Raw genomic sequence first — 87,068 nt, forward strand, 5'->3', positions numbered from 1 at the left:
ATGCACTCGTAGCTCAGCTGGATAGAGTACTCGGCTACGAACCGAGCGGTCACAGGTTCGAATCCTGTCGAGTGCACCATATACCGAAAAGCCCGCGTTTAACGCGGGCTTTTTGCTGTCCTGGATTTGGCTTTTCCTGTCACGCATCCTTTCTCATCAAAATCGATTTGAGCACTGCGCCCTCGCTTGAGGTCGTAACGATAACTCGTTGCCGAATTGCGGATGCTCACCTTGTCGGGTTTGCCCAAAGCGCTTTCAACATCCTGTTGGCTCATGCCGGCGATGATTCGTTGATTGATGATCGCCTCGCGCTTCTGTCGTGCATCGATCAGATCTCCGCATTTGTCCTGGGTGCGCCCAACGACGGCCATTTCTCGTTTTCTGATATTCATACCGGATATTTCTTCGTGCCGGGCTTCGGGTATCAGGTTGACTGTCGAGCCTGGCGAGTAGGGGCGAACTTCCTGCAACGAAAGGTGCTCGTCGTTCGGACAGCTCAGCGTTGTGAACGTGACGCTACCATCAGAGGCTTCGCAACGATGAAGTGTCGTTGCGTTCCCGATGGCGGGCAGGCAGAGCAGGGTGGTCAGCATGAATCGGGATGTTTTCGATGGCATTCGGCGTCCTCCATGACGATCCTTCTCAAGCTTAGCCGGCAGTTTTTTCACCGCCGGTGTGTTTTCTTTTCAGGATGAGTCGTCGCAGTGTGAAGGATCAGGACAGTGCTCAGCTTTGTCTCGCAAGCGCTTGTTTCAGCCACTATTTTTTAACGTTTAAAACCGTCAGGCGGTGTATCATTGCGCCCGTCAGCCCCGCCGGGGCTTATGGAAAACCTCCATGGACTTACCCAGTAGTTATTCAGTAACCCGTTTCACCAATCATGAATTGACTGATTGATCCTTCCGGCGTGCCCCGCTGCTGGGAGTGGAGTTCGCCTATGTCCGAAATCGAAGTAAAGAAAACACAGGAAAGCCTGCAGGATCGCCTGGCTCAGGTCGTCGAGCTGCTGCAGCGCCAACGGGTCGTCGAAGACCTGACTCATCGCCAGGAAGGCCCGCATCATGACCGGGTCGAGAACCTGGTCCACCGGCAAAACCTCGTCGAGTTGCAACGCAAGCTCGATGATCTGCACTCCGCCGACGTCGCCTACATTCTTGAAGCTCTGCCGCTGGACGATCGTCTGACGCTCTGGCAACTGGTCAAGGCCGATCGCGACGGCGACATTCTTCTCGAAGTATCCGATTCCGTCCGTGAAACGCTGATCGCCGACATGGACGATCACGAGCTCCTGGCTGCGGCCAAGGACATGGATGCCGACGAACTTGCTGACCTGGCATCCGAGCTGCCGCGAGACGTCGTCCATGAGCTGATGGAGACTCTGGACCAGCAGCAACGCGAGCGTGTGCGTTCTGCTCTCTCCTACGACGAGGAGCAGGTCGGTGCGCTGATGGACTTCGAGATGGTGACCATCCGTGAGGATGTGAGTCTCGAAGTGGTTCTGCGTTACCTGCGCCGCCTCAAAGAGCTGCCGGGCCATACCGACAAACTGTTCGTGGTCGACTACGACGGCGTGCTCAAGGGCGTGCTGCCAATCAAGCGTTTGCTGGTCAATGACCCGGAGAAGCAGGTTTCCGAAGTCATGGCCAGTGACCCGGTGAGTTTTCACCCGGATGAAGACGCCTACGACGCCGCTCAGGCGTTCGAGCGTTACGACTTGATCTCGGCCCCGGTGGTCGACAAGAACGGCAAGCTGATCGGCCGTCTGACCATCGACGAAATGGTCGACTTGATTCGTGAGGAGAGCGAAAGCGAAGTCCTCAACATGGCGGGTCTGCGTGAAGAGGAAGACATCTTCGCCTCCGTCTGGAAATCCCTGCGCAACCGTTGGGCGTGGCTGGCGATCAACCTGATCACGGCATTCGTCGCATCGCGGGTGATCGGTCTGTTCGAAGGTTCGATCGAGAAGCTGGTGGCCTTGGCGGCGCTGATGCCGATCGTGGCGGGCATCGGCGGTAACTCCGGCAACCAGACGATCACCATGATCGTTCGCGCCATGGCGCTCGACCAGGTCAGCACCGGCAACACCTCGCGCCTGATGCGCAAAGAGCTAGCCGTGGCGTTGATCAATGGCCTGGTCTGGGGCGGTGTGATCGGTGTGGTCGCTTACTTGCTCTACGGCAGTTGGTCGTTGGGTGTGGTGATGACGGCCGCCATGACGTTGAACCTGCTGCTGGCAGCGTTGATGGGGGTGTTGATCCCGATGACCCTGGCCAAGATGGGCCGGGATCCGGCAATGGGTGCCAGCGTGATGATCACGGCCATGACCGACAGTGGTGGCTTCTTCATCTTCCTGGGGTTGGCGACGATCTTCCTGCTCTGACCGACTGCATTGAAACAGCCCGCCGATTGGCGGGCTTTTTTTCGCCCCTGAAAAACCCGAATTGCGGGCCAAAAAAAGCCAGCATTCATGCTGGCTTGAGGTGTTCGGTGTGGCTCAGGATGCGTCTGCGGCCATTTCGGCGTCGTGGGCGATCAGAGAAACCAGCGCGTTCTGCTGGCGGTGGGAGAGCTGGCGGAAGCGTTGCAGCAGCTCGCGTTCGTGCAGCGACAGCTCCGGGCTGTCCAGGCGCATGCTCAGCTCTTCGCCCAGTGCACCTTCCTGAATAAGACTCTGCTCAAGGCGCGCAATGATCTCGGAGTTCATGCTGCGATGATGATTGCGAGCCACCTCGGCAATGCGTTCACGCATTCCGTCTGGCAGACGTACGACGAACTTGTCAGCCGTACGGCTGGAATAAATTGCCTGTTTCAATGGGCGCATATATTTAACCGGTTAGTTCAGGGGAGCGGTTCTCGGGATTGGCCGCAGGATGTGTGGTAGGACAAGCATCCGCGCCAAATGGTTCAACCTGAATTGTTAAGAGGCGCGCATCATGCCTCAAAATTGCCAGATCATTGGCGTCAATTCTGTGACAAATATTGATCCGGGTAAAGGCGTAATGCCAGCACCAATTATCAGAAATGCGGACTGGTTTGAAAAGAAAGCGTCGGCCCGTATCGCTGACCGCGTCCTGAAGCACGTCGACTGATGCCCAAAGGCTTCAGAACGTGCATGCTATGCGGCTTGAATCGTTGTTCCTTACCTTGTACAGGATAGTGGCAAATGGCCGATTTACTAGGGGCAAATGCCCGCCGGAGGGCGTTTTCAGGATGGATGGCAGGCTGATTTACCTCATGGGACCTTCCGGCTCCGGCAAGGACAGTCTGATTGAGGCTGCGCGCGAACCTTTGCGGGCGTTGAATTGTGAAGTCATGCGCCGGGTCATCACCCGTTCGGCCGAATCCGTGGGTGAGGATGCGATCGGCGTAACGCCGCAGGAGTTCGAACGACTTCAGCGCGCTGGCGATTTTTCGCTGGCGTGGGAGGCCAATGGTCTCGCCTACGGGATACCGGTGGAAATGGACCAATGGTTGAAAGCCGGTAAACACGTCCTGGTGAACGGTTCTCGGGCGAACCTCAGGCAAGCGCTGGAACGCTATCCGACGCTGGTGCCGGTGTTGCTGACGGTGCGAGACGACGTCTTGCGTGAGCGCCTGCTTCGGCGTGGGCGGGAGACGCTGGAACAGATCGATGCGAGGCTGGCCCGCAACACGCTGTTCAAGGACAGGCGTTCAACCGACAGCCCTGTGCACCTGATCGACAACTCGGGCGACCTGGCCATTGCCGTCAATCATCTGCTGGAGCTGGTCAGGTTCAGCGCAATACCGGATCAAACTTGATCTTGCGTCCGGCCACCAGTGCCAATACGAACAGCGCCGAAAAGACGCCGCAACCGATCAGGGGTAGGGATATTTCGGTTTCCTCGAACAGCGAAAAATGCCCGAGGCCACTCAATAAGGCGAGGATCAGAAATCCTGCAGCTGACTTGGACATGCTGTACTCCTGAAGATATTTCAAAAAACCAGACGTTCAGTCGAATGCGTCGGCAACGCCTGTTCAGACTCGCTGACTGCTTGCGGGGCAAAGCTCTTATCGCTCAACACCGCCCATTGCGGCGCCTTCTGCACTTGCAGGTAGTGCGGCATGCGTCCGGCCACTTTTTCGTTATCCGCGGGGGCGAAGTGAAAGCCGACCAGAACGGCCAATGCGATTGCATTTGCGAACACGAGGGCGCTGTTCATGAGACGAGTCTCCGATTGTACTTGTATAAGAACCGGTAAAGCAGCCGTCGTGCCAATAGTCTAACCGCTGTTAAGTCCTTTAAAAACAAGCATTTATCAGGGTTTTTCGGAGGTGGATCATTGCATTTTGCAATGGTAGCTTTTTGCGGCGATGCAAATTGCACGGTAAAACGTCGGGCACCCTTGCAAGGCGCCTGCCTACACTTAAAAAGCCCTGCGGACGACATGACAAAACAGGGCCCGGCCGTTAACATGCACGCCGTCTGTCGCACCGACAGATTTGTGTCCCAGTAGCTCAATTGGATAGAGCATCCCCCTCCTAAGGGGAAGGTTGGCAGTTCGAACCTGCCCTGGGACACCATCTATTGAAAAAGCCCCGCACAGAGTGATCTGGCGGGGCTTTTTGTTTTCAGGAACTTATAAGCGGAAGCGACTGACCAGGGTGTTGAACGACGCCGCCAGGTTGGACAGTTCCTGGGTCGAGGCGCTGGTCTGATGCGCGCCTGCCGCCGTCTGGGTGGAGAGATCCTGGATGTTGACCAGATTTCGGTCCACTTCGCGAGCTACGTGTGCCTGTTCTTCCGAGGCTGTGGCGATGACGAGGTTGCGATCATTGATCTGCGAGATGCCGTCGGCAATCAGCTCCAATGCCTGGCCGGTCGCTTGCGCCAGTGACTGGGTTTCGCTGACCAGCGCCTGGCTTTTCCCCATGGCGCCGACGGCTTCGTCTGCACTGTTGCGAACGTCGTTGATCATGCCTTCGATTTCCCCCGTCGAAGCTTGGGTTCTTGCCGCCAGGGCTCGTACCTCGTCGGCGACCACGGCAAAACCTCGACCTTGCTCACCCGCGCGCGCAGCCTCGATGGCAGCGTTAAGCGCCAGCAGATTGGTTTGCTCGGCAATCCCCCGGATCACATCCAGAACCTTGCCGATGTCTCGAACTTTCTCCGCCAGATCCTTGACCATGGTGGTGGAGGTGGCGATTTCCGTGGTTGCATGGTTGATCGCGGCAACGGCGTTTCGCGCTTGATCGCGTCCATTGCTGGCTTCCCGGCTGGTGGTCTGGGAGGCCTCGGAGGTGGATACCGCATTGCGTGCAACTTCTTCCACGGCGGAGGTCATTTCCGTGACAGCCGTCGCTGCTTGCTGGATCTCGTCGTTCTGACGAATCAGTCCGCGGCTTCCATTGTCTGTGACGGCGGTGAGTTCTTCGGCGGCGGAAGCCAGTTGATCCGCCGCGCTGGCGATCTGCTGAATAGTGCTTTTCAGACTGCCCTGCATCTCGGCCAGGGCTGTGAGCAGCTGGCCGGCCTCGTCGCGGCCGGTGCTGACGATGTTTTGAGTCAAGTCGCCGCCAGCGATGCTTCGGGCGCTTTCAACGGCTTTGGAGATGGGGCGGCTGATCAGTCGGCTGATGAACAGGCCAAGCAAAATCGCCGCGACGAAGGCCAGCACGATGCCGATGTACAGCGATGTCTTGGCAGAGGACTCCGTCAGAACCGATCGCTTTGCGGCTTCGCTGACCTGCATGTCGTTGGAGTTGGTCATGATGGTCAATTCGTCCATGACGACGCGATAGTTTTTCTGCAGGTCGCCGAGCAGCAGTTCGCGGCCATTTTCCAGGTCGCCGGCCTTCATCAGGCCCAGATACCTTTGCACGATCGCCTGGTAAACGGGCCAGGCCTTCTCCATCCGGTCACCGGCTGCACGTTCGTCGTCGGCAAGCTCGGTTTTCCGGTATTCGGCAAAGGCTTTTTCACTCGCCAACTGGTTGGCGCTCATCGAGGCGAGAAATTCGTCTTTGGTGCTCTGGGGCAGGTTGGCGGCAGTGGCGACGTAAAGCCGATACATGTCACGGGTCTGTCCGACAGCCTTGATTTTGGTCTGCGCGATGTTGGCGACGGCGACGAGGTTGTTGCCGAACACCGATCTGAGGCTTGTCGAGAGTTCGGTCACTCCCCGGCTTCCCAGCAGGCCCACCCCCAGGGTGATGAAGGCGCACGCCGCGAAGGCCGTGATCAATTTCGTGGAAAGTCTTGCGTCATTCAACCAGCTCATAAGGGGCATCCTGCTGACATGTGGGGGCGGAGCAATATCGAGCGCAGCTCGTACGAAAATGGTTCGTCGTCGTACATCTTTCGGCTGCGGAGTCCACAACTGTAGGGTTACCAGTTGTTTCTTATCTAAATATATTCCGCATTAAACCCCCTTGTAACCAGCGTTTTAGAGCATTCAGCACATACATACAAAAGATGGCACTTGGCCTTTTCTATTTGTTGCCAAGTGTTACATTGTGTGGAATATTCCAATAAATACGTACGACATCGTACCTCTTCGTCCTTGTCGCTCAAGATGACGAGGACGCTGTGTTCGTGATTTCCAGAACCGTGAAAAAAAAGAACGAAGCAGCCTAGGGTAGGACTCATGTCGCGTCGCATTGATAAAGGGAAACGCAGGGGGTACGCCTCTGCCGGATTGGTTACGCTGCTGATCGCCATAGCTGGCACCGCGTACGGCGAGGCGCTCGACAGCACCGCGTCGGTGGGCAAGCGTCTGGCGGTAGCCGCTGACTGTGTGGCTTGTCATACGGCGCCAGGCGGCAAGGCTTTTGCGGGTGGCTATCCGCTCGGCTCACCGATGGGCACGATCTACTCGACCAACATCACGCCTTCGAAAACGGCGGGTATCGGCAATTACACGTCTGAGCAATTCGCCCGTGCGGTCCGTGACGGGGTGGCGGCCGATGGCACTCGGCTGTACCCGGCGATGCCCTATACCTCTTATTCGAAGATGACCGACAGCGACATTGCTGCGCTCTACGACTACTTCATGCATGAAGTGGCGCCGGTCGATACGCTGAACCAGAAAACCGCTCTGGATTTCCCGTTCAATATCCGCGCATCGATGATTGGCTGGAACGCGCTGTTCCACAGCAAAACACGCTTCACGCCGGATCCGGCCAAGTCTGCCGAGGTCAACCGTGGCGACTATCTGGTCAACGGCCTGGCTCACTGCGATACCTGCCACACACCGCGCAATGTCCTGATGGCGGCCGACAGCGCAAAACCGTTGGCCGGCGGATCACTGGGCAGTTGGTATGCCCCCAATATCACTTCCGACAAAGTCAGCGGCATCGGTGCCTGGTCGAGCGACGAGATCGTGGCCTATCTGCGTACCGGTCACGTCGAGGGCAAGGCCCAGGCGGCAGGCCCAATGGCCGAGGCGGTGGAGAACAGTCTGCAGCATCTGAGCGATGTGGATCTCAAAGCCATCGCGGCCTATCTGTTGCAGACCACGCCGATCAAGACCGGGGAGAGCAAGGCCCGGCACGAGTACGGTCAGGCTTCGGTCGATGAGTTGACGCTGCGCGGAGGCAAACCGGGGGACAATCCGGGATGGCACATATTCAGTGGCACTTGCGCCAACTGCCATCAGCCGAACGGTCAAGGCACGCGGGAATACCCATCGCTGTTTCACAACACCGCCACCAGTCGCAGCGACAACCTGATCGCGGCCATCGTGTACGGCGTGCATCGTGAAGTCGACGGTGTGGCCATCGACATGCCGGGTTTCGGCCCGGACGCGTTGTTCACCGATCGCCTGAACGACCAGCAGATTGCCGACGTCAGCAACTACGTGCTGTCGCGCTACGGCAATGCCGACACGGTTGTCACCGCCGCCGATGTGGCACAGGTACGCAACGGTGGGCCCCAGGCGCCACTGGCAGTGATGGCGAAGTTTACGACCCCGGTCATCATTCTCGTGTGCGTGTTGATCGGCCTGGGCGCATGGGCCTTGATTGCACGTCGGCGCAAGGGGGCCTGAGCAATGGACACTTCAATGATGCACAAACACGAAAAAACGCAAATCGAAAGCTCGACTGGGCTCACTCGCCGCAATCTGTTGCGCGGTTCCGTGACGCTGGGGCTGGCCGCGATGATCGGCAGTGCGCTGCCCTGGCAGTCGGTACTGGCAGCCCAGGTATCGAGCGACGATTTCATTGCGCTGTCGCAGTTTCTGGTCAGCCGTGCGGTCAATCCGGTTCTGGCCGGTCGTTATTACGCTGCGCTGGACAAGCGCGCGCCGAATTTCTCGACCAACGTGATTGCCTTGAAGCAATTGATCGGCGCACAGGGTTACAAGCATGTCGATGAATACCTGGCGCAGCCGAATCCGGATCCGTCGCTGCGGGCCACGGCCACCAGCATCATTTCCGCCTGGTATCTGGGCATCGTCGGTGAGCCGGCGGATGCGGAGCTGATCAGCTATTCCCTCGCCATGATGTATCAGCCCACTCACGGCATTCTCATCATTCCAACCTACGGTGGCGGCCCGGATTCATGGGGTCCCAAACCAGCAGTCATTCAGGACTCGACAGTATGAGCAGCGATCAATTCGATGCCGATGTGGTGATCATCGGTTCCGGTGTCATGGGCGGTCTGATCGCCACGGGCCTGGCCAAAGCGAACAAGTCGGTGATCGTGCTCGAGGCCGGTCCCCGAGTGAATCGCCGTGATGTGGTGGAAACATTCCGCAATGCCCCGGTGAAACTCTCGCTGGCCAACGCCAAGTTGCAGGGCGCCGGGTCGCCTTATCCGAGCCTGCCCCACGCGCCCTCTACCTATGGCGACTATCTGCAGCAGGTAGGGCCGGTGAAATACAACACCTCTTATCTGCGTGTGGTGGGTGGCACCACCTGGCATTTCGGTTCCTCGCTGTGGCGCATGCTGCCCAATGATTTTCGTCTCAAGTCGCTGTATGGCCGTGGGCGTGACTGGCCGATCAGTTATGACGAACTGGAACCGTATTACGCTCGAGCTGAAATCGAACTGGGCGTTTCCGGTGTCGACGGCCAGGACGAAAGCGGGCAGGGCGGGGACGCCTATCCGCCGCGCTCGATTCCCTATCCGATGGAGGGCCTGAAGCCGAGCTACATGTTCAAACGCCTTTCCGAATTGCTCAGCAAGGGCGGGTATAACCCGATCCTCGAGCCGAATGGCCGGGCGACCCGTCCCTATGGCAAACGGCCTCCCTGTGCCGGCAACAACAACTGCAACCCGGTGTGCCCGATTGCCGCCAAGTACGATGGTTCGATGCACATCGATGAAGCCGAGCGCCATGGCGCCAAGGTGCTGGACAACTCTGTCGTCTACAAGATCGAGGCGGGCGACGACGGCAAGATCACCGCGATCTGGTACATGCGCCCCGACAAGTCCAAACACAAACTGACCGCCCGGGCCTTTGTGCTGGCGGCATACGGTATCGAGTCGCCGAAGCTGCTGTTGATGTCGACCTCGGAAAAGTACCCGAACGGGATTGCCAACTCCTCGGATCAGGTCGGGCGCAACCTGATGGACCACACCGGCATCAGCATGAACGTCATGACCAAGGAAGACATGTGGCCGGGCGAAGGGCCGACGCAATTGCTGGTCTATCTGAACAGTCGCGATGGCGCGTTTCGCAACGATTACCCGAGCTACAAGATCAAGGTGCGCAACACCGTGCCGACGTCGCAAATCACTTCGAACCTGATTGCCAAAGGCGTGCTGGGCTCGAAGCTCGATGAGCAGATCCGCCTGCAATCGGCGCGCTCCCTGAACTGGGCCGTCGATTTCGAAACCCTGCCACTGCCGGAAAACCGGGTCACCCCGAGCAAGACCAAGTTCGACGCTATCGGCCTGCCGGTTCCCGAGATCTACTACAGCGTTCCCGACTACTGGCACGCCGGTAAAGAGAAGGCGCTGGAAGACTTCAAGCAGTTTGCAAAACTGCTCGACGCCGACATCCTCAGCACCGACACGGGCTTCCAGAACCGTCAGCACATCATGGGCACCACCATCATGGGCGATGACCCGAAAGACTCGGTGGTAGACCGCGATTGCCGCAGTCACGACCATTCCAACCTGTTCATCGCAGGCACGAGCGTCATGCCATCGTCCTCCTGCGTGAACCCGACGCTGACAGGTGCGGCATTGAGTATTCGGATTGCCGATGTGTTGGTGGCGGAGGTCTGAGAAGCGCCCTGAAGTACAAAGCCCCACGCAGAGGTGTCTGGTGGGGCTTTTTTGTGTCTTTCAATCTTGCAGGAGGAAGGGCTAGAAAATTTCAGCTCCACCCTCTGCTTTTCCAATCGAGGTTGTGACGTTCGTGAAATGTCGGCGGCCGTTGACTGAGAAGCCCCGTTCGGGATCTTGAGACCCGGGCTTGCGCAAAGTCAGCAAGGCGGGCAATCCGTCTTTCTCGCTGTAACTACCAAACCAATTGTTCAGCCTTGCGATGAAGCACTCGTCGTCGATGAAGACTGGCAAGTCCATGACGGTTTCTACTGCGTAGTAACCTGCGCCGTAACTGTAATAGTCGTCGTCTCCCGAGCCCGATGCAGGAATGGGGCAGAGGGGGCCTTTGTGTTGGCTGGGTTGTTGAGGTTTACCTGCACCCGATTGGGTCAGGGCTTTCATTAGAGTCTTTCGCAAGACTGGGTCCAGTACGTAGCTGGTACTGCTTTGCTCGGAGTATTGATTACTCGGCACGATCAACTTGTAGTCATACCGAACCATTACTGTTGGTATTTGGCTGTTGATCTTCAGGGGATTGAGCAGGTAGACCTGATCGACACCGTATGACCCGTTGCGATAGGCGAGATACATCCTTCCATGAGATTTGATCCAGGCTGCCGATTGGTTGGCGCCTCGATCACTGGTGGAGAACAACGAGCTCCCGGCGCTGGCGTCCGGATCATAGGGAGCCAGCCTTCTGGTGAACCGTTCTCCATCGCGATGGAAGGTTTCATAGAAGCTGAAGAGGCCTGTACCACCGGTGTAGGTTGAAACGATCAGATCCCGTTGACCGTCGCCGTCCAGGTCTATCAATGAGTAATTCGCCTGGCCCTGCTCGGCATCAGCGTCAAGGCCGGAAGCATTAAGCGCCTTCCATTCATTATGGGTTACACCCTTGGGAATGCTTTTGGGAAACAAGGTCTGATCGTAAGTGTTGTCGTCACTGGGATCGCCGGAGAATGAAGTTTCGCCGTTGTCGCTCGAGAGAGAATCCAGCGCCCGCTCCAGCGCAAACTCCGGGTTCTCCTTGCTCATCTCTCGAACCCGCTGCTGCAAATCCTCCATGACCTTTTTATCAACGTCGTCCGGTTTGTAAGCGACAGCCTCGATCCACTGCGCGTGCAAGACCGGCAAACGATCCTGATAACGCTGGTTCAGACAACCGAACTCCTCGCCACATCGATCACGCTCTTTCAGCCACTGACGCTGAGCCTTTTTCACTTCGGCCTGCTCCGGGGCAGCTTTCATCAACTTTCGGTAAGCCGCCCCCATCTGCACATCCAACTCATATAGCGGCTTGTCCGTGCAAATCGCCTTCTCCACAACACTCGCAGCCTTTGTGCAGTCCATTCCGCTCGCCAGTACCTGCTGAAAAAACAGCAGCGCACAGGCCGATACGATGTAGCGTCCCTTGATGTGCACGATGAATCCTTTGCCATTGGAAGGTGAGAACCGCCGCGCAGGGTAATCCTTGCGCAACGAATCTTGAACCCCCGCTTCAAGAGAACCGCTGATCCGGCCGATAACCCATTCGGTGACTTCAGAGTCGCGCGAAATCGCTTGATAGCATTTGGCCGGCAGCTATCATCTGCGCGCCTGGAAATGGTCCATCTTCTTCAATTGCCTGGAAATCCTCGATGCTGTCGTATCACCAAAAGAGTTTTCTGATCGTCGATGATTTCTCGGATTTCCGCAGTTCCGTGCGTTCGATGTTGCGCGAGTTGGGCGTCAAGGATGTGGACACCGCCGACACGGGTGAGCAGGCGCTGAAAATGTGCGCGCAGAAGTCCTACGATTTCATCCTTCAGGACTTCCACCTCGGTGACGGCAAAAAGAACGGCCAGCAGGTGCTGGAAGACCTGATGATGGAGAAGCTGATCAGCCACGAAGCGGTGTTCGTGATGGTCACGGCCGAGACCAGTCAGGCGATGGTGCTCAGTGCCCTGGAGCACGAACCGGACGCGTACCTGACCAAGCCGTTCAACCGCTCTGGCCTGGCTCAGCGGCTGGAGCGTCTGGAGCAGCGCAAGACCCTGCTCAAGCCGATTCTGCAAGCCCTCGACCGTGGCAAACCGATGGAAGTGCTCAACGCTTGCATCGCCCTGTGCAAACAGGACATCCGCTATTCGCCGCTGTGCCTGCGCTATCGCGCCGATGCGTTGCGCGACATGAATCAGAACGAAGCGCTCGAGCGCCTTTACGACAGCATCATCGCTGACCGGCCGTTGCCGTGGGCGTTTGCCGGGTTAGGCAAGTTGCTGTTCAAGCGTGGGCAGGTCAGTCAGGCCAAGGGCGTTTACGAAAAAGCCCTGAAGGTCTTCCCGATGATGCCGGCGCTGTATGACGGCATGGCTGACGTGCTGGTCGCCGAAGGCGATACCAAAGGCGCGCAGCAAGTGCTGGAGGAAGCGATTCGCCTGTCGCCGCTGGCGGTGCGCCGTCAGGCATTGCTGGGCAAGCTGGCGATGGCCAACGAAGATTTCGACACCGCCTCCCGGGCTTATCGCCAGGCGGTGAATCAGGGCGCGCAATCGCGGTTCAAGGATCCGGAAAGCAATCTCGGCCTGGCCCATGCCTTGATCAGCAAGGGCAGCGAACGCGGGCTCGACACCCGTACGCGTCTGGAGATCAACACCACCCTCAGCGCCGTGGCCAAGGAAAACCCGACCGATCCGGGCCTGCAGATTCGTGCGCGTCTGATGAAGGCTACGAGCCTGTTGCTCAACGATGCCGAGACCGCCGAAAAACTCACCGAACAAGCGCTGATGCGCCTGGACGGCATGGAGCAGTTCATGAGCCCCGAGGCCGCGTTGCTGGTGGCCAAGCAATTGCAGATGCTCGGCCAGACCGAGGCGGGCACCTCGATGCTCAAGAGTTGTGCGGAAATCTACGGCGATGACCCGACGGTGATGAAAGACATCGCCAAGCTCACTGACGATCCGACTATTCTCAGCTCCAGCAACGCGGCCGCCGACCTCAACCGGCAGGGCGTGCGCGTGTACAAGACCGGCAACCTGGTGGAGGCCCGCGAGGTGTTCCGCAAGGCGCTGAAGATGCAACCGAAGAACATCAGTATTGCGCTGAACATGGCCCAGTCGCTGCTGCACGGCACCGACACCAATGTGCCGTCGGCGGAGCTGGAAGAATGTCGGGCCTGCCTGAAACTGGTGGGCATGATGCCCGATACCGACGCGCGTTATCCGCGTTATCAGAAGCTGAAAAGCAAGGCGTTTGGCGAATGAACCAAGACGAGCAGGCACTGGATTTTTCCACGGTGATCGCCTCCACCGTGCACGACATGAAAAACTCTCTGGCGATGCTGATGCAGGCCCACAGCCAATGGCTGGCGCGCTTGCCCGAAGCACATCGCCAGGGGCCGGAGCAGGGCGTGATCGACTTCGAGTTCGCCCACCTCAACGGCATGCTGGTGCAGTTGCTCGGGCTGTACAAGCTCGGGGTCAATCAGATGCCGTTGCAGCCGGCTTATCACGAGCTGGACGACTTCATCGAGGCGCAACTGGCGGCGCATCAGGAAGTGTTCGCCAGCCGTGGAATCCTCGCCACTTACGAAGTCGATCCGCTCAGTCCCCTGGGCTTCTTCGATCGTGAGCTGATCGCCTCGGTGCTGGGCAACTGCATCAACAATGCGATCCGTTACGCCCGCGAATCGCTGCTGATCACCGTCAGCGACGAAGCCGGGCAACTGGTGCTGAGCATCAACGATGACGGCGACGGTTACCCGGCCGAAATGCTTGAGCGTCAGTCCGATTACGTGCAGGGCCTCAACCACAGCAGTGGCAGTACCGGCCTTGGTCTGTACTTCGCCGGACGCATCGCCGCGCTGCATCAGCGCAACGGTGTTGGCGGCCGGACCGAGATCCGCAATGGCGGCCCGTTGGGCGGCGGCGTGTTCAGTATTTACCTGCCCTGAATCACCGATTCATCGACCGGAATTCTTTTTGTTGGCTGCTGCTTGATATTCCGAACAGCCGAAGCCTATTTTGTCCGGGTCGCCGTTCGCGGCTCGCACAATAACAAGGATTGCGTCATGACAACCGATGGCCAGCGTTCACTCGCGCAGCGATTGACGGGCATTGATGAGATTGAATGTGTCACGCCGGATTTGAACGGCGTGCCACGGGGCAAGGTAATGACCGCCGAGGGCTTCCTCGAAGGGCGGCGTCTGCAGTTGGCCCGGGGGGTGCTGCTGCAATGCATCATGGGCGGTTATCCTGCCGCGAAATTCTATGGCAGCGATGACGGCGATCTGGCGCTGGTGGCCGATCCTGCGCAGATCCATCCGTTGCCATGGAGCGAAGAGCCACGGGCCTTGGCAATCTGTGATGCCGACGAACTGACCGGCGAAAGCTCCAACCTGTCGACCCGTGGCCAGCTCAAAAAAGTCATTGCCCGCTACGCGGCGCTCGGTCTGGCGCCGGTGGTGGCAACCGAACTCGAATTTTTTGTGTTCGCTCCGAACACCGACCCGACCCAACCGTTCGAGCCGCCAGTCGGTCTCGACGGTCGTCGCGAGGACGGTCATTCGGCGTTCAGCGTCAGTTCCAACAACGGTCTGCGACCGTTCTTCAGTGAAGTCTATAAATGCATGGCGGCTCTGGGCCTGCCACGCGATACCTTCATGCACGAAATGGGCGTCAGCCAGTTCGAGATCAACCTGCTGCACGGCGATCCGCTGTTGCTGGCCGACCAGACCTTTCTGTTCAAGCATCTGCTCAAGGAAGTCGCGCTCAAGCACGGCCTGACCGTGGTGTGCATGGCCAAGCCGCTGGCGCACACGCCGGGCAGTTCGATGCACATTCATCAGAGCATCGTCGAGATCGGCAGCGGCAAAAATGTGTTCAGCGATGCGGACGGTCAGCCGACTGCAATGTTCCGCCACTTCATCGGCGGGCAGCAGGCGGGCATGGCTGATTTCACCGCGCTGTTTGCGCCGAACGTCAATTCCTACCAGCGCCTGTGCCATCCGTTTGCATCGCCGAACAACGCCTGCTGGTCCCACGACAACCGTGCCGCCGGCCTGCGCATCCCGGCCAGTTCGCCGGTTGCCCGTCGGGTCGAGAACCGCTTGCCGGGCGCCGATGCCAACCCGTATCTGGCGATTGCCGCAAGCCTGGCCGCCGGCTTGTACGGCATCGAGCATGAACTCGAACCAAGCGAAGCGATTCAGGGCGAGTTCGAAGTGCCGGACAATCTTTCGCTGCCGTGTACCTTGCACGCGGCGCTCGAACGTCTGAAACGCAGCCAGCTTGCAAAGGAACTGTTCGGCACGGAGTTCATCGAAGGCTACATCGCTTCGAAGACCATGGAGTTGACCAGTTTCTTTGATGAAATCACTCCCTGGGAACGCCGTGTTCTAGCAGCCCAGGCCTGACGAAATGTCGCCGTCGGGCTATCGTTTGATAGCCCGATACTTACTGCAAGGAGCCGCTCGGAACGCCGATGCGCCAAATCTGGAAATCCTTTCGAGCGCTGTATTTCGCCTCGCTGATGATGTTGATCGGCTCGGGCCTTCTATCTACTTATCTGGCTTTGCGTCTGGCTGCCGACCATGTCGACGGGTTGTGGGTCGGTGCGTTGATGGCGGCCAACTATTTCGGTCTGGTGCTGGGCGGCAAGATCGGTCACCGCCTGATTGCCCGGGTCGGGCATATCCGCGCCTACTCGGCGTGTGCCGGGATTGTCGGCGCGGCGGTGCTCGGTCATGGGCTGGTGGACTGGCTGCCGGCCTGGCTGGTGCTGCGGACCATCGTCGGCCTCGGCATGATGTGCCAGTACATGGTCATCGAGAGCTGGCTGAACGAGCAGGCCGACGCCAATCAGCGGGGACTGGTGTTCAGCGGCTACATGATCGCGTCGTATCTGGGGCTGGTACTCGGTCAGCTGATTCTGGTCATGCACCCGGGCCTTGGTCTGGAACTGTTGATGCTGGTCGCGCTGTGCTTCGCCCTGTGTCTGGTGCCGGTGGCGCTGACTCGACGGATTCACCCGGCGCCGTTGCACCCGGCGCCGATGGAGCCGCGCTTCTTTATCAAGCGCGTGCCGCAGTCGCTGAGCACGGTGCTCGGGGCCGGGCTGATCATCGGTTCGTTCTACGGTCTGGCGCCGCTGTATGCCTCGCAGCAGGGGCTGTCCACCGAACAGGTCGGTCTGTTCATGGGTAGCTGCATTTTTGCCGGGCTGGTGGTGCAGTGGCCGCTGGGCTGGTTGTCCGACCGCTATGACCGGGCGCTGTTGATCCGCTGTTTCGCGCTGTTCCTCGCGGTTGCTTCGTTGCCACTGGCGATCCTGCCGCAGGTGCCGCTGGAGGTGCTGTTCGTGGTCGGCTTCCTCTGTTCGCTGGTGCAGTTCTGCCTGTACCCGTTGGCGGTGGCGTTCTCCAACGACCACGTCGAAGGCGAACGTCGGGTGTCGCTGACGGCGATGCTGCTGGTGACCTACGGCGTGGGCGCCAGTATCGGGCCGTTGGCAGCCGGGGTGCTGATGAAGCTTTTCGGGCCGCAGAGCCTGTACGCGTTCTTCACCTTTTTCGCGTTGGTGCTGGTGTGGCGGATCCGGCCAAAAGCCGTGACCAATCTGCACCAGGTCGACGATGCACCGCTGCATCACGTGGCGATGCCGGACAGCATGTCCAGTTCGCCGTTGGTGGCAGCGCTGGACCCGCGGGTTGACGAGCAGGTGGTGCAGGAGCAGATGCAGAATACGGTCGCTCCGGAGCCTGAACCTGAACCCGAGCCAGAACCTGTCGCGCCAACCGATTCGACAATCGAAGGTGAGGGGCCGGACATCAGCCCCGCCAGACCGTGATTCAGGCATAAAAAACGGGCAGTCACCGCAGTGACTGCCCGTTTTTTCATGCCAGTCGATCAGAGGTCGTCTTTATCGAACCGACGCGCTTCGCGTTGCAGTTGATAAACGAAACGCTCGACGTTGCGCGCCGCCGGGCCGCTGATGTTGTGAAAGCGCAGGCCGGCGAAGGTGATGTTGAGTTTTTCTTCGAAGTGCAGGTAACGCAGCTCGACCGAAGTCGGCTGGTTGCCGAACAGCGGCGCGGCGATCAGGCGATCATAAACCTGGCCCAGTTGCAGGCGGTCGGTGATGTCGCCTTCGAAGCGCAGTTTGCAGCCGGTGGCGGAGATATCCAGCAGTTTGCCGCCGATAGGCGACTTGAGCTTTTCGCCGCCCAGTTCGACGCTGACCAGGTCGGTCAGCTTCAAAGCGGCGCGGAACGCATTGCGGCGCTGGTGATAAACCACTTCGGTGGGCAGGTCGCCGGTGTAGAAGCGATCGCCACTGGATTCTTCGATGTTCAGCGTGCCGTTGCATTCCCAGGCAATGCGCACGCCGTCATGAAAACCTTCGACCTTGAACGGCTCACCGGCGAGCAGGAAGCGTTCGCCATCGCGCGGGATCATTTCGTCCAGGGCAATCGTGGCGGTTTCCCGGTCAACCTTGATCAGGTAGCTCTGGAAGCGCTGGCTGCGCTCGTGGAAGGTGATGATCAGAGGATCATGGCTTTCTTGCAGCTGGCGCAGGTTGCTGGAGATTTCCAGAGGTGTAGTGAGCACCTTTGGGGGCTGCGGAGCATCATCCGCGCTGAGGACGTTGGACACGTTAAATCAATCTCCAGACAAAATTTGACTACGGCTGGCCAGTATTTTGCCAGCATGTTTCGCACGTTGATAGGGCGCAAGCATAGAAGAAAGCATCACGCCTGGCTGAGCGCGCGCGGTTTCTGCAGTTTGGAGAAGGTGCCACTGGCATCGTAGAGCGCGGGTGGCTCGCCGCCGGTGAGGATTTTCAGCTGATTGGCCGTGGCGGCCTGTTGCATGATGATCGACTGGCCATTCCTGGCATTGGCTGCCTGGCACTGGGCGATCAGATCGGTCAGGACATCGCTCTGGCTGAGCAACTGGTCGCCGATGCTCGACTGGCTGGCCAGTTGTTCCAGGCCGGCGCGGTCGAGCGACAGATTGAGACTGGCGAGGATTTCGCTGCGCTTGCGGCCATGCTGTTCGAGCAGAATGATCAATGCCTGCTTGTTCGCCAGAATTTCTTCCAGCAGAGGCATGTCGCGACCGTGCAAGGCGAGGGACTCGGTTTGCAGTAACTCCAGCAATTGTTGAGCTGGAGCAAAGTCGTCGATGATCAGTTGCAATAAATTAGTGTCGTGCATGGCTGGCCTTGGGTTTTAAGCGTCCAAAAGCCTGGCGCTGACCGAGGCCTAGCGCTGGGCTTCGAAATTGAGCAGTTTGCTGGCTACACGGTTGCTGTCGACCTTGTAGCTGCCATCGGCAATCGCTGCTTTCAACTCGGCCACGCGGGCCTTGTCGACGGCAGGCTGATCACGCAGCTTGTCAGTGACCTTCTGCAACTGTTGAGCCTCATTGCTGAGGTGTACCGATTCCCCGCTTTTTGCGGTACTGGCCTGTTCGGCCGGGGTATTCAGCGGCGCGGAGGTGCCGGTTTCGGCGGTTTCCTTGGCGTTGCTGGTACGTGTACTGCCCGTAAGTGACGAGGAGCTGTTCAAACGGCTGAAATCGATGACCATGTTAAAAACCTCTGGGAATTTGGACGCTTGCCATGTTCTCGGCCATCCCCTGGAAAACTTTAGGCCCATTTAGCAATGAGCTTGCATGCGCCGTTGCAGATCCTGCTGCGGCACAGTTTAGGGAACAGCTCTGGTCAGCGCCAGTTTTCTGCCAAACGCTCAGGGGCTTTTCAAATATCCGTTCATCTTGCCGCTCACTCGCCGCTTACATCGCTACTTCCACCTGGCCGGGCGCCACAACCTGCGCCTTGATGACCCGCTGGGAGTTGAGGTTCTTCACTCGAATCTGTTCTTTCAGGCCGCCGTTGGCCAGCGCTTCGCCCGGCATCCGTACGGCGAGGGTGCCGCTGCGGGCAGTGATCACCACTTGATCGCCCTTGCGAACGACTTCCGCCTGTTCCAGATGCACCAGGGTAATGACTTGATCGGCTACCGTTGGTCGGGTCAATTTCTGGCCGATGGCTTCATCCACCGACGTCAGGAAACCCTGATTGATCGTGCTGACGTCGCGCTCGCGCAAGGTCACGTCCTGCGGCTCGATGATGCCGGCGCGCTTGAGTGGCCGCGTGGTGGTGACAATCTCGCGAAACAGGCGGACTTGAGCGGGCACGAACACCGTCCAGGGGGAGGCGCCTTCGCAGCGGACCTTGACCGTGACACGGCCCAGTGGACGTGCCGGACTCTCCAGTGTCGCTGTCAATTCCTTGTCGCACATAGGCATGCGCATGCGTGGATCGAGCTGGTTGACCTCGATTTCATATCGGCCTTCCGTTTGACTGGTGGCCAGATAGTCTTCTACGGTGAATTCAAGAAAGCCCTGAGTGACGCCGATAAGCATGTCAGGCATGGTAACCGCATCAGCAACGGCAGGGCTGCCAGCGAAAGACAGGCAAACGGCGGACATCGCGCAAAGCCCTCTGCGGAGGGGAGATGTCAGGCGTCGGAAAAATGTCGTTTGAGCGTTCATACGAGTTAAAAAGCAAGCGCCGTGCCGTTTAGCAATGAATGTGCGTCGCAACAACACTTGGCGTTGGTGTAGGAGTCTGGGCATGGCTGGTGTAATGGATTCGGTGAACCAGCGCACGCAACTGGTGGGGCAGAATCGCCTGGAGCTGTTGTTGTTCCGTCTCGACGGTCAGCAGCTCTACGGGATCAACGTGTTCAAGGTTCGGGAAGTGCTGCAGTGCCCGCAACTGACGCTGATGCCCAAGTCCAGTCCTGTCGTGTGCGGGGTGGCGAATATCCGGGGGGCGACCATTCCGATCCTTGATCTGGCGATGGCGACCGGCTCCGGTGCTTTGAAAGACAAGAACAGTCCGTTTGTGATCATCACGGAATACAACACCAAGACCCAGGGTTTCCTAGTGCGCTCGGTGGAACGTATCGTGAACATGAACTGGGAAGAGATTCATCCGCCGCCCAAGGGCACCGGACGCGATCACTACCTGACCGCTGTGACTCGGGTCGACAATCAGTTAGTCGAAATCATCGACGTCGAGAAGGTGCTGGCGGAAGTTGCGCCGACCCCGGAAGCGATTTCGGTCGGCGTGGTGGATGTCGAGACCCAGAGCAAGGCGTTGTCGCTGCGGGTGCTGACGGTCGATGACTCGTCGGTGGCGCGCAAGCAGGTGACGCGTTGCCTGCAGACGGTCGGTGTCGAAGTGGTGGCATTGAACGACGGCAGGCAGGCGCTGGATTACCTGCGCAAGCTGGTCGACGAGGGCAAGAAGCCGGAAGAAGAGTTCCTGATGATGATCTCCGACATCGAAATGCCGGAGATGGACGGGTACACCCTGACGGCCGAGATTCGCAGCGACCCTCGCATGCAAAAGCTTCATATCATCCTGCATACTTCGTTGTCGGGTGTGTTCAATCAGGCGATGGTCAAGAAAGTCGGTGCCGATGACTTCCTGGCCAAGTTCCGTCCTGATGACCTGGCATCCCGGGTAGTCGACCGGATCAAAGCAGCAGACATCAGCTAAGGGCCTTCTGCCCCTGGCGTTCAACACGATTTAAGAGGCGGCATCATTTGTCTACGGGTAATTTGGATTTCGAACAGTTCCGGGTCTTCCTGGAAAAAGCCTGTGGCATTTTGCTCGGTGAAAACAAGCAGTATCTGGTCTCGAGCCGTCTCAACAAACTGATGGAGCAGCAAGGCATCAAGTCCCTGGGTGAGCTGGTACAGCGCATCCAGACCCAGCCGCGCAGCGGTTTGCGCGAGCAGGTGGTCGATGCCATGACGACCAACGAAACCCTGTGGTTTCGCGACACCTATCCGTTTGAAGTCTTGAAGAACAAGGTGCTGCCCGAGGCGATCAAGGCCGCTCCCAACCAGCGTCTGCGGATCTGGTCGGCGGCCTGCTCGTCGGGTCAGGAACCCTATTCGCTGTCGATGTCGATCGACGAGTTCGAGCGGACGAACATCGGTCAGTTGAAGATGGGCGTGCAGATCGTCGCCACGGATCTGTCCGGCAGCATGCTGACCAACTGCAAGACCGGCGAGTACGACAGCCTGGCGATTGGCCGCGGCCTGTCCGCCGATCGTCTGCAGCGCTACTTCGACCCGAAAGGGCCGGGGCGCTGGGTGATCAAGGCGCCGATCAAGAACCGGGTGGAATTCCGCTCGTTCAACCTGCTCGACAGCTACGCAAGCCTGGGCAAGTTCGACATCGTGTTCTGCCGCAACGTGCTGATCTACTTCTCCGCCGAGGTGAAGAAGGACATCCTGTTGCGCATCCACAGCACGCTGAAGCCGGGCGGTTATCTGTTCCTTGGCGCTTCCGAAGCGCTGAACGGTCTGCCGGATCATTACCAGATGGTTCAGTGCAGCCCGGGGATCATCTACCAGGCGAAGTGAAACACTGGCGACAAAAAAAACGGGAGTCCTCAGGGGCTCCCGTTTTTTTATGCCTGAAGGTTTTTGCCGGTGGCAGGCGGCAGAAAAGCGGCATCCGGCGGAAACCGGTTGCCGCTTTTCTGGCATTGCCGTGTTGCCGATTGCATGCAAAGCCCCGTAATCCGGGGCTTTCTCAAGCTGGCACGCCGCTTGCTATAACCCAGTTACGAAAAATCCGGTCACCTGAAGGTTCCCGACATGAGCATCAGCTTCGATAAAGCGCTCGGCATTCACGAAAAGGCTCTGGGCTTCCGCGCCCAGCGTGCCGAAGTGCTGGCCAACAACATCGCCAACGCCGACACCCCGAATTACAAGGCGCGGGATCTGGAGTTCTCCAAAGTGCTCGAAGCACAGAGCCAGAAGAACGCCAACGGCACCATCGCCCTGAACATGACCAACAGCCGTCACATCGAAGCTGAAGGTCTGGGCAATGGCGACGAGTCGCTGATGTATCGCACGCCGATGCAGCCGTCGATCGACCAGAACACCGTGGACGCCCAACTGGAACAGTCGAACTACGCGGAAAACGCCGTCGGCTTCCAGGCCAGCTTCACCCTGCTCAACAGCAAATTCAAAGGGCTGGTCTCAGCCCTGCGCGGAGAGTAATCCATGTCCCTGTCCAGCGTTTTCAACATTGCCGGCAGCGGCATGAGCGCCCAGACCACCCGTCTCAATACCGTGGCTTCGAACATCGCCAACGCCGAGACCGTCTCGTCGAGCATCGACCAGACTTATCGCGCCCGTCACCCGGTGTTCGCCACCATGTTCCAGGGCGGCCAGAGCGGCGGCAGCAATTCGCTGTTCCAGAACCAGGATGCTGCGGGCCAGGGCGTGCAGGTCATGGGCGTGGTCGAAGACCAGAGCAACCTCGAAGCGCGCTACGAGCCGAACCATCCGGCGGCCGACGCCAAAGGCTACGTCTACTACCCGAACGTCAACGTGGTGGAAGAAATGGCTGACATGATTTCCGCGAGCCGGTCGTTCCAGACCAACGCCGAAATGATGAACACCGCCAAAACCATGATGCAGAAGGTACTGACCCTCGGTCAGTAATAAGGGGCGACTGCCATGAGTGTTACCGATACCACCAGCAGCCTGACGATGAACGACATACTGGCCAACTCTTCGAAGAAGACCAGTAGCACGACCACCGGCGGCATCGCTTCGGCCACCAACAGCTCGACCGGCGGCCAGGCCCTGGGCAAGGACGCGTTCCTGCAACTGCTGGTGACTCAGCTGAAGAACCAGAACCCGCTCGACCCGCAGGACAACAGCGCATTCGTTGCCCAGCTCGCGCAGTTCAGCAGCCTCGAGGGGATCACCACCCTCAACAGCACCGTCAGTTCGCTGGCCGGCAACTACAACTCGTCGCAAGCCCTGCAGGCGTCGTCGCTGGTGGGTCGCAATGTGATTGTGCAGACCAACACGGTTCAGTTGGACGATCCGAGCAAAGGCATGACCGGTTCGGTCACCGTTCCGTCGTCGATTGCCGGCGGTACCGTCACCATCACCGACAGCAGCGGCGCCACCGTTCGCACCATTGATCTGGGCAGTCGCGCCGCAGGCGATGCAAGCTTCACCTGGGACGGCAAGGACAAGGACGGCAACCTGGTGAAAACCGGTACCTACACCGTCAAGGCCAACGCCTCGATCAACGGCACCGCGACCGACCTGGCGACCTATCTGCCAGCCACGGTCACCAGCGTGACGATCAGCCAGACCGGCGGCGAGCTGATGCTCAACCTGTCCGGCAAAGGCACCGTCGCCCTGTCCAAAGTACAAACCATTGGTATATAGAGCCGACTAACCGGCACAAAGGAGTGGAATATGTCTTTCAATATCGGCCTTAGCGGTCTCTATGCAGCCAACAAGCAACTGGACGTGACCGGCAACAACATCGCCAACGTCGCGACCGCCGGTTTCAAATCGTCCCGCGCAGAATTCGAAGACGTCTACTCGGCGACTCGCCTGGGCAGCGGCAGCAAGGTCATTGGTAACGGCGTGCGTCTGGCCAACGTTTCCCAGCAGTTCACCCAAGGCGACATCAACAACACCGGCAACGTGCTGGATATGGGGATCAACGGTTCGGGCTTCTTCACCCTGAGCAACAACGGTTCGATCTCCTACACCCGTGCCGGTACGTTCAAGGTCGACAAGGACGGCTTCATCACCAACACCGACTACACCTCGCGTCTGCAAGGTTACGGTGTGGACTCCAACGGCAAGATCATCAACGGCGTGTTGACCGATCTGAAGATCGACACCTCGAACCTGGCGCCGAAGTCCACCTCGCTGGTGACCTCGACCATCAACCTGAACTCGACCGCTCCGGTGATCGACGACACAGTAGCGGCCGGCAAGTTCGACCCGACCAACCTCGCGACCTACACCAAGTCGTTCAGCACTCCGATCTATGACAGCCAGGGCAACTCCCATGTCATGGATCAGTACATGGTGAAGACCGGCGCCAACACCTGGAAGGTCTACACCCTGGTGGACGGTCGCAACCCGGATGCTACCGGCAGCGACCCGAAAGTCACTGCGCCTGTCGCATCGACCATGACCTTTGACTCCACTGGCAAGCTGACTCAGGTCAGTACTCCGCCTGCCGTGATCAGCAGCGACCTGAAACTCACTGGCTGGGTACCGGGCACTGTCACCAACGGTGTGTGGACGGCCAACGGTGCTTCGGCTAACCCGGCCGGCATTACTATTTCGATGGCCAAGACCACTCAATACAACGCTGACACCGCGCGTTCGATCCCGACTCAGGATGGTTACGCCACTGGCCAGATCACCAACCTGACCATCGACGGTACCGGTACGCTGTTCGCCAACTTCAGCAACAACCAGAGCAAGGCCATCGGCCAGGTTGCGCTGGCGAGCTTCACCAACGAGCAGGGCCTGCAGCCGATCGGTGGTACCAGCTGGAAAGAGACTTTCGCTTCGGGTATTCCGGGCTACGATGCGCCGGAGACCGGTACGCTGGGGTCGGTGGTTTCGAACTCGCTGGAGGAGTCGAACGTTAACCTGACCAATGAGCTGGTTGATCTGATCAAGGGGCAGAGTAACTATCAGGCGAATGCCAAGACCATTTCGACTCAGAGCACTATCATGCAGACCATTATTCAGATGACCTGATTTCTGGGTTTTGGCTGGTTAAGGAGCCCCTCTTTTTGAGGGGCTTTTTTTTGTCTGCTGTGGCGTCCAGGTGGACGACCATGCTTTGGTTGATTGGGTGAATATCCGTTGCTTCGGGTGCTGCCGCTGGCGGTTTCGCTTTTACAGCGAGTCACTTTTGCAAACGCCCAAAAGTAACCAAAACGCTGGGCCCCGGCGTTCGGCACCTCGCTTTGGCTCGATGTTCCTTCGTTACGGGATTCATCCGGGGGCATCGCCTACGGTTTGCTTCGCTGCACCTCCTCTCGATGCATGCCGCTGCGCCGCACGGTCGCTGCGCTCCCACCCCCGGATAAATCCCTCCACTCAGCCTGCCGATGGGGCCGGCACGTCAAAAGCGGTACTCGAGCTAACGCTCATCGTGTTGAGTGGTGGAGAGCGGAAGCAGAAGCAGCAGCGGAAGTGGAAGCAGGAGCAGGAGCAGGAGCAGAGAAAGCAGGAGCAGAGAAAGCAGGAACAGAGAAAGCAGGAACAGAGAAAGCAGGGGTTGAGTTGTATGCGTTTCAAAACCCAAGTTCACCTCGGTATTTCACGTCGGCGTATCTCTATAAAACACCTCGGTCAGTCCCCTCTCCCTCCGGGAGAGGGTTAGGGTGAGGGCGGCTTTTGCTTTTGCTTTTTGCGCGGGCAAAAGAAAACCCCCGACAAACCAGAAGTCTGTCGGGGGTTTATCGGGTCAGGCGTTTTACAACGCCCGATTCAGCTCAGCTTATTGGCAAGCTTCGCAATCCGGCTCGTCGATGGCGCAAGCCTTCGGTACTGGAGCCGGGCCGGCAGGGGCTGCCAGGACCGAGTCGTCGCCGTGGTTGCCGCCGCTGGATACGGCGTTCAGCTTGCCGGTGTTGATGGTCGACTTCTCGGTGCTGGTCGCGGCCAGGGCACGGAGGTAGTAGGTGGTTTTCAGACCACGGTACCAGGCCATGCGGTAGGTCACGTCCAGCTTCTTGCCCGATGCGCCGGCGATGTACAGGTTCAGCGACTGGGCCTGGTCGATCCACTTCTGACGACGGCTGGCGGCGTCAACGATCCACTTGGTGTCCACTTCGAACGCGGTCGCGTAGAGCTCTTTGAGTTCTTGCGGGATGCGCTCGATCTGCTGAACCGAACCGTCGTAGTACTTCAGGTCGTTGATCATGACCGAGTCCCACAGGCCGCGAGCCTTCAGGTCGCGAACCAGGTACGGGTTGATCACGGTGAATTCGCCCGAGAGGTTCGATTTCACGTACAGGTTCTGGTAGGTCGGTTCGATCGACTGCGAGACGCCGGTGATGTTGGCGATGGTTGCGGTCGGTGCGATGGCCATGATGTTCGAGTTACGGATGCCTTTCTGCACACGGGCGCGAACCGGTGCCCAGTCCAGGGACTCGGTCAGGTCGACGTCGATGTACTTCTGGCCACGTGCTTCGATCAGGATCTGTTGCGAATCCAGCGGCAGTACGCCTTTGGACCACAGCGAACCCTGGAACGTCTCGTACGAGCCGCGCTCGTCGGCCAGATCGCAGGAAGCCTGGATCGCGTAGTAGCTGACCGCTTCCATCGACTTGTCGGCGAACTCGACGGCAGCGTCGGAACCGTAAGGGATGTGCTGCAGGTACAGCGCGTCCTGGAAGCCCATGATGCCCAGGCCGACCGGACGGTGACGGAAGTTGGAGTTCTTCGCCTGCGGTACCGAGTAGTAGTTGATGTCGATCACGTTGTCGAGCATGCGCACGGCGACGTCGATGGTGCGCTTGAGCTTGGCGGTGTCCAGCTTGCCGTCGACGATGTGGTTCGGCAGGTTGATCGAGCCCAGGTTGCAGACCGCGATCTCGTCCTTGTTGGTGTTCAAGGTGATCTCGGTGCACAGGTTCGAGCTGTGAACCACGCCGACGTGCTGCTGCGGGCTGCGCAGGTTGCACGGATCCTTGAAAGTCAGCCATGGGTGGCCGGTTTCGAACAGCATCGACAGCATCTTGCGCCACAGGTCTTTGGCCTGGATGGTCTTGAACAGCTTGATCTTGCCCGGGTATTCGGTCAGGGCTTCGTAGTACTCGTAGCGCTCTTCGAAGGCCTTGCCGGTCAGGTCGTGCAGGTCCGGTACTTCGGACGGCGAGAACAGGGTCCACTTGCCGTCATCGAAGACGCGCTTCATGAACAGGTCAGGGATCCAGTTGGCGGTGTTCATGTCGTGGGTACGACGACGGTCATCACCGGTGTTCTTGCGCAGCTCGATGAACTCTTCGATGTCCATGTGCCAGGTTTCCAGGTAGGCGCAGACAGCGCCTTTGCGCTTGCCACCCTGGTTAACGGCGACGGCGGTGTCGTTCACCACTTTCAGGAACGGAACCACGCCCTGCGACTTGCCGTTGGTGCCCTTGATGTACGAGCCCAGCGCACGAACCGGGGTCCAGTCGTTGCCCAGGCCGCCGGCGAATTTCGACAGCATGGCGTTGTCGTGGATCGCGTGGTAGATGCCCGACAGGTCATCCGGCACGGTGGTCAGGTAGCAGCTCGACAGCTGTGGACGCAGGGTACCGGCGTTGAACAGGGTCGGGGTCGAAGCCATGTAGTCGAACGAGGACAGCAGGTTGTAGAACTCGATCGCACGGTCTTCTTTCTGCTTCTCTTCGATCGCCAGGCCCATGGCCACGCGCATGAAGAAGATCTGCGGCAGTTCGAAACGCACGCCATCCTTGTGGATGAAGTAACGGTCGTACAGGGTCTGCAGGCCCAGGTAGGTGAATTGCTGGTCGCGCTCGTGGTTGATCGCCTTGCCCAGTTTTTCCAGGTCGAAGGAGGCCAGCACAGGGTTCAGCAGTTCGAACTCGATACCTTTGGCAACGTAGGCCGGCAGTGCCTTGGCGTACAGGTCGGCCATTTCGTGGTGAGTGGCGCTCTCGGCCACGCCCAGGAAGCCCAGACCTTCGGCACGCAGGGTGTCCATCAGCAGGCGGGCGGTCACGAACGAATAGTTCGGCTCGCGCTCGACCAGGGTACGGGCGGTCATCACCAGCGCGGTGTTGACGTCGTTCAGGGCCACGCCGTCGTACAGGTTCTTCAGGGTTTCGCGCTGGATCAGGTCGCCGTCGACTTCGGCCAGACCTTCGCAGGCTTCGGTGACGATGGTGTTCAGGCGGCCCATGTCCAGTGGCGCGAGGCTGCCGTCGGCGCGGGTGATGCGGATCGACGGGTGCGCCTGTACCGGTGCTTCGGCGGTGGTGCGGGTGGCGCGTTCCTTGGAACGGGCGTCACGGTAGATCACGTAGTCGCGAGCCACTTTCTGCTCGCCGGCACGCATCAGGGCCAGTTCGACCTGGTCCTGGATTTCTTCGATGTGGATGGTGCCGCCCGACGGCATGCGACGCTTGAAGGTCGCGGTGACCTGTTCGGTCAGGCGGGCAACGGTGTCGTGGATTCGCGACGAAGCGGCAGCGGTGCCGCCCTCAACTGCGAGGAACGCTTTGGTGATAGCGACGGTGATCTTGTCATCGGTGTAAGGAACGACAGTGCCATTACGCTTGATCACACGCAGTTGGCCAGGCGCGGTGGCAGCCAGATCCGAATTCGAATCGGCGGCCTGCGGCAAGGTGCCCTGCGGGTTCTCGCGAGTTGTGTCGGTTTGCATGGGGGGTGATCTCCACATTCTCTATGTTTGTTTGGGCACCATCATGGTGCTCACCGTTCTGGTCCGAAGCACTACAACCGACGGGCGTCGGGCATAACAACTTCGGACCAGTAGGAAAAAGGCTAATGACGCCGCATCCTTGCCGAAGTTTTCGGCCACGAGCCAAGGCTCGAGCCGGATTACTTCCAGGGTGACAGTAATGACTGCAACACCCGTACCGTTCCGGTCGTTGCCAACCTGAAAAACGGTGCCATCCGCAAGTGCGGTTTGGGCTTTGAAAAACTTGCTTGGTTCAACCGGAAACTGGCAATAAAGCACTTGAGTTTCAGGTCCGAAATGTGGTTGGGCTCTGGAATGGAAAACCCTATATGTAGGGTCTGTCCTCGCGCCGTGCTACAAGATAATGCGTTTCGAGGGGGCTTGCAACGTACGAGCTGTGGATAAACCTGTGCGTAAATTGTGTAAGAAACCAGGAATTCCCGTGTAGGCCGCGAACCTGCTGAGCTAGACCGTCTGTCACTGTTTTTCACCGCAAAAAAATGCCGCGGCGGAATTTTGAGGGCGCGAACCCTATCACAAAAATCCGCCTTGTCCGAACGCATTTACCGACTTGTGTTCTGGTTGTTCGCCGTTTATACAATCGGCCCATGCGCACGCATTCTTATCCTCCTTAAAGATGACAAAAAGACGGGAGGATCCTTCCTTTATAAGCAGCATCGGCAAGCAGAGGTCACCCGTGGAGCAAGAAGCCTGGCAGGTATTGATAGTCGAGGACGACCAGCGTCTGGCCGAACTGACCCGTGAATACCTGCAAGCCAACGGATTGCGCGTGGAGATCGAAGGCAACGGCGCACTGGCGGCGGCGCGGATCATCAAGGAGCAACCGGATCTGGTAATCCTCGACCTGATGCTCCCCGGCGAAGACGGCCTGAGCATCTGCCGCAAGGTCCGTGACCGCTACGACGGGCCGATACTGATGCTCACCGCGCGCACTGACGACGCCGACCAGATCCTCGGTCTCGACCTCGGTGCCGACGATTACGTGTGCAAACCGGTGCGCCCGCGGCTGTTGCTGGCACGCATCCAGGCATTGTTGCGACGCAGTGACACACCGGAGCCATCGGCAGGCAATCCGCGTCGGTTGCAATTCGGCCCGCTGGTGGTGGACAACGCGTTGCGCGAAGCCTGGCTCAGCGACAGTGGCATCGAACTGACCAGCGCCGAATTCGATCTGCTCTGGCTGCTGGTGTCCAACGCCGGACGGATCCTGTCCCGGGAAGAAATATTCACCGCGTTGCGCGGTATCGGCTACGACGGCCAGGACCGTTCGATCGATGTGCGCATTTCGCGCATCCGCCCGAAGATCGGCGACGACCCCGACCATCCGCGCCTGATCAAGACCATCCGCAGCAAAGGCTATCTGTTCGTGCCGGAAGCCTGCGCAGACCTGCCGCTGTGAATTCGATTTTCCTGCGCATCTATGGCGGCATGTGCGCGGCACTGATTCTGGTGGCGGTGCTTGGCGTGCTGGCGCTGCACCTGCTCAATCAGGTGCGCAGCGAGCAGTATCGCGAGCGTCTGGCCCACGGTACGTTTTCGCTGATGGCCGACAACCTGCAACCGATGAACGAGACCGAGCGCCATCGCGCCTTGCTGGTGTGGGAGCGGCTGCTCGGGATTCCGCTGGCGCTGAAGACTTTCGCCCAGACCGATCTCGACCTGACCCAGCGCACCCGGGTGCAGCGCGGCCAGGCGCTGGTCGAACAGACCGGCCCGCACGCGGCCAAGGTCTATCGGCTGGTCAGCGACAAGGATCAACTGGTGCTGGTGGGCGAGGTGCAGCAGATCAGCGAGCAACTGGCCCGGGCGACCATTTACCTGTTGGCCGATGAACTGGTGCGGGTACCGGTGGGCGAGCAGCCCAAACGACTGGCGCAGTTGAAAGAAGACAAAGGCTTCGGCTTCGATTTGCGGCTGGTCACGGTCAGCGACGCGGACATGGACGAAGACCAGAGCCGTCGGGTGTCCGAAGGCGATACGGTGATGGCGCTGGGCAAGGGTGGCGATTCGATCCGGGTGTTCGCCGGTATGGTCGGCACGCCGTGGGTGCTGGAAATCGGGCCGTTGTATCAGATGAACCCGTACCCGCCGGAATGGCTGGTTTTGATCGCCGCCCTTGGCCTGACTCTGATCGGCCTGATCGTCTATTTATTGGTGCGTCAGCTTGAACGGCGTTTGCGCGGACTCGAAGCTGCCGCTACGCGCATCGCCAAAGGCAGCCTGGAAACCCGGGTGCCGGCCCGGGGTGCCGACTCGGTGGGCAAACTGGCGGCGGCGTTCAACGGCATGGCCGAGCACTTGCAGCAGTTGCTCGCCATTCAGCGTGAACTGGTGCGCGCGGTGTCCCACGAATTGCGCACGCCGGTGGCGCGCCTGCGTTTCGGTCTGGAGATGATCGGCTCGGCCACCACCCCGCAGGCGCTGGAAAAATACCGCGAGGGCATGGACCACGACATCGAAGATCTCGACAAACTGGTCGACGAAATGCTCACGTACGCCCGGCTGGAGCAGGGCTCGCCGGCGCTGACCTTCCAGCGCATTGACCTGGATGCGCTAGTCAATCAGGTGATCGAAGAGCTGGCGCCTCTGCGCGCCGAGGTCACGGTGCAGCGCGGTCTGTGCCTGTCAGCAGCGGATTGCGATGACGCCTGGGTCGAGGCCGAGCCGCGTTACCTGCACCGCGCCTTACAGAACCTGGTGAGCAACGCCATGCGCCATGCACGCTCGAAGGTCACGGTCAGTTATCAGGTCGGGCAAATGCGCTGCCGGGTGGATGTCGAGGACGACGGCCCCGGTGTGCCGGAAACCGCCTGGGAGAAAATCTTCACGCCGTTCCTGCGCCTGGACGACAGCCGCACCCGGGCGTCGGGCGGACACGGGCTGGGCCTGTCGATCGTGCGGCGGATCATCCACTGGCACGACGGCCGGGCGTTGATTGGCAAGAGCAAAAGTCTGGGCGGGGCATGTTTCAGCCTGAGCTGGCCGAGGAATCAGGAACGGCGCTGAAGCCGCCTACGCCTGGATGCTGACCAGACTCAGCAACTGGCCGTCCTGCACGCCGAATTGCGCATCAAGCTCCGTACCGTTGCGCCATTCACAGGACAGATCCGTGAGCAACCGCAGCCGCACCTGACCCTGTTCATTCCACTCCAGCACTTCGGCGTGTTCGAAATAGAAGCGCTGCTGCACGATCGGGTACAGCGCCTTGAACAGGCTTTCTTTCACCGAGAAGGTCAGGGTCACCCACAACGCAATCTGATCTCGGGAGCCGGCGGCCATGCGCTGCATTTCCGGCGGGGTCAGGATCTCTCCGGCCAGTCGTTCGGCGCGTTCGGCGTTGAGCAGGTTTTCCAGGTCCATTCCCAGTCCGCGCCAGTGCTGTTTGTTGGCGACAATCGCTGCCGCCCGGCCGGTGCTGTGGGTGATCGAGCCGCAGATGTGCGCCGGCCACACCGGTGCACGGTCCTCGCCGATCGCCGGAACAGTGCTTGAGCCTTCCAATTGCTGCAACGCGGCCCGGGCGCAAATCCGCCCGGCGAGGAATTCCGCCTGCCGCTTGGCCACCGAACGCTGAATGCTCGGCGGCGGCTCGATGGCGCTACGACGAAAGTCATCGCCGAGCAGTTGCGACGGGTCGAAATGGGTGCTCAGAAATACGGTTTCGGGCAACACCGTCGGCAGTGGCCAATGGGCATCGAGCGGCGTGCAGCAGGCGGGGAGGAAAGGGCTGGCATTCATGGCGGGCATTTTGCCGGTAAGCGTCAGGGCTGGGTAGTGGCAAGGTTTAAATCGGCGGCGCGATCATCGCCAGCAGGCTGGCTCCCACAAACGCTCGCCATGCATATGTGGGAGCCAGCCTGCTGGCGATGGCCGCGCCGCGATGTCTCTGCCTAGCCAAATATTTTCTTGAAAAACGCCTGCATGTCCGCCCAGGATTTTTCATCTGCAGCCTTGTTGTAGCCGATATCCGGGCCACCGTGATCGCCGTGGCTCAGGCGATCCGCGTCGGGATTGCTGAAACCGTGCTTGGCGCCGTCGAGGCTGACGAATTGATAGTCGGCGCCGGCCTTGTCCATTTCCGACTTGAACGCCGTGACGTTGTCCGGGGTGACCATACTGTCCAACGCGCCATGTTCGACGAGGATTTTCGCCTTCACAGTGCCAGGCGCAGCCGGGGTCTTGGTGGCCAGCGCGCCGTGGAAACTCACCACGCCGGCCAGCGGCACACCCTGACGCGCCGCATTCAACACCACGCCACCGCCGAAGCAGTAACCGATGGCGGCGATTTTATCCTTGTCGGTCTGCGGCTGTTTCTTCAACAGATCCAGCCCGGCCTGAAAGCGCTTGCTGGCCGCATCGGCGTTTTGCGTGGCCGCTTGCATGAACGCCATCGCGTCTTTCGGGTGCTCGGTGTTCTTGCCCTCACCGTACATGTCGATGGCCAGCGCGCTGTAGCCGAGCCCGGCAAGATCCCGGGCGCGGCGCTTGGCGTAGTCGTTCAGTCCCCACCATTCATGCACCACCACCACGCCGGGGCGCGGGCCCTTGATCGCGTCGTCGTAGGCGTAATAACCGATCAGCTTGGTGCCGTCGGCGCTCTGATAGGGGATTTCCTCGGTCTTGATCGCAGCCTGGCTGAGGCTGCTGAAGGCGAGAAGGGCGAGGGTCAATAGCAGGCGCATGATCGGGTCTCCGGACAATAAGGGGTCAAAACAGCCTAGTTCATTTCATTCAGGCGAGGTTCAGAGAGCGTTCAGGGGCGGTACAGGGGAGGCTCAGTAACCTTGCGCCATACCCAAACAGCACTGTGAAAGAGGAAACTCCATGACTCGTTTAAATAAACTGCTGCTGGCTTTTACCGTAATGAGCGCCAGTATCGCGGCCCACGCCGACACCACCAGCAACTTCGCCGGCCTGACCTTTGGCCAGACCAGCGACAAGATCAAGAAATCCAACGCCCTGAACGACAACCTCGGCCACCCGGACGCCACCGCGGCCATCGACGGCAACAACACCTACGGCCTGCGTCTGGGTCAGCAAAACAGCCAGGGTCGCTACTACGCCACCTACGACAACGTGTCGGGCTCGCACAATGGCATTAAACTGCGCCAGGAAAACCTGCTGGGCAGCTACGATCTGTTCTACCCGGTGGGCGGCAGCACCAAGCTGTTCGGCGGTGCCACGGCGGGTCTGACCAAGCTGACCCAGGATTCGCCAGGCTACAGCCGTGACAGCGACATCGGTTACGCCGTCGGCGGTCAGTTCGGTGTGCTGCAGCAAGTCTCGCAGAACACCTCGGTCGAACTCGGTTACCGTTACCTGCGCAGCAACGCCAGCACCGAGATGAAAGAGAGCGGCGGCAGCAAGCAAGGCTCGCTGGACTTGACCAGCAGCGCCCAGACTTACCTGTCGGCCAACTACGCTTTCTAAGCGACTGGCGTCAGGCCCGCGCCGGGTCGTCCTTCGAGGGGCGATCCGGCGCAGCCATGTGAGGCGAAAGCCTTTGGAGTTGTCGATTTACCCGGGAGAGCGTCATGAAACTGTTGGTCGTCGAAGATGAAGCGCTGTTGCGCCATCACCTGCAAACCCGCCTGACGGAGAGCGGTCACGTGGTCGAGTCCGTGGCCAACGCCGAAGAGGCGTTGTACCAGACCGGGCAATTCAACTTTGACCTGGCAGTGATCGACCTCGGCCTGCCGGGCATGGGTGGGCTCGACCTGATCCGCCAGTTGCGCTCGGGCGGCAAGACCTTTCCGATCCTGATCCTCACCGCGCGCGGCAACTGGCAGGACAAGGTCGAAGGCCTGGCCGCCGGCGCTGACGATTACGTGGTCAAGCCGTTCCAGTTCGAAGAGCTTGAAGCGCGGCTCAATGCGTTGCTGCGCCGCTCCAGCGGTTTCACCCAGTCGACCATCGTCGCCGGCCCGCTGTTGCTGGACCTCAATCGCAAACAGGCGACCCTCGACGAGCAACCGCTGGCGCTGACCGCCTACGAATACCGGATCCTCGAATACCTCATGCGCCATCATCAGCAAGTGGTGCCCAAGGATCGGCTGATGGAGCAGTTGTACCCGGATGACGACGAGCGCGATCCGAACGTGATTGAAGTGCTGGTCGGCCGTCTGCGCCGCAAGCTCGAAGGCCCGGCCGGGTTCAAGCCAATCGACACCGTGCGTGGCCTCGGCTACCTGTTCAATGAGCGCTGCACTTGATCCGTTCCCTTCGCGTCCGGCTGATGCTCGCCGCCACCACCCTGGCGGTGCTGTTCATGCTCGCGTTGCTCCCGGCGATGCAGGGCGCGTTCAGCCTGGCGCTGCAGGACTCGATCGAGCAGCGACTGGCGTCCGACGTCACCACGCTGATCTCCGCCGCGCGGGTTGAAAACAACCACCTGATGATGCCGGCACAGTTGCCCGACGAGCGCTTCAACCTCACGGACAATCGCCTGCTCGGCTACATCTATGACCGCGAAGGGCATCTGGTCTGGCGCTCGAAGGGCACCCAGGAAGAGAAGATCAACTACACGCCGCGCTACGATGGCCTCGGCAACGAGTTCGCACGGATCCGCGAGGCCAACGGTCAGGAATTCTTCGTCTACGACGTCGAAGTCAAACTGCTCGGCGGCAAAAGCGCGGCCTTCAGTATCGTGGCCCTGCAACCGGTGCGCGAATACGAAACCACCCTCGAAGGCCTGCGGGAAAATCTCTACCTCGGTTTTGGCGCGGCATTACTGGTGCTGCTGGCGCTGCTGTGGATCGGCCTGACCTGGGGTCTGAAAGCCTTGCGCCGGCTCAGTCAGGAACTTGACGAAATCGAAGGCGGAACCCTCGAAAGCCTCAGTGAACAACACCCGCGCGAACTGCTGCGCCTGACCGGCTCCCTCAACCGCCTGTTGCACAGCGAACGCCAGCAGCGCAGCCGTTACCGCGACTCACTCGACGACCTGGCCCACAGCCTGAAAACCCCGCTGGCGGTATTGCAGGGCGTCAGCGAAGACATGGCCCAGCGCCCCGAAGACCGCGACCAGGCCTGGGTGCTGCAAACCCAGATCGAACGCATGAGCCAGCAGATCGGCTACCAGTTGCAACGCGCCAGCCTGCGCAAAAGCGGTCTGGTACGCCATCAGGTGCGCCTGCGCCCGGTGCTGCAAAGCCTGTGCGACACGCTGGACAAGGTCTACCGCGACAAACACGTGCGCGTCGCCTTCGATCTGCCGGAGCACTGTTACGTGCCGATCGAGCAGGGCGCCTTGCTGGAGATGATGGGCAACCTGCTGGAAAACGCCTATCGCCTGTGTTTGAGCGAAGTGCGCATCAGCGTGCGCGAAAGCCATTCCGGAATCGAACTGTGCATCGAAGACGACGGCCCCGGCGTACCACCGGATCAGCGCGCACGGATACTCGAACGCGGCGAACGCCTCGACCGCCAGCACCCGGGGCAGGGGATCGGGCTGGCGGTGGTCAAGGACATCATCGAGAGCTATAGCGCCAAGCTGACCCTGGGGGATTCGCCGATGGGCGGGGCGGCGTTCAGGATTCATTTTCCGGCGGTGTGACGGCCTACTGCTCCTGCGCTCGATAAGCCCCCGGCGTCAGTCCCGTCCATTTCTTGAACGCCCGGTGAAACGCCGACGGCTCGGAAAACCCGAGCTGTTCGGCGATCTGTTGCAACGACAGATCGGCCCGCCCCAGGTGATAAATCGCGATGTCCCGGCGCAGATGATCCTTCAATTCCTGAAAACTGGTGCCTTCCTCGCGCAGATGCCGGCGCAGGGTTTGCGGGCTGATGTGCAGGTGCGCGGCCACGGCTTCCAGATCCGGCCAGCGTGCGCTGTCGTGGCTGAGCAAGCGACGCAGTCGGCTGCTCAGGCTGTTGCCGTCGTCCGGGCGGGACAGCAGGTCGGCGGGGGAGCGTTCGAGGAAATGCTTGAGGGTGCGTTCGTCCTGCAACAGCGGCATGTGCAGATAGCGGCTGTGAAATACCAGGCTGCTTTGCGTTGCCGAAAATTCCAGCGGGCAGGAAAACAGCAAATCGTATTCCGCCCCGTGCGCCGGTTTCGGGTAGCTGAAGCTCGCCTGTTCAAGACGAATCCGCTGGCCGATCAGCCAGCTGCCGAGGCGATGCCAGATCACCAGCAGGCTCTCGCTGAGAAAGTGATCCGGGTCCCACAATTGCGCATCGTCGAGGCTCAGGCGCACCCATTCGTCTTCATGGGTCAGGGTCAGGCGCGGGGCTTCGGGGAATAGGCTATAAAACAATAAGCCGCGTTGCAGAGCCTTCTCCAGGCTGCGGCAATGAATGATCGCGTGGCACATCATGGCAAAGCTGCCGGGTTTGCTCGGTGCGTTGCCGAAGCCCAGGTATTCGTCGTCCAGGGCCAGCCACAGGTTCTGGATCAACTGGGTGAATTGTTCCGGGGCGATCCGCGCGCGCGGCTCGTCGAGCAGTTCGGGGCTGATGCCCAGTTGCTGCAGCAGGTCCGAATAGTCGTAACCCGAGCGCCGCGCGCCACCGAGGGCGGCGCGGGCAAAGTGACTGGCGATGGTGCGTTCGCGCATAAGCGGCAGATCCTTCCTCTGGCGACCGATGGTAGCGGCTGCCTTTGATCGGTAACAAGGCGGATTTCCGCCAAATTGTAGGACGAGGTCGGGCGAGTTGGCGGAAATCCGCCACACTTGAGTCACCGAATGGTGACACAGAAAAACTCGAATCCCCTGATATCAAAAGGCTTGCAGCGATTTGCACCAAAGTGGCACGACGTTTGCGATAAGAGCGACAGAAGCGTGCGCCGAGCCGGTCCGGAAAAGCGCCGTTCGACACAACAAATCCCTCCAGTGCAGGAGGGTTCGCAATTCAGGTGTCGCGTTCAACAGATGGATGTTGCCACGCGGGACTCTTGAGGAACTTTGCAATGACGACTCGTCAGCCACTGTACAAATCCCTGTATTTCCAGGTGATCGTTGCCATCGCCATCGGCATCCTGCTCGGTCACTTCTACCCACAGACCGGTGTGGCGCTCAAGCCACTGGGTGACGGGTTCATCAAACTGATCAAAATGGTCATTGCGCCGATCATCTTCTGTACCGTTGTCAGCGGCATCGCCGGCATGCAGAACATGAAATCCGTGGGCAAGACCGGCGGCTACGCGCTGCTGTACTTCGAAATCGTTTCCACCATTGCCCTGCTGATCGGTCTGGTCGTGGTCAACGTTGTGCAGCCGGGCGCCGGCATGCACATCGACGTCACCACCCTGGACGCCTCGAAAATCGCTACTTATGTGACGGCCAGTAAAGACCAGAGCATCGTTGGCTTCCTCCTCAACGTGATCCCGAACACCATCGTCGGCGCATTCGCCACCGGTGACATCCTGCAAGTGTTGATGTTCTCGGTGATCTTTGGCTATGCGCTGCATCGCCTGGGTTCATACGGTCGTCCGCTGCTGGACATGATCGATCGCTTCGCCCACGTGATGTTCAACATCATCAACATGATCATGAAGCTGGCGCCACTCGGTGCGCTGGGTGCCATGGCGTTCACCATCGGTGCCTACGGTGTCGGCTCGCTGGTGCAGCTGGGTCAGCTGATGATCTGCTTCTACATCACCTGCGTACTGTTCGTCGTGCTGGTGCTGGGTGCGATCTGCCGGGCTCACGGTTTCAGCGTGTTCAAACTGGTGCGCTACATCCGTGAAGAGCTGTTGATCGTACTGGGTACGTCCTCGTCGGAATCGGCACTGCCACGCATGCTGATCAAGATGGAACGTCTGGGCGCGAAGAAATCGGTGGTAGGTCTGGTCATCCCGACCGGCTACTCGTTCAACCTCGACGGTACCTCGATCTACCTGACCATGGCGGCCGTGTTCATCGCTCAGGCGACCGACACCCACATGGACATCACCCATCAGATCACCCTGCTGCTGGTGCTGCTGCTGTCCTCCAAAGGCGCAGCCGGTGTGACCGGTTCGGGCTTCATCGTACTGGCGGCCACCCTGTCGGCCGTAGGTCACCTGCCGGTGGCCGGTCTGGCGCTGATCCTCGGTATCGACCGCTTCATGTCCGAAGCCCGCGCCCTGACCAACCTGGTCGGCAACGCCGTAGCGACTATCGTCGTGGCCAAGTGGGTCAAGGAGCTGGACACCGACGTGCTGCAATCCGAGCTGGCCTCGGGCGGTCGCGGTATCTCTGACGAGCGTCAAGAAGACGACCTGGGCGTGGCCGAAGGCCCGACCCCGAGCAATGTGAAGTAAGCATCGCTCGAATGGAAAAACCCGCTTCGGCGGGTTTTTTCTTGTCTGCTGTTTGAGCGCAACGGTCAGCGCAACTGATGCATCCGGTAATTGCCCCATCGCCGATGGCTGCCTAGGCTGCATGCATCGTTGATGGAGAATGCCCATGTCTGCACCGCTGGCCTCACTGAAGATTCTGGATTTCTCGACCCTGCTGCCGGGGCCGTTCGCCTCGCTGCTGCTGGCGGACATGGGCGCCGAGGTACTGCGCATCGAATCGCCGACCCGCCTCGACCTGGTGCGGGTGTTGCCGCCTCACGATCACGGCGTCTCGGCCAGTCACGCGTATCTCAACCGCAACAAGCGCAGCCTGGCGCTGGACCTCAAGCAGCCCGAAGCGCTGGAGCTGGTCAAGCAGTTGCTGACGGATTACGACATCGTGCTGGAGCAATTTCGCCCCGGTGTGATGGAGCGGCTGGGGCTGGGTTACGAGGCGCTGAAGGCGATCAATCCGAAGCTGATTTATGTGTCGATCTCCGGTTACGGCCAGACCGGGCCGTACAAGGATCGCGCCGGCCACGACATCAACTATCTGGCACTGGCCGGGCTCTCCAGTTACACCGGGCGCGCCGACAGCGGGCCGTTGCCGCTGGGCATGCAGGTCGCGGATGTCGCGGGCGGCTCGCTGCACGGGGTGATCGGTCTGTTGGCGGCGGTGATTTCCCGTCAGCAAACCGGGCAGGGCACCCATCTTGACGTGAGCATGACCGACTGCGCGTTCAGCCTGAATGCCATGGCCGGAGCCGGGTATCTGGCCTGCGGCGAAGAGCCGGGCTGGGAAGAGCAGATGCTCAATGGCGGCAGTTTCTACGATTACTACCGCTCTCGCGACGGGCGCTGGATGTCGGTGGGCAGTCTGGAACCGGCCTTCATGCAGCAACTGTGTGCGGCGCTGGGCCGGCCGGAACTGGCGGCGCAGGGCCTGTCACTCAAACCCGAACAGCAACGGGCGCTCAAGGACGCCTTGAAGGTCGAGTTCGAGAAGCATGACTTTGCCGAACTGTGCGAGCTGTTCGCCGGAATCGATGCCTGTGTCGAACCGGTGCTGAATCTGGGCGAGGCGCTGCGGCATCCTCAATTGCAGGCGCGGGAACTGGTGACGCAGGTGCCCCGTGGCGATGGCTCGGCGCAGGCGCAGATCGCTTGCCCGCTGAAGTTTTCCGAGGCGTTGCCGGCGCCACGGCATGTTGGCGCGGCGCTGGGACAGCATACGGATCAGGTGTTGGCGGAGTTGGGGTTGAGCCCGGAGCGGATTGCCGAGCTGCGGCGGGCAAAGGTAGTTCTCTAGTGCCTGTTGCGGCCTCTTCGTCGGATCGCCGCCCGGACCAAGCCCGCTCCCACAGGTTACGTGTCGTACACAGAGGCTGTGAACACACCGGACACTGTGGGAGCGGGCTTGCCCGCGAAGAGGCCCGACCAGACAACACAAAATCCAGGTTATTCGACCCGCATCTCACCACTGAACACCAGCGTGTTGCGACAGCGCCGGCACAAATAGCGCCGACCTTGCCGGACCAGGCTGTGACGCTGCGCCGAAAACGGAAAATCGCTGTCCGCACACGGGCATTTATAGATGTAGCGGGTCACGCTGCGGCGTTTGACTTCATAGGTGTGACAGCGATCCGGTGGCAATTCGTAAACGCCGCGCATGATCAGTTGCCACTCCTCGCCGTGGGGCTGGATGCGATCGCCGAACAGTTGATGGGCGATCAGGTGCGCGACTTCGTGGGCCACGGTCTGCTTGAGGAAATGTTCGGTGTTTTCCCGGTACAGCTGCGGATTGAAACGCAGCAGGTTCTCGTGCAGATGCGCGACCCCGGCTTTTTGCCCGCGCAGCTTGAGGCTCACCACGGGGCGTTTGAAAGGACGTTTGAAAAAGGATTCAGCGAGTTGGAAACAGTCTTCGACGCGGGTATTGAGTTGCTCGGGCATGCTTGATGGATCTCCAGAGGCGTCGAGTATGCCGCAACCCCGGGGCGTTGCGAATCGTCGAACTGCCGAATGGTCGTCGCTCTTTTTCAACCGGCACGAGAAGGCCGCCTTGTGGCGGCCTGTGTTGGCGGATCTTGTTTTTCTCGGGATGAACCGATTGCTAATTGGTGTAGACGGGCCCCACGCCCAGTCCCCAGACGATCACGGTGAACGCCATGATGGCCACCAGCACCACCAGACCCACCGCCAGTACCGAGCTGGAAAACAGGAAACCCTCGTCGGACGGAATATTCATGAAGGTCGGCAGCCCCACATACAACAGGTACACCGTGTAGCAGATGGCCGCCGTGCCGACGATCATCCCCAGCCACATGTGCGGGTAGAGCGCCGCCAGTCCGCCGACGAACAGCGGTGTCGCGGTGTAGGTGGCAAATGCCACGCAACGGGCCAGGCTCGGGTTGGCGTCATAGGTGCGGGCCATCCAGTGCACGAAGGCACCCATGACCGCGACCCCGCCGAGCATTGCCAGATAAGACATGATCGTCATCCACAACGCGCTTTCGACGGTGAGCATCACCGGTGCGCGGTTGCCGATCACCCAGCCGACCTGGGTGGTGCCGATAAATGCCGAAACTGCGGGGATCGCCGCCAGGATCAGCGTGTGCGTCAGGTACATGTGGCTGATGCTTTCTTCCTGGTCGCCACGGATTTCCTTCCATTCCTGATCGGGGTGGGTAAAAAGTCCCACTACGTGATGGATCATGCCAGTCACTCCTCTCGTTATTGCCATCGCCCCCCAGCGGAGCGCCTACGGGCCAATGCGGCCGAGCAAATACAGGTCTTCAGATTGTGTGCGACCTTATGTCGCAGTATAGAAAGGTCTTAACCGCACAGGTGATAGGGGCTTAGAGCAAATCGCGCTGTAAAACCTCGGGGTAATCGCGTCGAGGTCTGTGTAGAAGGGCGCTGCGAGCGGCGACAACCTGTGGCCACAAGCCCAGTGTTTTTGCGTAAAATGCCCGCCTTTCGTCACACCTCACGGATTTCGCGTCATGGGCACTCTTACGGTCAACCAGAACAAACTGCAAAAGCGCCTGCGCCGCCTGGCGGGCGAAGCCGTCACCGACTTCAACATGATCGAAGACGGCGACAAGGTCATGGTCTGCCTGTCCGGGGGCAAGGACAGCTACACCATGCTCGACGTGCTGATGCACCTGCAGAAGGTTGCACCGATCAAGTTCGAGATTGTCGCCGTGAACATGGACCAGAAGCAGCCGGGTTTCCCCGAACACGTGCTGCCGGCCTACCTGAAAGAGCTGGGCATCGAGTACCACATCGTCGAGAAGGACACCTACTCGGTGGTCAAGGAACTGATCCCGGAAGGCAAGACCACTTGCTCGCTGTGCTCGCGCCTGCGTCGCGGCACGCTGTACACCTTTGCCGATGAAATCGGCGCGACCAAAATGGCCCTTGGTCATCACCGCGACGACATCGTCGAGACGTTCTTCCTCAACATGTTCTTCAACGGCAGCCTCAAGGCCATGCCGCCGAAGCTGCGCGCCGACGATGGTCGCAATGTGGTGATCCGTCCGCTGGCCTACTGCAACGAGAAAGACATCCAGGCCTACTCGGACTTCAAGCAATTCCCGATCATCCCGTGCAACCTTTGCGGCTCCCAGGAAAACCTGCAGCGTCAGGTGGTCAAGGAAATGCTGGTGGACTGGGAACGCAAGACCCCGGGCCGTACCGAGAGCATTTTCCGCAGCCTGCAGAACGTGATCCCGTCGCAACTGGCCGACCGTAACCTGTTTGACTTCACCAGCCTGAAGATCGACGAGACGGCGGTTTCGCGTTTCGTCAATGTGGTGAACCTGTAAGTGATCTGATCGCTCGAAAGAAACGGCGCTCGCGGGCGCCGTTTTCAATTCATTTTTTAGGAGAGGGCATGCGCGACTACAAGTGGCTGCACGAATACTGTCTGAACCGCTTCGGTTCGGCGGCTGAACTGGAAGCCCATCTGCCCGTTCCCAAGACCCCGGCGCAACTGCGCAAGATCAGCGACGACCGTTATCTCTCGACCATGGCCCTGCGGGTGTTTCGTGCCGGGCTCAAGCACAGCCTGGTGGACGCCAAGTGGCCGGCCTTCGAAGAAGTGTTCTTCAAGTTCGACCCGGAAAAGGTCGTGCTGATGAGTGCCGAACACCTTGAACGGCTGATGCAGGATGCGCGGATCATCCGTCACCTGGGCAAGCTGAAAAGCGTGCCGCGCAATGCGCAGTTCATTCTGGACGTCGAGAAAGAGAAGGGCAGTTTCGGTGCGTTGCTGGCCGACTGGCCGGTGACCGACATCGTCGGCCTGTGGACCTACCTGAAAAAGCACGGCCATCAATTGGGCGGGCTGTCGGCGCCTCGGTTTTTGCGGATGGTTGGCAAGGACACCTTTGTGCCGAGCTACGACGTGGTCGCGGCGTTGAATGCACAGAAGATCGTCGACAAGGCACCCACCAGCCTGCGGGATCTGGCGACGGTGCAGAACGCGTTCAACCAGTGGCATGAAGAGAGTGGCGGACGGCCGATGAGCCAAATCTCGATGATGCTGGCTTACACCGTCAACCATTGAGCTCAGAGTGATCGTTCCCACGCTCTGCGTGGGAATGATCCCGAAACCTGTGGGAGCTGGCTTGCCAGCGATAGCGGTCTGTCAGGCGACGGAGACTTCGCCTTCGCCCGCCAGTTTGCGGTTCAGTTGATACCGCCAGCGCACATACAACAGCGCCGAGCAGAACACCGCCAGACTGGCGATCATCTCCAGCACGCCAAACAACTGCCGGCTCGGGTCGTATGCGGCCAGCGCGCCCTTGATGAAATACAGGTTCACCACAAAGCACATCCACGAATGCCCGCGTGCGCTGCCCATGATCATGCCCGGTGCGAGCACGATCCACGGGATCAGCTCGATCAGCAGAATCACCCACGGCCGCGCGCCGTGCAGGTCGGCGAACACCAGGTAATACGCGGCGAGCAGTCCGGCCAGGCCGAAAAAGCACAGCAGACTGATCACCCGCATCGCCCGCACCCGTGGCTCCAGCCACTCGACGGCGGGCAGGACTTTCGGCTTTCTGGCCATCTCAGTTCCCCAGTTTCTGGGCGGTCTTGGCCAGACGTGCACCGAGGGCGCGGCACAGCGCCACTTCGTGCTGATCGAGACCACTTTTACCGTCGGCCCCAGCGTGATGGCTGGCGCCGTAAGGCGTGCCGCCGCCCTGGGTTTCCAGCAGCGCCGATTCGCTGTAAGGCAGGCCGGTGATCAGCATGCCGTGGTGCAGCAGCGGCAGCATCATCGACAGCAGGGTGGTTTCCTGACCACCGTGCAGGCTGGCGGTGGAGGTGAACACTCCGGCCGGCTTGCCGACCAGCGCGCCGGTCAGCCACAGGTTGCTGGTGCCATCGAGGAAGTACTTGAGCGGCGCGGCCATGTTGCCGAAACGGGTCGGGCTGCCGAGGGCCAGGCCGGCGCAGTTCTTCAGGTCATCCAATGTGGCGTACAGCGCGCCTTCATCCGGAATGTCCGGCGCCACGGCTTCGCACTCGGTGGAGATCGCCGGCACGGTGCGCAGGCGTGCTTCGAGACCGGCCTGCTCGACGCCACGGGCGATCTGCCGGGCCATCTCGTTGGTCGAGCCGCTGCGGCTGTAATACAGAACCAGAATGTACGGCGCACTCACGGCAGCAGCTCCAGGATCTGCTCCGGTGGACGGCCGATAATGGCTTTGTCGCCGGCTTCGAGAATCGGTCGCTCCATCAGCTTCGGATGTGCCGCGATGGCTTCGATCAATTGCTGCTCGGTGAGACTGGCATCGGCCAGGTTCAAGGTCTTGTATTCGTCTTCGCCGGTGCGCAGCAGTTGCCGTGCGCTGATTCCGAGCTTGCCGAGCAAAGCCTTGATCTGCGCGGCGTCCAGCGGCGTTTCGAGGTAGCGCACCACGTTTGGCGTCAGGCCACGGGCTTCGAGGAGTTCGAGCGCACCGCGGGATTTCGAGCAGCGCGGGTTGTGATAAAGCGTCAGATCGGTCATGGGCGGGTCGCTTCTTGCGTAGAGTGGCGGCTATTCTAACTGTGCAGCGCGCAATCCAGAACCTTGGGAGGCGATCGGTCGCAGGCGCATTCAATTTTTCACAAGGAACACGACATGACACGGGCACTGGCAGCGGCATTGACGATCATCGGGGCGTTGATGCTGGGGGGCTGCGGTAACGACTACGGCATCGACCAGAACGGGCAGAAAGTGGCGTCCGAGCGCCTCGACAAACAATGGGTCGTGCTCAACTACTGGGCCGAATGGTGCGGCCCGTGCCGCACGGAAATCCCGGAACTCAACCATCTGGCCGAAGAGCTCAAGGGCAAGAAGATCGGCGTGTTCGGGGTCAACTTCGACAATGTGCAGGGTGAAGAGCTGAAGAGCGCCAGCGAAAAACTGGGCATCAAATTCACGGTGCTGGCGCAGGATCCGTCGGAACTGTTCGAGCTGCCGCGCAGTGAGGCCTTGCCGGTGACCTACATCATCGACAACAAGGGCAAGGTGCGGGAGCAGCTGATGGGTGAGCAGACGGCGGCGGGGGTGATGGCGAAGCTTGAGGCGTTGCAGGCTACAAATTGAGTTGCCGCTAAAAAGCATCCCTCACCCCAGCCCTCCCGAAACGTCGGACCGCCCGGAGGGAGAGGGGGCCGACCGAGGTGTCTGGCGATTTGCATCGACCTGGAGGATCAGGTCGACTGAAGATTCGTCAGAGCGGAATCCGGTTGGTTATGGATTCGGTGAAGGTCTTTCAGGTCGGCGTATCTCTCCAATATCCCCCAATCAGTCCCCTCTCCCTTTGGGCGGTCCGACGTTTCGGGAGGGTTAGGGTGAGGGGCTTGGCGATCTAAAGGATCAACCCTCTTCCAGCCACCAGCGCAATGGCTTGCCTTCAGCCGGCCAGAAGCGCATCTGCTCGATCGGCGAGATATCCCAGCGTTCCACGTGTTCCAGGGCCTGGAGGAAGCGTTGCTCCTGCTCCATGAGCGCCGGTGCGCAGAGTTTGCGGGTCTTGCCGATCTTGCCGAAGCTCAGCTTGTCGCCTTCCAGGGTGTACGGTGCGAACCAGTGGTTGCAGCCGCCATTGCCATACGCCCGGCCATCATCGCCAAGGGTCACGGTCAGGTGGCTGTAGTCCATCAGCGGTCGCTCGCCGATCCACTCCAGAATGTAGCTGCGGTTCTGTTGCAGTTGCACAGGCTCCGCGGCGCAACCCATCAGGCCGGCGCCGACAACAGCGGTCAGGGCCAGGTGTTTCATCACGCCGGCTCCTGGCATTTCGGGCACAGGTGCTTGTCGCCAACGGCTTTCCAGCCGAGCTCGGCGATGCGTGCGGTGGCGGCCGGTTTTTCCGCAGGCTTGCCCAACTTGGCGTCCACGGCGAATTCGAAGCTCAGCTCCCTGGCGCAGCTGTCGCAGTTGACCTGCCAGGTGTGGATCGCCAGCTCACCAAACACCGGGCCGGTGGTCATGGCAGTCCATTGACCCGGCGGGTTGATCAGGTGGCGGACGGTGTCGACGGTCAGGCGCATGGACAAGTCCTTGCTGCCTTTGAGGGTTACGACCAGCACGTCGCCGATGCGGATCGAGCCACCGTTGCCGGTGACCTGATAACGGCCCGGAACCAGGGCGCGGCATTCGGTGAGGGTGTGTTGCGGGTTCATCAGGGTGTAGCGGAAATCGTGTTCGACCATGGGTCCTCCAAATATGCGCGACATGCTAGCACGGGCTTGATTGCAGAATGATGCGCGCGTGCGACCTTCGATCCGGTTCAAATCGACACCGCAGTCGTGGCAAACTGCCGCCTTCATTTTCAAGGAACGGAACATGGCGCTGATCGAATGTTATGAATGCAAGCGGAGCATCAGCTCCGAAGCCACGGCATGCATTCATTGCGGGGCCCCGCTGGCAGAGGCGCCTGCTTCGCACGCCCAGACGGGCACGTCGACAATTTCCTTTGGCAGCCTGCCGCGCAACAAGGCAGTGCCCGAGGCCTACGTTCCGCCGCCGGCGCCCGAGCGGCCGAAGATCATGCCGGCCGCTGCGGGGCGACGCCGTCGTTCGCAGCCGGTCGAGCCGGTGCTGAACCCGGACGGCTCGCGCCCGGTGGAAGGCTGGCTGAAGATCATGGCGTTTCTGATGCCGCTGGTGTTTGTCTGGTTCCTGCTGCGCAGCGGGCACTCCCTCAAGCAGCGTTTACTGGGGTTCGGCTGGCTGGCGCTGTTGATCCTGTGCGTGGCGATTACCCCGACGCCGCCTCCGGTCTGAGTCCGATCGTTCAGCCTTCGACCTGGTTCTGCGGCGCACCCGCCGCCCAGGTCGCGATGTTGTGCAGGGTGGTCGCGGCAATCGCGCCCAGCGCCTCATGGGTCAGAAACGCCTGATGCGCGGTGACGATCACATTGGGGAACGTCAGCAGCCGCGCCAGCACGTCGTCCTGTAGCGGCAGGTCGGAACGGTCCTCGAAAAACAGCTGCGCTTCCTCTTCATACACATCCAGTCCCAGATAACCGAGCTGGCCGTCCTTCAAGGCGTCGATCAGCGCTGGCGTGTCCACCAGACCGCCGCGCCCGGTGTTGATCAGCATCGCCCCCGGTTGCATGTGTGCCAGCGAATTGCGGTTGATCAGGTGTCTGCTCTGTTCGTTGAGCGGGCAGTGCAGGCTGATGATCCGCGACTGTGCCAGCAGATCCGGCAGGCTCAGGTAGCGCGCGCCTAACGCTTCGACGGCGGGATTCGGATAAGGGTCGTAGGCCAGCAGTTCGCAGCCAAAGCCGTGCATGATTTTCGCGAAGGTCGCGCCGATCTGTCCGGTGCCGACGATGCCGACCGTCTTGCCCACCAGATCGAAACCGGTAAGACCGTGCAGGCTGAAATCGCCTTCGCGGGTGCGGTTGTAGGCGCGATGCAGGCGCCGGTTGAGGGCGAGGATCAACGCCACCGCATGCTCGGCCACCGCGTGGGGCGAGTAGGCTGGTACACGCACGACGGCCAGCCCCAGACGTTTGGCGATGGTCAGATCCACGTGGTTGTAGCCGGCCGAACGCAAGGCGATAAGGCGAGTGCCGCCGGCCGCCAGACGTTCCAGCACCGGCGCGCTGAGGTCATCGTTGATGAAGGCGCAGACTACCTCGTGATGTTCGGCCAGCGCTGCGGTATCGAGGCTGAGCCGGGCCGGCTGGAAGTGCAGTTCGATCCCGTCCGGGCAGTCGGCGGCGAGGAAACTGTCGCGGTCGTAGGTCTGGCTGCTGAAAACGATCGTGCGCATGAAATCCTCCTGGAGCATCGACGCGGGCGCAATTCACCCGCGACAACTGTAGCCGCGTCGGCGTTGACCGGCATTGCCGTGGATCAGGCGCTGATCTTCGCCTGGGCCGCCAGACGATTGATCGCCCGTTCCAGCTCGTCCAGCGCGGTCGAGGCCTTGGGGTCCTGCTGCTTGAGCAGGGTTTCGCTGCGCTGGCAGGCGGCGCGCAATTGCGGCACGCCGCAGTAACGGGTGGCACCATGCAGGCGGTGCACCCGTTCCAGCAGACCGTTCTGATCCTGACTGTCGCGGGCGGTGCGAATGGCTTCGCGATCGGCCTCGAGCGAAGCCAGCAGCATCGCCAGCATGTCCGCCGCCAGATCCGCCTTGCCGGCGGCCAGGCGCAAACCTTCTTCGTGATCGAGAATCGGCAGTTCCTGATTGCCCAGCAGGCTTTCGCCGCCACGGTCCGGCGCCTGATTGCGCAATGCCAGGCCCGTCCACTTCAGCACCACCTGCGCCAGTTGCCGCTCGCTGATCGGCTTGGTCAGGTAGTCGTCCATGCCGCTTTGCAGCAGCGCGCGTTTTTCATTGGCCATGGCGTGGGCGGTGAGGGCGACGATCGGCAGCGGCGTGCAGTGCCGCTCGCTTTCCCACTGGCGAATCGTTTCGGTGCTCTGGCGTCCGTCCATGCCGGGCATCTGCACGTCCATCAGCACCAGATCGAAGGTTTCGTTCTGCACTGCCTTGACCGCGGCATAACCGCTTTCCACGGCCAGCACCTTGGCGCCCATGTCTTCGAGCAGCGTCTGCACCAGCAACAGGTTGGCCGGGTTGTCGTCGACGCACAGCACTTTCGGCGCGCGGCTCGACAACGGTTCGCCCGGTTCGCTGCGCTGCTGGCGCGGGTTGACCATGTCCGACAAAGCCCGGCGCAGTTTGCGGGTGCAGGCCGGTTTCGATTGCAACTGACTGTGAGGGTTGGGCACCGAAAGGTGATAGAGCGTCAGCTCGGTGGTCGGGCACAACACCAGCACCCGGCAACCGAGGTGCTCAAGGTCCCAGATGTGCTGGTTGAGGCGCTCCGGCGGCATGTCATTGCTGGTGATGCCGAGCACCGCCAGATCGATGGCCTGATCGGTCTGATGGGCGCCGGTAACGCCATTGGTCAGGCTTTCCAACGTGTTGAACGGCGTGACATCGAGGCCGCAGTCTTCCAGCTGATGTTGCAGGGCCTGACGCGCCAGTTCATGGTTCTCCAGCACCGCCACCCGGCGCCCGAGCAACGGCGCGGCGGGCAGGTCTTCGGCATCGTCGCGGGTCTTGGGCAGGTTCAGGCTGATCCAGAATTCCGAACCTTCACCCGGGGTGCTGTCGACGCCGATTTCGCCGCCCATCTGTTCGATCAGGCGCTTGGAAATCACCAGCCCCAGACCCGTGCCGCCGGGTTGGCGCGACAGTGAGTTGTCAGCTTGGCTGAAGGCCTGGAACAACGCGCGCACGTCCTGGTTCGACAAACCGATGCCGGTGTCCTGAATACTGATGCGCAACTGCACGCTGTCGTCGTTTTCTTCTTCGAGCATGGCGCGGGCGACGATGGTGCCTTCGCGGGTGAACTTGATCGCGTTACTCACAAGGTTGGTCAGGATCTGCTTGAGCCGCAGCGGATCACCGACCAGCGACAGCGGCGTATCGCGGTACACCAGACTCACCAGTTCCAGCTGCTTGGCGTGCGCGGCGGGGGCGAGGATGGTCAGGGTGTCCTGTAACAGGTCGCGCAGGTTGAACGGAATATGGTCGAGCACCAGTTTGCCGGCCTCGATCTTCGAGAAATCGAGGATCTCGTTGATGATCCCCAGCAGGCTGTCGGCGGATTTTTCGATGGTGCCCAGGTAGTCGAGCTGGCGCGGGGTCAGTTCACTTTTCTGCAACAGGTGGGTGAACCCCAGAATGCCGTTGAGCGGCGTGCGGATCTCGTGGCTCATGTTGGCGAGGAATTCGGATTTGATCCGGCTCGCTTCCAGCGCTTCTTTACGGGCCAGGTCCAGCTCGATGTTCTGGATCTCGATGGTTTCCAGGTTCTGGCGCACGTCTTCAGTGGCCTGATCGACGCTGTGCTGCAATTCTTCCCGGGCGTTCTGCAGGGTGCCGGCCATACGGTTGATGCCGGACGCCAGTTCATCCAGTTCCTGACTGCCCAGCGGTGGCAGGCGGGTTTCCAGATGACCGTCCTTGAGCTGGGCGACGGCCTGTTTGATCTGGCTCAGCGGGCGGTTGATCGTGCGGCCCATGCGCAAGGCCAGCAACGCGGCGCCGGCCAGCCCCGCACCAATCAGCAACAGACTGGCGAACAGGCTTCGGTAGCCGCGCAACAACATGCCGTTGTGCGACAGCTCCAGTTCAACCCAGCCGAGCAGGCGGTCGGATTCTTGCGGGATCAACTCGCCGGCGAGGTTGCGGTGTTTGCCGAAGACCGGCAGCAGATAGCGGGTGGCATCGTTGCCGCTGCGTCGCAGCAGGTGCGCGCTGTCACCGCTCGGCGCCTGATTGAGCATGGTCGGGCCGGCGTGGGCGAGAGGAGAGCGGTCGGGCGCGAGGAAGGTCACGGCGCGCACGTCTGGTTGTTCGAGGGACTGGGTGGCGATGCGCTCGAGCAGTTCGGCATCGCCGTGGCCCATGGCCGGTGCCACCAGCGGAGCCAGTTGCTCGGCGATCATTTCGCCGCGCTGCATCAGTTGAGCTTGCAGGTCGGATTGCTGCGTCCAGGTGAAGTACCCGCCCAGCACCAGTGCCATCAGGCTGGTCGGCAACAGGGTCAGCAACAATACGCGACCTTTGATTCCCAGTTTCTTGAGCACGCCTTTCTCCTGCATCCCGCTGATCGTTGACTCACACGTGCGTCCGGCACGCGGTATCGGCGCAGTGTAGCGATTTGCTTGCGGGCAATCTTGGGAAAAATGATGTCGTGGTTGTTCACTCTCAGGCCGGTCATCTGTCCGACAGGTCAAGCTTGGGTTGCCGGGCGCCGGGCAATCTTGAATAATCGCCCAACTGAGAATTATTTGCAGATAGTCATGACTCCTGTCTCTATTGGCCAACCCCGCATTCTTTCCATCGAAGACGATCCCGTCCTCGGTGCCTATGTCCATGAACAACTGGGCCGCAGCGGCTTCCAGGTCACCTGGTGCCAGAACGGCAGCGAAGGCCTGAGCATTGCCCGGCGCCAGCCGTTCGATGTGGTGTTGATGGATATTCTGTTGCCGGGGCTCGACGGTCTGAACGTCCTGACCCAGCTGCGCCAGAGCCATTCCACGCCGGTGCTGCTGATGTCGGCGCTGGGTGCCGAGGCCGACCGTATCAGCGGTTTCCGCCTCGGCGCCGACGACTACCTGCCCAAACCTTTCAGCATGGCCGAGCTGCATGTGCGGATCGAAGCGATCCTGCGCCGGGTCGCCCTCGACCGTCGTCCGGCGGCCATCGCTCCGGTGGTGCCGGTCGGCGGACTGCATTTCGACGACGAGCAGTGCGATGTGTTCTACCGTAATCAACCGGCCGGCCTGACCCGCAGCGAATACCGTCTGCTGGAAACCCTCAACCGCAACGACGAGGAAGTGCTGAGCAAGGCCTTCCTTTATCAGCACGTTCTGCAACGCGGCTATGCGGCCCACGACCGCAGCCTCGACATGCACATCAGCCAGATCCGCCGCAAACTCAAGTCGGTCGGTTACACCGAGCGGGAAGTACGCACGGTGTGGGGCAAGGGTTACGTCCTGAGTGCCGTCGATGAAAGTGTCTGACCTGCCGGGCCGGCACTCGCTGTTCTGGAAACTCGCCTGCCTGCTGGTGGCGTTCTGTCTGTTGATGATCTGGCTGAGCTGGTCTTGGGGCCGGTACATGGAGCAGCGCAATCAGTTCCTCTCCGACGACGCCCGTCGCACGCTGAGCCGTTATGCCTCCGAGGCCGAGCGCGCCTGGCAGCAGGGCGGGCGCGATGGCATCGATAGCTGGTTACAGAGCATGGAGTTGCGCGAAGCCGGCTGGGTCGGCGTGATCGGCGGCAACCTGCAGTCGCTGGGCAGCCAGCCGTTGAACGCTCAAGAGCTTCAACGCCTGACCTTCCTGCGCGGCCTTGACTGGCCGATTCACAAAAAGGGCCGGCCGTGGCTGCGGGTTCCATTTCCCACTGACCCGACCGCCGGCAGTCTGGTGATCGAGTTGCCCGAGCGATTTCTGCCGGGCAAATACCGGGTGTTCTGGCGCGTCATCACCAACGGGGTGATTCCAGGTCTGTTCACCTTGCTGCTGTGCGTCGGTCTGTATCGCCTGCTCGTGGTGCCGCTGAACAATCTGCGCGAGCAGGCCAATGCGTGGCGTGCCGATCAATTGAATGTGCGGTTGTCGAGCGGCATCACCCAGCGCCCCGATGAGCTTGGCGAACTGGCCCGTGCTTTCGATTCGATGTCCGAACGCCTGCAATCCACCGTGGCCCTGCAACAGCAACTGTTGCGCGACCTGTCCCACGAACTGCGCACGCCCCTGAGTCGGTTGCGGGTCGCCAGCGAAAGCGAGCAGCAGCTGCAACCGCTGCGCGAACGTATCGGTCGCGAAGTCGACGTGATGCAGCGATTGGTGGAGGACACCCTGCAGCTGGCCTGGCTCGACACCGAACGCGCGCCGTTGCCGGACGAAGCGATCCAGATTCAGGCACTGTGGGAAATGCTCACGGAAAACGCCTGCTACGAAAGCTGCTGTCCGATGGGGCAGTTGCAGTGCGGGGTGGAGGCCTCATGCTGGGTGCGCGGCAATCTCAACACCCTGGCCCAGGCACTGGAAAACATTCTGCGCAATGCGATTCGACATTCGCCACCGGGCGGCATCGTGCGGCTCGACGGTCGACGGGACGGCGATTACTGGCACCTGTGGCTGGAGGACGAGGGCGGCGGCGTGGCCGAAGCGGACCTTGAGCGGATCTTTTCGCCCTTCATCCGACTCGACGGCTCGCGGCCGGGGGACGGTGGTTTTGGGTTGGGGCTGAGCATCGCGAGGAACGCGGTGCAACGCCAGGGCGGAACCCTGTGGGCCGAGAACGGCCCGTCGGGATTGCGCTTGAATCTGCGGTTGGTGGCGGATGACAGTGCTGTCAGTCCTGAAGTTTTCGCTGGCAAGCCAGCTCCCACCGTGGACATGAGTCGCCAGCAGATTGTGTGAACACCACAAAAGTCTCGCCACTGGCGCGACTTTTATTGCTTATTCCAAGAAACCATAAGCACCACACTTTGCGTGATATGGCCTGCGCAGGTTTGCCGGTATGATAGGCGCCCCCGCAGTCCGGATTGCGAAAAAACGCCATGACCTTGCAGTACCCAACCATCGCCGATTGCGTCGGCAACACGCCGCTGGTGCGTTTGCAGCGCCTGCCCGGTGTCACCAGCAACACCCTTTTGCTCAAGCTCGAAGGGAACAACCCGGCGGGTTCGGTCAAGGATCGTCCGGCGCTGTCGATGATCACCCGTGCCGAGTTGCGCGGGCAGATCCACGAAGGCGATACGCTGATCGAAGCGACTTCGGGCAACACCGGGATCGCCCTGGCGATGGCCGCCGCGATCAAGGGTTACAAGATGATCCTGATCATGCCGGACAACTCCAGTGCCGAGCGTAAGGCGGCGATGACCGCTTACGGCGCGCAGCTGATTCTGGTCAGCCAGGAAGAGGGCATGGAAGGCGCTCGCGATCTCGCCCAGCGGATGGAAGCCGAAGGCCGTGGCAAGGTGCTGGATCAGTTCGCCAACGGCGACAACCCTGAAGCGCACTACACCACCACCGGCCCGGAAATCTGGCGTCAGACCCAAGGCTCCATCACTCATTTCGTCAGCTCCATGGGCACCACCGGCACCATCATGGGCGTGTCGCGCTACCTCAAGGAGCAGAACGACAAGGTGCAGATCATCGGCCTGCAACCGATGGAAGGCTCGGCCATTCCCGGCATCCGCCGCTGGCCGCAGGAATACCTGCCGAAGATCTATCAGGCCGACCGCGTTGACCGCATCGTCGACATGGCGCAAAGCGAAGCCGAGGACGTCACCCGGCGTCTGGCCCGCGAAGAAGGCATCTTCTGTGGCGTGTCCTCGGGCGGTGCGGTGGCAGCGATGCTGCGCCTGTCCAAAGAAGTTGAAAACGCGGTGATCGTCGCGATCATCTGCGACCGTGGCGACCGTTACCTGTCGACCGGCATTTTCGACGCGCCCAACTGATGGCCAAGCACGAGAGAGGCCTGCGCTTCCAGCCCACCGGCGGCAGCAAGGCCGCACAAATCCCGACCGGCAAAAAGCAGCGCCTGAGCATCGAGCGCCTGGCCAATGACGGTCGCGGCATCGCGTTTTTTGAAGGCAAGACATGGTTCGTCCTCGGCGCCCTCGCCGGTGAAGAAGTCGAAGCCCGAGTGCTCGGCGCCCACGGCAAAGTGGTCGAGGCGCGTACCGAGCGCGTGTTCAGCGCCAGTCAATTGCGTCGTCCCGCACCTTGTCAGCATGCCGGACGTTGCGGTGGTTGCAGCGTTCAGCATCTGCCCCACAACGAACAGCTTGCCCTGAAACAGCGCATGCTCGCCGAGCAGTTGTCGCGAGTCGCTGGTGCAGAGCCCGAGGAGTGGGCGGCGCCGTTGACCGGTCCCGAATTCGGCTACCGTCGCCGCGCCCGGATCGCCGTGCGCTGGGACAGCAAGGCCAAACAGCTTGAAGTCGGTTTCCGTGCCGCCGGCAGTCAGGACATCGTCGCGATCAGCGAATGCCCGGTGCTGGTACAGCCCTTGCAGCCGATCATGACCCGTTTGCCGGAGATGCTGCGGCGCTTGAGCAAGCCTCAGGCGCTGGGGCATGTCGAACTGTTCAGCGGCTCGTCACTCGCCGTCCTGCTGCGTCACATGGCGCCGCTGTCCGAGGCCGACCTGACGATCCTCAAGGATTTCTGCGCGTTCCATGAAGCGCAGCTCTGGCTGCATGGCGAAGGCGAACCGCAGCCGGTGGATGATGCACAGTCGCTCGGTTATCGCCTGGAACAATGGGACCTGCAACTGGCCTATCGGCCGGGGGATTTCATCCAGGTCAACGCCGGGGTCAACGAGGCCATGGTCGCCCAGGCGCTGGAGTGGTTGAAACCGACGAGCAATGAGCGCGTGCTCGACCTGTTTTGCGGTCTGGGCAACTTTGCCTTGCCGCTGGCAAAATCTGCGCGTGAAGTGGTGGCGGTCGAAGGCGTGCAGACCATGGTCGATCGCGCGGCGGCCAATGCCGCCAGCAACAATTTGCATAACACAAAGTTTTTTCAGGCCGATTTATCCCAGCCTTTGACCGATGCCCAGTGGATCGGAAACGGCTTTTCTGCGGTACTCTTGGACCCACCGCGCGACGGTGCTTTCGAGGTGGTGCGCAAGCTGGCGGCCTTGGGCGCCAAACGGTTGGTGTACGTGTCGTGCAACCCTGCAACTCTGGCGCGCGATACGGTCGAATTGATCAAGCAGGGCTACCGGTTAAAACGTGCCGGGATTCTCGATATGTTTCCTCAGACGGCACATGTCGAGGCCATGGCGTTATTTGAAGCGAGCCAGGATGGCTCGTCTGATCCGACTGGTCGTCCGTAGCGCTCGCCTTGGCCCCGCGAGCGCGAACGGGCATTGACGGTCAGTGATTTGACGCATTGAATCTGCGTCGTAGGGAAGGTAAAGCAAGATGGTACAGGTGAGAGCACACCAGCCGATCAACACTGACGGCAGTATCAATCTCGAGGCTTGGCTCGATCACGCGGTCAGTGTCGATCTGGCACTGGATCGCGAAGCCTTGAAAGAGGCCTGCGAGTACGCTCGCCAGGCCGAGCAGCAATCCAATGCCGCGAAGAATCTCTGGTCCGAAGGCAGCGGCAGTTTCAGCACGGGCCTTGAGATCGCCGAGATTCTCGCCGACCTCAAGCTCGATCAGGATTCGCTGGTTGCCGCGGTTCTGTATCGCGGCGTACGCGAAGGCCAGATTGAACTCGCAGCGGTCAGCCAGCGCTTCGGCCCGGTGGTCGCCAAGCTGATCGACGGCGTGCTGCGCATGGCGGCGATCAGTGCCAGCCTCAGCCCGCGCCAGTCGATGGTGCTCGGCACTCAGGGCCAGGTGGAAAACCTGCGCAAGATGCTGGTGGCGATGGTCGACGACGTGCGTGTCGCGCTGATCAAGCTCGCCGAACGCACCTGTGCGATCCGCGCGGTGAAAACCGCCGACGACGAAAAACGTAACCGGGTCGCCCGGGAAGTGTTCGACATCTATGCGCCGCTCGCGCATCGACTCGGCATCGGTCATATCAAATGGGAACTGGAGGACCTGTCCTTCCGTTACCTGGAGCCCGATCAATACAAACAGATTGCCAAGCTGCTGCATGAGCGGCGGCTCGACCGCGAGCGTTTCATCGCCGACGTGATGACCCAGCTCAAGGACGAACTGCAGGCCACCGGCGTCGAAGCCGACATCAGCGGCCGGGCCAAACACATCTATTCGATCTGGCGCAAAATGCAGCGCAAGGGTCTGGAGTTCAGCCAGATCTACGACGTGCGTGCGGTGCGCGTGCTGGTGCCGGAAATGCGCGACTGCTACACCGCGCTAGGTATCGTCCACACCCTGTGGCGGCACATCCCGAAAGAGTTCGACGACTACATCGCCAACCCGAAAGAGAACGGCTACCGCTCGCTGCACACGGCGGTGATCGGTCCGGAAGGCAAGGTGCTGGAAGTCCAGATCCGGACCCATTCGATGCACGAAGAGGCCGAGCTCGGCGTCTGCGCGCACTGGCGCTACAAGGGTACCGACGTCAAGTCCGGCTCCAATCACTACGAAGAGAAAATCTCCTGGCTGCGTCAGGTCCTCGAGTGGCACGAAGAGCTGGGCGACATCGGTGGTCTGGCCGAACAGCTGCGGGTCGATATCGAGCCGGACCGGGTCTACATCTTCACCCCGGACGGTCACGCCATCGACTTGCCGAAGGGCGCGACGCCGCTGGACTTCGCCTACCGCGTGCACACCGAAATCGGCCACAACTGCCGTGGCGCGAAGATCAACGGGCGCATCGTTCCGCTCAACTACAGCCTGCAGACCGGTGAACAGGTCGAGATCATCACCAGCAAGCACGGCACTCCGAGCCGCGACTGGCTGAACCCGAACCTCGGCTACGTCACCACGTCCCGGGCGCGGGCGAAGATCGTGCACTGGTTCAAGTTGCAGGCGCGCGACCAGAACGTCGCGGCGGGCAAGACCCTGCTCGAGCGCGAGCTCAATCGCCTCGGCCTGCCGGCGGTGGATTTCGACAAGCTGGCCGACAAGGCCAACATGAAAACCGCCGAAGACATGTTCGCCGCCCTCGGTGCCGGCGACCTGCGTCTGGCGCAGCTGGTCAATCTGGCGCAACAGCTGGTCGAGCCGGAACGCGGCAACGAACAGCTGGAACTGATTCCGCGCAAGGCGACCGGCTACAAACCGGGCAAGCGCGGCGATATTCAGATCCAGGGCGTCGGCAACCTGATGACCCAGATGGCCGGCTGCTGCCAGCCGTTGCCGGGCGATGCGATCGTCGGTTACATCACCCAGGGCCGTGGCGTGAGCATTCACCGCCAGGACTGCGCCTCGGTGTTGCAACTGGCCGGGCGCGAGCCGGAGCGGATCATCCAGGTCAGCTGGGGCCCGGTGCCGGTGCTCACCTATCCGGTGGACATCGTCATCCGCGCCTACGATCGTTCCGGTCTGCTGCGTGACGTCTCGCAGGTGCTGCTCAACGAGCGGATCAACGTGCTGGCGGTCAACACCCGCTCGAACAAGGAAGACAACACCGCGCTGATGTCCCTGACCATCGAGATTCCGGGTCTGGACGCGCTGGGGCGGTTGCTGGGGCGGATTTCCCAGTTGCCGAACATCATCGAAACGCGGCGTAACCGGACTCCATGAAACCGACCTACAGCCTTGACGACCTGCTGCACCTGATGAACCGTCTGCGTGACCCGCAGTATGGTTGCCCGTGGGATATCAGGCAGACTTACGCGACCATCGTTCCACACACCCTTGAAGAGGCCTACGAAGTCGCCGACGCCATCGAGCGCGGCGACTTCGACCACTTGCAGGGCGAGTTGGGCGATCTGCTGTTTCAGGTGGTGTATTACAGCCAGCTGGCCCGGGAAGAAGGGCGATTCGAATTCGCCGGCGTGGTCGACGGCATCACCCGCAAACTGATCCGTCGTCATCCGCATGTGTTCCCCACTGGCGATCTGTATGCGTCGCTGGACGTGCCGCGTCTGAGTGAAGAGCAGGTCAAGCAGCGCTGGGAGGAGATCAAGGCCGAGGAGCGCGCCGAGAAATCCACCGAGCCGCAGCAACTGTCACTGCTCGACGATGTGCCTGCTGCGTTGCCGGCATTATCCCGCTCGGCCAAGTTGCAGAAGCGCGCAGGGCAGGTCGGTTTCGACTGGCCGGATGCCTTGCCGGTGCTGGACAAGGTCCGTGAAGAACTCGATGAAGTGCTCGAAGCCATGTCCGAAAATGACCCGCAAGCGGTGGCCGACGAGATCGGTGACCTGCTGTTTTCCGTGGTCAATCTGGCCCGGCACCTGAAGGTCGATCCGGAAACCGCATTGCGTGGCGCCAACGCCAAGTTCGAGCGACGTTTCCGTTTTATCGAACAGGCATTGCGCGATACCCGCCGACCCATGGAAGATTGCACCCTCGAAGAGTTGGACGCCCTGTGGGGCGAAGCCAAACGTCAGGAAAAGAATTCGCCCAGCTGTGGCTGAGCCGTTGCCCAAGTGAGTAAGCATCAATGAGCCTTTCCCTTCGCGACCAGTTGCTCAAGGCAGGACTGGTCAACCAAAAGCAGGCCAAGCAGGTCAGCAAAGACAAACAGAAACAACAGCGCCTGGCCCACAAAGGTCAGATCGAACTGGACGACTCCCAGCAGCGTGCTGCCCAGGAAGCCATGGCCGAGAAGGTCAAGCGCGACCAGGAGCTGAACCGCCAGCAGCAGGAGAAGGCGGAAGCCAAGGCCCGCGCCGCGCAGGTCAAGCAGTTGATCGAGGTCTCGCGTCTGCCGAAGCTGACGACCGAGGACTACTACAACTTCGTCGACGACAAGAAGGTCAAGCGCATCTCGGTCAACACGCTGATGCGCAACAAGCTCAGCAGCGGCTCGCTGGCGATCGTGCACCACGCCGGCGGCTACGAAGTGATTCCTCGTGAGGCCGCCCTGAAGATTCAGGAGCGCGATCCACAGCGCATCGTCCAGCTCAACGAGAAGGTCGAAGAGGTCAATGCCGAGGACGATCCGTACGCGGCCTACGTGATCCCTGATGATCTGATGTGGTAATCGGGTCTCGCCGGGCTGCGAAGCGGCCCTGAAATCCCCAAAACGACAAACCCCGCTCATGGCGGGGTTTGTCGTTTTCAATGCTGTGGTTTTGTTTCAGGCGGATTTCCGATCCCGCTGCTGTTCCTGCAGTTCCAGTTCGGCCTTGTAGTTGTGGGCGTCGATCTCGTTGTGGAACATGCCGACCAGCAAGTCTTGTTGATGCACATCCCAGATCCGTACGCCGGCGGCTACGCCTTCATGGGACATGTGTGAATCGTCGCGTTCAGTTACTTTTACAGTCATCTGCTAGCTCCAAATCTCAAGTTATCTGCAGCAAGGCGTGTGCAGGACTCTGTTATAGATTTTGTTAGCCTGCTAAGTAAACGCCCGATTCGTGCAATGTATTCTTGCGAAATCTGCAACAGCGCTGGAGCCCGCGGAAACCGTGACATTCAGTCGCAGGGCATTGAGTTTCATGACAAAAGCTTCATGTTCCTGACGGCGATTTTCAAGCAATACACCGACCCTGTGGGAGCGGGCTTGCTCGCGAATGCGATTTAACATTCAACATTTTTTGTCGACTGACCCACCGCTTTCGCGAGCAAGCCCGCTCCCACAGGAGGTTGTGTTTATGGCTGGCGAAAAAAAACGCCCCGAACCAGTCGGGGCGTTTTCATGTGCGGCTCAGCGGGAGGGAATTACTTGCCTTCCCAGCGCTTCAGCACGAGGGTGGCGTTGGTGCCACCGAAGCCGAAGCTGTTGCTCATCACGGTGTTGATGGTGGCGTTCTCGCGGGTCTTGGTCAGCACCGGCAGATCGGCCACTTCAGGGTCCAGTTCGTCGATGTTGGCCGAACCGGCGATGAAGTTGCCTTCCATCATCAGCATGCAGTAGATCGCTTCGTGAACGCCGGCGGCGCCCAGGGAGTGACCCGACAGGCTCTTGGTGGAGCTGATGGCCGGGGCCTTGTCGCCGAACACTTCACGCACACCTTTCATTTCCGCGACGTCGCCGACCGGAGTCGAAGTGCCGTGGGTGTTCAGGTAGTCGATCGGGGTGTCGACGGTGGACAGCGCCTGCTGCATGCAGCGGATCGCGCCTTCGCCGCTTGGAGCCACCATGTCGTAGCCGTCGGAAGTCGCGCCGTAGCCAACGATTTCCGCGTAGATCTTCGCGCCACGGGCCAGAGCGTGTTCCAGCTCCTCGACCACCACCATGCCGCCACCGCCAGCGATGACGAAACCGTCACGGTCGGCGTCGTAGGCGCGGGAAGCTTGCTCAGGGGTGTCGTTACGCTTGCTGGACAGGGCGCCCATCGCGTCGAACAGGAACGACTGGCTCCAGTGCTCTTCTTCACCGCCGCCGGCGAACACGATGTCCTGCTTGCCCATCTGGATCTGTTCCATGGCGGTACCGATGCAGTGAGCACTGGTGGCGCAGGCAGAAGCGATGGAGTAGTTCAGGCCCTTGATCTTGAACGGGGTGGCCAGGCAAGCCGAAACGGTGCTGCTCATGGTCCGCGTTACACGGTATGGGCCGACGCGCTTGACGCCTTTCTCGCGCAGGATGTCCAGCGCTTCCATCTGGTTCAGGGTCGACGCGCCGCCGGAACCTGCGATCAGGCCGGTACGCGGGTTGGACACCTGCTCTTCGGTCAGACCGGAGTCAGCGATGGCGTCTTTCATGGCCAGGTAGGCGTAAGCCGCTGCGTGGCCGACGAAGCGATAGATCTTGCGATCGATTAGCTCTTCAAGGTTGAGGTCGATGGAGCCGGAAACCTGGCTACGCAGACCCATTTCGGCGTATTCCGGGTTGAACCGGATGCCAGGGCGGCTTGCACGCAGGTTAGCGGAGACGGTCTCTTTGTCATTGCCCAGGCACGAAACGATGCCCAGACCAGTGATAACGACGCGGCGCATGCGAATAACCCTTAGAAGTTGTCAGTGGAGGTGAACACGCCGACGCGAAGGCCTTCGGCGGTGTAGATTTCGCGACCGTCGACAGTCACCGAACCGTCGGCAATGGCCAGGTTCAGCTTGCCCTTGAGGACGCGCTTGATATGAATGTTGTAGGTGACTTTCTTGGCGGTCGGCAGGACCTGGCCGAAGAATTTCACTTCGCCCGAACCCAGCGCACGGCCGCGGCCCGGCAGGCCTTGCCAGCCCAGGAAGAAGCCGACCAATTGCCACATGGCGTCCAGACCCAGGCAGCCCGGCATCACCGGATCGCCTTCGAAGTGGCACGCGAAGAACCACAGGTCAGGGTTGATATCCAGCTCGGCGACCAATTCACCTTTGCCGTACTTGCCGCCTTCTTCGCTGATCAGGGTGATGCGATCCACCATCAGCATGTTCGGGGCGGGCAGTTGCGCGTTACCTGGGCCGAACAGCTCACCGCGACTGCAGCGCAGCAGGTCTTCCCGAGTAAAGGCGTTTTGTTTGGTCATGCGAGCTCCTCAATAATCCCATGCGGCAGGTGGGGCAAATCTTCCCGGCCGATCGACGCGTTCATGCCTCGAACCGGCAGCCTACTCATAGACTATTGCGTTGTGGTGAAAGTCACAGCACCAAGGACATGAATGTACACTTGTGCACTGAAATTTTTAATCAAGCCCCTTTTGAGGCCCGTTCGGGTGCCTAAGACTGCCGCACTTTCGCTTTTCACGCCAGTCGCAGATGCTCGAAAGGGCCTCTCTACTGCACCCAGCGCTGCAGAATCTGCTGCAGGTCATTGCGTTTGAATGGCTTGGCCAGGTAATCGTTCATCCCCGCCGACAGGCAGTTTTCGCGATCACCCTGCAACGCGTTGGCGGTCAGGGCGATGATCGGCACCTGGCCGCAGCCGGGCAGGCGGCGGATCTGTCGGGTCGCCTCGTATCCATCGATGAGTGGCAAGCGGCAATCCATCAGGATCGCTTCGAAACGGCTGTCCCCGGCACTGCGCACCGCCTGCACGCCATCGGTGGCGACGCTGACGGTAAAGCCCAGGCTGCGCAGCATCGCTTCGATCACGGTCTGGTTGACCGGGTTGTCCTCGACCAGCAACACATGGCGTCCTTCGCCGTGACCGTTGCCGTTCAATGCGCGCGGTGCCGCCAGCGCGGGCAGTGCCTGCTTATATAGGGCCAGTGGTATTTCCAGGGTGAACACCGAGCCGCGACCTTCTTCACTCTGGGCACGCAAGGTGCCGCCCATCCGCTCGGCGAGGGTGCGGGCAATCGGCAGGCCCAGACCGGTGCCGCCATATCGACGGGAAATCGAGCTGTCGGCCTGCTGGAACGCGTTGAACATCAGCTCCAGGCTTTCCGGCGAAATGCCGATGCCACTGTCACGTACCGCGCAGGTGAACCACAGCAATTCGTGATCCAGCGATTGCCATTGCGCCTCGATGCTGACGCGCCCCTGCTCGGTGAACTTCAGCGCATTGCCGACCAGGTTGACCAGAATCTGCCGGATCCGCGTCGGATCGCCCTGTACCTGCAAGTCGTGCATGTCATCGGGGATCCGCAGTTGCAGGGCCAGCCCGCGTTGCGCCGCGCTGTGCTGGAAGGAATGGGCGCAGGCGCCGATCAGGTCGGCGAGGTTGAACGGAATGTGCTCCAGCTCCAGCTCCGAACGTTCGATGCGCGAGAAATCCAGAATGTCGTTGATCACCTTGAGCAAGTGCTCGGTGGACTCGGAAGCCAGCGCCGCGTACTCGACCTGCTCCTCGGTCATGTCGGTGGTTTCCAGCAATTGCAGCATGCCCAGCACGCCGTTCATCGGGGTGCGCAGCTCATGGCTCATCATCGCCAGGAAATCCGATTTGGCGTTGTTGGCCTTTTCCGCCTCTTCGCGGGTCTGGATCAGTTGCGCCATCGCCTGATGCTGTTCGCGGCTGGCCTGCTCCAGCGCCTGGGCCAGGTTGTTGATGTGCTGGGACAGTGCGCCCAGCTCGGTGTCATCGACGATCGGCAGCGGGGTCTTGTAGTCGCCCTCCTGAATCGCCTTGACCGCATTGCCGATGTCGCGGATCGGCTGCGACAGGCTGCCGGCCAGCCGCCGCGCCAGCACAAAGGTGAAGAGCAGGGCGAACAACGCCAGAATCCCGGCCTTGAGCAGGATCTCCTGTTGGCGCTGACTAAAGGCATCGTTGGACAGACCGACGATCACCCGCCCCAGATAATCCTCACTGGCCACGCCGGGGCTGCTCTTGCCGTCCTGGAAGAAATCGTTGTGCAAGGCGATGCGTTGCAGCCGCACCGGTGCCTGGAACACCTCGACCTGATGCGGACGATTGTGCGCATCCGCCGGTTGTTCGACGTAAGCCAGAATCCGGTTGGCGCTGTCCTGCACCTCCAGAAACCGTACGTTCGGCGTGGCCAGCGTGGCCTTGAGCAGGCTTTCCAGGACTTCGTTGTTGCCGGAAATCACCCCGTACTCGGTGGCCGGTGCGAGTTGGTTGGCGATCAACTGGCCGGTGTGATTCAGCTCCTGACGCAGATCCTGAATGCGCACGAAGGTGAAAAAGCTGATCAGCAGCAAGGTCAGCAACAGCGCAGGGCCCAGGCTGATCAACTGGGTGCGGGTGTTGATGTCCCAACGGCGGAAAATCATGGGCGGCGCTCTCCTTCGGCCAGCTCTGCGGCGACAGACACTTCATTGATCGGTTCTATCCCTAGGGAACGAGCCACCTGCGCATTACTTGAGACTTTAAAACGCCCGGGGTAGAGCGTGCGCGGCCAGGTGGCCGGTGGCCGGTCCAGCAATTCGTCGAGGACGGCCAGCCAGTCGTTCTGATCGCTGTAGGTACTGGCCAGGCTGCCGGCGCGAACGAACGAGACATTCGGCCCGACCAGTGCCAGTTGCCGAGAGTAACTGCTGAGCAACAGGTTCTTCGCGGTTTTCGGGTTGTACAGGTCAGGGTCGTCGAGGCCCAGTAGCACGTCGCTGTTTTTCAGCACGGTCTGCAAGGGTCGGCTGTCGTGGGTGTTGTCCCAGCGCTGCGGGACGATTTGCAGATTCAGCGGCTGGGCGGCCGATTGCAGCTCCTTGAGCAGGAACTCGCTGTGCTGATCGAACAGCACGCCGACGCGCCCGGCCTGGGGCAGAATCCGGCGGATCAGTTGCAACTGACGACTCAGCGGCGGATCGGCCCACAGCAGGCTCAAGTGGGGTGGTTGCGCGTCGCCGAAGCGTTGCCGGGCCTGCAAACGGCTGATGCGCAGGACCAACGTCGCCGGCCCTTGGGATTCCTGCATGCGCCAGTCGAGGCTCGGCAGATCCAGCAGAATCAGGCGCAGGCTCGACGGCAACTTGCCCGGCGCCGGCAGGCTGGCCAGCGGCTGGAAATGCACGCGGTCGGTCGGGCGCAGTTCGCTCAGGGCCTGAACGAAGGACTGCACACCGGGGCTTTCCTCGGCGCCGGTCAGCAGAATATCGGCCGCCTGCACCGCCACGCCATGCAGCCACGCTGTCAGGAACAGACAGAGCCCGGCCAGCCATTGGCCGAGCGTTGGCATCTTCCGTGACATGGCGTAACGCATCTAGAACTCCAGCTCGGCGCTGAAATACACCACGCGGCGTTCGTCGTAATTGTTGTCGACGAAGGTGGTCGCCTCATGGTCAAGGCGTTGTTGCAGCACGCCGGCCAGTTGCAGTTGGGCCTTGCCCAGGGCGATGCGTTTGGCGATCCGGGTGTCGACCCGCTCGAAGCGGTAACCGTTGAGCGCGTTGTCACCGTAATAGAAGAGGGCGCTGTTCCAGCCGTGGCCCCAATCGCGCAGCCAGCCGGCCGAGCCGCTGTTGCGCGCGGTGAATTGCTGGTCCAGCGGGTTGCTCGCCTCGGCGTCGACGAAGGCGTAGGTCAGGCGCAAGCGGTCAGCCGCACTCAGGCGCCAGTCCATTTGCGTTTCGGTGCCGCGAAACCGCGAATCGTTGGCGTTGCTGGCGATGTACTGATTGTTGCGTAGCGGCTCGCTGATCATCCCGGTAATTTCGTCGTAGAACAGCTTCACGTCCAGGGCCAGGCCCCATTCCGGGAAAAAGCCGTTGTAGCCCAGTTCCCGCGAGCGCATGTGCTCCTGGTCCAGATCGCCGGGGCCCCGGGTCTTGACGAAGTAGCGGGCCGAAGACTGGCCATAGGCGGCGGGCCGCAGGTTGGTCACCTGATAACTCCAGTTGACGTTGTTCTCGAACATGTCCGGTGAACGGATGGCTTCCGAATACACCGCGCGCAGGCTGTGCCGCGGGTTGAACAGGTAGTTGACCGCAAACCGGGGCGTCAGCGAGCTGCCGATCAATTGCGTGTCTTCGAACATGGCGCCGCCCTGCAACAGCCAGTGTTCGCTGGCGCGCCATTCGAGTTGGCCGAAGGCGCGCCAAGTGGTGTCGTCCAGCGTGCCGTTGAAATAGGTCTCGGAATCGGCACGGTCGTAACGATAGTTCAGGCCGCTGACCAGACGCAGGCTATCGGACAGGCTGAGAGTGTCCTGCAATTCCAGGTCGTAGCGCGATTCCCGGGCACTCTGGTCGATGTCACCGCACAGAGTCTGGCGCGCGCCGTTGCGCCACTGATCCAGCACCTGATTGGCCAGGGTCATTTCCTGCGGTGTACCGGCGGGGGCGCCGGGGCCGGTGAACAGGGTCATGTTGCGGGCCAGGCGCTCGGTGTAGTTCGGGTTAAGTTGCCACAGCTCGGTCAATTGCGGGCTGAACGACACTTCGGCGTCACAGGCGCGCCAGGTCTGCTGGCGATCCCAGTGTTGTGCCGAGCCTTGCACGTAAAGGCTGTGATCGGGATTGAGGTCCAGGTTCCAGCGCACCGAGCCGGCGTAGTCCTTGGCTACCACGTCGGAATTGTTCCCGGCAGCGGTAATCCCGGAGAACACCGGGCGGTAGGTGTAAGGCCGCTGATTGGTCCCGTCCTTGGCGTTGACCTGCCAGTCCAGGCTCTGGTTGTCGTTCAGGGTCTGGCTGACCGCGAGACTGAAGCGGTTCAAGCGGCGGTTGTCGCGGTAATCGGCGCCGGTGCGGTCGCTGTCGAAACCGTCGTCCTCCTGGCCGGACAGCGACAGACGCAGGTCGCCGCCATTCCAGCCGGTGCTCTGGCTGGCATAGAAATCATTGATGCCGCGTTGGCCGCGGGTCAGCTTCAGTCGTGTGCCGTGGCTGTCCGCCGGGTTGCGGGTGATGATGTTGATCACCGCCATCAGCGCGTTGGCGCCGTAGCTGACGGTGTTCGGGCCGCGAAAGACTTCGATGCGCTCGATGTCTTCCATGGCCACCGGGATATCGCTCCAGTCCACGGTCGCCAGACCGGCGCGGTACACCGAGCGGCCGTCGATCAACACCTGCATGCGCCGGGCTTCGCTGGCGTTGGTCCCGTGATAGTTCACCGCCGCCTGATTGCCGCTGATATTGCCGACCATCATCCCCGGCACCAGGCGCAGCAGTTCACTGATGTCCCGGGCACCGCTGGCGCTGATCAGTTCGCTGTCGAGCACGGTCATGCTGCCCGGGACTTCCGCCGGCGACTGTTTCAGGCGCGTGGCGGTCAGGATCTGCGGCAAGGCCTCACTGTCGACAAACAGGTCGTCCGCCAGCAGCACCGGGCTGAACAGCAGCGCCAGCAGCAGGGACGAACGCGGGGAAGGGGGGCCAGAAAACACGACGCAGCCTTGATAGCAAAGAATTGGCGCGCATGTTAACCGAGGTCGACGACTTTTCCAGTCACGTTGCAGGCATTTTCCTCGGTTTTATTGGTCTTCTTCCTACAAGTGCGGGTAATTGACGCCGGGGCTGTCCGAGAAGGGGACGCTCCGTATAATGCCGGCATCGCCACTGGTATGGATTAACGGATTACATATGACTGAACAGCGCCCGATTGCGGTCCTGGGAGGCGGAAGTTTCGGTACCGCCGTGGCCAATCTGTTGGCCGAGAACGGCCATCAAGTCCGGCAGTGGATGCGTGACCCCGAGCAGGCCGAGGCCATCCGGGTCAATCGCGAGAACCCGCGTTACCTCAAAGGCATCAGGATTCTGCCCGGCGTGACCGCGGTCACCGACCTGCAGGAAACCCTCGACGCCTGCGATTTGTGTTTCGTCGCGTTGCCGTCCAGCGCGCTGCGCACGGTGTTGGCAGCGCACGCCGAACGCCTGAGCGGCAAGATGCTGGTCAGCCTGACCAAGGGCATCGAAGCCCACACCTTCAAACTGATGAGCCAGATCCTCGAAGAGATCGCCCCGCAGGCGCGTATCGGCGTGCTGTCCGGGCCAAACCTGGCGCGGGAAATCGCCGAGCACGCACTGACCGCCACCGTGGTCGCCAGCGAAGACGAAGAACTCTGCAAAGCCGTGCAGGCCGCATTGCATGGCCGCACTTTCCGCGTCTACGCCAGCGCCGATCGTTTCGGCGTGGAGTTGGGCGGCGCACTGAAAAACGTCTACGCGATCATCGCCGGCATGGCGGTGGCGCTGGAAATGGGCGAGAACACCAAGAGCATGCTGATTACCCGGGCGCTGGCCGAAATGACCCGGTTTGCGGTGAATCAGGGCGCCAACCCGATGACCTTCCTCGGTCTGGCCGGTGTCGGCGACCTGATCGTCACCTGCTCGTCGCCGAAAAGCCGTAACTACCAGGTCGGTTTCGCCCTCGGTCAGGGTTTGAGCCTCGACGAAGCGGTGTCGCGCCTGGGTGAAGTGGCCGAAGGCGTCAACACCCTGAAAGTGCTCAAGGCCAAGGCTCAGGAGGTTGGCGTGTACATGCCGCTGGTCGCCGGATTGCATGCAATCCTGTTCGAAGGGCGCACGCTTGAGCAGGTGATCGGTCTGCTGATGCGTGCCGAACCGAAAACCGATGTCGACTTTATTTCCACCAGTGGTTTCAACTGATTCAGCAGGGAGCAGGCCATGAACGATCCGAAAACCGAAGCCAAATATGAATCCATCCTCCTGCGGGTGTTGTGGATGATTGTTTACATCCTGGTCTGGCAGGTGGCGCAGTTCATCCTCGGCGCGGTGGTGCTGGTGCAGTTGATCTATCGTTTGTTCTATGGCGCCCCGAGCGCCAGCCTGATGAATTTCGGCGACAGCCTGAGCCAGTTTCTGGCGCAGATCGGCCGTTTCGGCAGCTTCCACAGCGACCAGAAACCCTGGCCGTTCGCCGACTGGCCGGCGCCGCGTACGCCGGAAGGTGAAGCGCCACACGTTGTTGCGCCGGCACCGCATCCGGCCCGGGATGAGGAACCCAAGCTATGAAACTCTGGGTATTGCGTCACGGTGAGGCCGAGCCCTATGGCTCGCGCCCCGACTCCGAGCGGGAACTGACCGACCACGGTCGCAAGGAAGTGTTGAGCAGCGCGGCCCGTTTGATGGGCCAGCCGCTGACGGCGATCTACGCCAGCCCGTACCTGCGGGCGCAGCAGACGGCGCAACTGGTACGCGAAGCGCTCGGCTTCGAGCCGGAAATCCGTACAGTCGAGTGGTTGACCCCGGAAGTTGACCCGGACCGCGTGGCCGAGCAACTGGTGTCGGTGAGCAACGTGCTGCTGGTCAGCCACAATCCGCTGGTGGGCAATCTGCTCAGCTACCTGCAACACGGTGCGGGCTACCCACCGGAAAAAGTCAGCACCGCCGGGCTGGCCGAGCTCGAACAAAGCGAGTTGCTGATCGGCTCGATGACGCTCAACAGCCTTAAACATCCCTGAAATTTTTTGTATGAAATAGTCAACCAAGCACTTGCTTGGTTGACTACGCTTGCTCCAGACCAAAAAACAGGAGCGAGTCGAATGTCTTCCGCCTTCCGTTTGCCGCTGGACGTGTTTTACGAACGCGAGGCCCGGCACCCGCGTCAGCGTTTTCTGGTGCAGCCGATCGGCGGCGGGCAGGTCGAGACACTGACCTGGGCCGACGTCGGCCATCAGGCCCGCTGCGCCGCGCACTGGCTGCGCTCCCGGGAATTGCCGCAAGGCAGCCACATCGCCCTGATCTCGAAAAACTGCGCGCACTGGATCATCGCCGACCTGGCGATCTGGATGGCCGGGCACGTTTCGGTGCCGCTCTATCCGAACCTCACCGCCGAATCCGTGAATCAGGTGCTGACCCACTCGGAAAGCGTGCTGGCGTTCATCGGCAAACTCGATGACTGGCCGAGCATGTCAGCGGGCATACCGGCCGGCCTGACCACCGTCAGCCTGCCGCTGCATCCACCGGGCACATTCGATTTCAACTGGGATGACCTGCAACGCAGCTCGCCGATCCAGGACGATCCGCGTCCCGCCGCCGAGCAACTGGCGACGATCATTTACACCTCCGGCACCACCGGCCAGCCCAAGGGCGTGATGCACAGCTTCGCCAATCTCGGGTTTGCGACGACGCGCGGCACGCAGCTGTTCGGCCTCAATGAGAACGACCGGCTGCTTTCGTATCTGCCGCTGTGTCATGTCGCCGAGCGGATGTTCGTCGAGCTGGCGTCGATCTATACCGGGCAGACGGTGTTTTTTGCTGAAAGCCTCGACACCTTTCTTGCCGATCTCAAGCGGGCGCGGCCGACGGCGATGTTCGGGGTGCCGCGGATCTGGACCAAGTTCCAGATGGGTGTCTACAGCAAGATCCCGGCGAAACGCCTGGATTTGCTGCTCGGTCTGCCTTTTATCGGCCGACGGATCGGCCACAAGGTCCTGGCCGGATTGGGACTGGATGCCCTGCGCGTGGCGCTGTCCGGTGCGGCGCCGGTGCCGCTGACTTTGTTGCGCTGGTATCAGAAACTCGGGCTCGACGTGCTGGAGGTCTACGGCATGACCGAAAGCTGCGGTTATTCGCACATCTGCCTGCCGGGGCAATACAAGGAAGGCTGGATTGGCCGGCCGTGCCCCGAAGTTGAAGTGCGCATCGATGAGTCCGGCGAAGTGCAGGTGCGCAGCCAGGCGAACATGCTCGGCTATTTCAAGGAACCGCAGAAAACCGCCGAGACCCTCACCGAAGACGGCTTCCTGCGCACCGGCGACAAGGGCGAACAGGACGCCGAAGGGCGTTTGCGCCTGACCGGGCGGCTCAAGGAAATCTTCAAGACCAGCAAGGGCAAATACGTCGCCCCGGCGCCGATCGAAAACCGTCTGGCGGTGCATTCGCGGATCGAGCAGGTCTGCGTGGTCGGCGATGGCCTGAGTGCGCCGCTGGGGTTGTGCGTGCTCTCGGCCGTGGGCCGGGAGGAGCCCCGCGCACCGCTGCATTCGAGCCTGGAAAAATTGCTGGAGGAGGTCAACGCCGTCCTCGACAAGCACGAGCGCCTGCGCCGGCTGGTGGTGGTCAAGGACAGCTGGGCGGTGGAGAACGGCTTCCTCACGCCGACCTTGAAGATCAAACGCAACATCATCGAAGACACCTACGGAGCACGTTTCGAAGAATGGAGCGAGCGCAGCGAGGCGGTGCTGTGGCAGGATTGAGCGTCGATCAAAACAACAAAGGAAGCCTGCGATGACCTTGTGGCGCACCACTCCGAACATCGAGCAGTTGAACGCAATCCAGAAAAACACCATCGGCGAAGTGCTGGACATTCGCTTCGAGTCCTTCGACGAGGAATCGCTGACGGCCAGCATGGTCATCGACCATCGCACCCATCAGCCTTACGGCCTGCTGCACGGCGGCGCCTCGGTGGTGCTGGCGGAAACGGTCGGGTCGATGGCGAGTTACCTGTGCATCGACGCCAGCAAGTTCTATTGCGTGGGCCTGGAAATCAACGCCAACCACTTGCGCGGCCTGCGCAGTGGACGAGTGACGGCGGTGGCCAAACCGATCCACATCGGCCGCACCACCCACGTCTGGGATATCCGCCTGACCAGCGATGAAGGCAAGGCCAGTTGTGTGTCGCGCCTGACCATGGCGGTGGTGCCGCTGGGAGAACAACCGCCGGCGCGTTAATGGCCGCAGCGTCATAGCCCTGACCGGACTGTCATCATTCCTGGCAGTTACGGTCATTGCTGTAGGACGCGGTCTTACGGACAATCAACGCCTGTTTTCCGCTCATGGATTTGCCGGTATGTCGCAACCGATCTTCTTCGCCCACGCCAACGGTTTCCCTTCGGGCACCTACGGCAAACTGTTCGCGGCGCTGGCGCCCGAGTACCGGGTCGCGCATCTGGAACAACATGCCCATGACCCGCGTTTCCCGGCAGGTGATAACTGGTATCACCTGGTCGATGAACTCATCCATCATCTTCAACAGCAAGACGAGCCGGTGTGGGGCGTGGGCCATTCCTTCGGCGGCATGCTGCATTTGCACGCCGCGCTGCGTTGCCCTGAACTGTATCGGGGCGTGGTGATGCTCGACTCGCCGGTGCTGACCCGCACCGATCAATGGGTGATCCGGGCCGCCAAGCGTTTTGGTTTCATCGACAAACTGACCCCGGCCGGCCGCACGCTGGGACGGCGCGAAGAATTTGCCGATCTGGACAGTGCCCGTGGTTATTTCGCTGGCAAGACCCTGTTCCGCAGCTTTGATCCGGAATGTTTCGATGCCTACTTGCAGCACGGTCTGCACAAGGTCGGCGACAAGCTGCGTCTGCGCTTCGATCCTGCGACCGAGATCAGCATCTATCGCGGCGTGCCGCACACCAGTCCTGCGCATACCCGGCAATTGAAAGTGCCGCTGGCGGTGGTACGTGGACACAAGAGCCGCGTGGTGATGAACCACCACACCCGATTTGTCGGACGCCTGCCTCAGGGCGAGGCGCTGACCGTGCCCGGCGGGCACATGTTTCCGCTTGAGCGTCCGCAGGACACCGCACAATTACTGAAAAACCTGTTCAATCGCTGGGAGCGCCGGCAAGACAAGGATTGCGCATGAACCCCGCCGTTGAAGAAGTGCGCCTGAGCCTGCCGCATATCGAACTGGCGGCACACCTGTTCGGCCCGGAAGATGGGTTGCCGGTGATCGCCCTGCACGGCTGGCTGGATAACGCCAACAGCTTCGCGCGCCTGGCGCCGAAGCTCAAAGGCTTGCGCATCGTGGCGCTGGACATGGCCGGTCACGGGCACTCCGGGCACCGGCCGAACGGCGCCGGTTACGCGCTGTGGGATTACGCCCACGACGTGCTGCAGGTCGCCGAGCAACTGGGCTGGAAACGTTTCGGCCTGCTCGGGCACTCCATGGGCGCCATTGTTTCGCTGGTGCTGGCCGGGTCGTTGCCCGAACGCATCACCCATCTGGCGTTGATCGACGGGGTTATTCCTCCTACCGACAAAGGCGAAAATGCCGCCGAGCGCATGGGCATGGCCTTACAGGCGCAGCTCGATCTTCGGGAAAAGCGCAAACCGGTCTACAACACCCTCGACCGGGCGATCGAAGCGCGGATGAAAGGGCTGGTGGCGGTCAGTCGCGAAGCCGCCGAACTGCTGGCGCAACGCGGACTGATGCCGGTGCCCGGTGGGTACACCTGGCGCACCGACAACCGCCTGACTTTGCCTTCGCCGCTGCGTCTGACCCAGGAACAGGCGATGGCGTTCGTGCAGCGCATTGCCTGCCCCGCACAATTGGTGGTCGCCGCCGATGGCATGCTGGCCAAGCATCCCGAGCTGCTGGAACGTCTACCCTTTGCCCGGGAACAGCTGCCGGGCGGGCATCATCTGCACCTGAACGATGAGGCCGGGGCCGAGCTTGTCGCAGACTGTTTCAATCGGTTCTTCGCCATTCCTTGACTTGCTCCCGGCAACTGTCGAGGCTGGGCGGGTTGAAATGGGAGACAACCAAGATGGATTTCTACACCGCTGCGACTTCGAACTGCCCCCAAGGCATCCAGGCCATGTCCCTGCGATGAGCCTGTCCATGCGATCTATCAGTCTGCTGGCGCTGTGCTGTTTCAGTCCCTTTCTATTCGCTGCCGACCTGCCGGGCAGTCAGGACTTGCCGATCGTGCCGCGTGTGGCCGATGCGCAGATCGTCGACTATCGCCCCGCCGTGGAGCTGGAGCGGATCTACCCGCTCGGCTCGATCCGCAAGATCAGCGGTCAATTGCGTTTCGACGGCCAGGTCAGCGCCCGGGGGCAAACCACCTCGGTAACCTATGAGTTGCCGCCGGAACATTCCGCCACCGAAGCCTTCACTCTCGCTCGCGAAGCCCTGCAAAAGCAGGAGGCCCAGCTGTTGTTCTGGTGCCAGGCCCGGGATTGCGGCGAGAGCAGCCTGTGGGCCAACGAGGTGTTCGGCAACGCCAAGCTGTACGGTGCCGACGAGCAGCAGGCCTATCTGCTGCTGAGGCTCGCGGCCCCGCGCGACAACACGCTGGTGGCGCTGTACAGCATCACCCGGGGCAATCGCAAAGCCTATCTGCACGTTGAGCAGTTCGAGGCGCTGGCCCCGCTGGGTGACCTGCTGCCGACTTCGGCCACGCTGCTGCGGGAGCTGAAAAGCACCGGTGAGCTGGACTTTCCAAAGCTGGCCGGCGATCCGGATGACACCTGGCTGCGCCTGCTGTCCCGTGGTTTGAACCTCGACACCACCTTGCGGGTGACGGTGTCCGGGCCGAAAGCCGAGGCCTGGCGGCAGGCGCTGATCGGGCAGGGCGTGCGCGCCGCGCGAATGGAAACCGGCAGTGTCGACGGCGAAGGTCTGCGCATCGATCTGTTGCGATAAGGTGTCTTTGGCGGACACGCTCGACGTGTTCGCCTACTCTTTGCCTGACTGATTTTTTTCGAGATTTCACATGCCCAATAATGATCGTCTGTTGGTGCAGATCCTGTTGCTGGTGCTGTTTGGTGCCAGTTTCTGGGTGATGGCGCCGTTCTGGTCGGCGCTGTTCTGGGGCGCGGTGCTGGCGTTCGCCAGTTGGCCGCTGATGCGTTTGCTGACCCGCTGGCTCAATGGCCGGGAATCGCTGGCGGCCCTGGTTCTGACCATGGGCTGGATGTTGCTGGTAGCGGGGCCGCTGGTGTGGCTCGGCTTTAACCTGGCCGATCACGTGCGTGACGCTACGGCGTTCATCAAGGATGTGCAGGTCGACGGGCTGCCCGAGGCACCGAGTTGGCTGGGCGGCGTGCCTTTGGTGGGTGAGCGTCTTGTCGGGATCTGGAACAGCATCGATCAGCAGGGCGCGGCGCTGATGGTGACGGTCAAACCCTATCTGGGGCAGGTCGGCAACTGGCTGCTGGCGCGCAGCGCGCAGATCGGCAGCGGGATTCTCGAGCTGACCCTGAGCATTGTCTTCGTGTTCTTTTTCTACCGCGACGGGCCGCGGCTGGCGGCATTCGTACACAGTCTGCTGGAACGCCTGATCGGTGACCGGGCCGGGTACTACATCGATCTGGTGGCCGGTACCGTGCAACGGGTGGTCAACGGGGTGATCGGTACGGCGGCGGCGCAAGCGGTGCTGGCGCTGATCGGGTTCCTGATTGCCGGGGTGCCGGGGGCGCTGGTGCTGGGGATCGTGACGTTTCTGCTCAGTCTGATTCCGATGGGGCCACCGCTGGTGTGGATTCCGGCCACGGCATGGCTGGCCTGGAAGGGCGAGTACGGGATGGCGGTGTTTCTCGGGATCTGGGGGACGTTCATCATCAGTGGCGTGGATAACGTACTCAAGCCGTATCTGATCAGCCGGGGTGGGAATCTGCCGTTGGTGATTGTGTTGCTTGGGGTGTTTGGCGGCTTGATTGCGTTTGGGTTTATCGGGTTGTTTATTGGGCCTACGCTTTTGGCTGTTGCTTATAGTTTGTTGACGGATTGGAGTAAGAGTCAGGCTCGGGTTTGAGGCTTTGGACTTGGCGGCCTTTGGGCCGACCAGGCTCTTTGGGATTGGGTGAATATCCGTTTCTTCGGGTGTTGCCGCTGGCGGTTTCGCTTTTACAGCGACTCCCTTTGGCAAACGCCGGAATGCCGGCCCAGCCCAAAGGAAGCAAAGGTCTTAGCCCCTGCGTTCGGCGCCTCGCTGTGGCTCGGCGTTCCTTCGCTCCGGGATTCATCCGGGGGCATCGCCTACGGTTTGCTTCGCTGCACCTCCTCTCGATGCATGCGGCTGCGCCGCACGGTCGCTGCGCTCCCACCCCCGGATAAATCCCTCCACTCAGCCTTCCGAAGGGGCCGGTACGTCAAAAGCGGTACTCGAGCTAACGCTCATTGTGTTGAGTGGTGGGAAGCCAAAGCGAAAGCCAAAGCCAAATCAGGAGTGGGGTTGTATATGTTTTTGAAAACCTGAGTTCACTTCGGTATTTCACGTCGGTGTAGTTCGCTTAAACACCTCGGTCGGTCCCCTCTCCCTCTGGGAGAGGGCTAGGGTGAGGGCAGCTTTGATGACACATCGCAGAGCCAAAGCAAACCACTCACCCAGCCAACCTCAGTCGTCCCTCAAATCCTCACCCAATCTCAAGTCGCCACATTCAAATACTTGCCCACCGACGCAGTGCTTTCGAGCGAGTACTGCTTGCTCAGATTGGTAATCATCCGGTTCAGCGCTTCGGTGGTGGTTTGAGTATTGCTGGCGGTCTGTTCGTCATCCGGGCGTTCGCGACCTGCATGCAGTGCAGCTTTCAGTTCGTCGCTGCTGACGCCTGCGCTGCTGTCGCTGTCCAGCATCTTGAGCAGGGCGGCGGCGGTGTCGGTGTTGTTCGGTGAGTTGCTGTCGCTGACCTGCAACGCGCTGTTCAGTTCGGTGGCGGTAACAGTGCCGTCGCCGTCTGCATCGAGTTGGCTGAAGAGTTCGTCGCTGGAGGCTTGCGGGGGTGGCGGTGGGGTGAGGCTGGCGGCGAGTTCGTCCTGGCTGACGACGCCGTCTTCGTTTTTGTCCAGGGCCGAGAAGATTTTGCTGCTGTCGGCGGTGCTGCCGGCGCTGGTCAGGCCGTTGCTCAGTTCGTCGCTGCTGATGGCGCCGTCGCCGTCGGCGTCGAGGGCGCTGATCAGGGCGTCGGCCAGTTCGGTGTTGGGGGCCTGGTCGCCAGGAGGCGGTGGGGGCGGGGCCATGGCGGTCATTTCTTCGGTGCTGAGGCTGCCGCTGGCGTCGCTGTCCAGATCGCCGAATTGTTTGCTCAGGCTGACCAGCAGGCCGTCGTTGGACTTCTGCGACAGGGCGCTGCCGAGTTCGTCCTGATCCACCGCGCCGTCGCCGTTGCTGTCGAGTTTGGCGAACAGTTCCTTTTGCAGTTGCTGGCTGCGGGCGTTTTGGGTGGAGGTGCTGCTGGTGCTGGTATAGCTCGTGTAGTTGCTGACGCTACCGATCATCGGGCTCACTCCTTGGACTGGAAAACCGGTGGGTGTACCGGCTTATGCAGCCTCAAGTTGCAAGGTGTCGTGGGTATGTGGGGTTTGTACCGGCCGGTACACAGTCGGGATCAGTGGCGGGGCAGTTGGATCACGGCGGTCAGGCCGCCGCCGGGTGTTTCTGCCAGGGTCAGTTGTCCGCCCTGTCGTTGCGCGGCTTCCCGGGCGATGGTCATGCCCAGGCCGACGCCGCCGGAGTTGCGGTTACGTGAGCCTTCGAGGCGGAAGAACGGCTCGAATACCGCTTCACGCTTGTCCGCCGCGATGCCCGGGCCGTGGTCGATGACGCGGATCAGCAGTTGTTCGCGTTGGTCTTGCAGTTCGATGTGCGCTTGGCCGGCGTAGCGCAGGGCGTTGTCCATCAGGTTGTTGATGCACGAGCGCAGTGCCATCGGTTGCACCTGCAGCGGGGCGCAGTGGCCGCTGACCTGAACGTCGGCGCCTTGATCCTGGGCGTTTTCGCACAGTGATTCGACCAGCGCCTGCACGTCCATCAACTGCAAGGCCTCGCTGGTGCGCTGTTCGTGCAGGTAGGTGAGGGTGGCGTCGAGCATGCCGATCATGTCGTCCAGATCCTGGCGCATCTGGCCCTGCAGTTTGTCGTCGCTGATATTTTCCAGACGCAGTTTCAGTCGCGACAGCGGGGTGCGCAGGTCGTGGGAGACGGCGCCGAGCATCCGCGCCCGTTGCTGCACCTGTTCGCGGATGCGCTGCTGCATCAGGTTGAAGGTGTACGCAGCCTGCCGTGCTTCCCGGGGGCCGGTTTCGTCCAGCGGCGGGCTGTCGAGGTCTTCGCTCAGGCGCTCGGCCGCATCGCTCAGACGCTGGATCGGTCGGGTCAGCAGCTTGGCGCCGTACCAGGCGGCGATGATCAGCGAGATGAACTGGAAGGTTAGCGGCACGATCGGCCCGCCGAACCAGGGTCGCGGTGGACGGGGCGGGTAGCGTGGATCCTGAGCCGGCTGTTGGCCGTCGAGGTTTTGCGAGAACTCCGGCGGCGGTGGCGGGGGCGGTGGGCCGTAGAGGCGGAACCAGGCGAAGGCCAGCAGGTGCGCCAGGACGATCGCCACCAACAGCATGCCAAACAGGCGGCCGAACAGCGTGTCGAAGCGCGCCCGCATCAGCCGATGTCCCGGGCGTCGAACAGGTAGCCTTCACCACGTACGGTCTTGATCAGTTGCGGGGCTTTCGGGTCGTCGCCGAGTTTTTGCCGCAGACGCGAGACCAGCAAGTCGATGCTGCGGTCGAAGGCTTCGATCGAGCGGCCACGGGCGGCGTCCAGCAACTGTTCGCGGCTGAGCACCCGGCGCGGGCGTTCGATGAACACCCAGAGCAGGCGGAATTCAGCGTTGGACAGCGGCACCACCAGACCATCGTCGGCGATCAACTGGCGCAGGACGCTGTTCAGGCGCCAGTTGTCGAAGCGAATGTTCGCACGCTGTTCGCTGCGGTCGTCGCGCACCCGACGCAGAATCGTCTGGATCCGCGCCACCAGTTCCCGGGGTTCGAACGGTTTGGCCATGTAGTCATCGGCACCCAGTTCCAGGCCGATGATCCGGTCGGTGGGTTCGCAGCGGGCGGTGAGCATCAGGATCGGGATGTCCGATTCAGCGCGCAGCCAGCGGCACAGCGACAGACCGTCCTCGCCGGGCAGCATCAGGTCGAGCACCACCACGTCGAAATGTTCGGCCTGCATCGCCTGGCGCATCGCCGCGCCGTCGGTGACACCGCTGGCGTGAATGTTGAAGCGGGCCAGGTAGTCGATCATCAATTCACGGATCGGCACGTCATCGTCGACGATCAGGGCACGAATGCTCCAGCGCTTGTCGTCTTTCTGCTCGTCGTTCACGGAGGCTTGGGAGTTGTGCATGAGGCTGTTCATCTGCCAGTAGGCCGCCAACCACAAAGATAGGCTGCGAGGTTGTGGTTTCAGCATAGGCGTCCGGCCGTGAGGCGGGAAGGGCTGCTGTAAGGACTTGTTGCGGCTGGCGAGGCTAGCGCGGGCGCATGTTGTCGGCGTGTCGGTTGTGTATCGGGTTCGACACAATACTCTGCAAGGCTATGCTGATCACGGTTGGCGCGACGATTTACCGATCATCGGGTGCCGCGCCGCCGCCGGTTCCGCTACAATGCGCGCCGATTTCGACTTGCCTGAGAGCCCATCCATGTCCGCCTGCCAGACTCCTATCATCGTCGCCCTGGATTTCCCTACCCGTGACGCCGCACTGAAGCTGGCCGACCAGTTGGACCCGAAACTGTGCCGGGTCAAAGTGGGCAAGGAACTGTTCACCAGTTGCGCCGCGGAAATCGTCGGCACCCTGCGTGACAAGGGTTTTGAAGTATTCCTGGATCTTAAATTCCACGACATTCCCAACACCACGGCGATGGCGGTAAAAGCCGCGGCAGAGATGGGCGTGTGGATGGTCAACGTTCACTGCTCCGGCGGCCTGCGCATGATGGCGGCCTGCCGTGAAGAGCTGGACAAGCGCAGCGGTCCGCAGCCGTTGCTGATCGGCGTGACCGTGCTGACCAGCATGGAGCGTGAGGATCTGGCGGGTATCGGTCTGGACATCGAGCCGCAGGAGCAGGTGCTGCGTCTGGCGGCGCTGGCCGAAAAGGCCGGGATGGACGGTCTGGTGTGCTCGGCGCTGGAAGCCACTGCGCTGAAAACCGCGCATCCATCGCTGCAACTGGTGACCCCGGGGATTCGTCCGGCGGGCAGCGCCCAGGACGACCAGCGTCGCATCCTGACCCCGCGTCAGGCGCTGGATGCCGGTTCCGACTATCTGGTGATCGGCCGTCCGATCAGCCAGGCGGCGGATCCGGCCAAGGCACTGGCCTCGGTGGTTGCCGAACTGGCCTGAGCGAACAGCTGAAGAAACAATGAAGGGAGCCCGATGGCTCCCTTCATTGTTTTCAGACCTTCAACACCAGCTTGCCGAAGTTCTCGCCGCTGAACAGTTTGCCCAGGGTCTCGGGGAATGTTTCCAGGCCTTCAACGATGTCTTCCTTGCTCTTGAGCTGACCCTTGGCCATCCACCCGGCCATTTCCTGGGCGGCACTGGCGTACTGCGTGGCGTAATCCATCACCACGAAGCCTTCCATCCGCGCGCGGTTGACCAGCAGCGACAGGTAGTTGGCCGGGCCTTTGACCGCTTCCTTGTTGTTGTACTGGCTGATCGCGCCGCAGATCACCACGCGTGCTTTCAGGTTGATACGGCTGAGTACGGCGTCGAGGATGTCGCCGCCGACGTTGTCGAAATACACGTCCACGCCTTTCGGGCATTCGCGTTTGAGACCGGCCAGCACGTCTTCGCTCTTGTAGTCGATGGCACCGTCGAAGCCCAGTTCATCGATCAGGAACTTGCACTTGTCGGCGCCGCCGGCGATGCCGACCACCCGGCAGCCTTTTATTTTGGCGATCTGCCCGGCGATGCTGCCGACCGCGCCCGCGGCACCGGACAGCACCACGGTGTCCCCGGCCTTCGGCGCGCCGACATCGAGCAGGGCAAAGTAGGCGGTCATGCCGGTCATGCCCAGTGCGGACAGATAAACCGGCAGCGGTGCCAGTTTCGGATCGACCTTGTAGAAACCTCTTGGCTCGCCGAGGAAATAATCCTGCACGCCAATGGCACCGTTGACGTAGTCGCCGACGGCAAACCCCGGATTGTTCGACGCGACGACTTTACCTACGCCCAACGCGCGCATGACTTCGCCCAGACCCACCGGCGGAATGTAGGACTTGCCTTCGTTCATCCAGCCGCGCATGGCCGGGTCGAGGGACAGGTATTCGTTCTTGACCAGAATCTGCCCTGCCGCCGGCTCGCCGACCGGTACTTCCTGATAGGTGAAGGTCTCGCGGGTGGCGGCGCCCACTGGGCGTTTGGCGAGCAGGAACTGGCGATTGGTCTGGTTGGTCATGACAGGCACTCGAATTGAATGAAGCCTTGTTGATAGACCTTCATGAGCGATGCCGCAAGGTTGGCTCACGGGGCGAATGCAGGCTGATCCAGTACGGTGATAGTGCAGGCCTGGGTTTCATCACTGCGATTCATGCAAGCCTAACCGGCCTTCTGATAGTGCTGACGTCACTCAGGCCCCTGTGGCTATGCTGCCTTCATCCATTCCCCCGCATTCGAGGACATAACAATGAGCATGACGTTTTCCGGTCAGGTAGCCGTCGTCACTGGCGCGGCCAACGGCATCGGCCGCGCGACGGCCCAGGCATTCGCCGCCGAAGGTCTGAAAGTGGTGGTGGCCGATCTGGATGCGGCCGGGGGCGAGGGCACCGTGGCGCTGATTCGTACAGCCGGTGGCGAAGCGACCTTCGTGCGCTGCAACGTGACCGTCGAAAGCGAAGTGAAAAATCTGATGGACGAGGTGATCAATACCTACGGCCGTCTCGACTACGCCTTCAACAATGCCGGGATCGAAATCGAGAAAGGCAAACTGGCCGAAGGCTCGATGGACGAGTTCGACGCGATCATGGGCGTCAACGTCAAGGGCGTCTGGCTGTGCATGAAGTATCAGCTGCCGTTGCTGCTGGCTCAGGGTGGCGGGGCGATCGTCAACACCGCGTCGGTGGCTGGATTGGGCGCCGCGCCGAAGATGAGTATCTACGCGGCTTCCAAACATGCGGTGATCGGTCTGACCAAGTCGGCTGCGATCGAATACGCCAAGAAGAAAATCCGCGTCAACGCCGTCTGCCCGGCGGTGATCGACACTGACATGTTCCGTCGCGCCTATGAAGCGGACCCGAAAAAAGGTGAATTCGCCAACGCCATGCACCCGGTCGGGCGCATTGGCAAGGTCGAGGAAATTGCCAGTGCCGTGCTGTATCTGTGCAGCGACGGTGCGGCCTTTACCACCGGCCATTCGCTGGCCGTGGATGGCGGCGTGACCGCCTTCTAAGGTGGCGTCGACCGAGTCAATAAACGACCCGCCCACTGGCGGGTTTTTTTTCGCCTCGGGAGCGGTTCCTTTAGCCCGCTAAACAATGTGTTTCAAATGGTGAGAACGGAGCCTTTTGGCGGTTTTGTCGCACAGCCTCAAGGGCGTGGCTGTGATTTACTGCCGCCAGCAAAAACGGACAGGAGTTTGCGTGCTCATGGAATTGAGAATTGACCGACAGGCAATGGTGCCGGTCGTACAGCAGATTGTTGACGGGTTGACCGAGTGGATCATGCAGGGGCAGGTGCCGCCGACGACGCGTCTGCCCTCCGTGCGCGAGATCGCACGGTGCAATTTGCTCAGCCAGTCCTGCGTCATGGAGGCTTGCGAGCGGCTGGTGGCGCAAGGGGTTCTGGCCTCGCGTCAGGGCTCGGGATTCATGGTGGCGGCTTCGTCGCCCGATTGTTGCAAGGCGATCGATGGCTCCGGGTGTGAGGGGGAGCGCACCGGGGGCGATCCGGCCCTCCGATGGCGCGGCGGTTTGACGCTGGGGAGTGGCGTCCTGCCAGAGAGTTGGCGCGAGCCCGATGATCTCGGCTATGCGATCCGCGAGGTGACGCGCGCCGACATGGCCAGCCTGTTCAACTACAGCACGCCACTGGGGCTGCCGGCGTTGCGCGAGCAGATCGTCAAGCGCCTGGGATTGCTGAGTATCAAGGCCGTTGAAGAACAGGTGATGACCACCGCCGGCGCCAGTCACGGACTGGACCTGATCGTGCGGACCTTGTTCAAGGCCGGTGATTGCGTCGTGGTAGAAACCCCCGGTTATGCGCCGCTGTTCGATCTCCTGCGCTTGCATGGCGTGCGCATGCTGGAGGTTCGCCGCATGGCGGGCGGGCCGGATGTCGAGGCCCTCGAGGCGTTGCTGCAGCAGTTCCGACCCTCGGCGCTGTTCATCAACAGTCATCATCACAATCCCACGGGCAGTTGCCTGGTGCCGGCGGTCGCCCGACGCATCCTGCAGCTGAGCAGGATCTACGACCTGCGGCTGATAGAAGATGATGTCTATGCCGACCTGCACAACGGCAGCGGCACTCGTCTGGCAGCGCTGGATGACGAGGAGCGGGTCATTTACGTCGGCAGTTTTTCCAAGACCCTGAGCAGCTCGCTGCGGGTGGGTTTCGTGCTGGCCGATGGCGAGCTGATCGAGCGGATGGCGCGGGTCAAGATGATCAGTTGCATGGGGACCCCAAGGTTCTGCGAGGCGGTGCTGGCCGGGATGCTTGCCAGTGGTGCCTATCGAAAACTGGTACAGCGTCAGCGTCAGCGGCTTTCCACTGATCGTGCGGCTGCTCTTCAGGCGCTGGAAGACGCTGACTGGGAGGTGTTCGGCAAGCCCACGGGCGGCCTGTTCATCTGGGCACGTTCGCCAGTGGCCGATGAGGCGCGCCTGCGCAGGCATGCTCTGCGATGCGGTGTGCAGTTGTCCTGCGCAACGTCGTTCAGTCCCAGTGGCGAAGCCTGCGACTGGCAGCGGATCAACGTGGCTTACGCCTGCGATCCCCGGGCACGGCAGTTTTTTCGCGATACAGCCATGGATCGACCTCGAACGTTCTGAAAACGACGCGTGCGTAGCTTTTTGCCATTATTCCGACGCCAGAGACTTGTGCTGGTTCAAGGCCGTTGCGAATCTTCGACAACAGACTATGGCAGGGGACTACGCGCAATGATTTCGGCCGTGCAAGGACGTTTTGCCAACCTCGGTATGGCAAAAAAACTGGGTATCGGGTTTGTGCTGGTGTTGTTGCTGACTGCACTGGTGGCGGCGATTGGCGTCTGGTCCCTGCAAACCATCAGCCAGCGCTTCGATGGCCTCAAGCAGATGTCATCGCTCAACAGTGGCCTGCTCAAGGTGCGGCTGCTGGAGCAGGACTACGCCTTGCATGGCAACCCGAAAACCGTCGAGGCCTTGCACGAAGGTGTCGACGGTCTGGTCGCCATGGCCGACCAACTCAAGATTTTGTCGCCGGGCAATGAGTCGGTCATGAACGACGTCCAACAGTCATTGGGCGCTTACCGCAAGGCGTTCGATGAATTCGTCTCGTTGTCCCAGGCCAAGGATCTGGCGCTGGAGATGGCCAGTTGGTCGGTGTCCAGCGTCGCCAACAATCTCGATGTGTTGCAGGCCGGTCTGGCCGACGACGGCGCGTACACTCTGAAAGACAGCGAGGGCAAGGACGGGGCGCAATTCATCGAGCAGGCCGGCCAGGTCAGTCAGGTCTCACGGTTGATGTTGCAGGCGATGAACGAGGCGCGGGTACGCCTGGATCAAAGCCGCAAGGGTGATGACAGCGCAGGTCAGGGCAATATCGAGCAGGCTGCGCAAGCCCAGGCGCAAGCCGAGCAGCTTAAGTCCACGGTCAAGGACGAAGGCTATCTGACGGTGCTCAATGAAGTGTCCGGGCACATTGCCGGTTTCAGCGACAAGCTGGCCGAGTACACCGGGTTGCTGGCCCAGGAAAAGACTGTCTATCAACAGCTGCACCAACGGGCCGACGAAGTCGTGGCGCGGGTCCAACAGGCCTATGTTGCGCAAGACGGCGCCATGCAGAGCGAACTGAAAAAGAATTCGGTGCTGATCATTGGCTCATCGGCGCTGGCGTTGCTGGTCGGGCTGATTGCGGCGTGGGTGATTACCCGGTTGATCGTTGCACCGTTGCGCAGCGTGATTCACGTGGCGCAACAGATTGCGGCCGGTGATTTGAGTGGAACGATCGAGGTATCGCGCCGTGATGAAATCGGTCAATTGATGCTGGCCATGCAGCAGATGGGCGCGGGCTTGAGCACGATTGTCAGCGGGTTGCAGGCGGGTATCGAACAGTTGGCCAGTTCGGCGCAATCGCTGTCGGCGGTGACCGAGCAGACCAACCTTGAGGTCAGCAGCCAAAAAGAGGAAACCGAGCAGGTTGCGACGGCGATGAACCAGATGACCGCCACCGTTCATGATGTGGCGCGCAATGCCGAAGAGGCGGCGCTCGCGGCGCAGACCGCCGATGGCAAGGTAGAAAGTGGCCAGCAGGTGGTGCGTCAGAGCATGGCGCGGATCGAGCAACTGGCGGATTCGGCGACCTCGGCCAGTTCGAGCATTGAAAGCCTCAGTGCGGAAATCCAGAACATCGGCACGGTGCTGGGGGTGATCAAGAGTGTCGCCGAGCAGACCAATCTGCTGGCGCTCAACGCGGCGATCGAAGCGGCGCGGGCGGGCGAGCAGGGCAGGGGCTTTGCGGTGGTCGCCGATGAGGTGCGGGCGCTGGCCCGGCGCACGCAGCAGTCGACCGAGGAAATCGAGCGGCTGGTCAGTGCCTTGCGTTCGGCGGCGCATTCGTCGGTGCAGCAGATTCAGAGCAGTGGCGAACTGGTGAAACTGGCGGTGAGCGATGCGTTGCAGACCGAGAGTGCGCTGGGGAGTATTGCGGCGGCGGTTTCGTTGATTCAGCAGATGAACCAGCAGATTGCGGCGGCGGCCGAGGAACAGAGTTCGGTGGCCGAGGAGATCAATCGCAGTGTGACGAGTATTCGGGCGAGTGCGGATCAGTCTTCGATTGCGATGCGCGGGAATGCGGCTTCGAGTGTTGAGCTGGCGCGGTTGGGGAGTGAGCTTCGGGGGATGGTGGGGCATTTCCGGCTTTGACCTTGGCGGCCTTTGGGCCGACCAGGTTGTTGGTTGTTTGGGGTGAATATCCGTTGCTTCGGGTGCTGCCGCTGGCGGTTTCGCCCTTACGGCGAGTCCCTTTTTCAGACGCCAAAAAGGAACCAAAAGGCTGGGCCCCTGCGTTCGGCACCTCGCTGTGGCTCGGTGTTCCTTCGTTCCGGGATTCATCCGGGGGCATCGCCTACGGTTTGCTTCGCTGCACCTCCTCTCGATGCATGCGGCTGCGCCGCACGGTCGCTGCGCTCCCACCCCCGGATAAATCCCTCCACTCAGCCTTCCGAAGGGGCCGGTACGTCAAAAGCGGTACTCGAGCTAACGCTCATCGTTTTGAGTGGTGGGAAGCCGATGCCAAAGCAGAAGCAAGAGTAGAAGAGGCAGAAGGTGCGGCAGTGTGAGTTGAGTTGCATGTGTTTCAAAACCCGAGTGCGACTCGGTTTTTCACGTCGGCGTACCTCCCCCAAGCAATGCGGTCAGTCCCCTCTCCCCCCGGGAGAGGGTTAGGGTGAGGGCGCTTTTGATTTTGATCTTTCCCGCGGGCAATAAAAAAGCCACCTCCCGGTGGCTTCTCTCTTTGACTGTACTCAGTCGTAAATCACTTTCTTCTTCCAGTCCGCATCAGCCTCGACATCCTTGAGGCCGGCAGTCAGTTGGTTTTCTTCGCCTTCGACCGGGGCGATCTTGTCCATGACCTGGGCGTTGGCGCGGGCCAGGAGTTTTTCCAGGTATTGGAGTTGTTCGGCGTAGATTTGCGGGTCCTGCTGTTTGCGCAGGTATTGCACGCCGCGTTCGAAGGCGAGGCGGGCCTGGCCTGGCTGGTTTTGCTGGAGGGCGTGTTGGCCGAGGTTGTTGAAGAACTCGATGTGCAGCAGCACGAGGATGTGGCGTACTTCGCGGATCCAGTGTTTGGCTTCGTTCGGTGGCAGGAAGCCGTCCTGGGCGGCGCGGGTGATCTGGCCGTGGAGGGCTTCGAGGAGGAAGCGGACGTCTTTGGCCTTGGCTTCGGTCTGGATCGGTGCCGGCGGGTTGTTGACCGGGATCGATTCGCCCTGGGCGACGAGGGCGCTCAGTTCGGTGATGCGGGCCTTGGTGGTGGCGCTGGTCTTTTCCAGGTTCAGCAGGCGCTGGCAGACGTTCAGCTCGAGGCGAGTCAGCAGCAGTTTGAGGGCCGGGGTCATGAACTGGCCGGGGAAGGTTTCGGTCAGTTCGCCGCAACGGCGCAGGCGGTCATTGAGTTCGACCTTGGTGCGGGCCTTCTCCAGTTTGGTGTTTTCCACCACATGGTTCATGTAGCCAATGGCGATCAAGATTGCGATCCCGGCTATGACTAGCAGGGTGATCATGAGTGGTGTCACCGGTAAGACCTCTTTATAGGGTTCGCGTGCGAGTGTAGTGGCTTGGCATACAGGAGCCTAGCGCCGCTCGACGGGTTTGGATCGGCGAAGCTGAATCTGTATCGGCCAGGAACCGGCTTATATAAATGCTGGCCCTTGGGGTGCAGATTGCCATCACCTGTGCCGTGGACTATAACGCCTTGGCGAGTGTCGGAATATAGGCGTCAATCGTCGGGCGACGCAAAAGCCGGAAACGGTGCGTAAAGCAGGTCGAAGTCATTGATTTAAATAAATTTATATCTGGGGGTTGACGACCTTTCAATCCATCCATAGAATGCGCGCCACTTGCAGCGTAAAGCACACAGCGAAACGCGGCAGGGAGTGAATGTTGTAGTGTGTCCCCTTCGTCTAGTGGCCTAGGACACCGCCCTTTCACGGCGGTAACAGGGGTTCGAGTCCCCTAGGGGACGC

Annotated in this window: 80 protein-coding genes, 3 tRNA genes and 2 pseudogenes; 50 read left to right on the forward strand and 35 right to left on the reverse strand. The window is 60.9% G+C overall.

Annotated features, from left to right (window positions below):
• Positions 1–2: 2 nt before the first annotated feature.
• Positions 3–79, forward strand: a tRNA-Arg gene (locus ACKUG4_RS14140).
• Positions 80–98: 19 nt separating this feature from the next.
• Here ACKUG4_RS14140 and ACKUG4_RS14145 read toward each other — a convergent pair.
• On the reverse strand, positions 99–617 hold the full coding sequence (locus ACKUG4_RS14145; RefSeq protein ID WP_445434233.1) for a cell envelope protein SmpA: 519 nt from the start codon (positions 615–617) through the stop codon (positions 99–101).
• A gap of 320 nt (positions 618–937) precedes the next feature.
• On the opposite strand from ACKUG4_RS14145, the gene mgtE reads away from it, so the two are divergent.
• Complete coding sequence (mgtE, locus tag ACKUG4_RS14150) at positions 938–2,380, forward strand: magnesium transporter (protein ID WP_007960287.1); 1,443 nt, start codon at positions 938–940, stop codon at positions 2,378–2,380.
• 114 nt (positions 2,381–2,494) lie between these two features.
• Here mgtE and ACKUG4_RS14155 read toward each other — a convergent pair whose 3' ends face one another.
• A complete protein-coding gene (locus ACKUG4_RS14155) occupies positions 2,495–2,821 on the reverse strand; it encodes an Arc family DNA-binding protein (protein WP_003178899.1) in 327 nt (108 codons plus the stop codon).
• Between the two features lie 389 nt (positions 2,822–3,210).
• On the opposite strand from ACKUG4_RS14155, the gene phnN reads away from it, so the two are divergent.
• Entirely contained in the window at positions 3,211–3,780 is a 570-nt protein-coding gene (phnN, locus tag ACKUG4_RS14160) for a phosphonate metabolism protein/1,5-bisphosphokinase (PRPP-forming) PhnN (protein ID WP_445434234.1), read from the forward strand.
• Here phnN and ACKUG4_RS14165 read toward each other — a convergent pair.
• Together ACKUG4_RS14165 and ACKUG4_RS14170 are read right to left on the reverse strand one after the other, a co-directional pair.
• Positions 3,755–3,934, reverse strand: coding sequence for a PA3371 family protein (locus ACKUG4_RS14165; protein WP_007960291.1), 180 nt, complete (start codon positions 3,932–3,934; stop codon positions 3,755–3,757). The two genes, phnN and ACKUG4_RS14165, sit on opposite strands and share 26 nt — an antisense overlap.
• Positions 3,935–3,954: 20 nt before the next feature.
• On the reverse strand, positions 3,955–4,182 hold the full coding sequence (locus ACKUG4_RS14170) for a hypothetical protein (protein WP_064598789.1): 228 nt from the start codon (positions 4,180–4,182) through the stop codon (positions 3,955–3,957).
• A 284-nt stretch (positions 4,183–4,466) separates the two neighbouring features.
• Between ACKUG4_RS14170 and ACKUG4_RS14175 the strand changes: the two genes are divergently transcribed.
• Positions 4,467–4,543, forward strand: a tRNA-Arg gene (locus tag ACKUG4_RS14175).
• Positions 4,544–4,599: 56 nt separating this feature from the next.
• Here ACKUG4_RS14175 and ACKUG4_RS14180 read toward each other — a convergent pair.
• On the reverse strand, positions 4,600–5,463 hold the full coding sequence (locus tag ACKUG4_RS14180) for a methyl-accepting chemotaxis protein (protein WP_404943279.1): 864 nt from the start codon (positions 5,461–5,463) through the stop codon (positions 4,600–4,602).
• Positions 5,458–6,249: pseudogene (locus ACKUG4_RS14185) on the reverse strand (MCP four helix bundle domain-containing protein); the annotation flags it as partial. The pseudogene ACKUG4_RS14185 and the gene ACKUG4_RS14180, both read right to left, overlap by 6 nt.
• A 357-nt stretch (positions 6,250–6,606) precedes the next feature.
• Between ACKUG4_RS14185 and ACKUG4_RS14190 the strand changes: the two are divergent.
• The 3 genes from ACKUG4_RS14190 to ACKUG4_RS14200 are packed head-to-tail and all read left to right on the forward strand — an operon-like array spanning position 6,607 to position 10,196.
• The gene (locus ACKUG4_RS14190; protein WP_445434235.1) at positions 6,607–8,007 is read left to right on the forward strand and encodes a c-type cytochrome; all 1,401 of its coding nucleotides are present in this window, start codon (positions 6,607–6,609) and stop codon (positions 8,005–8,007) included.
• Between the two features lie 3 nt (positions 8,008–8,010).
• Complete coding sequence (locus tag ACKUG4_RS14195; RefSeq protein WP_445434236.1) at positions 8,011–8,565, forward strand: sugar dehydrogenase complex small subunit; 555 nt, start codon at positions 8,011–8,013, stop codon at positions 8,563–8,565.
• Positions 8,562–10,196 (forward strand): GMC family oxidoreductase, encoded by a 1,635-nt coding sequence (locus ACKUG4_RS14200; RefSeq protein ID WP_039772094.1) that lies wholly within the window; start codon positions 8,562–8,564, stop codon positions 10,194–10,196. The genes ACKUG4_RS14195 and ACKUG4_RS14200 overlap by 4 nt, the downstream gene beginning before the upstream one ends.
• 81 nt (positions 10,197–10,277) lie before the next feature.
• On the opposite strand, the gene ACKUG4_RS14205 is transcribed toward ACKUG4_RS14200, so the two are convergent.
• Positions 10,278–11,660 carry a lysozyme inhibitor LprI family protein gene (locus ACKUG4_RS14205; protein ID WP_445434237.1) on the reverse strand — a complete coding sequence of 461 codons (1,383 nt, stop codon included), beginning with the start codon at positions 11,658–11,660 and terminating at the stop codon, positions 10,278–10,280.
• Between the two features lie 215 nt (positions 11,661–11,875).
• Here ACKUG4_RS14205 and ACKUG4_RS14210 point away from each other — a divergent pair, with 215 nt between their 5' ends.
• The 4 genes from ACKUG4_RS14210 to ACKUG4_RS14225 all read left to right on the forward strand — a co-directional run bounded on the left by ACKUG4_RS14210 (position 11,876) and on the right by ACKUG4_RS14225 (position 17,063).
• On the forward strand, positions 11,876–13,480 hold the full coding sequence (locus tag ACKUG4_RS14210; RefSeq protein ID WP_085647368.1) for a tetratricopeptide repeat-containing response regulator: 1,605 nt from the start codon (positions 11,876–11,878) through the stop codon (positions 13,478–13,480).
• Positions 13,477–14,169, forward strand: a complete 693-nt coding sequence (locus ACKUG4_RS14215; RefSeq protein ID WP_445434238.1) for a sensor histidine kinase — start codon at positions 13,477–13,479, stop codon at positions 14,167–14,169. Before ACKUG4_RS14210 ends, ACKUG4_RS14215 begins: the two co-directional genes overlap by 4 nt.
• Before the next feature lie 219 nt (positions 14,170–14,388).
• Positions 14,389–15,630 (forward strand): glutamine synthetase family protein, encoded by a 1,242-nt coding sequence (locus tag ACKUG4_RS14220; protein WP_445434259.1) that lies wholly within the window; start codon positions 14,389–14,391, stop codon positions 15,628–15,630.
• A gap of 68 nt (positions 15,631–15,698) precedes the next feature.
• On the forward strand, positions 15,699–17,063 hold the full coding sequence (locus ACKUG4_RS14225) for an MFS transporter (RefSeq protein WP_085610720.1): 1,365 nt from the start codon (positions 15,699–15,701) through the stop codon (positions 17,061–17,063).
• 59 nt (positions 17,064–17,122) lie between these two features.
• Here the strand turns inward: ACKUG4_RS14225 and ACKUG4_RS14230 are convergent, their stop codons facing one another.
• The 4 genes from ACKUG4_RS14230 to flgA all read right to left on the reverse strand — a co-directional run bounded on the left by ACKUG4_RS14230 (position 17,123) and on the right by flgA (position 19,774).
• Positions 17,123–17,869 (reverse strand): flagellar brake protein, encoded by a 747-nt coding sequence (locus ACKUG4_RS14230; RefSeq protein ID WP_039772106.1) that lies wholly within the window; start codon positions 17,867–17,869, stop codon positions 17,123–17,125.
• 95 nt (positions 17,870–17,964) lie between these two features.
• On the reverse strand, positions 17,965–18,432 hold the full coding sequence (locus ACKUG4_RS14235) for a flagellar protein FlgN (RefSeq protein WP_039772108.1): 468 nt from the start codon (positions 18,430–18,432) through the stop codon (positions 17,965–17,967).
• 48 nt (positions 18,433–18,480) lie between these two features.
• On the reverse strand, positions 18,481–18,807 hold the full coding sequence (gene flgM / locus ACKUG4_RS14240; protein WP_007960324.1) for a flagellar biosynthesis anti-sigma factor FlgM: 327 nt from the start codon (positions 18,805–18,807) through the stop codon (positions 18,481–18,483).
• Between the two features lie 205 nt (positions 18,808–19,012).
• The gene (gene flgA / locus ACKUG4_RS14245; protein WP_064598681.1) at positions 19,013–19,774 is read right to left on the reverse strand and encodes a flagellar basal body P-ring formation chaperone FlgA; all 762 of its coding nucleotides are present in this window, start codon (positions 19,772–19,774) and stop codon (positions 19,013–19,015) included.
• A gap of 82 nt (positions 19,775–19,856) precedes the next feature.
• Here flgA and ACKUG4_RS14250 point away from each other — a divergent pair, with 82 nt between their 5' ends.
• The 6 genes from ACKUG4_RS14250 (at position 19,857) to flgE (ending at position 24,844) form a co-directional block, all read left to right on the forward strand.
• Positions 19,857–20,789, forward strand: a complete 933-nt coding sequence (locus ACKUG4_RS14250; protein WP_011335509.1) for a chemotaxis protein CheV — start codon at positions 19,857–19,859, stop codon at positions 20,787–20,789.
• A gap of 47 nt (positions 20,790–20,836) precedes the next feature.
• Positions 20,837–21,664: a protein-glutamate O-methyltransferase CheR gene (gene cheR, locus ACKUG4_RS14255; RefSeq protein ID WP_007960327.1), complete on the forward strand. Its 828-nt coding sequence runs from the start codon at positions 20,837–20,839 to the stop codon at positions 21,662–21,664.
• Positions 21,665–21,901: 237 nt separating this feature from the next.
• Positions 21,902–22,309 carry a flagellar basal body rod protein FlgB gene (gene flgB, locus ACKUG4_RS14260; protein ID WP_007960328.1) on the forward strand — a complete coding sequence of 136 codons (408 nt, stop codon included), beginning with the start codon at positions 21,902–21,904 and terminating at the stop codon, positions 22,307–22,309.
• Between the two features lie 3 nt (positions 22,310–22,312).
• Positions 22,313–22,756, forward strand: a complete 444-nt coding sequence (gene flgC, locus ACKUG4_RS14265) for a flagellar basal body rod protein FlgC (RefSeq protein ID WP_007960329.1) — start codon at positions 22,313–22,315, stop codon at positions 22,754–22,756.
• 15 nt (positions 22,757–22,771) lie between these two features.
• A complete protein-coding gene (gene flgD / locus ACKUG4_RS14270; RefSeq protein WP_039772111.1) occupies positions 22,772–23,500 on the forward strand; it encodes a flagellar hook assembly protein FlgD in 729 nt (242 codons plus the stop codon).
• Positions 23,501–23,530: 30 nt separating this feature from the next.
• On the forward strand, positions 23,531–24,844 hold the full coding sequence (gene flgE, locus ACKUG4_RS14275; RefSeq protein WP_039772113.1) for a flagellar hook protein FlgE: 1,314 nt from the start codon (positions 23,531–23,533) through the stop codon (positions 24,842–24,844).
• Between the two features lie 748 nt (positions 24,845–25,592).
• Here the strand turns inward: flgE and ACKUG4_RS14280 are convergent.
• Positions 25,593–28,487 (reverse strand): ribonucleoside-diphosphate reductase subunit alpha, encoded by a 2,895-nt coding sequence (locus tag ACKUG4_RS14280; RefSeq protein ID WP_011335505.1) that lies wholly within the window; start codon positions 28,485–28,487, stop codon positions 25,593–25,595.
• A gap of 736 nt (positions 28,488–29,223) precedes the next feature.
• On the opposite strand from ACKUG4_RS14280, the gene ACKUG4_RS14285 reads away from it, so the two are divergent.
• Together ACKUG4_RS14285 and ACKUG4_RS14290 are read left to right on the forward strand one after the other, a co-directional pair.
• Positions 29,224–29,946, forward strand: a complete 723-nt coding sequence (locus ACKUG4_RS14285) for a response regulator (RefSeq protein ID WP_064598677.1) — start codon at positions 29,224–29,226, stop codon at positions 29,944–29,946.
• On the forward strand, positions 29,943–31,553 hold the full coding sequence (locus ACKUG4_RS14290) for an ATP-binding protein (protein WP_007957745.1): 1,611 nt from the start codon (positions 29,943–29,945) through the stop codon (positions 31,551–31,553). Before ACKUG4_RS14285 ends, ACKUG4_RS14290 begins: the two co-directional genes overlap by 4 nt.
• A 6-nt stretch (positions 31,554–31,559) precedes the next feature.
• Here ACKUG4_RS14290 and ACKUG4_RS14295 read toward each other — a convergent pair whose 3' ends face one another.
• Both ACKUG4_RS14295 and ACKUG4_RS14300 read right to left on the reverse strand, forming a co-directional pair.
• Positions 31,560–32,285: a 4'-phosphopantetheinyl transferase family protein gene (locus ACKUG4_RS14295; RefSeq protein WP_445434239.1), complete on the reverse strand. Its 726-nt coding sequence runs from the start codon at positions 32,283–32,285 to the stop codon at positions 31,560–31,562.
• Positions 32,286–32,437: 152 nt separating this feature from the next.
• Positions 32,438–33,229: a dienelactone hydrolase family protein gene (locus ACKUG4_RS14300; RefSeq protein WP_445434240.1), complete on the reverse strand. Its 792-nt coding sequence runs from the start codon at positions 33,227–33,229 to the stop codon at positions 32,438–32,440.
• Between the two features lie 142 nt (positions 33,230–33,371).
• Between ACKUG4_RS14300 and ACKUG4_RS14305 the strand changes: the two genes are divergently transcribed.
• The 3 genes from ACKUG4_RS14305 (at position 33,372) to ACKUG4_RS14315 (ending at position 36,102) form a co-directional block, all read left to right on the forward strand.
• On the forward strand, positions 33,372–33,977 hold the full coding sequence (locus ACKUG4_RS14305) for a hypothetical protein (protein ID WP_064598671.1): 606 nt from the start codon (positions 33,372–33,374) through the stop codon (positions 33,975–33,977).
• A 104-nt stretch (positions 33,978–34,081) separates the two neighbouring features.
• The gene (locus ACKUG4_RS14310; RefSeq protein WP_007957754.1) at positions 34,082–34,759 is read left to right on the forward strand and encodes a response regulator transcription factor; all 678 of its coding nucleotides are present in this window, start codon (positions 34,082–34,084) and stop codon (positions 34,757–34,759) included.
• Positions 34,756–36,102, forward strand: coding sequence for an ATP-binding protein (locus ACKUG4_RS14315; protein WP_064598667.1), 1,347 nt, complete (start codon positions 34,756–34,758; stop codon positions 36,100–36,102). Before ACKUG4_RS14310 ends, ACKUG4_RS14315 begins: the two co-directional genes overlap by 4 nt.
• Before the next feature lie 4 nt (positions 36,103–36,106).
• Here the strand turns inward: ACKUG4_RS14315 and ACKUG4_RS14320 are convergent, their stop codons facing one another.
• On the reverse strand, positions 36,107–37,105 hold the full coding sequence (locus ACKUG4_RS14320; RefSeq protein ID WP_085647380.1) for an AraC family transcriptional regulator: 999 nt from the start codon (positions 37,103–37,105) through the stop codon (positions 36,107–36,109).
• Positions 37,106–37,458: 353 nt separating this feature from the next.
• Between ACKUG4_RS14320 and ACKUG4_RS14325 the strand changes: the two genes are divergently transcribed.
• Positions 37,459–38,793, forward strand: a complete 1,335-nt coding sequence (locus tag ACKUG4_RS14325; protein ID WP_039772890.1) for a dicarboxylate/amino acid:cation symporter — start codon at positions 37,459–37,461, stop codon at positions 38,791–38,793.
• A gap of 145 nt (positions 38,794–38,938) precedes the next feature.
• Positions 38,939–40,120: a CaiB/BaiF CoA transferase family protein gene (locus ACKUG4_RS14330; protein ID WP_445434241.1), complete on the forward strand. Its 1,182-nt coding sequence runs from the start codon at positions 38,939–38,941 to the stop codon at positions 40,118–40,120.
• 149 nt (positions 40,121–40,269) lie between these two features.
• On the opposite strand, the gene ACKUG4_RS14335 is transcribed toward ACKUG4_RS14330, so the two are convergent.
• A complete protein-coding gene (locus tag ACKUG4_RS14335; protein ID WP_007957760.1) occupies positions 40,270–40,764 on the reverse strand; it encodes a SprT family zinc-dependent metalloprotease in 495 nt (164 codons plus the stop codon).
• A gap of 160 nt (positions 40,765–40,924) precedes the next feature.
• Positions 40,925–41,527 (reverse strand): Yip1 family protein, encoded by a 603-nt coding sequence (locus ACKUG4_RS14340; RefSeq protein ID WP_007957761.1) that lies wholly within the window; start codon positions 41,525–41,527, stop codon positions 40,925–40,927.
• Between the two features lie 289 nt (positions 41,528–41,816).
• Here ACKUG4_RS14340 and ttcA point away from each other — a divergent pair, with 289 nt between their 5' ends.
• Both ttcA and ACKUG4_RS14350 read left to right on the forward strand, forming a co-directional pair.
• The gene (gene ttcA / locus ACKUG4_RS14345) at positions 41,817–42,641 is read left to right on the forward strand and encodes a tRNA 2-thiocytidine(32) synthetase TtcA (RefSeq protein WP_445434242.1); all 825 of its coding nucleotides are present in this window, start codon (positions 41,817–41,819) and stop codon (positions 42,639–42,641) included.
• Between the two features lie 68 nt (positions 42,642–42,709).
• Entirely contained in the window at positions 42,710–43,384 is a 675-nt protein-coding gene (locus ACKUG4_RS14350) for a DNA-3-methyladenine glycosylase I (RefSeq protein WP_039772888.1), read from the forward strand.
• 81 nt (positions 43,385–43,465) lie between these two features.
• Here the strand turns inward: ACKUG4_RS14350 and ACKUG4_RS14355 are convergent, their stop codons facing one another.
• From ACKUG4_RS14355 to arsC, 3 genes are read right to left on the reverse strand one after another with little or no spacing between them, the layout of a single operon-like run.
• On the reverse strand, positions 43,466–43,891 hold the full coding sequence (locus ACKUG4_RS14355; protein WP_011335491.1) for a DUF2069 domain-containing protein: 426 nt from the start codon (positions 43,889–43,891) through the stop codon (positions 43,466–43,468).
• 1 nt (position 43,892) lies between these two features.
• The gene (gene wrbA / locus ACKUG4_RS14360) at positions 43,893–44,489 is read right to left on the reverse strand and encodes an NAD(P)H:quinone oxidoreductase (RefSeq protein ID WP_007957765.1); all 597 of its coding nucleotides are present in this window, start codon (positions 44,487–44,489) and stop codon (positions 43,893–43,895) included.
• Positions 44,486–44,839, reverse strand: coding sequence for an arsenate reductase (glutaredoxin) (gene arsC, locus ACKUG4_RS14365; protein ID WP_085610708.1), 354 nt, complete (start codon positions 44,837–44,839; stop codon positions 44,486–44,488). The genes wrbA and arsC overlap by 4 nt, the downstream gene beginning before the upstream one ends.
• 114 nt (positions 44,840–44,953) lie before the next feature.
• Between arsC and ACKUG4_RS14370 the strand changes: the two genes are divergently transcribed.
• Positions 44,954–45,421, forward strand: coding sequence for a TlpA disulfide reductase family protein (locus tag ACKUG4_RS14370; RefSeq protein ID WP_085610707.1), 468 nt, complete (start codon positions 44,954–44,956; stop codon positions 45,419–45,421).
• 273 nt (positions 45,422–45,694) lie between these two features.
• On the opposite strand, the gene ACKUG4_RS14375 is transcribed toward ACKUG4_RS14370, so the two are convergent.
• Entirely contained in the window at positions 45,695–46,099 is a 405-nt protein-coding gene (locus tag ACKUG4_RS14375) for an META domain-containing protein (RefSeq protein WP_039772881.1), read from the reverse strand.
• Positions 46,099–46,533, reverse strand: coding sequence for a hypothetical protein (locus ACKUG4_RS14380; protein ID WP_064598653.1), 435 nt, complete (start codon positions 46,531–46,533; stop codon positions 46,099–46,101). Before ACKUG4_RS14380 ends, ACKUG4_RS14375 begins: the two co-directional genes overlap by 1 nt.
• Positions 46,534–46,666: 133 nt before the next feature.
• On the opposite strand from ACKUG4_RS14380, the gene ACKUG4_RS14385 reads away from it, so the two are divergent.
• Positions 46,667–47,107, forward strand: a complete 441-nt coding sequence (locus tag ACKUG4_RS14385) for a hypothetical protein (RefSeq protein ID WP_236177911.1) — start codon at positions 46,667–46,669, stop codon at positions 47,105–47,107.
• 10 nt (positions 47,108–47,117) lie between these two features.
• Here the strand turns inward: ACKUG4_RS14385 and ACKUG4_RS14390 are convergent, their stop codons facing one another.
• Both ACKUG4_RS14390 and ACKUG4_RS14395 read right to left on the reverse strand, forming a co-directional pair.
• Complete coding sequence (locus ACKUG4_RS14390; protein WP_445434243.1) at positions 47,118–48,107, reverse strand: 2-hydroxyacid dehydrogenase; 990 nt, start codon at positions 48,105–48,107, stop codon at positions 47,118–47,120.
• Positions 48,108–48,190: 83 nt separating this feature from the next.
• Entirely contained in the window at positions 48,191–50,944 is a 2,754-nt protein-coding gene (locus ACKUG4_RS14395) for a response regulator (RefSeq protein WP_064600919.1), read from the reverse strand.
• Positions 50,945–51,160: 216 nt separating this feature from the next.
• Between ACKUG4_RS14395 and ACKUG4_RS14400 the strand changes: the two genes are divergently transcribed.
• The 7 genes from ACKUG4_RS14400 (at position 51,161) to ACKUG4_RS14430 (ending at position 59,462) form a co-directional block, all read left to right on the forward strand.
• Positions 51,161–51,883, forward strand: a complete 723-nt coding sequence (locus ACKUG4_RS14400; protein ID WP_445434244.1) for a response regulator transcription factor — start codon at positions 51,161–51,163, stop codon at positions 51,881–51,883.
• Entirely contained in the window at positions 51,870–53,294 is a 1,425-nt protein-coding gene (locus ACKUG4_RS14405; protein WP_445434245.1) for a sensor histidine kinase, read from the forward strand. Before ACKUG4_RS14400 ends, ACKUG4_RS14405 begins: the two co-directional genes overlap by 14 nt.
• Positions 53,295–53,434: 140 nt before the next feature.
• Entirely contained in the window at positions 53,435–54,337 is a 903-nt protein-coding gene (cysM, locus tag ACKUG4_RS14410) for a cysteine synthase CysM (RefSeq protein ID WP_445434246.1), read from the forward strand.
• Positions 54,337–55,722, forward strand: a complete 1,386-nt coding sequence (gene rlmD / locus ACKUG4_RS14415) for a 23S rRNA (uracil(1939)-C(5))-methyltransferase RlmD (protein ID WP_445434247.1) — start codon at positions 54,337–54,339, stop codon at positions 55,720–55,722. The genes cysM and rlmD overlap by 1 nt, the downstream gene beginning before the upstream one ends.
• An 88-nt stretch (positions 55,723–55,810) precedes the next feature.
• Positions 55,811–58,054, forward strand: a complete 2,244-nt coding sequence (relA, locus tag ACKUG4_RS14420) for a GTP diphosphokinase (protein WP_007957789.1) — start codon at positions 55,811–55,813, stop codon at positions 58,052–58,054.
• Positions 58,051–58,893, forward strand: coding sequence for a nucleoside triphosphate pyrophosphohydrolase (gene mazG / locus ACKUG4_RS14425; protein ID WP_445434248.1), 843 nt, complete (start codon positions 58,051–58,053; stop codon positions 58,891–58,893). The genes relA and mazG overlap by 4 nt, the downstream gene beginning before the upstream one ends.
• A gap of 26 nt (positions 58,894–58,919) precedes the next feature.
• Positions 58,920–59,462 carry a DUF2058 domain-containing protein gene (locus tag ACKUG4_RS14430; protein ID WP_011335479.1) on the forward strand — a complete coding sequence of 181 codons (543 nt, stop codon included), beginning with the start codon at positions 58,920–58,922 and terminating at the stop codon, positions 59,460–59,462.
• A 96-nt stretch (positions 59,463–59,558) separates the two neighbouring features.
• Here ACKUG4_RS14430 and ACKUG4_RS14435 read toward each other — a convergent pair whose 3' ends face one another.
• From ACKUG4_RS14435 to ACKUG4_RS14460, 6 genes are all read right to left on the reverse strand, one after another.
• Positions 59,559–59,747 (reverse strand): hypothetical protein, encoded by a 189-nt coding sequence (locus tag ACKUG4_RS14435; RefSeq protein ID WP_039772867.1) that lies wholly within the window; start codon positions 59,745–59,747, stop codon positions 59,559–59,561.
• Positions 59,748–60,142: 395 nt separating this feature from the next.
• Entirely contained in the window at positions 60,143–61,363 is a 1,221-nt protein-coding gene (fabB, locus tag ACKUG4_RS14440) for a beta-ketoacyl-ACP synthase I (protein ID WP_007957797.1), read from the reverse strand.
• Between the two features lie 11 nt (positions 61,364–61,374).
• Complete coding sequence (gene fabA, locus ACKUG4_RS14445; RefSeq protein ID WP_003227150.1) at positions 61,375–61,890, reverse strand: 3-hydroxyacyl-[acyl-carrier-protein] dehydratase FabA; 516 nt, start codon at positions 61,888–61,890, stop codon at positions 61,375–61,377.
• A 247-nt stretch (positions 61,891–62,137) separates the two neighbouring features.
• Positions 62,138–64,039 (reverse strand): ATP-binding protein, encoded by a 1,902-nt coding sequence (locus ACKUG4_RS14450; RefSeq protein WP_440813894.1) that lies wholly within the window; start codon positions 64,037–64,039, stop codon positions 62,138–62,140.
• Positions 64,036–64,968, reverse strand: coding sequence for an ABC transporter substrate-binding protein (locus tag ACKUG4_RS14455; protein ID WP_445434249.1), 933 nt, complete (start codon positions 64,966–64,968; stop codon positions 64,036–64,038). Before ACKUG4_RS14455 ends, ACKUG4_RS14450 begins: the two co-directional genes overlap by 4 nt.
• Positions 64,969–67,092 (reverse strand): TonB-dependent receptor plug domain-containing protein, encoded by a 2,124-nt coding sequence (locus ACKUG4_RS14460; RefSeq protein WP_445434250.1) that lies wholly within the window; start codon positions 67,090–67,092, stop codon positions 64,969–64,971. It lies immediately after the preceding gene.
• Positions 67,093–67,288: 196 nt separating this feature from the next.
• On the opposite strand from ACKUG4_RS14460, the gene ACKUG4_RS14465 reads away from it, so the two are divergent.
• From ACKUG4_RS14465 to ACKUG4_RS14505, 9 genes are all read left to right on the forward strand, one after another.
• Positions 67,289–68,314, forward strand: coding sequence for an NAD(P)H-dependent glycerol-3-phosphate dehydrogenase (locus ACKUG4_RS14465; protein WP_064598625.1), 1,026 nt, complete (start codon positions 67,289–67,291; stop codon positions 68,312–68,314).
• 18 nt (positions 68,315–68,332) lie between these two features.
• Complete coding sequence (locus ACKUG4_RS14470) at positions 68,333–68,680, forward strand: DUF4389 domain-containing protein (protein WP_039772859.1); 348 nt, start codon at positions 68,333–68,335, stop codon at positions 68,678–68,680.
• A complete protein-coding gene (sixA, locus tag ACKUG4_RS14475) occupies positions 68,677–69,129 on the forward strand; it encodes a phosphohistidine phosphatase SixA (RefSeq protein WP_445434251.1) in 453 nt (150 codons plus the stop codon). Before ACKUG4_RS14470 ends, sixA begins: the two co-directional genes overlap by 4 nt.
• A gap of 81 nt (positions 69,130–69,210) precedes the next feature.
• Entirely contained in the window at positions 69,211–70,866 is a 1,656-nt protein-coding gene (locus tag ACKUG4_RS14480; RefSeq protein ID WP_445434252.1) for an AMP-binding protein, read from the forward strand.
• A 31-nt stretch (positions 70,867–70,897) separates the two neighbouring features.
• Positions 70,898–71,341, forward strand: coding sequence for a hotdog fold thioesterase (locus tag ACKUG4_RS14485; protein WP_007957810.1), 444 nt, complete (start codon positions 70,898–70,900; stop codon positions 71,339–71,341).
• Between the two features lie 118 nt (positions 71,342–71,459).
• Positions 71,460–72,266 (forward strand): alpha/beta fold hydrolase, encoded by an 807-nt coding sequence (locus tag ACKUG4_RS14490; protein WP_445434253.1) that lies wholly within the window; start codon positions 71,460–71,462, stop codon positions 72,264–72,266.
• Complete coding sequence (locus tag ACKUG4_RS14495) at positions 72,263–73,117, forward strand: alpha/beta hydrolase (protein ID WP_074688149.1); 855 nt, start codon at positions 72,263–72,265, stop codon at positions 73,115–73,117. Before ACKUG4_RS14490 ends, ACKUG4_RS14495 begins: the two co-directional genes overlap by 4 nt.
• A 127-nt stretch (positions 73,118–73,244) precedes the next feature.
• The gene (locus ACKUG4_RS14500; RefSeq protein ID WP_221397918.1) at positions 73,245–74,051 is read left to right on the forward strand and encodes a DUF4892 domain-containing protein; all 807 of its coding nucleotides are present in this window, start codon (positions 73,245–73,247) and stop codon (positions 74,049–74,051) included.
• Positions 74,052–74,121: 70 nt separating this feature from the next.
• Positions 74,122–75,162: an AI-2E family transporter gene (locus ACKUG4_RS14505; RefSeq protein WP_039772850.1), complete on the forward strand. Its 1,041-nt coding sequence runs from the start codon at positions 74,122–74,124 to the stop codon at positions 75,160–75,162.
• 611 nt (positions 75,163–75,773) lie between these two features.
• On the opposite strand, the gene xopAW is transcribed toward ACKUG4_RS14505, so the two are convergent.
• The 3 genes from xopAW to ACKUG4_RS14520 form a co-directional block, all read right to left on the reverse strand.
• Positions 75,774–76,625 carry a XopAW family type III secretion system calcium-binding effector gene (xopAW, locus tag ACKUG4_RS14510; RefSeq protein ID WP_445434254.1) on the reverse strand — a complete coding sequence of 284 codons (852 nt, stop codon included), beginning with the start codon at positions 76,623–76,625 and terminating at the stop codon, positions 75,774–75,776.
• A gap of 110 nt (positions 76,626–76,735) precedes the next feature.
• Positions 76,736–77,785, reverse strand: a complete 1,050-nt coding sequence (locus tag ACKUG4_RS14515; RefSeq protein WP_085612102.1) for a sensor histidine kinase — start codon at positions 77,783–77,785, stop codon at positions 76,736–76,738.
• A complete protein-coding gene (locus tag ACKUG4_RS14520) occupies positions 77,785–78,534 on the reverse strand; it encodes a response regulator (RefSeq protein WP_039772900.1) in 750 nt (249 codons plus the stop codon). The genes ACKUG4_RS14515 and ACKUG4_RS14520 overlap by 1 nt, the downstream gene beginning before the upstream one ends.
• 295 nt (positions 78,535–78,829) lie before the next feature.
• On the opposite strand from ACKUG4_RS14520, the gene pyrF reads away from it, so the two are divergent.
• Positions 78,830–79,528, forward strand: a complete 699-nt coding sequence (gene pyrF / locus ACKUG4_RS14525; protein WP_007960372.1) for an orotidine-5'-phosphate decarboxylase — start codon at positions 78,830–78,832, stop codon at positions 79,526–79,528.
• A gap of 52 nt (positions 79,529–79,580) precedes the next feature.
• On the opposite strand, the gene ACKUG4_RS14530 is transcribed toward pyrF, so the two are convergent.
• A complete protein-coding gene (locus tag ACKUG4_RS14530) occupies positions 79,581–80,585 on the reverse strand; it encodes an NADP-dependent oxidoreductase (protein WP_445434255.1) in 1,005 nt (334 codons plus the stop codon).
• Between the two features lie 228 nt (positions 80,586–80,813).
• Between ACKUG4_RS14530 and ACKUG4_RS14535 the strand changes: the two genes are divergently transcribed.
• From ACKUG4_RS14535 to ACKUG4_RS14550, 4 genes and pseudogenes are all read left to right on the forward strand, one after another.
• Positions 80,814–81,575 (forward strand): SDR family oxidoreductase, encoded by a 762-nt coding sequence (locus ACKUG4_RS14535; RefSeq protein WP_007917441.1) that lies wholly within the window; start codon positions 80,814–80,816, stop codon positions 81,573–81,575.
• A gap of 196 nt (positions 81,576–81,771) precedes the next feature.
• On the forward strand, positions 81,772–83,172 hold the full coding sequence (locus ACKUG4_RS14540) for an aminotransferase-like domain-containing protein (RefSeq protein WP_445434256.1): 1,401 nt from the start codon (positions 81,772–81,774) through the stop codon (positions 83,170–83,172).
• A 147-nt stretch (positions 83,173–83,319) separates the two neighbouring features.
• Positions 83,320–84,384: pseudogene (locus ACKUG4_RS14545) on the forward strand (HAMP domain-containing protein); the annotation flags it as partial.
• Positions 84,382–85,245 (forward strand): methyl-accepting chemotaxis protein, encoded by an 864-nt coding sequence (locus tag ACKUG4_RS14550; RefSeq protein ID WP_445434260.1) that lies wholly within the window; start codon positions 84,382–84,384, stop codon positions 85,243–85,245. The pseudogene ACKUG4_RS14545 and the gene ACKUG4_RS14550, both read left to right, overlap by 3 nt.
• 602 nt (positions 85,246–85,847) lie before the next feature.
• On the opposite strand, the gene ACKUG4_RS14555 is transcribed toward ACKUG4_RS14550, so the two are convergent.
• Positions 85,848–86,606: a hypothetical protein gene (locus ACKUG4_RS14555; RefSeq protein WP_011335462.1), complete on the reverse strand. Its 759-nt coding sequence runs from the start codon at positions 86,604–86,606 to the stop codon at positions 85,848–85,850.
• Positions 86,607–86,994: 388 nt separating this feature from the next.
• Here ACKUG4_RS14555 and ACKUG4_RS14560 point away from each other — a divergent pair.
• A tRNA-Glu gene (locus ACKUG4_RS14560) sits at positions 86,995–87,067 on the forward strand.
• Position 87,068: the final 1 nt, after the last annotated feature.

The organism is Candidatus Pseudomonas auctus (assembly GCF_048654275.1).
Lineage (GTDB): Bacteria > Pseudomonadota > Gammaproteobacteria > Pseudomonadales > Pseudomonadaceae > Aquipseudomonas > Aquipseudomonas pharyngis.

Excerpts from the sequence above, each read along its gene's own strand:
- ACKUG4_RS14145 (WP_445434233.1), bottom strand. The coding sequence starts at position 617 with ATGCCATCGAAAACATCCCGATTCATGCTGACCACCCTGCTCTGCCTG.
- mgtE (WP_007960287.1), top strand. The coding sequence starts at position 938 with ATGTCCGAAATCGAAGTAAAGAAAACACAGGAAAGCCTGCAGGATCGC.
- ACKUG4_RS14155 (WP_003178899.1), bottom strand. The coding sequence starts at position 2,821 with ATGCGCCCATTGAAACAGGCAATTTATTCCAGCCGTACGGCTGACAAG.
- phnN (WP_445434234.1), top strand. The coding sequence starts at position 3,211 with ATGGATGGCAGGCTGATTTACCTCATGGGACCTTCCGGCTCCGGCAAG.
- ACKUG4_RS14165 (WP_007960291.1), bottom strand. The coding sequence starts at position 3,934 with ATGTCCAAGTCAGCTGCAGGATTTCTGATCCTCGCCTTATTGAGTGGC.
- ACKUG4_RS14170 (WP_064598789.1), bottom strand. The coding sequence starts at position 4,182 with ATGAACAGCGCCCTCGTGTTCGCAAATGCAATCGCATTGGCCGTTCTG.
- ACKUG4_RS14180 (WP_404943279.1), bottom strand. The coding sequence starts at position 5,463 with ATGCAGGGCAGTCTGAAAAGCACTATTCAGCAGATCGCCAGCGCGGCG.
- ACKUG4_RS14190 (WP_445434235.1), top strand. The coding sequence starts at position 6,607 with ATGTCGCGTCGCATTGATAAAGGGAAACGCAGGGGGTACGCCTCTGCC.
- ACKUG4_RS14195 (WP_445434236.1), top strand. The coding sequence starts at position 8,011 with ATGGACACTTCAATGATGCACAAACACGAAAAAACGCAAATCGAAAGC.
- ACKUG4_RS14200 (WP_039772094.1), top strand. The coding sequence starts at position 8,562 with ATGAGCAGCGATCAATTCGATGCCGATGTGGTGATCATCGGTTCCGGT.
- ACKUG4_RS14210 (WP_085647368.1), top strand. The coding sequence starts at position 11,876 with ATGCTGTCGTATCACCAAAAGAGTTTTCTGATCGTCGATGATTTCTCG.
- ACKUG4_RS14215 (WP_445434238.1), top strand. The coding sequence starts at position 13,477 with ATGAACCAAGACGAGCAGGCACTGGATTTTTCCACGGTGATCGCCTCC.
- ACKUG4_RS14220 (WP_445434259.1), top strand. The coding sequence starts at position 14,389 with ATGACCGCCGAGGGCTTCCTCGAAGGGCGGCGTCTGCAGTTGGCCCGG.
- ACKUG4_RS14225 (WP_085610720.1), top strand. The coding sequence starts at position 15,699 with ATGCGCCAAATCTGGAAATCCTTTCGAGCGCTGTATTTCGCCTCGCTG.
- ACKUG4_RS14235 (WP_039772108.1), bottom strand. The coding sequence starts at position 18,432 with ATGCACGACACTAATTTATTGCAACTGATCATCGACGACTTTGCTCCA.
- flgM (WP_007960324.1), bottom strand. The coding sequence starts at position 18,807 with ATGGTCATCGATTTCAGCCGTTTGAACAGCTCCTCGTCACTTACGGGC.
- flgA (WP_064598681.1), bottom strand. The coding sequence starts at position 19,774 with ATGAACGCTCAAACGACATTTTTCCGACGCCTGACATCTCCCCTCCGC.
- ACKUG4_RS14250 (WP_011335509.1), top strand. The coding sequence starts at position 19,857 with ATGGCTGGTGTAATGGATTCGGTGAACCAGCGCACGCAACTGGTGGGG.
- flgB (WP_007960328.1), top strand. The coding sequence starts at position 21,902 with ATGAGCATCAGCTTCGATAAAGCGCTCGGCATTCACGAAAAGGCTCTG.
- flgC (WP_007960329.1), top strand. The coding sequence starts at position 22,313 with ATGTCCCTGTCCAGCGTTTTCAACATTGCCGGCAGCGGCATGAGCGCC.
- flgD (WP_039772111.1), top strand. The coding sequence starts at position 22,772 with ATGAGTGTTACCGATACCACCAGCAGCCTGACGATGAACGACATACTG.
- flgE (WP_039772113.1), top strand. The coding sequence starts at position 23,531 with ATGTCTTTCAATATCGGCCTTAGCGGTCTCTATGCAGCCAACAAGCAA.
- ACKUG4_RS14280 (WP_011335505.1), bottom strand. The coding sequence starts at position 28,487 with ATGCAAACCGACACAACTCGCGAGAACCCGCAGGGCACCTTGCCGCAG.
- ACKUG4_RS14295 (WP_445434239.1), bottom strand. The coding sequence starts at position 32,285 with ATGAATGCCAGCCCTTTCCTCCCCGCCTGCTGCACGCCGCTCGATGCC.
- ACKUG4_RS14300 (WP_445434240.1), bottom strand. The coding sequence starts at position 33,229 with ATGCGCCTGCTATTGACCCTCGCCCTTCTCGCCTTCAGCAGCCTCAGC.
- ACKUG4_RS14305 (WP_064598671.1), top strand. The coding sequence starts at position 33,372 with ATGACTCGTTTAAATAAACTGCTGCTGGCTTTTACCGTAATGAGCGCC.
- ACKUG4_RS14310 (WP_007957754.1), top strand. The coding sequence starts at position 34,082 with ATGAAACTGTTGGTCGTCGAAGATGAAGCGCTGTTGCGCCATCACCTG.
- ACKUG4_RS14320 (WP_085647380.1), bottom strand. The coding sequence starts at position 37,105 with ATGCGCGAACGCACCATCGCCAGTCACTTTGCCCGCGCCGCCCTCGGT.
- ACKUG4_RS14325 (WP_039772890.1), top strand. The coding sequence starts at position 37,459 with ATGACGACTCGTCAGCCACTGTACAAATCCCTGTATTTCCAGGTGATC.
- ACKUG4_RS14330 (WP_445434241.1), top strand. The coding sequence starts at position 38,939 with ATGTCTGCACCGCTGGCCTCACTGAAGATTCTGGATTTCTCGACCCTG.
- ACKUG4_RS14335 (WP_007957760.1), bottom strand. The coding sequence starts at position 40,764 with ATGCCCGAGCAACTCAATACCCGCGTCGAAGACTGTTTCCAACTCGCT.
- ACKUG4_RS14340 (WP_007957761.1), bottom strand. The coding sequence starts at position 41,527 with ATGATCCATCACGTAGTGGGACTTTTTACCCACCCCGATCAGGAATGG.
- ttcA (WP_445434242.1), top strand. The coding sequence starts at position 41,817 with ATGGGCACTCTTACGGTCAACCAGAACAAACTGCAAAAGCGCCTGCGC.
- ACKUG4_RS14350 (WP_039772888.1), top strand. The coding sequence starts at position 42,710 with ATGCGCGACTACAAGTGGCTGCACGAATACTGTCTGAACCGCTTCGGT.
- ACKUG4_RS14355 (WP_011335491.1), bottom strand. The coding sequence starts at position 43,891 with ATGGCCAGAAAGCCGAAAGTCCTGCCCGCCGTCGAGTGGCTGGAGCCA.
- arsC (WP_085610708.1), bottom strand. The coding sequence starts at position 44,839 with ATGACCGATCTGACGCTTTATCACAACCCGCGCTGCTCGAAATCCCGC.
- ACKUG4_RS14370 (WP_085610707.1), top strand. The coding sequence starts at position 44,954 with ATGACACGGGCACTGGCAGCGGCATTGACGATCATCGGGGCGTTGATG.
- ACKUG4_RS14375 (WP_039772881.1), bottom strand. The coding sequence starts at position 46,099 with ATGAAACACCTGGCCCTGACCGCTGTTGTCGGCGCCGGCCTGATGGGT.
- ACKUG4_RS14380 (WP_064598653.1), bottom strand. The coding sequence starts at position 46,533 with ATGGTCGAACACGATTTCCGCTACACCCTGATGAACCCGCAACACACC.
- ACKUG4_RS14385 (WP_236177911.1), top strand. The coding sequence starts at position 46,667 with ATGGCGCTGATCGAATGTTATGAATGCAAGCGGAGCATCAGCTCCGAA.
- ACKUG4_RS14390 (WP_445434243.1), bottom strand. The coding sequence starts at position 48,107 with ATGCGCACGATCGTTTTCAGCAGCCAGACCTACGACCGCGACAGTTTC.
- ACKUG4_RS14400 (WP_445434244.1), top strand. The coding sequence starts at position 51,161 with ATGACTCCTGTCTCTATTGGCCAACCCCGCATTCTTTCCATCGAAGAC.
- ACKUG4_RS14405 (WP_445434245.1), top strand. The coding sequence starts at position 51,870 with ATGAAAGTGTCTGACCTGCCGGGCCGGCACTCGCTGTTCTGGAAACTC.
- cysM (WP_445434246.1), top strand. The coding sequence starts at position 53,435 with ATGACCTTGCAGTACCCAACCATCGCCGATTGCGTCGGCAACACGCCG.
- rlmD (WP_445434247.1), top strand. The coding sequence starts at position 54,337 with ATGGCCAAGCACGAGAGAGGCCTGCGCTTCCAGCCCACCGGCGGCAGC.
- relA (WP_007957789.1), top strand. The coding sequence starts at position 55,811 with ATGGTACAGGTGAGAGCACACCAGCCGATCAACACTGACGGCAGTATC.
- mazG (WP_445434248.1), top strand. The coding sequence starts at position 58,051 with ATGAAACCGACCTACAGCCTTGACGACCTGCTGCACCTGATGAACCGT.
- ACKUG4_RS14430 (WP_011335479.1), top strand. The coding sequence starts at position 58,920 with ATGAGCCTTTCCCTTCGCGACCAGTTGCTCAAGGCAGGACTGGTCAAC.
- ACKUG4_RS14435 (WP_039772867.1), bottom strand. The coding sequence starts at position 59,747 with ATGACTGTAAAAGTAACTGAACGCGACGATTCACACATGTCCCATGAA.
- fabB (WP_007957797.1), bottom strand. The coding sequence starts at position 61,363 with ATGCGCCGCGTCGTTATCACTGGTCTGGGCATCGTTTCGTGCCTGGGC.
- fabA (WP_003227150.1), bottom strand. The coding sequence starts at position 61,890 with ATGACCAAACAAAACGCCTTTACTCGGGAAGACCTGCTGCGCTGCAGT.
- ACKUG4_RS14450 (WP_440813894.1), bottom strand. The coding sequence starts at position 64,039 with ATGATTTTCCGCCGTTGGGACATCAACACCCGCACCCAGTTGATCAGC.
- ACKUG4_RS14455 (WP_445434249.1), bottom strand. The coding sequence starts at position 64,968 with ATGCGTTACGCCATGTCACGGAAGATGCCAACGCTCGGCCAATGGCTG.
- ACKUG4_RS14465 (WP_064598625.1), top strand. The coding sequence starts at position 67,289 with ATGACTGAACAGCGCCCGATTGCGGTCCTGGGAGGCGGAAGTTTCGGT.
- ACKUG4_RS14470 (WP_039772859.1), top strand. The coding sequence starts at position 68,333 with ATGAACGATCCGAAAACCGAAGCCAAATATGAATCCATCCTCCTGCGG.
- sixA (WP_445434251.1), top strand. The coding sequence starts at position 68,677 with ATGAAACTCTGGGTATTGCGTCACGGTGAGGCCGAGCCCTATGGCTCG.
- ACKUG4_RS14480 (WP_445434252.1), top strand. The coding sequence starts at position 69,211 with ATGTCTTCCGCCTTCCGTTTGCCGCTGGACGTGTTTTACGAACGCGAG.
- ACKUG4_RS14485 (WP_007957810.1), top strand. The coding sequence starts at position 70,898 with ATGACCTTGTGGCGCACCACTCCGAACATCGAGCAGTTGAACGCAATC.
- ACKUG4_RS14490 (WP_445434253.1), top strand. The coding sequence starts at position 71,460 with ATGTCGCAACCGATCTTCTTCGCCCACGCCAACGGTTTCCCTTCGGGC.
- ACKUG4_RS14495 (WP_074688149.1), top strand. The coding sequence starts at position 72,263 with ATGAACCCCGCCGTTGAAGAAGTGCGCCTGAGCCTGCCGCATATCGAA.
- ACKUG4_RS14500 (WP_221397918.1), top strand. The coding sequence starts at position 73,245 with ATGCGATCTATCAGTCTGCTGGCGCTGTGCTGTTTCAGTCCCTTTCTA.
- ACKUG4_RS14505 (WP_039772850.1), top strand. The coding sequence starts at position 74,122 with ATGCCCAATAATGATCGTCTGTTGGTGCAGATCCTGTTGCTGGTGCTG.
- xopAW (WP_445434254.1), bottom strand. The coding sequence starts at position 76,625 with ATGATCGGTAGCGTCAGCAACTACACGAGCTATACCAGCACCAGCAGC.
- ACKUG4_RS14515 (WP_085612102.1), bottom strand. The coding sequence starts at position 77,785 with ATGCGGGCGCGCTTCGACACGCTGTTCGGCCGCCTGTTTGGCATGCTG.
- ACKUG4_RS14520 (WP_039772900.1), bottom strand. The coding sequence starts at position 78,534 with ATGCACAACTCCCAAGCCTCCGTGAACGACGAGCAGAAAGACGACAAG.
- pyrF (WP_007960372.1), top strand. The coding sequence starts at position 78,830 with ATGTCCGCCTGCCAGACTCCTATCATCGTCGCCCTGGATTTCCCTACC.
- ACKUG4_RS14530 (WP_445434255.1), bottom strand. The coding sequence starts at position 80,585 with ATGACCAACCAGACCAATCGCCAGTTCCTGCTCGCCAAACGCCCAGTG.
- ACKUG4_RS14535 (WP_007917441.1), top strand. The coding sequence starts at position 80,814 with ATGAGCATGACGTTTTCCGGTCAGGTAGCCGTCGTCACTGGCGCGGCC.
- ACKUG4_RS14540 (WP_445434256.1), top strand. The coding sequence starts at position 81,772 with ATGGAATTGAGAATTGACCGACAGGCAATGGTGCCGGTCGTACAGCAG.
- ACKUG4_RS14550 (WP_445434260.1), top strand. The coding sequence starts at position 84,382 with ATGGGCGCGGGCTTGAGCACGATTGTCAGCGGGTTGCAGGCGGGTATC.
- ACKUG4_RS14555 (WP_011335462.1), bottom strand. The coding sequence starts at position 86,606 with ATGATCACCCTGCTAGTCATAGCCGGGATCGCAATCTTGATCGCCATT.